The sequence below is a fragment of the Chryseobacterium sp. Marseille-Q3244 genome (assembly GCF_940807095.1).
In the GTDB taxonomy this organism is placed as follows: domain Bacteria; phylum Bacteroidota; class Bacteroidia; order Flavobacteriales; family Weeksellaceae; genus Chryseobacterium.
The window spans coordinates 137,501-252,843 of record NZ_CALNWX010000005.1; the positions used below are offsets into that span (position 1 = coordinate 137,501).

Genomic DNA, 115,343 nt, shown 5'->3' on the forward strand with positions numbered 1-115,343 from the left:
AACCACATAATCCACCGCTTGTGCGGGCCCCCGTCAATTCCTTTGAGTTTCATTCTTGCGAACGTACTCCCCAGGTGGCTAACTTATCACTTTCGCTTAGTCTCTGAAGCTTGCGCCCCAAAAACGAGTTAGCATCGTTTACGGCGTGGACTACCAGGGTATCTAATCCTGTTCGCTCCCCACGCTTTCGTCCATCAGCGTCAGTTGTTGCTTAGTAACCTGCCTTCGCAATTGGTGTTCTAAGTAATATCTATGCATTTCACCGCTACACTACTTATTCCAGCTACTTCAATAACACTCAAGACCTGCAGTATCAATGGCAGTTTCACAGTTAAGCTGTGAGATTTCACCACTGACTTACAGATCCGCCTACGGACCCTTTAAACCCAATAAATCCGGATAACGCTTGCACCCTCCGTATTACCGCGGCTGCTGGCACGGAGTTAGCCGGTGCTTATTCGTATAGTACCTTCAGCTACTCTCACGAGAGTAGGTTTATCCCTATACAAAAGAAGTTTACAACCCATAGGGCCGTCGTCCTTCACGCGGGATGGCTGGATCAGGCGCTAACCCATTGTCCAATATTCCTCACTGCTGCCTCCCGTAGGAGTCTGGTCCGTGTCTCAGTACCAGTGTGGGGGATCACCCTCTCAGGCCCCCTAAAGATCGCAGACTTGGTGAGCCGTTACCTCACCAACTATCTAATCTTGCGCGTGCCCATCTCTATCCACCGGAGTTTTCAATAAAAAACGATGCCGTTTCTTATATTATGGGGTATTAATCTTCCTTTCGAAAGGCTATCCCCCTGATAAAGGCAGGTTGCACACGTGTTCCGCACCCGTACGCCGCTCTCAAGATCCCGAAAGATCTCTACCGCTCAGCTTGCATGTGTTAGGCCTCCCGCTAGCGTTCATCCTGAGCCAGGATCAAACTCTCCATTGTATGTTTGTCTGACTCACTCAAAGTTTTTTAACGCTTTAGTTTTTCCTTACTTGGTTGTTATATTGTATGTCAATGATCTTTATATCTTTCGCTTTTCAACGAAGCAATCTTTCTGTCAGTGTCGCTCCGTATTTGCGAATGCAAAAGTAAAACTTTATTTTGATTCGACCAAATGTTTTGAAAGAAAATTTTAAAGTTTTTTAAGTAACCTTAACCTCTTTCCTAACCCTCAATCCCTCTACTCCTGCGCTCCCTTAATTGGGACTGCAAAGATACAAACTTTATTTTAACTCGCAACTTTTAAATCCTAAAAATTAAAAGTTTTTTTTTGTCTGTCTCTTTCGTAGAGTATAATGTTTATGCTTATTTAAAAGCTCTTCTGCGCTTACTGAATCCCTTTCGTTTTTCAGTGGGGCAAAGATAGAAACTTCATCCATTACCCGCAAGTTTATTTAACATAAAATTCATATTCAGGTAATGTTTTACCCTTAAAGCACTGGTACTATGAGAGAAAAATTTTAACCATTTGTTTGGGGATTGGAGGGAAAGGGTCCGAGGGTATGAAAGTTGGGAAGAAATGGGGGTGTTTCTATATGATATACCATCTATATAATGATGGGTAATGGGTAATGGGTAATGGGTAATGGGTAATGGGTAATGGGTAATGGAAGGTATACATTATATATAATACATGGGTAAGTTTTCAGAATTATTTTGAAATAGGTTTGGGCTAAAGCCAATGGCTGGGCGTTTATTTTATTTGAGTGGGCTAAAGCCCACTCCTATTGATGGATTTCTGTACGTTGGAAATTATAGATAGAGGTTTATTTTAATAATGCGGTGTTGAGATCCTTACAGGATGACAAAAATGGTGCGAGGGAAAAATAGATAAATAAAGAGACTGACGGATATGAGGGTTATTCTCTAAGATTGTTTTATAGAAAAACGCTGTGTTTTTTTTATTTCCCACAGAGGACACGGATTTTCACAGATGATAGTGCTGGTTGTATTGTGGTCGCTTTTTATTTAATTGAAAGAGCCACTCGATCTTCTTAAAGGAATAGGTAGCTTTTGCGGGAGTTCTTATCGAAATAGAAGATTACACGTCACCAATGACAAAGACTTCAGGCGATATTGATGTATACTTATATATAATAAGAAGACAGGTTTTATAAAAACTCATTCTAGTTATTAATGATATGAATGCTTACCTATGTAATAAAACCTATCATCTATTACTTATTACTTATTACTTATTACTTATTACTTATAATATATGTCCACTACCCTAGCCCCGATAGTAACGGTTACCCCGCAACAGGGTGTGGAGAGGTGGAGGGTTCGAGCCTTGGAGGGTAAAGGCGTGAGGAGTAAGAGTGGATAGCGGGAAATAGCTCCTAAAAAGTTTGAGAGCTTAAATGCAGAAGATTGGAGAAATTTAGAAATGGAATAGAAAAGAGATGTATATTATATATGACAGAATGAAAGATTGAAATTTTTAGCCACGTGTGTGTATTTTCAAAGATAGATAAAAAAATTCCGTAAGAATCCATATTCAGGATTCTTACGGAATGATTGTAAAACTGAAGTTTATATTTTTAGTTCAGAACATACGATGTTCCGTCTCTTCCGTCTTTTAATTCTATACCTTCAGCAAGCAGTTTATCTCTGATCTGGTCTGAAAGTTCGAAGTTCTTGGATTTTCTTGCCTGATTTCTCAGTTCAATTAAAACTTTTAGGGTTTGATCCAATTTTTCATTATTGTTTTCTTCTACAGTCTGTAATCCTAACACGTCAAAGATAAATGCATTCAATGTTGACTTTAACTCTTCGAGATCTGCTGTTGAGATCGTTTCTTTCCCATCATTTAAAGCAAAAATATATTTTACTGCTTCAAATAAGTGAGCGATTAGAACGGGAGAGTTGAAATCATCTGTTAATGCATCATAACATTTGTTCTTCCATTCTGTAAGGCTGAACGCTGATTGTTTTGTATCGTCAGGAGTAATGGAATTCAATACTTTCACAGCTTCCATCAATCTGATAAATCCTTTTTCGCTGGCAATCATTGCGTCATTGGAAATATCCAAAACACTTCTGTAATGTGCCTGCAGGAAGCAGAAACGTACAATTGACGGATGGAAAGGCTTTTCAAAGAAATCATTATCTCCTGTTACCAACTGCATCGGAAGGATATAATTTCCAGTAGATTTACTCATACGCTGCGAATTCATCGTCAACATATTGGCATGCATCCAGTAATGTACCGGTGCTGCTCCGTTGCAAGCTTTTCCCTGAGCAATTTCACATTCATGGTGTGGAAATTTCAAATCCATTCCTCCTCCATGAATATCAAAAGTTTCACCTAAATATTTAGTACTCATTGCTGTACATTCAAGGTGCCACCCCGGAAAACCTTCTCCCCAAGGAGAGTTCCATCTCATGATATGAGCGGGAGATGCTTTTTTCCAAAGGGCAAAATCCTGTGGATTCTTCTTTTCGCCTTGTCCGTCAAGATCACGGGTATTGGCAAAAAGTTCCTCTATATTACGTTTTGAAAGTTCACCATAGTTCAGGCCTCTTTTATTGTATTCCAATACATCGAAGTATACGGAGCCATTGCTTTCGTAAGCAAAGCCTGTATCTATTAACTTTTGAGTAAGCTCGATCTGTTCTACAATATGTCCTGTAGCTGTAGGCTCAATATTTGGAGGAAGCAGGTTGAACATATCCAATACTTTATGAAAATCAACGGTGTACTTTTGTACGATTTCCATAGGTTCCAGCTTTTCTAATCTGGTTTGTTTTACGAATCTGTCGTTATCAACGTTTCCATCATCGGTAAGGTGTCCGGCATCGGTAATGTTTCTTACATACCTTACTTTATATCCTAAATGGGTTAGGGAACGGTAGATAAAATCAAAGGAAAGGAAAGTTCTTACATTTCCCAAGTGTACGTTGCTGTATACTGTAGGTCCGCAGACATACATTCCTACGTTTCCTTCTAAGATGGGTTTGAATATTTCTTTTTCTGCTGTAAGCGAGTTATATATTTTTAATTGCATTTATTTTTTATTAAAAGATTCAATAGTTTTAAGATTCAAAAATTAGTTAAAATAAAGATCTGTCACAACAAATAATTGTTGTGATAAAAATTTTATGTGAAACTTTTTTAAATTTTATCATAATTAAATCGCTTCTAAATGATGCTGCAAGTGTTCTATGTAATCCTTAATGATAAACTCCAGGGTAAAAACCTGAGGTTCTGTTTTGGTGGTATCACAAGTTCTTTGTAATGCTTCATCAGGAATATTTTCTACGATGTGAACGACCTGATAGTTCAAACCTTTCCAAAGGTTGATTAATTCGGCCGTTGGAACATTCTGATAGTTCTGAGCTTTTACCCAGACATTCTGATCGTATACGATATTCTCGTTCTCTTTATATTGAGTGACTACAAATCTACGGATATTTGTAAAAGCACTGTCACAAAGATGGCCAATAATTTCTTTTTTGGACCATTTTTCGGGTGATTTCTTATCAATCCATTCTTCTTCAGAAATTGTCTGGAATCTCTGAAGTTCTGTATCTATAATATTTTTAAGGATTTGGTAGTTCATTAATAATCTAATTTTGCGTGACTTCCTACATAATGTAAGAATTCCTGCCTTGTGATAGGATTTGTTCTGAAAATTCCACTTAATTCTGCCGTGATGGTAGAACTTGCTGTGTCTTTAATTCCTCTACAGTTTACACAAAGATGCTTTGCATCTATAATACAAGCGACATCTTTTGTTCCTAAAGCTTCTTTCAGAGCGTCTACAATCTGCATTGTCAGCCTTTCCTGAACTTGTGGTCTTTTTGCATAGTAATCCACAATTCTGTTAATTTTTGAAAGACCGATTACTTCTCCATTGGAGATATAAGCAACGTGTGCTCTTCCTATAATAGGTAAGAAGTGGTGTTCACAAAAAGAATATACTGTGATATCTTTTTCCACCAACATCTGACGGTATTTATATTTATTGGAAAATGTAGAGATTCCAGGCTTGTTTTCCGGAAGAAGTCCACCGAAAATTTCGTTCACATACATTTTAGCAACACGCTTTGGAGAATCTTTCAGGGAGTCATCAGTCATATCAAGACCTAAAGTTTCCATAATCTCTCCAAAAAGCTCAGTAATTTTCTCTATTTTTTCCTGTGGCGATTTATCAAAAGCATCTTCCCTTATAGGCGTATGTTCTTTTCCTGTGAAAATATCATCGTCGTTATCAGTAAAATCAACCATTTTTATTTAATTTGCAGCAAAAATACGGATAATATTGTTTCATCTATTTTAAATGGGATGAAAATCATTATCTTTTATAACCTACTCTGATTAAAACTATATGATTATTGTCGAAGAAGTACAAAACAAAAACCACAAAAGGGAATTTCTGGAATTTCCCGCACAACTTTATCAACACGACAAAAATTATATACGCCCTTTAGATCAACATATTGAGGAGATCTTTGATCCTGGAAAGAACAAGTTTTTCAAAAATGGAGAATGCAAAAGATTTTTATTTAAAAAGGATAATAAGACGGTTGGAAAGGTAGCTGTTTTTATCAACAGCTGTTATGAGCAGAAGCAACCTACCGGAGGAATTGGTTTTTTTGATTGTATTAACGATCAGGAAACGGCTAATTTCATTTTTGAACATTGTAAAAACTGGCTTCAGGGAAAAGGTATGGAAGCTATGGATGGACCGATTAATTTCGGAGAGCGTGATAAATTCTGGGGACTTTTGATTGAAGGTTTTATAGAGCCTTTGTATGGGATGAATTATAATTTTCCTTATTACAAAGAGCTTTTTGAAAATTATGGATTTCAGATTTACTTTGAACAGCTTTGTTTCACCAGGCCTGTATTTGCAGAAGTTTCACGTGTTTTTACGATTGCCCATGAGAAAAACAGGAGAAATCCTGCTATTTCTGCTCAGCCTATGAAAAAGAATAACCTGCCAAAGTTTGCAAAGGACTTTACAGAGGTTTATAATAAGGCATGGGCAGCTCACGGAGAAGGAAAGCAATTGGAAGAAGGTAAGGTTTTGAAAATGTTCAATACGATGAAACCTATTATGAATGAACATATCTCATGGTTTGTGTATGAAAATGACAAGCCTATTGCGATGTGGATCAATCTTCCGGACCTCAACCAGTGGTTTAAATACCTCAACGGAAAGTTTGGCGTTTTTGAGAAGCTTAAGTTTTTGTTTTTAAAGCGATTTAAGAAGAATGAAAAAATGGTTGGTCTGGTGTTCGGCGTGGTTCCTGAATGGCAAAGGAAAGGAATTGATGGGTATATGATCTGGGAAGGTACCCAACATTTGAGAAAGCATACGGATTTTACGATTACTGAGCTTCAGTGGATTGGTGATTTTAACCCAAAGATGATTAAGATTGCAGAAACTCTTGATACCACGGTGACTAGGAAGCTAGCTACTTATCGTTATTTATTTGATCGGAATAAGGAGTTTGAAAGGCATGCTGTTCTTTAAGGTAAGCAAGATATCGAAGTGTGATGATTGACTAAAGGTTTAGTTTAATTTTCTTGTAAGCTGCAAAGTATTTGACGCAAAGTTTTAGTTTGCTACTGTTATATTTTAAAGGGAGCGAAGGTGGAATCAACTTCATTGATTCTTTCTAAGCGAGTGTATAGCCTGCGGCTTTTGCAATTTTTTCTTATACTGATTCTGATTAAAATAAAAAGCCCTGTCTTTTAAGACAAGGCTACTTTCATTTTTGGTACTTTTATTAGAATAGCTCACCGGCTACTTTTTTAATGTTATCACTTTTCCCCATTGAGTAAAAGTGTAAAACAGGAACTCCGAAATCCAGAAGTTCTTTGCACTGGGCAATGGACCATTCTATGCCGATCTGCTTAACCGCTTCATTATTTTTTGCATTCTCCACTTCATTGATAAGCTCTTCCGGAAGATCTATTTTGAATACCTGAGGCAAGATTTTCAGGTGTTTCTTCGTAGCGATCGGCTTGATTCCCGGAATGATTGGAACTGTGATTCCTATTTCTCTTGCTTTCTGAACGAATTCAATATACTTTTTATTGTCAAAGAACATTTGAGTAACGATATAATCTGCTCCGGCATCTACTTTTTGTTTCAGCCATTTCAGGTCATAATTCATGGAAGGCGCTTCCATGTGTTTTTCGGGATAACCCGCTACCCCAATGCAGAATTTATTAAGTTCATCACAAACCTGTTCTTCGTTGTGAAGGTATTTTCCTCTTCCAAGATCATTAATTTGATTCACAAGATCCATTGCACTGGCATGCCCTCCCTGAGTAGGTTCAAAATACTGATGCCCTTTCATAGCATCTCCTCTCAATGCCATTACATTATCGATACCCAAATACATACAGTCTACTAAAAGATATTCGGTTTCTTCTTTGGTAAAGCCTCCACATAATAGGTGTGGAACAGTATCTACATTATATTTATGCTGAATAGCTGCACAAATCCCCAATGTTCCCGGGCGCATCCTTGTGATACGACGCTCCATCAATCCATTTCCTTTATCCAAATAAATATATTCTTCTCGTGAAGTGGTAACATCAATGAATGGTGGTTTGAATTCCATCAAAGGATCTATATTCGTATACAGGTCTTCAATACCAATCCCCTTTTGTGGCGGAACGACTTCTAAGGAGAATAAAGTTTTTCCATTTGCGTTTTTAATGTGCTCTGTTATCTTCATATCAATTTTAATCTGCTAAATTTGGTGACAACCATTTTTGCGCTTCCTGAATGCTACAACTTCTTCTGTCTGCATAATCCTTAAGCTGGTCTTCTGTAATTTTTCCTAATCCGAAATACTTGGCATGCGGGCTTCCGAAATAATATCCTGAAACGGCTGCTGTTGGGAACATCGCTAAGCTTTCTGTAAGGTATACTCCTATATTTTCTTTTACTTTTAAAAGATCCCAAATAGTACTTTTTTCCAAGTGGTCTGGGCAAGCCGGATATCCCGGTGCCGGACGAATTCCTTTATATTTTTCTGCGATCAGTTCTTCATTGCTTAATTCTTCCTGAGCGGCATACCCCCAGTATTCTGTTCTTACTTTTTTATGTAAAAATTCAGCGTAAGCTTCTGCAAAACGATCCGCCAGGGCTTTTACCATGATAGCATTGTAATCATCGTTGGCTTTTTCATATTCTTCTGCCAATTCATCAGTTCCAAAACCTGTGGTTACACAAAATGCTCCCATGTAATCTGTCTTTCCTGAGCTTTGTGGAGCAATGAAGTCACTTAATGCCAGATAATCTTTTCCTTTTGATCTTTGAGCCTGTTGTCTCAGGGTTAAAAATTTAGCCTGTTCATTATTATTTTCATCAAAAATCAGAATATCATCAGATTCGTTGGAATTGGCTTTAAAGATTCCAAAGATGGCTTTTGCTGTTAATAGTTTTTCATCCAGAATTCTATTGAGAATAACCTGTGCATCTTTAAACAGTTCTTTCGCCTGTACTCCTACTACCTCATCTTCTAAGATATTCGGGTATTTCCCGTGAAGATCCCAGCTTCTGAAGAATGGAGACCAGTCAATGAAAGGTAATAATTCTCTCAGGTCCTGGTTTTCAATTACAGTGATGCCTAAATTATTCGGAGTGAAGATTTCTTCGTTTTCCCAGTCTATTTTAAACTTGCTTTCTCTTGCTTCTTCAATGGAAACATAATCTTTATCAACTTGTCTGTTCAGGAATTTTTCTCTGAAATCTGAGTAGTCATTCTTCAGATCAGAAACATATTCCTTATTTCTGTCTCCCAACAATGAGCTTACCACATTTACGGCTCTTGAAGCATCATTAACGTGAACTACTGCATTTTTATATTTTAAATCGATTTTTACCGCGGTGTGTGCCTTTGAAGTCGTTGCACCACCAATTAATAATGGAAAATCTAAATTTTGTCTTTCTAATTCTGAAGCGATGTACACCATTTCATCCAAACTCGGTGTAATTAGTCCGCTTAATCCGATTACGTCTACTTTTTCTGCGATGGCAGTTTGGATAATCTTTTCAGCCGGAACCATTACGCCAAGGTCAACAATTTCATAGTTGTTACACCCTAAAACTACGCTTACAATATTCTTTCCAATATCGTGAACGTCTCCTTTTACAGTTGCCATCAGAATTTTTCCATTCGCTGGTCTTGATCCGTCTTTTTCGGCTTCAATGAAAGGTTGTAAATAAGCAACGGCTTTTTTCATTACTCTGGCAGATTTCACTACCTGTGGCAGGAACATTTTTCCGCTTCCGAATAAATCTCCTACTACTCCCATTCCCGTCATTAGGTTAATTTCTATGACATGGAGCGGTTTTTCTGCCAATTGTCTGGCTTCTTCTACATCTTCTTCAATAAAACGGTCTATTCCTTTTACGAGAGCATAGGTAATTCTTTCCTGTAATGGGTTATTTCTCCATTCCAGATCTTCAGTCTTTTCTTTTTTGACTGATTTATGTTTTTCGGAATAATCAAGAAGTCTTTCTGTAGCGTCTTCTCTTCTATCCAGGATTACGTCTTCTACAAGTTCCAGCAATTCCTTATTAATCTCATCGTAAACTTCCAACATGGCAGGATTTACAATACCGATATTCATTCCAGCTTGAATGGCATGGTAAAGGAATACGGAGTGCATGGCTTCTCTTACGGTATCATTTCCACGGAATGAAAAGGATACATTGCTCACTCCCCCACTCACAGATGCATAAGGAAGATTTTGTCTTACCCAGCGTGTAGCTTCGATAAAATCAATAGCATTTTTTCTATGCTCATCCATTCCCGTTGCTACCGGGAAGATATTTAAGTCGAAAATGATATCTTCAGCCGGGAATCCGATTTGGTTGACCAGGATATCATAAGATCGTTTTGAAATTTCTATTCTTCGTTCAAGATTGTCAGCCTGGCCTACCTCATCAAATGCCATTACAATTACTGCGGCTCCGTATCTTTTAATTGCTTTGGCGTGTTTGATAAATTCTTCTTCGCCTTCTTTTAAGCTGATAGAGTTTACTACACATTTCCCCTGAGCCACCTGAAGTCCTGCTTCAAGAATTTCCCATTTGGAAGAGTCTACCATGATGGGGATTCTTGCGATATCCGGTTCTGAGGCTATTAAGTTCAGAAATTTAATCATCGATGCTTTCCCATCGATCAAACCATCATCAAAGTTGACATCCAGAATCTGGGCGCCTCCTTCTACCTGATGGCGGGCAATGTCTAATGCTTCAGAGAATTTTTCCTCTTTGATGAGTCTTAAAAATTTTTTGGAACCGGCAACATTGGTCCTTTCACCCACATTGATGAAATTACTTTCCGGCGTTATGATAAGAGGCTCTAGGCCTGATAATCTTAAATATTTCATTTTATTCTTCTAAAATATAGTAGGCATTATTTGCATTCTGCCTTAATAAATCCCTATGCTTGCCTAAAGCAGTGAGCAACGGAAATCTTTTGTATGCCAAGCCATGTTCTTTAGCAAATTCTTCTATCTCTTCTGTGATCTCATTATAATACATATAGCTGTAATTGGGAAAAAGGTGGTGAGCCACATGAAAATTAAAATTTCCCAATACATTTCTTACCCACCAGTTATTTTCTTTTAAATCATTGGTCACTTCAAACTGATGATGAAGCCAGCTAAATGGAAGCCCATTGTCCTTATTCAATCTTGGAAAGGCATTATCAGGAAGAGGATGCAAAGGCAATAGAACAAACAGTGCAAAAATACTTGCCGCAATTACCTGTAAAAACCAAGCTCCTAAAGCCAAACCAATTGATACTTTAAAGAACACAACAGGAATCACAATCTGATAAAAAAAGTAAAACAGCTTATAACTCACCATTTTCACTTTTTCCACCACAGGTATTCTTCCCTGCGTTTTCAAAATCACTCTTTCCTTATCAAAAAAGTCTCTGAAGTCTCTTATGAACATCCAATTGAACAAATACAACGGATATACTAAAAAGAAAAACCTATGCTGATACTTCTGAACTCCTTTGGCCTTAATCCAAGGCACTATTAAAAGCAAACCACTCTGCTCAATATCGGTATCCCAACCATCCACATTCGGATAAGCATGGTGACTTGCGATGTGTCTCTTCTTCCAGATATAGGAATTAGCTCCTATGAAATCAAAAATGTGCAACACTACTCCATTCAGCTTTTTACTTTTAAAAATATTGTTATGAGCTGCTTCATGGATCAGATTTAAATAAATTAAAACCAGAGAAATTCCCATTAAAATAAAACTCAGGATATAGACCCAATGTTTTTCTGCATTCAAAAGAGCAATAAAATATAAACCAACATAGATCAGTGGTAGAAGTATCGCTTTGATCTGAATATAGATATCTCTGTTTTCAGGAATAGCTTCTATCCGTTGGTTTACTTTCTTTCTCAATTCATTAAACAACTTGGCATCATCTGAATCTTTTAAGTAACTCGGCTTTTCCATTATATTAATTTTTGTGGTTTACTTAAAGTTAATATTTATATTCCAGCCTACATTCTTGATTTTAATTAAAAAAATCTATCTAATTACACAAATTCCTTCAATTTCCTTGGTTCATATTTTTCTACAAGCTCTGCAATCGCCTTGATATGTTCCGGAGTGGTACCACAGCAACCTCCAATAATATTAATCAATCCTTTTTCTGCATATTCTTTGATCTGTCTCGCCATATCTTCTGGTGTTTCATCATATTTTCCAAAGGCATTCGGTAATCCGGCATTGGGGTAAGCTGAAACATGGAATTCTGAATTATGAGCCAATGTTTCCAGATAAGGAGTCAGCTGATCTGCTCCTAGAGCACAGTTAAAGCCTACACTTAATAGATTCAAATGAGAAACTGAAATTAAAAAGGCTTCAGCGGTCTGTCCGCTCAAAGTTCTTCCTGAAGCATCGGTAATGGTTCCGGAAACCATAATTGGAATTTTTATTGCTCTTTCTTCCTGAATTTCATCGATAGCAAATAGGGCAGCCTTAGCATTTAAGGTATCAAATATGGTTTCTACCAATAGAATATCTGAACCACCGTCTAATAAAGCTTCGCATTGCTGTTTGTAAGCGACTCTCAGTTCTTCAAAAGTAATGGCTCTGTATCCCGGATCATTCACATCAGGGCTTAGGCTTGCCGTTCTGTTGGTTGGACCTATTGACCCTGCTACAAATCTCGGTTTATCCGGAGTTTTGGCTGTGTATTCATCACAGGCTTTTCTGGCAATTTTTGCAGACTCATAATTCAGGTCATACACCAGCTCTTCCATGTGGTAATCAGCCATTGCAATGGTAGTTCCGGAGAATGTATTGGTTTCAATGATATCAGCTCCTGCTTCCAGATATTTCTTGTGTACTTCTTCAATCGCCTGTGGCTGTGTAAGGGAAAGCAGATCATTATTTCCTTTTACCGGATATTCCCAGTCTTTGAATCGTTCACCGCGATAGTCTTCTTCTTCAAACTTGTAGCGCTGAAGCATGGTTCCCATAGCTCCGTCCAGGACGAGTATTCGTTCTTTGAGGGCTTTGTTTAATGATTCTATATTTGTCATGTCTTTTATAGTTGTTGAGTGAGACTGATATGGTTTGGGGTCGATAGGACTTCGTTCTATCTTTGGGTTAAATCGCCCCGTTGGAGCTCTTTATGATTAGTCTAAGGCTTGTTTTAAGTCTGCGATGATATCGTCTACGTTTTCTAAACCTACTGAACAACGAACTAATCCTGCTGTAATTCCTACTTCGTTTCTTTCTTCATCTGACAATTTAGAGTGGGTTGTAGATGCCGGATGGGTTACGATCGTTCTTGTATCCCCTAAGTTCGCAGAAAGTGAACACATCTGGATCTTATCCAGGAAGTTTCTTCCGCCTTCTATTCCACCTTTTATTTCGAAAGCAACGATATTTCCTCCCAACTTCATCTGCTTTTTAGCTACTTCATAGTTTGGATGGGATTTCAGGAATGGATATTTTACCAGTTCTACATTAGGATGACTTTCTAAAAACTCAGCGACCTTTAATGCGTTTTCACAATGCTTTTCAACTCTGATCGCTAATGTTTCAAGGCTTTTTGATAATACCCATGCATTAAAAGGAGACAACGCAGGTCCTGTATTTCTTGCGAAAAGATAAATTTCTCTGATCAGGTCTTCTTTTCCTACTGCAATTCCTCCCAATACTCTTCCCTGTCCGTCGATCAACTTCGTTGCCGAATGTACAACAACATCCGCACCATATTTAATAGGCTGTTGAAGATAAGGAGTTGCAAAACAGTTATCTACAATAAAAATCAGATTATGTTTTTTTGCGATTTGTCCGAAAAACTCCAGATCCAGGATTTCAATTGCAGGATTGGTAGGGGTTTCAAGATATAATATCTTTGTATTTGGTTTTATATATTTTTCTACATTCTCTGCATCTTCTGCTTTGAAATAAGTGGTTTCAATATTCCATTTCGGAAAATACTTTGTGAATAAAGTGTGAGTAGATCCGAAAACGGACTGACAACTTACAATGTGATCTCCTGCACTTAATAAAGCTGCAAATGTAGAATAGATTGCTGCCATTCCGGTTGCAAAGGCATATCCTGCTTCTGCTCCTTCCATTTTTGCAATCTTCTCTGTAAATTCAGATACATTCGGATTGGAGAAACGGCTGTACAGATTCTTAGGCTTTTCTTCAGCAAAGCTTGCTCTCATATCTTCAGCATCCTGAAAAATAAAGCTGGAAGTAAGATATAATGGTGTGGAATGCTCGTCAAACTGAGATCTCTCCGTCTGGGTTCTTATTGCTGATGTTTCGAAATTTTCCATATAGTTTTAATTGATTTACCAATGTATCAATCTAACAGTGTAACAATGAGATTCTTCGCTTTGCTCGGAATGACAATGATAGCCATTGGTAAACTGCTACATTGTTAGATTGCTACATTAATTTATTTTGTTTCACTTAGTCTTAAAATATCACCGAATACTCCTCTGGCAGTTACCTGTGCTCCGGCTCCGGCTCCCATAATCACAATGGGATTTTCACCATAACTTTCTGTATAGATTTCAAAGATGGAATCTGATCCTTTCAACTGCCCTAATGCTGATGTTGCAGGGACAGAAATCAGTTTCACATCCAGCTCACCTTTGTCTTTCTGTAAATCGCCATGTAAATCTCCCACATATCTCAACACATGACCTGGTTCCTGATTTTCTTTAATCTTCTGATATTCTTCATCAAGCTCATCTAATCTTGTAAGAAATTCTGATTTTGAAACTTCAAGTAAGCTTTCCGGAACCAGATTTTGAATGTTGATATCTTCAAATTCATTGATTAAGTCTAGTTCTCTAGCCAAAATCAATAGCTTTCTTGCCACGTCATTTCCTGACAGGTCTTCTCTTGGATCTGGTTCTGTATATCCTTTTTCTAAAGCTTCGTTGATAATTGTTGAAAACTTATCTTCTCTCAAAGAGAAATTGTTGAAAACATAACTCAATGTTCCCGAAAAAACTCCTTTAATTCTTGTGATATTCTCTCCTGAAAGGTGTAATAATTTGATTGTATCAATTAACGGAAGACCTGCACCTACATTGGTTTCGTACAGATAACGTCTATTGTTTTTACTCAACGTATATCTTAGTTTTCTGTATTCTTCAATCGGAAGGGTGTTGAAAATTTTATTGGAAGACACCAGATCAAATCCGTTTTCTGCTAATGCATGATAGTTTTTCACAAAGTCTTTACTTGCTGTGTTGTCTACAACAATCAGGTTCTCCAATTGATTTTCATTGGAAAAATTGATTAATTCCTGAACGTCCGAAGAATGCTCTGCCGTTAAAACCTCATCAGACCAATTATTGTCAAACCCTTTTTTATTGAATGCAATTTTCTTTGAATTGGCTACTGCAACAACTTTCAGATCTACTTTTTTACGTCTTTTGATCTCTTCTGAAGACTCAAGAACCTGCTCAATTAATGTTTTCCCTACATTTCCATGGCCAATAATTGCCAGATGAACGGTCTTCGGCTTTTTGAAAATCTCAGATTCTATAATATTCCTGGTTTTTTCGTCCTGTGAAGAAGTCACCACGATATTTACTCTGTTTTCACCGGCAACCTGATTTAACAGCAATGGGAAAACATTGTTTCTTGCGAGTTCTGCAAAAATTTTGTTAGAATCTTCTGCTACAAAACCTATAACAGAAACATTGTTGATACTGTATATTTGAGATACTTTTCCTGATTTTCTTTCTGTTTCAAATTCATCAATAAGACAAGCCACTGCTTTTTCAGCATCATTTTCGTGAACTAAAATAGAAATTCCGTTTTCTATAGCTTGCTGAGAGATTACTCCCACACTGATGCGCGCTAAAGTAAGCGCTTTAAAAATTCGTCCGTCAATTCCGATTTCCCCTAAGAAATCTTCCCCTTCAAATTTGACAATTGATCTGTTCTTCAAAAATTTTATTTCTTTAGCATTTTTCATTACTTATAAAATGTTTTTTATGATATTATTTAATTGTTGATATTCCATTAGGAAGGCGTCATGCCCATGTATAGATTGGATCTCGTGATAAGAGATATTCTCCTTTTTCTTTTTCAGTTTTTCAAAACACATTCGGATTTCAGAAGCCGGGAAGAATAAATCTGTATCTACGGAGATCATGTGCATTCGTGCTTGTATATTCTCCAGAGCAGTTTCATCAGCATTGATATTCATCAGTAAATGATTCATCAGCTTGTATGCTTGTAAACTAAACCTTTCGTTTAGTGCGTTACCATGATAAACCAGCCAGTCTTCTGATTCTAAGCGTTGCCTTTCCTGATTGTATTTGTTTTGAAATCTGTCGTTAAGTGATTCCGGAGTTCTATAGCACAACATCGCATGGATTCTTGCTTTTTGTAATGGTTCTTCTTTATCATTCAATAAAAATTTCTGAACCAGACATTGTGCATGAAGCCAATCATGAGTTCTGTAATCACAGGCAATGGGAATAAAAATTTCTGCAAGCTTTGGTTGTTTTGCTAACATTTCCCATGCAATTCCTCCTCCCAGGGAGCCTCCAATAATGGTATATAAATTTTTGATATGTAGAGCTTCTAATCCTTTCAGAAAAATATTGGCTATGTCTGAAGGCTTGAAGTCTTCATAGTTTTCAATTAAAAAATGATCGTATCCGTTACCGGGGATATTGAAACACAGAACAGTGTACTTATTAGTATCAACGATCTGATTTTCGCCTACCAATTGTTTCCACCAACCTTTTTCTCCGGATACATTTGAATTTCCGGTAAGGGCATGGTTAATTAAAATAATTGGGGCTGTAAACAGATCTTTCCCGAAAAGCTCATAGCTCAACGAGATATTGTATTCCTTTTGGGAATGGGTTTGATACGAAAGATTAATATAGTTTAGTTCTGTTTTCAATTCTATTATATATTTTAATACAATTGAAAATGCCACAGGAAATGGCTGAAAAGAACTTCAGTAAGTTATCTGTCCAAAATAATTTTGGTAGAACGTAGCACCTTCTTTGCTTGCGCAAAGGGTTGCTAAGGTTTCATAGGGTCTAATCCCTCAACCTTTCTTGATAACATTTTCAATATTTGAATGAACGAATGGTGCAAAGGTAGTTCTTTTCTTTTAAAATCAAAAAAAAAATAATTTAATATTTTAAAAAGCCCTTAAATAGAAGTCTCTCAAGGGCATATTAATTATTCTTCAGATAAAATGAATTGGAATTATTTTTCAAAAAAACTACCTTCGTATAGAAAAATGATGATATATGATCGCCGAAAAAGAAAGATTACAAGATACCAAATGGAAAAACTGGGGACCTTATGTAAGCAACCGGCAATGGGGAAATGTAAGGGAAGATTATAGCCCGGACGGAAATGCCTGGAACCATACCAATCATAATAATGCGGAAAGCTATGCCTACCGTTGGGGTGAAGAAGGTATTGCAGGAATTTCTGATGTAAAACAGCTGTTCTGCTTTGCGCTTTCGTTCTGGAATAAAAAAGATAAAATCGTTAAGGAACGTTTCTTTGGTCTGAGCAATCCTCAGGGAAACCACGGAGAAGACATCAAGGAAATTTTCTATTATCTGGATAATACCCCTACTCATAGTTATATGAAAATGGTTTACAAATATCCAATCAATGAATTCCCTTATGATGAACTCGTTACAGTCAACGGAAGACGCAGCAAACAGGAACCGGAATATGAGATCTTTGATACAGGAATTTTTGATAATGATGCCTATTTTGATATTTTCATTGAATATTGTAAAGCAGATCACAACGATATTCTGGTAAGAGTAACAATATGCAACCGAAGCCAACAGGATGCCCCGATAGTGGTAGCACCAACAGCTTGGTTCAGAAATAATTGGAAATGGGGTTATAATACCTATAAAGGAGACATGAATGCCTCCGATGACGGAAGTATTACTATTGGACACGACAGTATTTCCATCAAAAAGTTTTATTCAAGAAATGGAAATGCTCAAAGTGTATTCTGCGAAAATGAAACCAACACTCCAATGTTGTATGGAGCACCACAGACAGAAAACACTTATTTTAAAGATGGCATCAATGATTTTATCGTCCATCATAGTAACACCGTAAACCCTGAAAAAAGAGGAAGCAAAGCTTCTTTTTTAATTGATGAACTCATTGGAGCCGGGCAATCTCAGGTCTTTGAATTCAGACTATGTCCTGAGGAAAGCGATGAGCCTTTTGAAAATTTTGATAAAATCTTTGAGATCAGACAATCTGAAGCAGAAGAATTTTACCATGAAATTCAGAATGATACCACCAATGAAGACGAAAGGAATGTTCAAAGACAAGCTTTTGCAGGACTTCTTTGGAATAAACAGTTTTATCACTATAATGTTGGAAAATGGCTCAAAGGGGATCCTAACTTTGAGGCGCCCAGAAACTTTAATCAGTATGTAAGAAATACGGAATGGAACCATCTTCACAATAAAGATATTATTTCGATGCCCGATAAATGGGAATATCCATGGTATGCAACCTGGGATTTGGCATTTCACTGTGTTCCTTTATCCATCATTGATGCTGAATTTGCCAAAGGACAGCTATTACTCCTTACCAAAGAATGGTACATGCATCCTAACGGACAACTACCTGCCTATGAATGGAATATGAGCGATGTAAATCCACCCGTACACGCATGGTCATGCTTCAGGGTTTTTAAAATTGATGAAAAAAACAATGGAAAACCCGATTTATTATTCCTTGAAAAAGTCTTCCAAAAACTTCTTCTGAATTTCACTTGGTGGGTGAACCGAAAGGATAAAAACGGAAAAAATATTTTTGGTGGCGGTTTTCTTGGACTGGATAATATCGGAGCCTTTGACCGAAATATGGTTTTAGAGGATGGACAACATCTGGAACAAGCAGACGGAACAAGCTGGATGGCGATGTATGCGCTGAACATGATGCGAATTGCCATGGAACTTGCCCAATATTATCAGGTATATGAAGATATGGCCATCAAATTCTTTGAGCATTACCTTTATATCGCAGAAGCTATGGAAAATCTTGGTGAAGGAACCAAAGGGCTATGGAATGAGGAAGACGGATTTTTCTATGATGTTCTTCAGCTTGGAAATGGAAACAGTGTTTCTTTACGATTGAGAAGTATTGTTGGATTAATTCCATTATTTGCCGTAGAAATTGTAGATCACCGCCTTCTGGAAAAGATGCCGAATTTCAAAACCAGAATGGAATGGATCTTAAAAAACAAACCGGAACTCACCAAACTTGTTTCTCATTGGGATGAAGAAGGCCAGGGCAGAAAACATCTGATGAGCATCCTTCGTAAAAACAGACTGACTAAAGTATTATCAAGAATGCTTGATGAAAAGGAATTTCTAAGCGCTTACGGAATCCGGGCTATGTCTAAAGTATATGAGGAAAATCCATTTGTATTCTCTGTTCACGGCCATGAAAATGTAGTATATTATACGCCTGCAGAAAGTGATAGCAGAATGTTTGGCGGAAACAGTAACTGGCGTGGTCCGATCTGGTTCCCTATTAATTTTCTTATTGTAGAAAGCTTACAACGTTTCCACTATTATTATGGAAATAGCTTAAAAGTAGAATTCCCAACAGGAAGCGGTGAAAAGAAAAACCTGGATGAAGTGGCACAGAATATCAGTAAGAGACTATGTTCTATCTTCCTAAAGGATGAACATGGGCAACGAGCCTTCAATGGAGGAAATCCGAAATTCAATTACGATGAACACTTTAGAGACTACATCACCTTTTTTGAATATTTCCATGGAGACAATGGCCGAGGCGTAGGAGCTTCCCATCAAACAGGATGGACGGCTACTGTGGCGAAATTGATAAAACCAAGACTTACCTTTTAATGAGCAATGAATAATAGGTAATGAGTAATAAAAAAACCGGATGAAACATCCGGTTTTCTTTTTGAATATATATTTTTTTTGCATAAAGTCTATGTGGTAAGAATTTTTAAACCATATAGGTACATAGTTCTTAGAATGCTTATAAACTATTTTATTCGTGCATTTGTGCCAAATAAAAAATGAGGCTTAAAGGCCTCACTATAGTTTTAAATTTTTTCTCCGTTTACGAATACTTCGTATCCGATTTCTACGTTCGGTTCTAAAGTTTTCGATACAGAACAATATTTTTCGAAAGATAATTCTGCAGCTTTTAAAGCTTTCTTAGGATCAATTTCACCTTCTAAAAGGAATTTAACCATAATTGATTTGAAAGGTTTTGCATCGTCTACCTGAACTCTCTCCCCTTCTACTTCTGCCTGAAAACTTTTAATTTCCTGACGTTGCTTTTTTAAAATTGAAACTACATCTATTCCGCTGCATCCAGCCACTGCCATCAGGACACTTTCCATTGGAGAAACTCCTTTAGCTCCTGGCTGGGAAGTATTGTCTAAAAGGATGGAATTTCCCTGACTGTTTGTACATTCAAATAAAAAGTCGTCGTTGATTCTATTTAGTGTTATTTTCATTGTTGCTTGTTGCTTGTTGCTTGTTGCTTGTTGCTTGTTGCTTGTTGCTTGTTGCTTGTTGCAAAATTATAAAATTCCTCTGGCTTTTATCTCCAAATATTTATTGATAACGTCAATATTCAAATTCTCAGGAAGTGTATATACTGTATAAATTCCATATTTACGGAGCTCCTGAATAATCAGTTTCTTTTCAAATTCGAATTTTTCAGCAACAATTTCATCATAGATTTCCTGCATACTTTCCGGATTCTTATGAATCAATGTTTGTAATTCTGAGTTTTTGAAGAATACCACAACCAACAAGTGGTTCTTAGCAATTCCGCGAAGATATTTTAACTGACGGTTTAATCCATCTAGCGTTTCAAAATTGGTAAATAACAAAATAAGACTTCTCTGGTTGATCGAATATTTTACATCCTGATACAGTCGGTTGAAATCACTTTCGAAGAAATCTGTTTTAATATTATAAAGTGATTCTGATATTTTCTTAAGCTGTCCGGACTTATTCTCTGCTGCAATTTTATTTTCAGCTTTTTTGGAGAAAGTCATCATTCCTGCTCGATCTCCTTTTCTTAGAATAATATGAGATAAAGCCATCGTTGCATTGATGGAATAATCTAAAAGGCTCAATCCTTTAAAAGGCATCTTCATGGTTCTCCCTTTATCTATCAGCATGAAAATACGTTGTGATTTCTCATCCTGAAATTGGTTTACCATCAGACGATTGGCTTTAGAAGTTGCTTTCCAGTTGATCGTTCTGATATCATCTCCCGGAACATACTCTTTGATCTGTTCAAATTCCATAGTATGCCCCAACTTTCTTACTTTTTTTATTCCGCCTAACAGAAATTCACTCTGTAAAGCCATCAATTCATATTTTCTAAGATGGATAAAAGACGGATAAGAAGGTAACATCGCATCCTTCTGAAAATTGAATCTTTTCGAAACAAATCCTAAAGGAGATGAAGCATAAACATTAAGGCTTCCAAAATGATATTCTCCTCTTTCTTTGGGTTCTAAACTATACTTAAAGAATGTGTTGGCGTCAGCATTAATTGATTTTTCAATTAGAAAATCTCTTTTCTGAAACTGAAACGGGATCTCATCAATAATCTTAGTATTGATTTTAAAACTGTAGTTATTTTTAATATCAATTTTTACAAAGTTCTCATCACCATTGGAGAGTTTTTCCGGTAATATTCTTTGTGCCTGTACGGCATTTTTCTGATTAAAAATCAGCAAATAATCCACTATTACGGCAAGAAAGCATATCAGCAGTGCAATGTGGGCTACCCACATCAACACCGGAAAAAAAAATGTCAGAACATACAGTATCCCCACTCCAATGAGCGTAAAGAAGAAACGTGTATTGATATATAAGTTTTTCATTGTTTAGGTGGCTGGTAGCAGATTATAGGTTTTACAAGAGATCCTTACCTATTACCTATCTAGGGATTTCTATTCCTTCTAAGATTTGACGGATAATTTCATCAGCAGTAAGGCCTTCCATTTCTCTTTCAGGAGAAACGATCACTCTGTGTCTTAATACAGCATAACTTGCCTCTTTGATATCTTCCGGGGTTACAAAATCTCTTCCTCTTAATGCAGCAAAAGCTTTGGAAGCCGTAAGAAGAGCTAGCGAAGCTCTAGGTGAAGCCCCCAGATACAGGAATTGGTTTTCTCTGGTGTTGATGATAATCTTCGCAATATATTCCATCAATTGAGATTCCACGATGATTTCCTTAACCAAATGTTGATAATTTTTCAGTTGCTCTGCCGTAATAACATGGTTTACGCCTTCTGTTTTATCTTCTTTTTTGCTTTCGTGTTGATTTTTAATGATGGCGATTTCTTGCTCAAGATTCGGATATCCCACAGTAATTTTGAATAGAAAACGGTCTAGTTGGGCTTCAGGAAGTCTATATGTTCCTTCGTGCTCTATCGGGTTCTGCGTAGCTACTACAAGGAATGGTTCTTCCATCATATAACGGGTACCATCCATTGTAATTTGTCTTTCCTCCATTACTTCAAATAAAGCAGCCTGAGTTTTCGCCGGTGATCTGTTGATCTCATCAATTAATATAAAATTGGAGAAAATAGGTCCTTTTTTAAATTCAAATTCAGAATTTTTCACATTGAAAACTGAGGTTCCTAAGATATCAGAAGGCATAAGATCCGGTGTAAACTGAATTCTGCTGAAACCTACATCAATGGTCTTTGCTAATAATTTTGCGGTAATCGTTTTTGCTACTCCCGGAACACCTTCAATAAGAACATGTCCGTTTGAAAGTAATGCTGCCAGAAGATGTTCTATCATTTTCTCCTGTCCTACAATTACTTTTCCTATTTCCGCTTTTACCTTATCCAGGCTTGCACGAAGCTCAATCATATCAATTCTTGACTGAAACTGATCTTCGTTCTTATTAAGATTTATAGAAGATTGATTTTCTATGTTTGGGTTATCAAGATTTTCCATATTTTTTTTTCTTTGGGTTTGATAGGACTTCATTCTATCTTTTATTAAATCGTCCCTTGGGATGCTTATTTATTTTAATATCTCGTCAAGCAGTTTATTGATTCTTGTCAGATCTTCCTTCATAACGCTTGCATACGGATCCTGTGCTCTTTTGATAAGGTTAATAGCCTCATTAATCATTTCTATGGATTTTCCGGTTTTCATCTGTAGTTTCTTAGCAAATTCTTCATCCAGATTTTGTGTATCAATCAGAAGATCCAGCCTGACTTTATTTAGAAAATATTGGGCTTTTTTAGCCATCATGTCATGAAAATCACCTTCCTGAAGATAAAGATTTCCGATGCTTTTCACAAAATCCAGTGATGTATTTCTCAATGGTTCTGTAACGGGTACAATTCTCTGTTTTCTTTTAGCATTGAAGAAAATAAAGAGGATGAGTCCCCCAAGAAATACCCACCATGCATATTTCAATGCTGGATTTCCCAATACAAATCTCATGAAGAAACGGGATGTCTTAGTGTTATTATCAACAAACCAAAGGGTTTCCCTATCCTGAAGATAAGAGAAAACATCCTGTGCATATTTCACATTTCCAGGCTTCAACAAATAATAATTGGTAAGGAAAAGTGGCTCACTGTGAACATAGAAGTTTCCTTTTCCAAATTTCACCTTGATAAAGTTAGCCTGATCTGTATTTTTACTCTCCACCGTCTTTCCCAATACTTCCACTTCAGGCTTAATAAATGAGAACCCTCTTCCTGAAGGAAACTTATCTAATTGAATAAAATCATTCTTATATTTTTGATCTGTAAGCTTTAGTACATTCTCTTCTTCAAAAGAAATTTCTGAATCATAAAATCCTATACTGTCTGAAATCTGCTTAGGCATACTGCTTATCACCAGCATAGCATCTGAACCTTTTGATACCTGATCCATAATCTTTTTCCAGGATTCTGTATCAATATCAGTTTCAATAATGACAATGTTATGAACTTCTTTTTTATGTTGGTTATAATATTCGTAAGGAGCCCGATCTATTTTCTTCAGATGAGTTTTAAAAAGATCTTTTGCTTCGTTATCAAACACAAAAAGGCCAAATGGAGACTTCTCATTGATATCAAAATTTTTACGCCAGTCTGTAGTTTCTTTTTTATTCACTTCAAGCAATGCCAAAATAACCATCACAACGATGAAGATCACAGCATATATTCTGAAAGTCTTATTCATAGTTAATTAGGTTATGGTTTAAATGCCTGGTATTGATTTTTAAATCTCTGGTAACTCTGTTCGTCAATATTGAACTCACCATACCATACATAATCGAAAATATAAGACAGATCGAAAAATTCATTTTTAAGCTGGGTAGCTTTTAGTTCCGACACATAATCTTTATTGGTTTTTTCAGGATTCCAAGCAATCAGTTTTTTATCACTTAATTTTTTAAGAATAAATAAGAACTGATAACGAACGGCTGAACGATAATCTCCAGCATGTTCAAATTTTGCAATACTTTCCGGAAAATTGATTTCGTGGATATTTTCATGAAGTTCTTCTACATTCAGGTTCAGTTTTTTATTTTTTTTACCGAAAATAAAACTCCCGTCTTTTCCAAGAATATATTTAATAATAAAATATAGAAGAAAGCCTACCAGAATAATAGCAAAAAGCCGAACAAGTGCTACCGTCAGTTGGGAAGATTTTTCAAAAACGGTCTCTCCAAAAATGCTTCTAAAAATACGGTCTATTTTCTTCAATAGTTTTTGCCAGAAAGATTCTCTGGGTTTTGATACAGAATAATCAAATTCATTTCCTTTATATCTTGATGGAATATTTTTCTTAAATTCTTTAGGATATACAGTATTTTCAGAAATAGGATTTTTTGCCAGTACGGAATCTGCACGCAGCATATTATGATAATGTCCCGTTGTAAACAGTGAATCGCCCATATCATTTTCATCCTGAGCTTTAACAAGGCTTAGGGAGAAAACGAATAATATGAAAAAAAGAACCTTATTCATTAATTCCAATAGTGTCTATTTCTTCAAGCTCTACTTTCTGATGAAGATCCGTTCTGCTGTCATAATACATGAATCCGGCATTCACATACAACAGATTCGAAAGGAAGAATGAAAGCAGCATTGAAATTCCATAAAATACAAAAAATATGATTCCGAAAGCACCTGTAAAAGGGTCTTGCTCAAAACTTCCATCGGGTGTAGAGGTAAGTATTGAACCGTAGAAAAAAATCATGGGAATATAGGTAAATACAGAGCTGGCAATAGATATGATAATAAACATCACAAATCCTGCACCCCAATATTTCCAATAAGGAGATTTTTCGCTTCCGTTAGGATAAGAAAATTGTGACCGGATAGAATAACTCAGACTTTCCATAAAACCTCTGCCCGAATTAAAATAATCATACATCAGAAATGTAATCACATTAAATAATGTAGGATAAACAATCATTACAAGAAAAATCCCGATAAGCACAAATATCAGAAGATAGGAAAACCCTGCTATAAATAAAGATAAAGGAATTACAATAAATGTCATCCCAATACACAACTTACCAATTCTACCTATATTTTCTTTAAAGTCACCTAAGATCTCATCGGTCTTTATATTTTTTGCTCCGGCAGCGATTCTTTTCAGATAAAAAACAGGATAAAGATAATTGACAATAGCCAGAATCATAAAAAGCAGGAATGTAACTATCCCAACTCCGATCAGCATTCCGGCGTTGTCTGAAAAATACCTTTCAAAATAATAAGTATCTCCCCCCAGATTAGAGCCGAAAATTTGAGAAAAAAGCTCTCTATACCCAAAAATAAAAACAGTTACCATTAAAATCAACAGTAAGCCATTGATCAGAATGTAGTTCTTAAAATAATTCTTTCCGTATAATTTGAAAAAATTGAAACTGTCACTGATGAAAGTTCCAAAATCTCTTTTTTTATAAAATTGTATCATTGATGTGTTTATTAGTTTTTTTATTGACTATAACCGGATATACAAAATAGTAAAATCCTATAATCGCCAGGGATCCCAGAATAATAATCAGGTTTAGGATGATAGGCATTTTTAAAGCATGTCTTGTCACATACCCTTCGATAATTCCGGCACAAATAGTGAAAGGAACAGTGCTTAAAAATATTTTAAAAGAATCTTTAAATCCTTTTTTAAAAGAATTAAATCTTGAAAAGGTTCTCGGAAATAAAATAGATGCCCCTAAAATCAATCCACACATCGCTTCTACGACCATAGCAAAGATTTCAAAAACGCCATGAAGCCAAATTCCTCTGGCGCTCTCCTTCAAAGCACCATAATCATAAAAAAAGTATTGGAAAGATCCTAACATAACACTGTTGGAGAGCAATGCAAATAAAGTTCCCACTCCACCAGCAATTCCGTAGATATATAATTTAGCACCTACCTGGATGTTGTTGAAAATAATACCAATGGTTGTTCCCCAGGTTGTTCCACTCTGATATACTCCAACTGCATTATTCTTTTTAATATTTTCAATAGTCTCATTTACATAACTTTCACCAAGAATAATATTCACAAAATCTTTATCATACATAGCAGAAAGTACGCCTATAGAAGTAAAAAGAACAAAAAACAGAAAAGCATACAGTAAATATCTCCGGTACTGATACACCAGCAGCGGCACTTCTGTTTTAAAGAAATACACCAATCTGTTCTCCTCTACTCTTTTGGTTTTATAAATCTTTTGGAAAATTTGTGAAGATAGGTGATTCAGATAAATGGTTGTATTACTTTTAGGATAGTAAGTCTGGGCAAAAGAAAGATCATTGATCAGGTTAATATATAACGAAGACAGGTCATCAGGATTTTTTTTAATTTTCCCATCAATAACCTGTTCTATTCCCAACCATTTTTCTTTATTTTGTTTAATGAAATAAACTTCTCTCATAATTGTAAGGCTAAAATAATAAAAAATATGTCTCAGATTGCGATAAATACCTCACAAAATGTAAATATTAACTTCAATACGGCAAGTGTTGGAGAAAGAATGCTTGCATTTATCATTGATCTTCTGATAAGAGTTGCTTACGTTGTCATTGTTCTGTATTTGTTTTTCAACATCCTGGACTTGGGATATTTACTTAATGGTCTGGATAACTGGTCTGTAATGGCAGTCTATATTATACTCACCTTCCCTACTTACATTTATCCTCTTGTTTTGGAAAGTTTGATGGAAGGGCAGACGCCAGGGAAAAAACTCATGAAAATCAGAGTGGTAAAGATTGACGGATATCAGGCCAGTTTTGGAGATTATTTGATCCGTTGGGTATTCAGGCTGATAGATGTATCTTTTGCAGGAGTGGTAGGCCTAATCTCAATGATTGTTTCCAAAAACAATCAGCGTCTGGGAGATATCGCTTCCGGAACGGCTGTAATTTCTTTAAAAAACAATATTAATATTTCTCATACGATTCTCGAGAATATCAATGACGATTATATTCCTTCATTTCCTCAGGTTATTGCTTTAAGTGATAATGATATGAGAATCATCAAGGATAATTATACTAAAGCTGTGAAAGCGGACGACCGCCAGATCATCAGTAAACTTTCCAATAAGATCAAAAGCATTCTGAAACTGGAAATAGATCCTACAAAAATGACGGAAAAACAGTTTATTAATGTTATTATTAAAGATTATAACTATTATACAGGAAAGGATAAATAGATTGTCACCAGTCAATTTTGCTTCGCAAGTAGTGAATAGCAGGACTATCAAACCCAATACATTTTATCAGTCCTCATAATTTTCGTATCTTTAATAATAACAATAAACCTTCTATCATGAAATTTGAAAACAACAGATCTGGAAACGGCGGAGTTCTTACCCTGAATAATGAAATAAAAGAAGTAGGAAGATTAACCTATACAATTTTTCCTGAAGATCATAAATTAATTATTTCTTTTGTTCTGGTTCATCCTGAATTTGAAGGACGAGGAATGGGAAAATATCTGGTAGAAGAAGCCATCAAATTTGCAAGGGAAAATAATTGGAACGTTTATCCTCACTGCTCGTATGCAAGAGCCGTAATGATGAGAATGAATGATGTGGATGATATTTTCTTAAAGAACTAAGACATCCTTCACCAGGATTTCTTCAATATTATCAGGATAATCAACTTTAAGGTGATGATCTGAAGCCACCCATTCCATAATCTCCTGCAGATTTAAAACCTTAGAGTTGGGAATTCCCATTTTATCCAGAGCACAGGCATTGCATTCCTGCTCATATTGATTGTGAATTGGGATTACAAATAATTTTTTATCCATGAAAAGTGCTTCTGCAGGAGTTTCGAAACCTGCATTGCAAAGAATTCCTTCACACCCTTCAAAATATTTCAGATATTGGATTTCATCAATAGGAAATACTTCAACATTTTTTACTTTAACCTGTACTTTACTGTATTTTGAAAACACTTTCCACTCTACCGGAATTTTTCTCAGAACTTTAATGATATTTTCATCTGCAAAGCTCGGAAGATAAACAAGGTAATATCCTTTCTTATAAGGATTAAGATTTCTTATCTTTCTTCGGATTACCGGTTTTTTGATTTGGGGATGATAATTTTCAAAATGAAAACCGATTTTCCTTTCACTCGGAACATAATATTTTAAAATCATTTCTCCCAGAAAATCTTTCTTTTGAGGCTTAGGGGTTTCCGGAAAGCTCATAGAAGCCTGATGACTAAGTTCAATCATTGGCAGTTTCTTTAATTTAGAAGCCCAACCTGTCAAAGGTTCATAATCATTGATGATTAAGTCATATTGGGAAAGTTCCAATCCCCTTATTGTCTTTGCCGCATCAATAAAGCTATTATCAGTAAATGTTTTTCGATAGGATAAACCGCCTGTTTTATTATAAAGCAGGGAAATACCTCTATATTGAAAATTAATGTCAAAATCGGCCTTTAATTGCGATTGATGACCACTGATGAGCGTATCTACCGAAGCATACTTTTTGAGTATCGGAATAATCTCTTGTGCCCGCGCCACATGCCCATTGCCGGTACCCTGAAATGCATACAAAATTTTCATTAGGTAAAATTGGTTACAATTTTTAAAAGCTCAGAATTATCCATCTCCTGGATTTCCTCAATTTCATCATCTTTCAATAAATGCTTATGATCGTCATAATAAAAGATCTTCCATTCCTTATCATTATATTCTAATGCTGATAAGTTTTCAATCCAGTCTCCGGAATTCAGATAAGTACAGGATCCCTTTTTATTAACAACCTCTCTAATCTGCGGCTGATGAATATGACCACAAATTACATAGTCATATTGATTATCAATGGCCAGCTCAGAAGCCGTGAGTTCAAAATCTCCAATGTACTTTACCGCTTTCTTTACATTATTTTTTATTTTCTTTGAAAATGAATATTTTTCTTTACCCATTTTCTCTAAAAACCAATTTACGACATTATTAATGATAATTAAAAGATCATATCCCTTGCCACCGAGTTTGGCGATCCATTTTGAATGTTGAACTGATGCATCGAAAACATCACCATGAAAGATCCAGGTTTTCTTCTGGTCAATAGTCAGGCAGATTTTATTACAGACTTTAAGTTTCCCCAATTCAAAATCGGTAAACTTGCGGAACATTTCATCGTGATTTCCTGTAATATAATAAACATCTGTATTTTTAGTAGCAAATGAAAGAATTTTTCGGATCACTTTCAAATGAGGTTTAGGGAAGTAAGACTTTTTGAATTGCCAGATATCAATGATATCACCATTCAAAACCAAAGTTTTAGGCTGGATAGAATTGAGGTATCTCAGCAATTCTTTAGCCTTACATCCATAAGTTCCCAAATGAACATCCGATATAACAACTAACTCAACGTTTCTTTTCATCCGTATATTTTTCAGCTTTTAAATTGGCCGGACGGAACGCCTACTATTTCCACATCGAAAACACATGAAGGCGTTTCATAGTTTTTTACAAAGAAACTAATTGAAAGTTAACTATATATGAATGCTATATTATTTTTTATAAAGAGTTCATTAGCTCCTCTGTAATTTCCATATTGTGGTAAACGTTTTGCACATCATCATCGTCCTCAAAACGCTCAAGCATTTTCATATTCGCTTTGAACTGTTCTTCATTTACCTCTTTTGTATTATTTGGAATTCTTTGTAATTCTGCACTCTTCGCTTCAATTCCCAGTTCATCTAATTTATGAGATAAAGACCCGAAATCTTCAAAAGCAGTAGTAATCATTACTTCTTCTTCATCTTTTTCTACATCTTCAGCTCCCCCATCAATCATTTCCATTTCGAAATCATCCCAGTCCATTTTAACTTGAGCTAAATCAATTGTAAAAATTCCTTTTCTGTCAAAGATAAATGCCAGTTCACCATTTTTACCAAGATTCCCGTCAAACTTATTGAAAACAGCTCTTACATTGGCTACCGTTCTGGTTGTATTGTTTGTAGTACATTCTACAAAAAAGGCAACTCCTCCTTGCCCGTATCCTTCATAAGTAACTTCTTCATAGTTTTCAGCATCTGCACCGCTCGCTTTTTTGATTGCTCTTTCTACGTTATCCTTAGGCATGTTTGCCCCTTTAGCGTTTTGGATACATCTTCTCAAAGCAGGGTTAGCTTCAGGATCTGTTCCTCCAGCTTTTACTGCTAATGCAATATCCTTACCTATTTTAGAGAAAGTTTTGGCCATTTTATCCCATCTGGCCATTTTAGAAGCTTTTCTATATTCAAATGCTCTTCCCATTTTAAATTTTTAAATTTTCAACAAAATTACTCAAAAGTCTACAAAAAAAAAATACCTCCAAAAAATTGGAGGTATTCATTATTTAGAAAAATTAATTATTTTTTCTTTTTAGCAACAGCTTTTTTCTTAGCTGGAGCTTTTTTAGTAGCTTTTTTAGCTGTAGCTTTCTTAGCAGGAGCGTCAGCATAATCTTTCTTAGCGATTGCATTCCACTCAGCTTCGTTCTCAATAGCTTTAACAACTACTTTTCTGTCTACTTGTCTTTCAGCGTCAGTAGCTTTAGCAGGAACGGTAGCTTTAGTAGCACCTACACCTACAGACTTAAGAGCGTTAGCATCTACACCTCTTGAATCTAAAGCAGCAACTACAGAAGCAGCTCTTTCTCTAGATAATTTCAAGTTGTAAGCAGCAGCACCTTTAGCATCAGTTCTACCTTCTAATAGATAGTTACCTCCATCTTTCTTAATGATTTCAGCAGCTCTATCTAATGCTGGCTTAGATTCAGCTTTAATTGTAGCCTTGTTGAAGTCAAAGAATACACTCTTGAATGTTGTTTCAACTTCTTCAGCAGTTTTAGTCTTAGGTTTAGGACATCCGTTGTATTCTGGAAGACCTGGAACTGTAGGACAAGCATCATCTTTATCAAGGATACCGTCACCGTCTGTATCTGGCCAAGGACAACCTTTGTTTTCAGCAGGACCTGCAACAGTAGGACAAGCATCATCTTTGTCGATAACACCATCACCGTCTGTATCTGGCCAAGGACAACCGTTGTTTTCAACTGGACCAGCTACATCTGGACATTGATCGTCTTTATCTGGAACTCCATCACCGTCAGTATCAGGACAACCTTGGAATTCTGGTAAACCTGGAGTATCTGGACAAAGATCATCTTTATCTAGGATACCATCCTTATCTCTATCTCTGTTTCCGAATCTGAATAAGATAGAAGCAGAAGCCTGCCAGAAGTTAGCAACTGTAGATTTATCACCTGGAGTTGATACATAATCTCCTTGGATACCAAGACCGAAGTTTTTAGTTACCCAGAAGTTAGCACCAGCACCTGTAGATACAGTAAAGTAATTAGCTTTACCATTCTCGTTACCATCTTTTCCATTAGGTACGTTGTAATCTAATACATTTCCATTAGCATCAAGCCCATTTTTAGGGAAAGTTTGACCAGTATAGTCATGTCTTAGGTAGTTAGCACCAACTCTTAAATATGGATCAAACCAAGATTCTTCGTTCCATAAAAGACCTGCAGCTTTAGCCTGGAAACCAATACCTGTCATTAAGAAAAATTCTTTCCCCATGTTGAATCTTTTGTTTTCAACATTTCCAACAGAAGTTTGCCAGTCAATAACTAAACCTTTACCAACGTTTCTAGCAACTGTTAACTTAGATAATGGAGGTGTAATAGAATAGCTGTTCATATTGAACAGATTCTTTGTCAAATTTTTCGCAGAGAACGTATTACTGAAACCTGCACGTGCAGCTACATGGTTTTCTGCGTGAGCACCAACTCCGATTAACCACGGATTGTTGGTAGTCTGTGCGAAAACAGTAGAAGCAACAGTAAGCGCCAATGCTGAAATTCCTAATTTTAGATTTTTCATAGAATTAAATGATTAAATAATTGATAATGCAAAATAAATATAATTTTTCTTTATATACAAAGTTTTTCAAATGATTTTTAACTTTTCTTTAATATTCTGTCCAGGTTCCGCTTATTTTCTCTATCTTTAATGGCCTCTCTTTTATCGAAAAGCTTTTTCCCTCTACCCAGCGCTATCAGCACTTTTGCTTTACCTCGATCAGTGATATATAATTTTAAAGCTATAATCGTGTTTCCTGCATCTTTTAACTTTTTTTCAAGTTTTTGCAATTCTTTTTTGTGCAAGAGCAATTTCCGTTCCCTTTTTGTTTTGTGGTTGTAAAAAGTACCCAATTTGTACTCATCAATCATCATATTAATGATGTATAATTCCCCATCAATAAACTGACAGAACGATTCTGTGATAGATGCTTTAGAAGAACGTAAAGATTTTATTTCCGTACCCGTCAAAACCATCCCGGCTTCATATTCTTCAAGAATTTCATATTCAAAGCGGGCTCTTTTATTTAATATATTAACTGTTTTCTCAATCTTCATTATTTTAAAATTTCGTTAATGAAATATATAAAAAATACCATACATTTAAAAACTTGACTATTATATTATTACAATATACCCAAATTCTTTTTGTATTTTTGCGCCAAATTTACAAAACTATATGTTAACAGTATCTAACTTATCTTTACAATTCGGGAAAAGAGTTCTTTTTGACGAGGTAAATATTATGTTTACCAAAGGAAACTGCTACGGGATCATCGGAGCAAACGGGGCGGGAAAGTCTACATTCCTTAAAATATTAACAGGAAAGCAAGATCCTACAACAGGTCACGTATCTCTGGAACCAGGGAAAAGGATGTCAGTTTTAGAGCAGGATCACTTTGCTTATGATCAATATACTGTTCTTGAAGCTGTACTAAGAGGTAATAAAAAATTATTTGAGATAAAGGAGGAAATGGATGCGTTATACGCAAAAGAAGATTTCTCCGACGAAGATGGAATTAAAGCGGGTGAATTAGGTGTAATCTATGATGAAATGGGTGGATGGACTGCAGAATCTGATGCACAAACCATGCTTTCCAACGTAGGTGTTAAAGATGAAATGCACTGGCAAATGATGAGTGAACTTGAGAACAAAGATAAAGTAAAGGTTCTTTTGGCTCAGGCACTTTTCGGTAATCCTGATGTATTGATTCTGGATGAACCTACCAATGACCTTGACATTGATACTATCTCTTGGTTAGAAGATTTCCTTGCTGATTATGAAAACACGGTAATCGTAGTATCTCACGACCGTCACTTCTTAGATACAGTGTGTACTCACATTGGAGATTTAGATTATGCGAAGCTTAACCTTTACACAGGTAACTATTCTTTCTGGTACCAGGCATCTCAATTAGCAACAAGACAAAGAGCTCAGGCTAACAAGAAAGCTGAAGAGAAGAAAAAAGAACTTCAGGACTTCATTGCCAGATTCAGTTCTAACGTTGCTAAGGCTAAACAGGCTACTGCAAGAAAGAAAATGATCGACAAATTAAATATTGACGATATTAAGCCTTCTTCCAGAAGATACCCAGCGATCATTTTCGAAATGGAAAGAGAAGCGGGAGATCAGATTCTTGATGTAAAAGGTCTTGAAAAAACAAAAGACGGAGAGTTATTATTCTCTAATATTGATTTAAACCTTAAAAAGGGAGATAAAGTAGCCGTACTTTCTAAAAACTCTTTAGCGATCACAGAATTTTTCGAAATTCTGGCTGGAAACGTTGAAGCAGATAAAGGAACTGTTGCTTGGGGAGTAACTACGAACCAATCTCACATGCCTTTAGATAATACTAATTTCTTCCAAGAAGATTTAAGCTTGGTTGATTGGTTGAGACAATTCACGAAAAACGATGAAGAGCGTCACGAAGAATTCGTAAGAGGATTCCTAGGAAGAATGCTATTCTCTGGTGATGAAGCATTGAAATCTTGTAAAGTACTTTCGGGAGGAGAAAAAATGAGATGTATGTTCAGTAGAATGATGCTTCAGAAAGCTAACGTTCTTTTATTAGATGAGCCTACCAACCACTTAGACCTTGAAAGTATCACGACATTGAACAACTCATTGTCTAACTTCAAAGGAAATCTTTTATTGGCATCTCATGACCACGAAATGTTGTCAACGGTCTGTAACAGAATTATTGAATTAACTCCTAACGGAATTATCGATAGAGAAATGACTTATGACGAATATCTTGCTGATAAAAAAGTAAAAGAATTAAAAGAAAAAATGTATTCTTAATCTGATACATCAAATGAATATAAAAATACCTCAAGGCTATGCTTTGAGGTATTTTTGTTTAAACAATAAATTAAATAATTATTTTGTAAGTTTCGTCGTTGGAAGCGTAACAGTTCCCGGATCTTTCCATAATCCGTCTTTTTCTGCTCTCTTTTTGATTGCTTGAGCTCTTTTTTCACTATCCGGGTGAGAGTTAAACATTTTTTCAAAACCGGATTGTGTACTTCCTTCAGATAACAAAGCTAGTTTCTTGAAAGCGGAATAAGCTCCCACTACATCATATTTATTAGCCTTCATAAAGTCATAAGAATAGGTATCTGCTTCAGACTCCTGCTTTTTGCTGTGGGAAGCATCTAAAAATGCATTGGCCATTTTTCCGATCTGGCTATCATTAAGAGTTGCTACTGCACCAGATGCTGATGAAGCTGCATCTAATGCTGCTGCTTTTAAATAAGCTGATTTCATGGCATCTTTCGTATCCTGATTTTTAACGTGACCAATTTCGTGACCAATTACAGCCAATAATTCGTTATCCGTCATAATATCCATCAGAGAAGAAAACACACGTACACTTCCGTCTGCGCAAGCAAAAGCATTGATATCTTTCACTTTATACACTTTATAGTTCAAATTCAGACCGTCTTGTGTTTTGTGTTTTCCAAACAACTTGTTTAGTCTTACTGTGTAAGGATCTTTGGGTCCTGCTACAGCATTGTTTTTATCCATCCAATCTACAGATTCTTTGGATAATTTAATAGCATCTTCGTTGGTAAACGTTAAAGCTTTGGCACCATTTGAAACAATTCCGGCAGCTTTTCCAAGATTGATTTTCTGTGCACTGATCGAATTCATTGCCCCTAAAAATACAAGGCATACGATAATTTTTTTCATAGTCATTTAAATTTGGAGCACGAAGGTAATTAATTTTTAACAATTATTAAGTCAAAACTTCGTTCCCTATCCCACCAAAATGCTATTTTTTTTCCTTATTTTTGTGAACATGAGTCAAAAATGGATTTACAAGCCCGAACCCGATGAGGAAATTGTGGACGGACTAAGTTCGTCACTTGGTTTTGGTACTTTTGAATCTAAACTTCTCGTTCTTAGAGGAATTGACAATTATCAGAAGGCGAGAGAATTTTTCAAACCAAACCTTAACGATATACACAGTCCGTTTTTAATGGCAGACATGCAAAAAGCTGTAGAGCGTATTGCTACTGCAATTGAAAATGGCGAAAAAATATTGGTATATGGCGATTATGATGTAGATGGAACTACAGCTGTTGCTTTAATGTACCTTTACCTCAGCAAAATTGTTGAGAAAAAATACCTGGATTACTATATTCCGGACAGGAATTCTGAAGGATATGGAATTTCTACAGAGGGAATTGATTTTGCCAAAGAGAATGGTTTTTCACTAATCATTGCACTGGACTGCGGAATTAAGGCTCTTGATATGATTAATTATGCCTCCAGCCTGGAAATAGATTTTATCATCTGCGATCACCACCTTCCTGGTGAAGAAATTCCTAATGCTGCAGCTGTATTAGATCCTAAAAGAAGCGACTGCCGATATCCGTTCAAGGAACTTTCCGGGTGCGGTGTAGGTTTTAAGCTTTGCCAGGGATTGAATACCATCTATAAACTTCCGGACGCAGAATTATTTGAGCTTACAGATCTTCTGGCTATATCCATCGCTGCAGATATTGTTTCGATGACGGGAGAAAACAGAGTTCTTGCTAAAATGGGATTAAAAACTCTTAGAAAAACAAGAAATCTCGGGTTAAGATTATTAATTCCAGAAGATAAGTTGTCTCATTTTGAAATTTCAAATATTGTTTTTGAAATTGCCCCTAAAATAAATGCTGCAGGGAGAATTTCCCATGGAAAAGCTGCAGTAGAACTTATGGTTTCTGAGAACCTGAAACATGCCAACCAGATTGTGAGTGACATCATGAACCTCAACGATGAAAGACGTGAACTGGACATGAACTCTACTCTTTCGGCTTTGAACCAGATTATAGAATCTCAACAGGAAACGAAACACACTACCATTGTTTATCATCCTGAGTGGAACAAAGGGGTAATTGGAATTGTAGCATCAAGACTGATTGAAACTTATTATAAACCTACATTGGTTTTTACGGACGGAAATAATGGTGAAATGGTAGCTTCTGCAAGATCGGTTTCGGATTTTGACGTTCATGAAGCTCTTGATCTATGCTCGGAATATTTCCTTAAATTCGGAGGACATCATGCTGCTGCAGGACTTTCAATGGAGAAGGATAAGTTTGATGCATTTAAAGTAAAATTTGAACAGATTGTTTCTGAAAAAATTCAAGATCATCAGAAAGAACCTTCTATCTCAATTGATACTGAAATTACCGTTGACGAAATTAACAGAGAGTTCATCAATTTCCATAGAAAACTGGCTCCGTTCGGGCCTCACAATATGAAGCCTATCTTTACACTTACGAATCAAAAGCTTTCAGGCTATGTTAAAACGATGGGTAAAGACAACAATCATCTGAAGTTTTATATCAAGCAAGAATCTACGGGACGAAATATTGAATGTGTAGGGTTCAAACTCGGACAGTTTGTAGAGGATTTTAAAAATAAAAATTTTGATCTGGCTTTTACGCTGGAAGAAAATCATTGGAAAGGCAATGTAACTCATTATCTTAATATCAAAGATGTAAAGTTTAAGGACTAGATCATTCATTTACTATATTATCCCTTTCTGCTATCTAACAAATATGAAAAAAATCGGTTTATTCTTCGGATCTTTTAATCCGATCCATATTGGACATCTTATTTTAGCCAATTATATTTTGGAAAATTCCGATATGGATGAAATGTGGTTTGTGGTGAGTCCACAAAATCCTTTTAAAGACAAAAAATCTTTATTGAAGGACCACAACCGATTGGATATGGTACAGTTGGCAGTAAAGAATTATCCTAATATGCGTGCTTCCAACGTGGAGTTTTCTCTTCCAAAGCCAAGTTATACCATTGATACGCTTACTTATCTGCATGAAAAGCACCCAGACTATTCTTTCAGCCTGATTATGGGCGAGGACAATCTGGATAGCCTGCACAAATGGAAAAATTCTGAAGCTTTGATTAAAAATCATCATATCATTGTTTATCCAAGGGTGTTTGAAGGAGAAAAGAAGGATTCAGAATATCTTCAGCATGAAAATATCTCTCTGATAAAGGCTCCTGTGATAGAACTTTCTGCTACAGAAATCCGTAATATGATCAAAGAAGGTAAGAATGTGAGGCCTATGTTACCACCTGAAGTTTTTGAATATTTGGATGGAAGTAACTTTTATAAGTAATTTTGCAAAACCATTAATAAGAGATTAAAGTGGGAAACTGTAGAGTCCCCTACCTTTAATACTCAACTTATTCTACAAAAATGAACTTCATCGAAAATTTCTTCTCAAAATATTCTCAGGAAAAACTCATCAAATGGTTTAAACAGATTTGTCTTGCGGAAGCTATTTCATGTGTTTTATTATATTGTGTGGCTATGATCTGGATCCGGTATGATGAAAATCTGTATTCTATTATTTTCATCAGCGTCATTGGTAGTCTACATGGGTTATTTTTTACACTTTACCTTTTACTCTGCATTCCCGCAAGAAAAATTTACAACTGGGATGACGAAGATTTTGTGTTCGCTTTATTAGCAGCCTTTTTCCCCTTTGCTACGGTATGGGTCGATAAAAAATTGGCTCAATTCGACAGAGAATAAAATTATTTTTCATAAAATTTCATGTTTTGCTGTAACAGAATTATTGTTACAGTTGTCTTATTATACAGAAAGGTCAAGCAGTGCATTTTTAAATACTAATTTTTAGTAACTGAAAATCAATAAGTTAAATTTAATTCAAATTATTTTTCAGTACTTTGTATTGCATGATACTAAATTTATTATATATCTTTGTAATGTTAAATAACAAACCATACAAGCTATTAATTAAAATATAATAATCATGAAAACTCAAATTCTCATTGCAGCACTATTCTTCAGCGGACTGGTTTCCGCTCAACAGAAAAAAGATAGTTTGAAAGTAAATGCTATTGAGTCAGTCAATATCAAGAAACAGGTTTTCAAAAAGCAGGGAGACCGTCTTGTTTATGATGTGGCAGCTTCTCCTATCGCTAAAGGCACTAATACGTTCAACCTTTTAAAGCAGACTCCAATGATTTCCAGCATTGATGGTAAAACCTTAAAGATTTTAGGTAAATCTGATGCTGTTATTTATATCAATAACAAAAAAACCAATATGGATTCTGAGGCATTGATTGAAATGCTGAAGTCTACTCCATCGGAAGATATTCAGAAAATTGAGGTCATTACAGTTCCAGGAAGTGAATTCCAGGTGGAATCTAAGGAAGGGCTCATCAACATTGTGATGAAAGGGAACAAAAATAATGGCTACAACGGGACATTGAAAATGCAGAACGAACAAGCTTATTACAACAACCCTAATGCAGGAGGATCTTTTAACTTCAGACAGGGAAAATGGTCAGGAAATTCTAATTTTAGAATGGGTAGCTGGACAGAAAGACAAAAATATACACTATCTAACGGGGATCCAACCTTCAGAAATGAGTCCTATGGTTCTAATGATGATCCTAATAAAAACTTCGGTGGCGGGTTTAATATTGATTATGAAATCAGCAAGAAACAAAGTCTTGGATTATCTTATAATATGAGATATAATAAGAGTTTCAATTCTGTTCTGGATATGACGAACTGGCAAAATGGAGTATTAATGGACAGAACTGTTAATTATGAAGATGCTCAAACCAGAAATCACTCTTTCAATTTGAATTATGAGATCAAAACAGATTCTATAGGCAGTAAACTTACCTCTAATGTTTCTTATCTATGGTTTAACAGAGATAAGATAAGTTTCAATGAGAGTATTCCATTCAATATTGATCCTTCAAGTGCAGAGTATAAAAAGAGATATTCTGCTTTACAACAATCTGTACCCCAAATTATCAACAATTATGCAGCCAATATCGACTATCTGAAAAAAACGGCTAAAGGGGCAACCTGGTTAATGGGAGTTAGCTATAATTACACCAATACAGATAATGATACAAGACAAGACAAATTAATCGGCGATGAATTTGTAATGGATAATAAACAGACCAATCATTTCATTTATAAAGAAAATATTTTAGGTATTTATTTAAACTATGAAAGAAAACTGACGGAAAAGTTATCCGGAAAAATAGGTGCCCGTTATGAAATGACCAGAAGTACCGGAGATATTCTTGCAAAAACAGGATTTGAAAGAAATTATAATAACCTGCTTCCTTACCTGAATTTAAATTATGCCATCAATTCCGACCATAATTTAAGTTATACTTTCTCCAGTAGAATCAGAAGACCAAGATTTTGGGAGCTCAACCCATCCAGAACGTATTTTACTCCAACCAATTATACCCAAAATAATCCTTTTGTACTGGCTGCTAAGTTCTATAATCAGGAGCTGAACTATATGTATAAAAATGCATTCTATGCTAACCTGAGTTATACAATGGTAGACGATGCCGCAGCTTCAGACCTGCTTCCTTTACAGGGAATTTTAACCACTCCGCAAAAGGATGAAAATGGTAATTACATATACGATGAAGCGGGTAATATGCTTATGGATAAAATAAGATTCCTGAGATACATCAGAACCAATTATGGTAAGAATAGAGAAATCAGTTTGACGCTTGGAATGAACAAGTCCTGGTTTAAAGATATCTGGACCACCAACTATTCCGTAAATCTAGGATATATTACTTACACTGGTGGTGTATGGCAAGATCCTACTTCTCAGCTTGGGCCATACGAATCGGAAGAACTGGAACCTTACATCGTAGATGTTAAAAATTACAATATGTCTGCAACTATCAATAATGTCGTTCGCCTTTCTTCTAAAAAGGACTGGTTTCTAGGAGTTAATTACTTTTTCGGAAGTAAAGTAGCTATGGAAGGTGGTACAATAGGGGTAAGACAAAGCTTTGATATCAGTTTGAAAAAAATTATCGGTGACTGGACCGTAATTGCAGAGGCAAATGACCTATTTAATCAGAGTTTTTACAGAGTTAACAGTATACAGCCTAACGGGAAGTATAATAATATAACGAACTTCAACTATCCACGATTAATAAGCATTGGAGTAACCTACAATTTCGGAAATCAGAAACTGAAAAAAGCAAGGGAAATGAAATCAGCGAATGATGCTGTAAAATCAAGAACCTAAACTATAAAAACTTACCTCTCTTAACCACTCTTAAAAAAAAACAAACATGAAACGTATACTTTTGTCAATTGCAGTCATATTCGGAACTTGTGCTTTTGCACAGGAAAAGAAATCTGACTCGACAAAAACTAAAAATATAGAAGGGATTACCATCACCAAACAAGTTTTCAAAAAACAAAGTGATCGTCTGGTCTATGATGTTGCTTCTTCTCCTATAGCCAAAGGAAATACAACCTTTGATATTCTGAAACAGACTCCATTATTGTCTTCCACCGATGATAAAACATTAAAGATTGCAGGAAAGAACAATGTGTTAATCTATATCAATGGAAGAAAATCCAATATGGATGCAGAATCATTAGCTCAGTTCCTTAAAAATACTCCGGCAGAAAACATCCAGAAAATTGAGGTAATTACAGTTCCGGGAAGTGAATATCAGGTAGAATCTTCTGACGGGATCATCAACATCGTTTTAAAGAAAAAAATGAGTGATGGTCTTAATGGAAATATGAGATTCTCTAACACTCAAGGTAAATACAATGCCAGCCAGGCAAGTTTCTCTGCCAACTACAGAAAAGATAAACTGGGAATAAGTGCCAGTCTCAGCGGTGGTGAAAATATTGAAGCTCAAACCTATACTCTGAAGAACAGCAGTAAAAATGCATCCAATGAATCTACAGGTGATATTGATGATCCAAACAAAAACATTGGCGGTTATCTGAACATCGACTATCAGTTAAACGATAAAAGCAACTTAGCTCTATCCTGGAATACCTGGGCCAATAAGAGTTATAATTCAACGGTAAATTTGTTCAATACTATTGTTAACGAAAAAGGCCCACGTTATACATGGTCCAAAAATAAAGAAGATGCAAGAAGTTATAATAACTCGCTCAATTTAAATTATGAATTGAAAACCGATTCTTTAGGAAGTAAACTGAATGTAAATGCAGCTTACCTGAATTATAAAAGATTCCAGGCTATAGATAATATTACTTATAATTCTGACATCAACAGAAACATAGGAAATAAGTCTATACAGATGTTCCAGGATCTTCCGCAGATTATCAACAATTTCTCCGGAATGGTGGATTACATTCAAAAATTTAAAAATGACCTGACCATTTCCATTGGAGGAAATTATAATAAAACCCAAACAGATAACGATACAAAAAGTGATACTTACTTTTTTGACCCAGAGGATACGCCAAAGTTAGCCCCTAATCACTTTATCTATGATGAAAGTATCTATGGTTTCTATGTGACTGCTGAAAAAAAGTTTTCGGATAAGTTCTCTGGAAAAATTGGAACAAGATATGAGATCACTAATAGTTTAGGAACCTCAGATAATCCACCTGAAGGGGCAGAAGCTCTTAAAAGAATTGAAAGAAACTACAATAATTTTCTTCCTTACCTGAGCCTTAACTATACTATTAATGATAAGAACAATATTTCCTATTCATTTTCAAGCAGAATGAGAAGACCAAGTTTCTGGGAAATCAATCCTGTGGTGAACAAGCTGACTGATGACAATTATACACAAAACAACCCATTTGTAAAGGCTTCCTCGACTTATAATCAAGAGCTAATGTACATGTATAAGAATTCATATTTTGTAGTTTTAAACCATTCTTATATTAAAGATGCTATCACCCAGGTTCCTCTACAGGGTTATCCTGTGAAACCTAACGGAGATACTGGTCAAAATCTTGCTTTAAGATATATTAGAACCAATTTTGGAGATAAGCAGGAAATGTCAGCGATGATAGGAGTCCAAAAATCATTCTTTAAACAGTATTGGACAACCAACTTCAGCATAGGAGTTCAGCATAACAGGAACAACGGAAGTTTGGATATGGATCCTACCACAGGGGACCGATTCAAAGATGAGCTTGGAAATTTTGTAACCTATGTCAATAATGTAAATTCTACCAGTCTTTTGATTCAGACCAACAATACCATTCGTCTTGATAAAGCGAAAACGTGGTTCCTTGGAGTGAACTTTTTCTACATAGACAAACAGCAGATAGAATTGGGGATGTTACGAGGTTTATCAAGTTTAGATCTTAGCATCAAGAAAAACTGGAACGACTGGACTTTTGCCCTGAATGTAAATGATGTTTTAAGAACCAATATTGTAGTAATTGATGATTACCAAAGCAACGGAAACTATAACTATATCCACCAGAATCAGTATAAAAGAAACTTAACAGTGAGCCTTACTTACAATTTCGGAAATAAAAAACTGAAAAAGGTAAGAGATATTGAAGGGGCTTCCGATTCTATCAAAAGCAGAACCAGATAAAAACTATCTTTCTTCATATTCAATCAAATTATTTTGTACACAAACCTGTTGATTCTTCAGCAGGTTTTTTATCTTTAATTGTATGAAAAAAATAATTCCTTATTGATAAAATTGAAACATTTCTAAAACATATTGATAAAAAATGAATACTTTTAATGGAAGCCGGGAGCAATAGACTGGAAGTTATAATACACACTCATTGTAACGGTAATCATAGATTTGATTAGTCTGAAAAAAACTAATCAAAATATGTGATATTTCTGTTTTGTACTTCAAGAACTGCCCTCTCACAGCTTACTGCCAAGATATTACATCCTCAGATAAAATATTATCTTATTCAGATTTTACGATTTCTGTTCTTTCAGACATTCCATTGGCATTGAAAGCTTCAATCTGGAAATAATAAGCATCCGTTCTGTCTGCACCTGTAAAAAAATATTCGTTCTTACCATATACCATGATGCTTCCGTATAATTTATCCGGAGATTTCCCCCAATAAATTACATATCCGTCTGCTTCAGAATTTTGCTGCCATTTCATCCAGATACTTCTTCTTTCTCCATATTTCTTAGCATCAGCTCTGAGAGGGACAAACCCTTCTACTTTTCGGGGCTTCTCCCCTGCTCCTTTCCCGAATACCCTGAAACCACTTAATGCAAATTTCCCTGTGGGCATTTTCAGATTTTCCATTTTAAGGAATCTTGCCGATGCAGGCTTTTCAAGCTCAACATAATCATGAGGAACATCTTTGGTATTTTTGCTTTTATCCACAATAATATTCCATTTTTTCCCATCATTCGATCCATAGATTTTGTACTGGTGCATTTTGCCTAAGGTCTTCCCCATAAATTCTGCATCCTGATCCGCATAATTAATCTGAATGGCATTGATTGTGGATATCTCCCCAAGATCGGTCTGAAACCATTCTCCGGAATTTCCGGTTTTTGCACTCCAATAAGTCTTAATATCTTCATCTACGGCAAAATTGGGTTGATAGCTTCCCAGAGTAGATGAAACCTGAACGGGTTTATTATAATTCAGCAACATCCATCCGGCAAAAAGACCTTTTGAAAAGTCTTTCCCTTTCGCATACTGCGGCAGGTAAGTCGGGTAATCCCCATAAGCTGTATTGGTATACATGACATCATCTTTATCAAATCCTGCCGGCCATATTCCCAGTCTTCTTTCAAAATTATTTTTTGTGGAAATAAAAATGGTTGAAACATGCCACCAGTTTTTATAATTGTCTTCAAAGGTTGCCCCATGTCCGGCACCTCTTGCAAATCCTCCCGGTTTATAAGAAAACGGATTGTGCTGCTGATATTCAAAGCCTTCCAAAGGATTTTTGCTAACATATACACCATCGGAATATCCGCTAAACTCTGTTGCCGGAGCACCATACTGCATATAATATTTTCCATTGTGTTTGGTCACCCAGGCTCCTTCCACAAAGGGTTGAAGAAAAACATTATCGTTATATTCCCCAAACCTTTCCCATCCGTGATCTTCCGGCTTCAATTTAAGGATCGGTTTTACAAAGCCTTCAGATTGAAGGGTTTTCACTTTTACTTCTGTTCCTAATAAAGGCCATTCGTTGCTGGAACCCCAATACAGATAAAGCTTGTTTTTATCTTCATCATAATGGAATGCAGGATCCCAAGCGCCAACCTTTAAGGTGTCTACAGCAATTTTCCAATCGTCTTTGGTGGGATTGGTACTTTTCCAGATAGGAAAATCCTGCTCCCAGGTAGAACCATACACATACAGGGTATCTTTCATAGCCCAGGCAGCCGGAGCATTAAGATCATGAATGTATTTATTGTCTCTGAGAAATTTCCTTTTTACAAACTTCCAGTCCAGCATATCATCACTGTACCAATATCCTTCCTGGTTCGTAGAGAAAAGGAAAAGTTTATCTTTAAAATTGACAATTACCGGATCTGCTGTAGCACGATGTTTTCCTTGTTTTGAAAAGACTTCAAAAGGGGTATATCCATAATCTATATTAATTGGATTACAGAACGTTTTCTGTTGCCCTACCACAAATATTCCTAGGAGAATTGCTAAAGATAAAAAGTATTGTCTCATTTTTAGATTTTAAACATTCCAGGCAAAGTTAGCTAACTTTTTCCTGTTTCTTCATGTAAAAAACATACAGAAACTTTTATCCTCTGAATGATAAAAAAAACTTCTGGCCCTGTTTCCAAAGTCAGAAGAATATAATGGTAATGATTTTAATTATTTTTTAGGAAGAAAAACCTCAGCAAGCATACATCTTGCACTTCCACCACCGTTTACTTCAATGGTATTTAAATCAGAGTAAATAATTTCGCAATATTTTTCAATGGCAGCTACTTGCTCCGAAGTTAAAGATTGATAAGCTGTCTGACTCATAACAAGGAATTTTTCACCTTCTTTATTCTGAACCTGAAGCATATTTCCTGCAAACTGCTGCATTTGCTCTTCTGAAATTTCAACGATTTCTTTTCCTGAATTTTTAATGGTTTCAATCACCTTTTCTCTTTCCAGCTCATCATCAATACAGTCAAGACAAATAACGACAAACCGGTCTGCCACACACATCATTACATTGGTGTGATAAATAGGAAGTCTTTCTGTACCCACCGTTTGATAAGAATGGAAAACTACTGGTGTAAAGCCATATTTTTCACAGAATTCTCTGAATAGGTTTTCATCTAATCTCAAGGAAACAGATCCGTAAGCAATCTTATTATCGTGATCGAAGATCATACTTCCTGTTCCTTCCAGGAAATGTCCCTGAGTTTCAGGAAATGACCAGTCGTCAATTTCAGCAACTTCAAATCCCTGATCTTTGATACTTTCTATAATATCATCGCGTCTTTCCACTCTTCTGTTGGAAGCGAACATCGGATATAAAACCACTTTTCCATCTTTGTGGAAACTTACCCAATTATTAGGGAAAATGGAATCCGGTGTATGAGGATCTAATGTATCTTTTATGGTAATTACATTGATTCCTTTCTCTCTCAGCTTTCCAACAAAGGTATTGAACTCTGCTAAAGCCTTTGATTGAATATCAGAACCTGTCTGTTCTACCTGAAAGTAATTATTTTTTGCAGTTTCTGCGTTGTAACCGAATGCAATCGGTTCTATCATTAATACTGTATCTGTCGTTTGCATGTTTTTAAAGTTTGAGGGTGTTAGGGTATGAGGGTTTGTGAGTTGTCAGTCTGGTCTATCGATCCTTCTGTTCCGTATCAAACGAAGAAAATGAGCACCATTTTTCTGACTGATTAATCATATTAATTAACATCCCTATTATTTGATTATACTGATTATGCAAATTATTAAATTGCTCTTCATTCATATAATTGCAGGCGTAAGCAAACTGAAGCCATGTTTGTGATTCCCGTGCTTCGCCTTCAGAGTCTGTAAGTTTAGCAATAAAGGATTTCTCATATCGTCTTTTCCCCCATGCTTCACTTATATTAGCTGTAACAGATCTTGATGATCTTCTTATCTGGTCTGTAAGAGAATAGAGTTCTTCTTTTGGAAAGATCTTAGAGAATTCATAAATCTGTTGAGCTGCCTCAAAAGACTTTTGATAAACTTTTAGGTCTTGATGAAATTTAATTGTTGACATAATGATTATTTAAGATTAAAAAATTATACTCAAAATCTCCCAACCTAAAAACACTCCTACTCTAATACTCTAATACTTTCCTACTCTATAACTCAATTACTCTCTTACAAGAGGCATTGTAGAGCATCTCAACAGTCCTCCCATTTTTGAGATTTCTCTGTAAGGAATTTCTTCCACAGTCATTCCCCACTCATTTCTTAAATGGTTGTTCATTCTCGTGAATGCTTTGTCTGAAACTACAACATCTGGAGAAATAGAGAAAATATTCGGGAACATTTCAAACATTTCTTCATCATTGATGTGGAAACAGTTTTCCTCTCCAAAGATATCGATGATTAGGCGGTAATCGCTTTCGTCTACGAATCCGTTTTTATAGATAATACATTTATCTTCTCCTACAGGATTGAAAGTACAGTCCAGGTGTAAAATTCCTTCAAAAGGTACTTTATCATTTTTCTTCAGTTCAAGATCAATGATTCTTTTCTTTGGAAAGTATTCTTTTAAAATTTCAATGGCATACTCGTTGGTTCTTGCCGTTTTATAATTTCTGTAATCTTCGCTGAAGCAGGTTCCTATGAAAATGAAATCATTCCATACGATAACATCTCCGCCTTCGATATGTGCTGTTTCCGGAAGATTAATAATTTTTCTCCAGGCTACTTTTTCAAATACGCTTTTGTATGCTTCCTGCTCATCTGCTCTGTCTGCAATTACGTTGGAAATAATCATTTTATCGTCAATTACAAAGGCTACATCTCTTGAAAAGACCTGATTATAATCTTGGATAATGCTTGGACGAAGTACTTCAACGTCATACTTTTTTAATACCGCTTCAAAAGCGTTCATCTCATTGATGATATCCACTTCCTTAGGATAAATGTTGTGTTCGATTGAGTAATATGACTTCGCGTCATAACTCTCCTCTAGTGTGGGAACAGCTCCCAATGAATTAGGCTGGCCTAGAACTACTGACTTCAGCCTACCCGTTTCGTTTTTAATGTTTAGTCTCATAAAGATTTATGCAATACTACAAATATAAGTAAAGGTCTCTATCTAGAAAATTTTTGGATTATTTTATGTCTGAAATTTGGCCTTTGCAAGCACCTTCTTTTAGCGAAATTCTCCCCCTATCCAACAAACCGTAGTATAAAGCACACAAAAACGTCTACAACCTACTATATTTCATCTACATAAGAACAGAAAAATAGATTTTTTTTACAATTTAACATCCTACATTAGTGATATAATTTTCGCGGAATTATATATGCTAAAACTTTATTATTAACATCAAAAATCAAAGTCATGAACAAGAAAAATCCTGTGCTGAAAAATGCACGAAAATTAGAAAGAGACCAACAAAAATTTATTATTGGAGGTGAATTTACAGGGCCTAGAAAATGCTGTGAATATGATGATGTAACTGGAGCATGCTTCCTCTGGGTATGTAACAGATGTGGTTGTCCATAAAATATTGAGAAAGCCGTTTCATGAATTTTGATACGGCTTTTTTAATGCGCCTACATCAAATTATATGTAAAAGGGTTTTTGTAACAGTAACTTTCAATTTCACCTTTCTGAGTCGTACTCTATCTTCTTTATTTTATGATAAAAAATTGTTGAAATTCTATTTAATACAATACAACTTATTAAATTTCACACACATAATAATAAAAAATTCTTTTTTAAACAAAATAAAGTCATATATTAGTGATATAATTTATCATTAAATTATATTATTTAAAACTTAACTATCAACATCAAAAAATCAAAATCATGAACAAGAAAAATCCTGTGCTAAAAAACGCACAAAAATTAGGAAGAGAGCAACAAAAATCAGTAGTAGGTGGAATAGGAATCTCAGCAGGCAAAAGATGCTGTGAATGGGATCCGTCAGGAAAATGCACGCTCTATACTTGTGATAGATGTCAATGTCCATAAAAAAATCAGAACTTAACTATCTATTAACATCAAAAACAACAAAATCATGAACAAGAAAAATCCTGTGCTAAAAAACGCACAAAAATTAGGAAGAGAGCAACAAAAATCGGTAATCGGTGGAATAAACAGAGAAAGATACTGCTGTGAGTGGAATGAAGATGGTAGCTGCAGAATCTGGACATGTGGTAACTGCGTTTGCCCTTAATAAAATAATAAACCTGCTTTTCTAAGCAGGTTTTCTTTTATCTTGCTCTATTCTCTTCATCCGTTCTCTGGGTTTCTTTTGCCTGATATTTTGAACCACCAAAACTATAACTCAGTGAAAAAAAGAACCGGCTGTTATCCCACCAATGCCTAAACTGATTGTCTATAATCTGTTTATACCTAAACTCTAACTTCTGATCATAAGTATCAAAAATATTATTATAGCCGATCTTCGTGTTCAGTTTATTATCCAACCAGGATTTTTGAATGGATAGATCTATGCTATAACGTGGTTTGATAATATAAAGACTGTTTCCGGTTTTAGATTCATAATTAGCAAATAGATTAACGGTGTATCCTTTGGGTAAAGTAAACACTTGATTTACCCTGATTTCATAGTTATAAATGCCCAGTGTAAAAACCTGATCAAGATAAGGTCTGAACTCATAATTATAATATCCAGTAATCTGGCTTGTTATATTCCACCATTTTGTAATTTTCACTGGAAAACTTGTTTCCAACACTGCAAAATTACGGTACGGAAGGTTCGTTCCCAGATATTCCAATACATTGGTTTTCGGATTATATCTTGGATAACGGGTCATAACATCTTTTTCTTTTCCTACCGTAAAACTTGTGATCCAATTTTTATATCGATAGGTTGCTCTGACCTGGCTGGTAAAAGAAGGCTGCAAATAAGGATTTCCCATCCAGTAATTCAAAGGACTGAAGTAATACCGAAACGGATTAAGCTGTGAAAAAACGGGTCTTGTTATTTTTCTGCTATAAGCCAACGAAAACTCATTAGATTTATTGAAAGTATAATTTGCACTGAAGGATGGTAGCCATTCCAGATAATTTCTTGAAACAATAGAATCTACAGTAACAGCATCAGAAATACTATTTGTATTTTCAAACCTTAATCCTGCACTGATCTGAAGTTTTCCAAATTTTTGTCTATATGCCAGATAACCTGCAACTATTTTCTCTTTGTAGGAAAACAGATTACTTCTCCCGGGATCGAAGACAAACTGGTTATTTACTGATAGCCTGTCATATCTGATATTGTTATGGGTATTAGACTGGCTATATTTAAGCCCCGCTTCTATCTCTGCATCCCCTATTTTTTGAGAAGCATCAATTTGTCCTGTATAAATATCGATCTTATTGACAAGGTCAGATTTCCAATAGGACAATACCGCTGAAGAAGACTTATCTTTATTAATAAAATCGTCCTGCTGTTTGTTTTTCACCGAAAGATAATTGCCTAAAAAACTTATCTTAAATCCTTTATTCTGAAAAGAATAATCAGTAGTAATTCCGTAATTGTTCTGGAAATAGTACATTGGGTTTTCATTTTCAGTATTAAAAACAAGCTGTGTTTCACTTTTGTCCGTAGTATATAATGAACCTAAGCGCATCCGGTCAATATCCCTGAAGTTACCTCTGAGATTCAAGCTTAGTCTATTTTTATCATTCAATCTGAAATCTGCTCCTGCCTGAATGCTGTACACCTTTATCTGATCCTCCTGATAGGTCCTGGTCCTCATAACATTGGTATTAGCTAGCCTTTGTAGGGCATTGTATCGGTAAACTGAGATTCCATCATTATATCCAGCCTGCAAACTGTACGCTACTTTTTCTGTGTTATAAGTAATATTCAAAGTATTCTCCCGGGAATTGAACTTATATGCATACACATTTCCATTATAGCTTCCTTTCCAACCCAGATTGGTATTCTTTTTTAGTTTAATATCGATAATTCCTTTAAACTCAGCATCATATTTTGAAGATGGATTCGTGTTTACTTCGATAGATTCTACCATTTCTGGTGATAAAGACCGCAAATAAGCCTGCAACTCCTGATTACTCATTACAATAGGTTTGCCATCAATGAATATAGCGGGGGTCACTCTTCCCCCAATAAAAATTCCCTCTTCCTGATCAACAGTAACTCCCGGTGTTTTTCTCAGTACATCGAGAAGATGGGTAGAAGTTTTAAAATCTTTATTACCGGAAACAGCCATCGTCAAATTTCCATCATTTAATTTGATTCGTCGTGGGGCGGATTGGATCACAACTTCTGAAATGTTTGTTGTCGGAGGCTTTTGTTGAGCAAGAGAATCTGATACCTTTTGTCCTGTGGTTTGCTGTGCATTACCAAAAACAGAAAGAAAAAGCAGTAACAGAAATAACCATAATTTGATCATCATAATTTTTAAATTTTATGAGATCAAAAGTATTGGCTTGTTGCAAAAATCAGGTTTTGAAATTAAAATTCCGCAGTACGAAATTATAAATTAAGACTATGAAACCCAGTATCAGAAGGTGTTTGTGTTTGCTTGTATAAAAGTGGTGTTGTATTCTTTATTTTCTTGAACGTTGAAAAGAAAGTTGATTTTGAGTTGAATCCTACTTCATAACCAATCTCTTCAATTTTTAAATAAGAGCCATTTTCTATTTTTCCACAGGCTTCACCGATTCTGTATTCATTAATGTAGGTGGAAAAACTTTTACCTAAGTTATCGTTCAACAGCTGGGAAAGCTGATGAGTCGATATATTCATTCTGAAGGCAAGGTCACTTAATTTAAGATTCGGATTTTTATAGAGTTCTTCTACGTTCATCAGTTTTTCTAATCTGGAAGCAAAATTATCCGCCTGCTCTTCGGAAATCTTTTTATTGGAATATCTGCTGCCGGGATCTTTTACCGGGATCTGCTGATCTTTTTTATTGAATAAGATTAAAAAATTAGCATACAGAACGAATGAAAAAACTAAGCTTCCTCCTGCACAATAGATCTGTATCCAACCTGTAGAAATAAGCTGGTAAGTCAAAAAGATAATCACATTACTGATCAGAACCGGAAGAACAAATCTGTTAGTACTTATAATATTCTGCTTAGAAAAAATATAATACTGATAAACTGTGAGACAAATAAATACTGACCAGACAGTGTATATAAAAGTTCCAATATAACGATCCCAAGTCACAGGAAAGAACAGATAAAGCAAACCTACAGTTCCTAAGACCAAAGTAAGGATTCCAAATAACATGCGGCAATTTTTCAAATCAAAATATTCCTGTTGAAAAGATGCCTTCACATAATAATATAAAGCTGGACCTGTAAAGAACAATGCGGCCAAGCCCAAATAAGGAATTAATCTTGGTAAATCAGGGTAAAAGTAGATGCAAACTGAGATTCCCACTCTTAAACTTAGCATGAGCAACAGAATTCCAAGGAAAAAATCAGGTATACATTTCAGTTTTTTGACAAACAGCAGATAAATACCAAGCAGCAACCCATTAAAGGCTCCTACTGCACTAAAGAAAAAAAGCATCTGCTGTCCGAAGGTCATGGCTTATTTATTTTTCTAATATCAATTGTTCTATCAATAGAAACGGACTTTAGTCCATTTCATCGATAAATATCATTCATTTGGCTTTAGCCGAAACTTATCTTTTTACAAGAGTAAATTTAATAAATTATTGAATTGAATTCCAGATAGATGGAATTTTTTTAGGTTTTGGCTAAAGCCAATGGAATTTTTTATTTCTAAACGGGCTAAAGCCCGTTTCTATTGAATAATAAGCGTTGTGGATAACATTGTGGATAACGTTGTCCGGATATTATAATGCCCTATATCCTTAGCCCTGATAGAAACGGCTACCCCACAGCAGGTTTTGGACAGCATGGGCGCGAGGAGTAAAAGTGGATAGCGGGAAACAGCTCCTAACCATTAAAAAACAAAAAATCCCAAAGCAAGCCTTGGGATTTTGATATGGTAAAAGCAAATATTATCTGCTTGCGATATCGATATAGTTTCTTTCCTGAGCACCTTGGTAAACCTGTCTTGGTCTTCCGATTGGGTCTCCTTTTAATCTCATTTCTTTCCATTGAGAGATCCATCCTGGTAGTCTTCCTAATGCAAACATTACAGTGAACATTTCTGTAGGAATTCCTAGTGCTCTGTAGATGATACCAGAGTAGAAGTCTACGTTTGGATATAGTTTTCTTTCTACGAAGTACTCATCTTCAAGGGCTACTCTTTCTAACTGCATTGCAATATCAAGAGCTTTATCCTGAATTCCTAATGCTTTAAGGATGTCATCAGCAGCTTTCTTGATAATTTTCGCTCTTGGATCGAAGTTTTTGTACACTCTGTGTCCGAATCCCATTAGACGGAAGCTATCTCCTTTATCTTTAGCTTTAGCTACATATTTAGATACGTCACCACCATCTTTCTCAATAAGCTCAAGCATTTCGATTACAGCTTGGTTAGCACCACCGTGAAGTGGTCCCCAAAGTGCAGATACTCCAGCAGAGATAGAAGCAAAAAGACCTGTGTGAGCAGAACCTACCATTCTTACTGTAGAAGTAGAACAGTTTTGCTCGTGGTCAGCGTGAAGGATTAATAGTTTATCTAATGCATTTACTACTACCGGATCGATTTCGAAATCAGCGTTTGGTAATCTGAATGCCATTTTGTAGAAGTTCTCTACATAGCTTAGGTTGTTATCTCCGTGGTTTAATGGTAAACCTTGAGTTTTTCTGTACGTCCAAGCACAAAGGTGAGAGAATTTAGCGATCATCAGCTCAGCTGCGTGATCCATTTCTTCTTTAGAGTTTACGTTAACGGCTTTCGGGTTGAAAGCTGTCAATGCAGACGTCATAGAAGATAAAACTCCCATAGGGTGAGCAGAACGAGGAAAAACATCAATGATCTTTTTCATCTCATCTGCGATGAAGTTATATTTTTTAATATTGTTGTCGAAAGAAGTAAATTGATCCTGAGTAGGTAATTCTCCATGTAATAAAAGATACATTACTTCTGTAAAGTTAGATTTCTCAGCAATTTGCTCGATTGGATAACCTCTGTAGAATAATTCTCCTTTATCTCCGTCTAAGTAAGTGATGTCGCTAATAGTAGCTCCTGTATTTTTGTAACCTAAATCCAGAGTGATTAAACCTGTCTGGTCTCTTAATTTTGAAATATCAATCCCTCTGTCTCCGATAGTACTATCCACGATTGGATATTCATATGAATTACCGTCGTAATTCAATATTACTTTGTTGTCTGACATTATTTATTTATTTTTTTTAAATATACCACTTTCCATAAAATACGGCAAACAAAAATTATCGCTTGCCGTTATTTATAAATTCAATTATCTTTTTATTTTAAATGCTTCTAAACCTGGGAAAATTGCAGTTTCACCTAGCGCTTCTTCAATTCTCAACAACTGGTTGTATTTTGCCATTCTGTCTGATCTTGAAGCTGAACCTGTTTTAATTTGACCACAGTTCATTGCAACCGCTAAATCAGCAATGGTAGAGTCTTCAGTTTCCCCCGATCTGTGAGACATTACTGAAGTGAATTTGTTGTTCTGAGCCATCTGTACTGCTGCCATTGTTTCAGAAAGAGAACCAATCTGGTTTACTTTTACAAGGATTGAATTTGCAATTCCTTCTTTTACTCCTCTTGATAATCTGTCAACGTTAGTTACAAATAAATCATCACCTACCAACTGTACTCTGTCACCGATTTTATCAGTTAACATTTTCCATCCTTCCCAATCATCTTCCTGCATACCGTCTTCGATAGAGATGATTGGATATTTAGCAGCTAGTTCAGCAAGGTAAGAAACCTGTTCTTCTCTTGATCTGTGTGCTCCTTTATCTCCTTCGAATTTTCTGTAATCGTAAGTTCCGTCTTTGTAGAATTCTGAAGCGGCACAGTCTAATGCCAACATGATATCGTCACCTGGCTTATATCCTGCCTTTTCGATCGCCTGAAGCAGAGTATCTAAAGCGTCTTCAGTACCGTTGAATGTAGGAGCAAAACCTCCTTCATCACCAACTGCTGTAGAAAGACCTCTTCCTTTAAGGATTGATTTCAGATTGTGGAAAATTTCTGTTCCTTTTCTCAATGCATGAGAGAAAGAATCAGCTTTTACCGGCATAATCATAAATTCCTGGAATGCGATAGGCGCATCTGAGTGAGATCCACCATTGATTACATTCATCATTGGAACAGGAAGCGTGTTTGCGTTTACCCCTCCTACATATTTATATAAAGGCATTCCCAGTTCTGCTGCAGCTGCTCTTGCTACTGCCAAAGAAACCCCAAGGATTGCATTAGCACCTAGATTTCCTTTGTTAGGAGTACCATCAAGCTCAATCATAATCTGATCGATATAGTTTTGTTCAAAAACTGGCTGTCCAACTAAATTCTCTGCAATTACTTCTTTTACATTTTCAACAGCTTTCAAAACTCCTTTCCCCTGATATTCTGAACCTCCGTCACGTAATTCTACGGCTTCGTGTTCTCCTGTAGATGCTCCTGAAGGAACAGCTGCACGTCCCATCGCTCCGTTTTCTGTAAATACATCCACTTCAATGGTAGGATTACCTCTGGAATCTAAAATCTGTCTTGCTTCTATGTAAGAAATTGCACTCATTTTTTATTTTTTTTAGTTTAGACAAATTTAATCAAAATTTAACTTTTAGGGGTATTTCAGGAGATATTTTTGAAATAAATCCAAGTTAAATTTTAGTTAATTTATATTATGATAAACAGGAGAATTGATAGGGTGGAATTATACTAAAAAACTCTCCGGATCTTATAATCCGGAGAGTTGAAATTGATGTTTGATGTTCTTTTACCTATCATCTCTCTATTATAGTTTCATTCTTCCTAGTCCAACTAATAAATTCAGTGCCACAATAAGGTTACCTTTCTTTTCATAGTCGCCATTAAAGTCTTTTCCGAATGAGAATGTTAGCCTTTGGTTTTTAGTTAGCTCATACTCAAAATTAAGAAGATATTTCCAGGAAGCTTCAAAATCTGATTTATTCAAAATACTTCTATAAATACATTCTCCACTCAAAAAAAATTTATCATCAAATAGTCTGAATATCAATCGTGAACCCATATCTAAAGTATGCAGATTTTCTTTTTTCAATGATGGGTTTGCCAAAGATGAATCCGGATTATATAAATATCTGGCCATAAAAATAAATGTTGAAGGATTCTTCTGCCAATTATAACCACCGGTAAGCCAAGCTCCCACTTTAGATATTTGTGAGTTATTGAATGTATTAGTTCTAAAATCAAGAACGGTTCCCATTGACATATCTAAGAAAAGACCAAAGCGTTCCAGTTTAATGTCTTTTGCTATTTTTGTTATTTCCTGTATTTTTTCTTCGTCATCAATTACTTTTTTATGATAGTTCTCAATATCAATTCTAATTTCTTCGATCTGTTTTTCTAATTCTTTATATTCTACAGTATTTGTTTTTTCAGCATCTTCCAAAAGCCTTTTCTTGTGTAAAAGGGAGCTGTTGATACGGTCAAGCTCGGCTAATTCCGGACTGGTATTATTCGCCCAGATTCTTCGTTCCTGTAACAATTGATGGACTTCGTGAATTTTATCTAATGCACTCATCGTTTCACTATTGAATTTTCCCCTTTTAATAGAAAACTTTATCCCGAAACCTATCCTTGATTTTTCTTCTAAATTCAGATCTTCATCTGCTGCTATTCCTTTATAAGCTAAAGAAGTTACAAATGTCTGCTTAAATGTTGTAGCAAAATCAGTATTAGCTCTTAAATCCTGATAATTTCCATTCAATTTAAATGGTGCCAGATCAATAGCAAATGAAGTAGGTAAACTTGAAAAATTACTGGTTCCCTCTCTTAATGCAACCATGATACTTTTAAGATCTGTAGGTTTTTCAATATCAGAATTAGCAATTCCTAACAGATTCGCTCCTGGTGATGCCTGAGCTCTTAGTATATCTAAGTCTATTCCTTTCTCTTTTTCTTCCTGTCCGAAACAAAAATATGAAAGTAAAAGAAGGACTAGTACATAAGTCAATTTTAATGTTTTCATGGCTATTTTTTAATAAAATGTAATATGATGTGTATATAATGAAACTCCGCCTTCAGTTTTAACTTCAGAAACATGGGTATCATCATAAATAACTTTTCCTGCATTTCTAATCTTTACAGTCAAAATAGTTTTATTGCTCTCTCTACTTACATCCTGTATAAAAGATTCTATATTCAAAACATGTCCAATAAGCTCATTACATGTTCCTATTAAAATATTGTCAATAGATTCTTTAATGAATTTACTTTCCTGATTGGTTCTCAAAACCTTAAGTGTAGCGGATCCTAACTGTCCCTCCCCACCAAAGTAAATTGAAACAGTAATCTGAGATCCATCATCCGGAAGTCTTATATTTTTAGCAGCAACATATCTACTGTCATTTTCCTGTGTGCCTGATAAAACACTACCCATCTGTAGTTCCATAATTTTAAGATTGAGTAATTGAGATTGGGTATTTATAATTCTTGTTAATTGATCTTTTTTAGTTTTCATGATTTTAGTTTTTAAAGTTTAATAATTTATTTCCTAGGTGAAGGAGATAAAAGGCCAGCTAAAGCTCCAATGGCTCCTGATGAAATGGTAGCAAAGATGGTTACCAGTTGACTGTCTGGCTCTCCTTCACTCCAAAAGGAAAGAAGAATGAGTCCTGCGATAATGGCTATAATGGCCAAGCCAAGCATAATCACAATAATCCTGTAAATCCAGTAATCCGTGTCTTTGGGATTTCTTATTTCCACACTTCTAATGGCCTCTACAGGATTGGTTTTAAACTTCTCCTGAAGATCACTGTTGTTTTTCAAAGCAGTTTCTAAATCTTCAATACTGTCATTAATTAAAGTTTTCATGGCTATTGGTTTTATATATCAAAGTTCCCTCTAAAAAATATACCTGTCAATTACACAAAAGGGTGATTATAAAACAAAACAGCACCATTTCTAATGGTGCTGTAAATAAAAATTATTAGTAATTACAATGTAACTTTGAAGATCAGATTAGTTCCGGAACTTGTAGAGCATACTTTACACTCCCCTTCCGCTTCACTCATCCTTCTTTTCATATTTCTAAGTCCGTTTCCTTCTGATTGTTCTTCAAGAATACCGGTTCCGTTATCCTGAATCTTCATTAAAAAATGATTTTGATTTTGAGAGAATGAAAGTTTTAGTGTATTTGCCTGACTATGTTTATAGACATTGTTAACCGCTTCTTTTAAGCATAAAAAAAGATTACGTCTCAACTCTGTAGAAATGGGAGTATCAGAAATAATGTCTTCGCATTCTGAATGAAGGATAATTTTTGTTTTCTTTAAAAAGTTCCCGGTATAAAGTATGGCATAATCAACAAAGCTTCCTAGTGTATCATTTCCTGAGTTCAGACTCCAAAGCATTTCCCGCATGGAAATATTCATTTCCTCGGAAGTTTTCAGAAGTTCTGCGATATCATTCTGTAGATCTTCATCATCAGCCTTCTGTTTTAAAAATTCTGCCTGAAGCTTCAGTGCGGAGATACCTGCACCGAGATCATCATGCATATCATGAGAAATACGTTCACGTTCCTGCTCTATGGATTTTTGCTTTTCCAATTCTTTCTGGAGAAGCTGATTTTGATGTTCTGCTTCCTGAAGTTTCTGTTCCTGTATAAAAAGCAGTCTTTTTTTATTAAAAAGATAGGTTATAAAAGCCAAACTTATCACTATAAAAACAATGATTATACTTATTAAAAGTATGGTAAGTTTAATCTTGTCCGGCATAGCTATTTTTTTTCCATTTAAAATACGAAAAAGTGTATAAGATAATACAGATATAATTTCCGGCAATAAAAAGGATCTTGCTAAAGCTTAAAATACCTTTATTAGAATCATTAAAATAATACATGGGAACTGTTCTTAAAATAAAAAAGCTGGCCCAAACAATTTGCGAAAGACTGATCCAGTATAACGGATTATCTATAATCTTTGCTCCATCAAAATAATAGTTTTTTTTCAAAAGCCATGACAATGAAAGAATGATATAAAAAAAAGAGATAATGAAGCCTAATTTCAAATCGAAAATATTGTTCAGGAGATCTATTTTCAACACATAAATAAAGAATAAACACAGAGCCGAAAGAATAATTAAAAAAATATTCCAACGCTTTTTATCCCAATACAAATAGAGAAAATAGAACATTGAAAAAATGATATAAAAATTAAATCGTATAGCGTTAGGTTCATCTACCTTTATTATTTTTTCTGCAAAGCCCATGACAACATCTACTAATAAAGTGACTAACAGATATATAAAAAAGAAACTTTGGGAATAAAATTTCTTTCTTATTCCCAAAGTGAAAAATAATATTGTAAGCGTTAATAAACTACAACAATATATATAATAAAATACGGTTAAGGCCATAAACTGGTTATATCAGAAGGATTGCTAAAAGACATCTGTTTACCTTCCGGATCTTGAGTTTCAAAACAATATTGCATAGCAATTGAAAGTCTTCCTAGTCTTTTTTTATATTCAGGATCGAGAATTGATCCTTTTATTCTTTTAAACAGAATAAAACTTATTTTAACATATTTAAAAAATCTCCACATAGCAGAATAAGATTTAGAAATATTAAAATTAAATAGAGCAATATCGTCCACCTCATAAGATACAATGCGGGTATTAACCATATTGGTTATTCTATCCACATAATCTCCAAGTCCCGCCTCATAATTTTTCTTTTCCTTAAGAAAGTCAACGAGATCCGTTGATGGAATTAAATTATATACCGTGAGTCCTCCATTCTGAACTTCTTCCAGACTATAGACTTCATCGTCAGAGTCTAAAGAGACAATACTGTCAGATAAATGGATCATTAAAGAAATATTTTTATTTTTTTCAACAAAGCAGAAGTTAACATACTTTTTTGAAGATCTTAAAATAATCTGAATAAGCGCTGCGTCAACTATTAAAGAGTCCGTAAAGGAAATTTCATTTTGGTTTTTTAAGCGTTTAAATTCTCCTGTAAGTTCAATAAAATCACTTTCTGGTAAAGGGCTTACGGCAAAAGCTTCAAGAAAAGATTTTGGCATTTCTTCAATGTTTTCATGAAAAAAAAATTCTGATAGTTTGGTTTTCATAATGTCTTAGTTTTTAAAATGGTTAAATTTATTAATAGCCTCCACTTTATTATTGACGTGGAGTTTTCGGTAAATATTTCCCACATGCTTTTTCACAGTATCCATACTGATGCATTTTTTATCGGCAATTTCTTTGTAGAGAAGTCCCTGTGAAAGAAGTTCAAGAATTTCTTTTTCCCTGCCAGTCAATTCATCGAAGCCTTTAATTTCGGAAAGTGTCCTTTCAAAATGCTGAAGAACTCTCCGGGCAATAGAGAAGCTCATGGGAGCACCTCCATTATAGACATCCCGAATTGAGGAAAGTATTTTGTCCATGCTTTCTCCTTTCACAAGGTATCCTATGGCTCCAGCTTTTAAAGAATTAAAGATCTTTTCATCATCTTCAAAACTGGTACACATAATGAACTGGGTTTCGGGCATGTCTTTTTTAAGCTTTTCAATGATTTCAATTCCCAGCATATCCTGTAGCTGGATATCCATCATGACAACATTGGGAGAAATATCAGGAAGGTTTTTCAGGGCATCATTCCCATCAAAGAACTGAGCCACTACTTTCATATCCTGTTGGTAATTGATTACCTTCTTCAACGCATTGTTGTAGTTCTTCTCGTCTTCTACTATGGCAATGGAAATGCTCATGTCTTTATTATTTGAAACAAATATCAGCAGAAAATAAAACGGAGTCAATTACACTTTTGTGTAATCCTAAAGTTTGAGTTTAGCGTTATGGTTAGTTTTTAATCTTATTAAAATTAATTATTTTTCCAATCCAAAACCATTTTTTTTTAATAAATGTTAATTCACCCTAACCGCATTATATTGAGAATGATTTCATGAGTCAAAACCAAGAATAAAAAATACAAGTTACTTGTAAAAACAGCAAAAAATCATGATATTGTAAGGCATGATTTTTGTAAAATTAAAAGGTAAAAATCATATTGAATTCAAATAATATAATCATGAAAAAAAGTCTTTTAGCACTAGGCGCTGTGCTTACATTAAGTGTAATCAGCTGCAAAAAAAGTGAAAGCGGAAATAAGAGTATTATTAAAACAGACAGCTCAGAAACCGTAGTTACAGATAATAACGGAAAGATTGATTCTGTAAATGAAAGTTCAACCATAGTAGATGTCAATGGTAAAAAATACGAAAAAACAGATTTCGTTTATAAAGCAACAGATGGTACTCTGGTAAAGGTTGTTTTCAAAAATGATCCGAAGGAAAGTACTGTAGCCATTACCAGTAACAAAAAAACATTTACTTTACCTAAAACAGATACCAAAGGTGATGAAACCATTTATAAGAAAGATGATATGACTGCAAGAGTAAAAGGTGATAGTCTTCACCTTGAGCAAGGCAGCAATATTATTGAATTAAAAAGAACCAAAATATAAAAATATAAGCCGTCCCATGGGACGGCTTTTTACATTGACTTTCTTATTAAGCATAAAATTAGAGTCAACTCTCTATAGTCTATACGGCATAAAAAAAACCATCCGGAATCCGGATGGTTTTCATTTTATATCTGAATGAATATTATTCTTCAGTTTTTTCTTCAGTAGTGTCAGCTTTAGCTTCTTCTACTTTTTCTTCTACAACTGGAGCATCAGCAACAACTGCTGCTTTAGCTGGTGTAGATCTTCTGCTTCTTCTTGTAGCTTTTTTCTCTTCAGCATTAGGGTTGTAAAGCTCGTTGAAATCTACCAATTCGATAAGAGCCATATCAGCAGCATCACCTGGTCTGAAACCTGTCTTAATGATTCTTGTATAACCACCGTTTCTTTCAGCGATTTTAGGAGCTACAGTTCTGAATAATTCAGCAACCGCAAATTTATTTTGAAGGTAAGAGAATACTACTCTTCTGTTGTGTGTAGTATCTTCTTTTGCTTTTGTTAATAGAGGCTCAACATATACTCTTAAAGCTTTAGCTTTAGCTACAGTAGTGTTGATTCTTTTATGCTCAATTAGAGAACAAGCCATATTAGAAAGTAAAGCACTTCTGTGAGAAGCTGTTCTTCCTAAGTGATTGAATTTTTTACCGTGTCTCATTATTAATTATTTATCAGCGTCTAACTTATATTTTGCAACGTCGAAACCGAAGTTAAGACCTTTTGAATGCACTAATTCTTCTAGTTCTGTCAAAGATTTTTTACCAAAATTTCTGAATTTCATCAAATCAGACTTACTGTAAGAAACCAATTCTCCAAGAGTTTCTACTTCCGCTGCTTTTAGACAGTTAAGGGCTCTTACAGAAAGATCCATATCTGCTAATTTAGACTTAAGAAGTTGTCTTGTGTGAAGAGTTTCTTCATCATATTGAATAGATGCTTTTACAGCTTCAGTTTCAAGCGTGATTCTCTCATCAGAGAATAACATGAAGTGATAAATTAATATCTTAGAAGCTTCTGTTAAAGCATTCTGAGGGCTAATAGACCCATCAGTTTCTATATCTAATACAAGTTTTTCGTAGTCTGTTTTTTGCTCTACACGATAATTTTCAATGCTATACTGTACTTTCTTGATCGGCGTGAAAATAGAGTCAATAGCAATAGTACCTACAGGTGCATTGTTTGACTTATTTTGTTCTGAAGGAACATATCCTCTACCTTTTTCAATATTGAAAGTAATTTCGAAAGTTACATCAGTATTTAGGTTACAAATCACTAAATCCGGGTTTAAAACCTCGAATCCGTTGATCGATTTTCCTAAATCACCAGCAGTAATAATCGTTTGACCTGAAACTTTAGCAACAACCTGCTCGTTAGCCTGGCCTTCTGCTGAAGCTTTTAATCTAACCTGCTTTAGGTTAAGAATAATTTCGGTAACGTCTTCGATTACTCCTGGAATAGTTGAAAATTCGTGCTCTACACCTTCTATTTTGATAGATGAAATAGCGTATCCTTCCAGAGAAGAAAGCAACACTCTTCTCAAAGCATTACCGATTGTAAGCCCGAAACCTGGTTCTAAAGGTCTGAATTCAAATTGACCTTTAAATTCATCAGAGTTAAGTAAAATTACTTTATCGGGTTTTATGAATTGTAAAATTGCCATATTATTGGGTTGAGCAAAAATTTGATTAAAAAATTATTTAGAGTAAAGTTCGACGATAAGGTTCTCCTTAATGTCCTCCGGAATTTGGATTCTTTCAGGAGCAGAAATGAAGGTACCTTCTTTCTTCTCATCGTTGAATTGTAACCACTCATAGTTTGACTTAGAAGCCAATGCATTGGTAACAACTTCAAGAGACTTAGACTTTTCTCTTACAGCGATTACATCACCAGCTTTTACCAAATAAGAAGGGATATTAAGAATCTCTCCGTTCACAGTAATGTGTCTGTGAGAAACTAATTGTCTTGCACCAGATCTAGTTTTAGCAAAACCTAATCTGTATACTACGTTATCCAATCTTGATTCACAAAGTTGTAATAGAACTTCCCCTGTTACACCTTTACTTCTGTGTGCTTTTTCAAATAAGTTAGCAAACTGTCTTTCTAAAATACCGTAAGTATATTTAGCTTTTTGTTTTTCAGCTAACTGAACTGCATATTCTGATTTTTTAGCACCTCTTCTCTTGTTAGGACCGTGTTGTCCTGGCGGTTGGTTCTTTCTTTTTTCGAAGTTCTTATCATCTCCGTAGATTGCAGCACCAAACTTTCTAGCAATCTTAGTTTTAGGTCCAATATATCTTGCCATAATGGGTAAATTCTAAAAATTAAACTCTTCTTCTTTTTGGTGGTCTACATCCGTTGTGTGGCATTGGAGTCACATCAACGATTTCGCTAACTTCAATTCCTGAATTGTGGATAGATCTGATTGCAGATTCTCTACCTGCACCTGGACCTTTCACAAACACCTTTACTCTTCTTAAACCAGCTTCGTGAGCTACAGCAGAGCAATTTTCAGCTGCCATCTGAGCAGCAAATGGAGTATTCTTTTTAGAACCTCTGAATCCCATTTTACCGGCAGAAGCCCAAGAGATAACCTCTCCGTTTTTATTTGTTAAAGAAATGATGATGTTATTGAAAGAAGCTTGAATATGAGCTTCACCAATAGCTTCAACTTTTACTTTTCTTTTTTTAACTACTTTAGTTTGTTTTGCCATAATTCCTAACGATTATTTACTAGCTTTTTTCTTGTTAGCAACAGTTTTTCTCTTCCCTTTACGTGTTCTAGAGTTGTTTTTCGTTCTCTGGCCTCTTAAAGGTAATCCAAGTCTGTGACGTATTCCTCGTTGGCATCCTATGTCCATCAATCTCTTGATGTTCAATTGCACTTCAGATCTTAATTCTCCTTCTACTTTTACGTTTTCAGAGATATATGTTCTGATTGCAGCCAATTCATCGTCATTCCATTCGTTGACTTTCTTGTCTTCGCTGATACCGGCAGCTTTAAGGATTTCAGAAGAAGTATTTCTTCCTACTCCATAGATGTAAGTTAAACCGATAACACCTCTTTTGTTTTTTGGTAAATCAATACCTGCAATTCTCGCCATAATTTAATGTTAACCTTGTCTTTGTTTAAATTTTGGGTTCTTCTTGTTGATTACGAATAGTACACCTTTTCTGCGTACGATTTTGCAATCAGCGCTTCTTTTTTTAATTGATGCTCTTACTTTCATTTTGATAGTATTTATTTTTTACAAATGCCAAATGGAATGAGTATTCCATTTGGCTAAATGTTTTAATATCTAAATGTGATCCTCCCTTTCGTTAAATCATAGGGAGACATTTCTAGTTTTACCTTATCACCAGGTAAAAGTTTAATATAGTGCATTCGCATTTTACCAGAAATATGAGCAATAAGAATATGCCCATTTTCAAGTTCTACACGGAACTGAGCGTTCGAAAGTGCTTCCGTTATAACGCCGTCTTGTTCAATATGTTTTTGTTTTGCCATAAATTAATATCCAGTCGTTCTAGACAGTTTAGACTGCATTAAGCCATCATAATGATGATTCAGCAGATATGTATTAATCTGTTGAACTGTATCTAAAATTACACCTACCATAATCAATAGTGACGTTCCCCCGAAAAATAGGGCAAACGCATCTGTCTGAACAAAGCTTCCATGCACAATTGCTGGAAGGACTGCAAAGATAGATAAAAAAATTGCACCTGGCAAGGTAATTTTTGATAAAATATCATCTAAGTAATCTGCTGTCTCTTTTCCGGGTCTTACTTTCGGTACTAAACCTCCATTTCTCTTTAAATCATCAGCCATTTGGTTTACCGGAATTGTAATTGCAGTATAGAAAAACGAGAAGATAATAATTAATAGCGCAAACAATACATTGTACTGCCAGCTAAAAACATTCTTGAAACCTGCAAGAAAAGTGTTGGACTCATCGAATTTTGTTAATAATCCTGGTACGAACATCAATGCCTGAGCAAAGATAATTGGCATTACACCAGCAGCATTTACTTTCAATGGAATCCATTGTCTTGCGCCCTGCATAAGATTCTTGTTTACACCTCCTCTTGCTTGAGCTCTGCTTACATACTGAATAGGAATTTTTCTAACAGCAACTGATAAAATCACTGCTAAAAGAACTACCAACATCCAGAATAATACTTCGATAAGGATCATGATAGATCCCATTCCTCCTTTTCCGTTCTGCACGGCCATCTCCTGTACGAATGCCTCAGGTAATCTTGAAAGGATCCCCACCATAATAAGGATAGAGATACCATTTCCGATTCCCTTATCGGTAATCTTTTCACCTAACCACATTGCGAATACTGAACCACCTACCAAGATAACAATACTTGGTAACCAGAACATAATCGAATTTGGTTCTACAAAATATGCAGATTGGAACTGAGCATACGGTAAGAATAATTGAGTAATAGAAGTTAAGTAAGAAGGTGCCTGTACCAGACAAACCCCGATCGTTAACCATCTTGTAATTTGGTTCAATGTATTTCTACCTGACTCTCCATCTTTCTGAAGCTTCTGAAGATAAGGAATAGCCATCCCCATCAACTGAACAATAATAGAAGCAGAAATATAAGGCATGATACCTAACGCCATTACGGAAGCGTGGCTGAAAGCTCCCCCCGTAAACGACGAAAGCAAGCCAAGGAGACCTGCTCCTTGCTTGTTACCGCCTTGATTTTTATAATGCTCTAAGAGATCTCCCACCTCTGCAAGGTTAATCGCTGGAAGTGAGATATAAGATGCGAATCTATACACAAGGATAATCCCTAAAGTGAAGAGAATTTTATCTCTCAATTCTTTAAGACTCCAAATATTTTTAAGTGTTTGTATAAATTCTTTCATTAGTAAGTATTATAAGGTAATTGCTTTTCCACCTGCCTTAGCAATAAGCTCTTCAGCAGATTTCGTGAATTTATCAGCAGAGATTGAAACCGCAGATTTCAATTCTCCTCTACCCATAATTTTCACTAATTCGTTTTTAGAAACTACTCCATTTGCTACTAAAACTTCTTTCGTGATCTCTCCAGTGATGGATTTGTTCTCGATTAAAGTTTGAATAGTATCAAGATTAACTCCTCTAAACTCTTTTCTGTTTACGTTTTTGAATCCGAATTTAGGTAATCTTCTTTGTAAAGGCATCTGTCCACCTTCGAAACCGATCTTCTGAGAATAACCAGCTCTAGCTTTCTGACCTTTGTGTCCTTTTGTTGAAGTACCTCCTTTTCCTGTACCTTGACCTCTACCAATTCTTTTTGAGTTGAAAGTAGATCCTGCAGCAGGTTGTATGTTATTTAAATTCATTTTAATTTCTCTTTTATAAAATTATTTTTGAACTTCTAGTAAGTGACCTACAGCAGCTATCATTCCTAAGATGGAAGGAGTAGCTTCGTGTTCTACAACTTGGTGAAGTTTTTTTAATCCTAATGCTTCAAGCGTTCTCTTTTGGGTTTTTGTTCTACCAATAGCGCTTCTTACTTGCTTTACTTTAATTGTTGCCATTGTTTTATTATTAACCGTTAAACACTTTACTTAGAGAAACTCCTCTCATTCTAGCGATCTCTTCAGGTCTTCTGATATCCAATAACGCTTTGAAAGTAGCTTTCACCACGTTGTGAGGGTTAGAAGATCCTTTAGATTTTGAAAGGATATCGTGAATACCAGCTGATTCCAATACCGCTCTTACCGCACCACCTGCGATCAATCCTGTACCGTGAGAAGCAGGTCTTAAGAAGATATCTGCACCACCGTATCTAGCAGTAGTTTGGTGAGGAATAGTGTGGTTCATTACAGGAACTTTCACAAGATTTTTCTTAGCATCTTCAACTGCTTTAGCAATTGCAGAAGCAACTTCTTTAGATTTTCCTAAACCGAAACCGATAATACCTTCTTCATTTCCTACTACAACAATAGCAGAAAATCCGAAAGCTCTACCCCCTTTTGTTACTTTTGTTACTCTGTTAACAGCTACGAGACGATCTTTTAATTCTAATCCTCCCGGTTTTACTCTTTCTATATTATCTAGTCCTAACATATTTTCCGAAATTTAATGATTAGAATTTAAGTCCACCTTCTCTCGCACCATCAGCTAGAGCTTTTACTCTACCGTGATATACGAAACCGTTTCTGTCAAATACAATATTTTCGATTCCTGCAGCGATAGCTTTAGCAGCGATAGCTTTACCAACAGAAGCAGAAATTTCAGTTTTAGTACCTTTAGCGTCTACACCTTTCTCTCTAGAAGAAGCTGATGCTAAAGTTTTACCATTTTTATCGTCGATTAACTGAGCGTAAATTTCCTTATTACTTTTGTATACAGATAATCTTGGCAATTCAGAAGATCCAGAGATTTTCCCTCTTACTCTTCTTTTGATTCTTATTCTTTTTTCTAATTTACTTAATGCCATAATACTTATAATTTATTAAGCAGATTTACCAGCTTTACGTCTAACAATTTCTCCTACGAATCTTACACCTTTTCCTTTGTATGGCTCAGGCTTTCTGAAAGATCTGATCTTTGCAGCAACCATTCCTAGAAGTTGGTTATCGTGAGACGTTAAAGTAATAATTGGGTTTTTACCTTTTTCAGTCAATGTATCAACTTTTACTTCGCTTGGAAGTTCTAGTACAATACCGTGAGAGAATCCTAAAGCTAACTCAAGTTTTTGACCTGCGTGAGAAGCTCTGTATCCTACCCCTACTAGTTCTAGTTTCTTTTCGAAACCTGTATTTACACCAACAATCATGTTGTTGATCAACGCTCTGTATAAACCGTGAAGCGCTTTGTGTTGTTTAGTATCAGATGGTCTGTTTACGTTCAGTTCCCCATCTTTTTGTTCTACAGTAATTCCTGCTGTAAGCTCCTGAGAAAGTTCTCCTTTAGGACCTTTTACAGTTACTACACCGTTATTTTCAGTGATTGTAACTCCTGCTGGAATTGTTATAATTGCTTTACCAATTCTTGACATTTTCCTCTGATTAAAAATTAATAAACATAGCAGATTACTTCACCGCCTACTTTCTCTTCTCTAGCTTTCTTGTCAGTCATTACTCCTTTAGAAGTAGAGATGATAGAAATACCCAAACCGTTTAGTACTCTTGGAAGTTCAGTAGAACCTTTGTACTGTCTTAAACCTGGTCTTGAAGCTCTTTGGATAGACTTAATAGCAGGTTTGTTAGTTTGCTTATCGTACTTTAAAGCGATTTTGATCACTCCTTGAACAGCGTTATCTTCAAACTTGAAGTTTAAGATATACCCTTGATCAAATAGGATCTTAGTAATCTCCTTTTTGATTTTCGATGCAGGAATTTCCACCACTTTGTGGCCTGCGCTTTGTGCGTTCCTTACTCTTGTTAGGAAATCTGAAATTGGATCTGTTACCATTTTTCTTTTATAAATTATTGGTTAAAGAACAATCAGTTTTGAAAAGACTTGAAGAGAAAAATATCAGACGTCAGAAAACTTCGGTCTGATATTTATTCTTTAGTATCTTGACAACTTAATTGTCCCGATTTTTATCTAGTAATTATTACCAGCTAGCTTTTCTTACACCTGGGATAAGACCGTTGTTAGCCATTTCTCTGAAAGTTACTCTGGAAATACCAAACGTTCTCATGTATCCTCTTGGTCTACCTGTTAGTTTACATCTGTTGTGTAATCTTACAGGAGAAGCATTTTTAGGCAATTTTTGAAGTCCTTCGTAATCACCTGCTTCTTTAAGAGCTTGTCTTTTAGCAGCGTATTTAGCAACTAGTGCTTCTCTTTTGCGCTCACGCGCTTTCATTGATTCTTTAGCCATTTCTTAGTTCTTTTTAAATGGTAAACCGAAGTGAGTTAATAATGCTTTAGCTTCTTTATCTGTTTTCGCAGTTGTAACGAAAGTGATGTCCATCCCTTGGATTTTTTTCACTTTGTCAATTACGATTTCAGGGAAGATAATTTGCTCAGTAATACCTAAGTTGTAGTTACCTCTACCATCGAAACCATCTGCTTTGATACCAGAGAAATCTCTGATACGTGGTAAAGCAGAAGAAGTAAGTCTGTCTAAGAACTCATACATTCTCTGAGCTCTCAAAGTTACTTTTGCACCTACAGGCATTCCTTTTCTAAGTTTGAATGCAGCTTCGTCTTTCTTAGAGATCGTACCTACTGCTTTCTGACCTGTGATGTTTGTCAATTCTTCTACTGCATAATCGATAATTTTCTTATCAGCAGTAGCGTCACCTAAACCTTGTGATACAACGATTTTCTCTAATCTAGGTACTTGCATAATTGACTTGTACCCGAATTCTTCCATCATTGCAGGAACAATTGTCTCTTTGTATATTTTTTTGGGTCTTGCTATAAATTCCATGTTAATTCAAATTATAAAGTTTCACCCGTTTTTTTGTTGATTCTTACTTTCTTATCTCCTTCGATTTTGTAACCGATTTTGATAGCTTTCCCGTCTTTACCAACTAAAGCTACGTTTGAGATGTGGATAGAAGCTTCTCTTTCAACGATTCCTCCTTGAGGGTTTGAAGCTGAAGGCTTAACGTGCTTTTTGATGATGTTAAGTCCTGCAACAATTACTCTTGGGTCTCTTCCTTCTTTTTTGATCACTTCAATAACTTCACCAGTCTTACCTTTGATATCTTTCTTACCAGTAGTAATGATTACGTTATCTCCTCTTTTTATTTTTAACTTTGACATTTCTTTAAAAAATTTTAAAAATTAAAGTACTTCAGGAGCTAATGAAATGATTTTCATATATTCTTTGTCTCTCAACTCACGAGCAACCGGTCCGAAAACACGTGTTCCTCTCATTTCTCCCGCTGCGTTTAGTAATACACAAGCATTGTCGTCGAATTTGATGTATGAACCATCTTTTCTTCTTACTGCTTTTTTAGTTCTTACTACTACAGCTTTAGATACCTGACCTTTTTTTGCGTTTCCTGATGGTGTAGAATCTTTGATCGTAACAACGATTTTATCACCAACTGAAGCATATCTTCTTCTGGTTCCTCCCAGAACTCTAATAACTAGTACTTCTTTAGCACCTGTGTTATCAGCAACTTTTAATCTTGATTCTGTTTGTAACATTATTACTTAGCTTTTTCAATGATTCTTACTAATCTCCATCTCTTGCTCTTGCTCAAAGGTCTAGTTTCTTGGATCAAAACTGTATCACCTTCTGTGCATTCGTTGTTCTCGTCGTGTGCAGTATATTTTTTCGTTTTCAAAACGAATTTACCGTACATCGGGTGCTTTACTCTTGTAGTTTCGCTAACAACAATAGTTTTTTCCATTTTATTGCTGGAAACCACTCCGATTCTTTCTTTTCTTAAATTTCTATCCATTGTAAAATGAAATTATTGTTTGTTAGTTAACTCAGTATTTAGTCTAGCGATTGTTCTTCTCAAATCTTTGATTTGAATCGGGTTTTCAATTGGGCTGATTGCATGAGCCAATTTCAATTTTGAATATTGAGCTTTTGCTTCAGTTAATTGAGCTTGAATATCACCCGCGCTTAAATTTTTAATATCAGCATTTTTCATTGTACTCAAAGATTATAAAGGTTTAACAAAATCGTTAGCAACGATGAATTTAGTAACTACTGGTAATTTTTGTGCAGCAAGTCTAAGAGCTTCTTTCGCAACTTCGTAAGGAACTCCACCTACTTCAAACATAATTTTACCTGGTTTTACTACAGCTACCCAGTATTCAACAGCACCTTTACCTTTACCCATACGTACTTCCGCTGGTTTCTTAGTAATTGGCTTATCTGGGAAGATTTTGATCCATAGTTGACCTTCTCTCTTCATATATCTTGTCGCAGCAATACGAGCAGCTTCAATTTGTCTTGCAGTGATCCAAGCACCCTCAGTTGCTTTGATCCCAAAAGTTCCGTAAGCAAGTTGACTACCTCTTTGGGCATTCCCCTTCATCTTCATCTTGTGAACTCTACGGAATTTGGTTCTTTTTGGTTGTAACATAATCTCTAAATTTTAGATTTTAGATTTTAGATTTTAGATTTTTTTTAATTTTAAAAAAGTAACGGTAATTTAAAATTCAAAATTTCTAATCTAAAATTTTAATTATTATTGTTATTGTTGTTGTTTTTTCTAGGTCTTCTGTTGTCTCTGTCTCCTCCTCTGTTTCCTCTGTCTGACTGACCTCCTTTTTTCTGTTGTCCCACTAGTGGAGAAAGTTCTCTTTTACCGTAAACTTCACCTTTCATGATCCAAACTTTTACTCCTAATCTACCGTAAGTAGTGTGAGCTTCTGCCCAGTGGTAATCGATATCAGCTCTGAAAGTTGACAATGGAATTCTTCCTTCTTTGAAAGATTCTGATCTTGCCATTTCAGCTCCGTTCAATCTACCAGAGATCTGAACTTTGATACCTTCAGCACCCATTCTCATAGTACTTGCCATTGCCATTTTAACAGCTCTTCTGTAAGAAATTCTGTTTTCAATTTGCTTAGAAATACTATCAGCAACTAGTACAGCATCTAATTCAGGTCTTTTGATTTCGAAGATGTTGATTTGAATATCCTTACCTGTAAGTTTCTTCAATTCTTCTTTCAATTTATCAACTTCCTGACCTCCTTTACCGATGATTAATCCCGGTCTAGCAGTAGTGATTGTAACTGTTACTAATTTAAGTGTTCTTTCAATATAGATTTTTGAAATACCACCTTTAGATAATCTAGCCTCAAGGTATCTTCTGATTTTGTAGTCTTCAGCGATTCTGTCTCCATAATCGTTTCCACCAAACCAGTTAGAATCCCATCCTCTGATGATACCTAATCTATTACCAATTGGATTTGTCTTCTGTCCCATACCTTGATTAATTTTCTTTATTACCTAAGATTAATGTAACGTGGTTAGATCTCTTTCTGATTCTATACCCTCTACCTTGTGGAGCTGGTCTTAGTCTCTTCAATTGTCTTGCACTATCCACGAAGATTTCTTTAACGATAAGGTTAGCTTCTTCAATATCCGCACCTTCGTTTTTAGTCTGCCAGTTTGCCATAGCAGAAAGAAGTAATTTTTCTAACTTGTTAGAAGCATCCTTCTTAGAATATTTTAGGATATAAAGAGCTTTATCTACCTGCTCTCCTCTAATGATATCAGCAACTAATCTCATTTTTCTTGGAGAAGACGGGCAATTATTTAATGAAGCTTTTACAACGTCTTTGTTAGCTTCTTTTCTTGCGATTGAACTATCTTGTTTTCTTGATCCCATGATTATCTGCTTCCTTTGTTTTTGTTACCACCATGACCTCTGAAAGATCTTGTTGGAGAAAATTCGCCTAACTTGTGACCAACCATGTTTTCTGTAACGTAAACTGGGATAAAAGATTTCCCATTGTGCACAGCAATAGTTTGTCCTACGAAGTCCGGAGAGATCATCGATGCTCTAGACCAAGTTTTGATAACTGTCTTCTTACCAGACTCTATATTTGCCTGAACCTTCTTATCTAAAGTATGATGAATGAACGGTCCTTTCTTAAGTGATCTTGCCATAATTATTTTCTTTTAGATACGATGTAACGGTTAGACACTTTGTTTTTCTTTCTAGTTTTGTAACCTTTAGACGGCATACCGTTTCTAGATCTTGGGTGACCTCCTGAAGAACGTCCTTCACCACCTCCCATTGGGTGATCTACTGGGTTCATTACAACCGCTCTTGTTCTTGGTCTTCTACCTAACCATCTGCTTCTACCAGCCTTACCTGATACCGTTAATTGGTGGTCAGAGTTAGAAACTGATCCAATCATTGCATAACATTCAGTAAGGATCATTCTTGATTCTCCTGAAGGCAATTTGATGATTGCATATTTTCCATCTCTAGAAGTTAATTGAGCTGAAGAACCAGCACTTCTTGCTAAAATTGCACCTTGACCAGGCTTCATTTCAACACAAGAAATTACAGTACCTAAAGGAATGTTTTTCAACTTCATTGCGTTCCCTACATTTGGTTCTACGCTTTCACCAGAAATTACTTTCTGATCAACTTTGATACCGTTTGGAGCGATGATATATCTCTTCTCTCCGTCAGCATACTCAAGTAATGCGATAAATGCAGTTCTGTTTGGATCGTATTCTACAGATTTTACAGTTGCTTCAACGTTTGCTTTGTTTCTTTTGAAGTCAATAATTCTGTATTTCTTTTTGTGTCCACCTCCGGTGTAACGCATGGTCATTTTACCTGTTTGGTTACGTCCACCTGACTTTTTAATACCAACTGTTAGAGATTTCTCTGGTTTGTTGGTAGTAATTTCCTCAAAATTGTTTACAATTCTGAATCTCTGTCCCGGGGTGATAGGTTTTAATTTTCTAACAGACATTACTATTATTTATAATTAATAATTAATTTACAGCAAAAATATCGATAACATCACCTTCAACAAGTTTAATTACCGCTTTTTTCAATTTGTTTGTCTTTCCTACTTGAAGACCTTTTTTAGTGTACTTTGAAGAAACCTTCGGAGCATAAATCATTGTATTAACGTCTGCTACTTTTACACCATAAGCTGCTTCTACAGCTTTTTTAATCTGGATTTTATTCGCCTTAGGGTTAACTAAGAAAGAATAAGTACCTCTTAAATCTGTAAGGTAGTTAGCCTTTTCTGAAATAACTGGTTTAATAATAACTGACATGACTTATTTCTTTAAATTTTCCTGGAATTTTTCAACTGCACCTTCTAAGAAAATGATCTCACCAGCGTTTACTAAATCGTAAGAACTGATTTCGTTGAAGTTCATTACTTTAGTTTTAGGTAAGTTTCTTGAAGATAAATACACATTCTTGTTAGCTTCAGGAAGAACGAATAAAGATTTTTTACCGTTAAGTTCCAATGCATTTAATACATTGATAAAATCTTTAGTCTTAGGAGCACCAAAGCTCAAATCTTCTAAAACTTTAATGCTGTTGTCTCTCATTTTCTGAGATAAAACAGATTTCTTAGCTAATCTCTTAAGAGCTTTGTTCAATTTGAATCTGTAGTCTCTTGGTTTTGGTCCGAATACTCTACCTCCACCTCTGAAAGTTGGAGATTTGATATCACCATATCTAGCAGATCCTGATCCTTTTTGCTTCTTAAGCTTTTTAGTAGAAGCAGTAATTTCGCTTCTTTCTTTTGCTTTATGAGTTCCTTGTCTTTGTGCAGCAAGGTACTGTTTAACTTCTAAGTAAACCGCGTGCTGATTTGGCTCAATTCCGAATACTGTTTCGTCTAGAGTTACTTTTCTTCCGGTCTCTTTTCCTGATGTATTTAATACTACTAGTTCCATTTTCTGATAATTACATAAGAATTTTTAGCTCCCGGAACAGCACCTTTTACTACTAAAAGATTTTGTTCTTGATCAACTTTTAACACTTGAAGGTTTTGAACAGTTACCTGCTCACCTCCCATTCTTCCAGCCATTCTCATCCCTTTGAATACTCTTGAAGGGTCTGAACCAGCACCGATAGAACCTGGAGCTCTAAGTCTGTTGTGCTGACCATGAGTTGCCTGCATTACACCTCCAAATCCGTGTCTTTTAACAACACCCTGGAAGCCTTTACCTTTTGAAGTTCCTGTTACGTCAACATACTCACCTTCAGTGAATAAATCAACTTTTACTTCTTCTCCTACTTTCACTTCATCAACGAATTCTCTGTAGAATTCTACTAATTTAGCTTTAGGAGCAGAACCAGCCTTTTTAAAATGACCAGCTAACGCTTTACCAACGTTCTTCTCACTCTTGTCATCGAAACCTAATTGAACAGCTTTATAACCGTCTTTTTCTAAGGTTCTGACCTGTAAAACCGAGCATGGACCAGCTTGAATAACTGTACAAGGAATGTTTTTTCCTTCTTCGTTAAACAAAGACGTCATACCGATTTTTTTACCAATAATACCTGACATTGTTTATATTATAATAAAATTTATCCTTTATTTTTTTCCATTTTTCGGAAGTCTGAAGTGATTTCTACTTTTGATATAGGCACACTACGCTCCTAAAATGAGTGTGCAAATTTATGAATAATTTTGTAACCGACAAATATTTTGAGTAAAATATTTTGATTTTTAATCATTTAGATCATTTTCAGAAAAAAGAACAGCTTTACAAAAATGAATTCAACACAAATAACACTCCTTTTCTTTTCATTGTTTATTCTAACAATTCAAAGCCAACAGCTAGAAACAAAAAAAATGCCATAACTATAGGATAATGAAACATTTCGCAATTTTCAGCAGAAAAGCATCATCCTTCTATTTTACATGAAACAAGAAATATTCAATCCTTTCTTCTCACAGAAATCAAACTATACAATTAGAACAATCTTCTAAAAAAACAAAAGCCTCATGATCACTCACAGGCTTTATATTTTGACATACTATTATATATATATTTAGGAATTTACATGGGTTTATTTCATCACATTAACTCCAATTTCCTCTAGCCTGACCTGATCTTCGGGAGCAATTCCATCATCCGTAATCAGATAATCCACCTGATCCAATGCTGCAATTTTACCAAAACCTTTCTTATTCAATTTTGAAGAGTCTGCAAGAACTACTGTTTTGTCTGCGCATTCAATCATCACTTGATTAAGATGCGCTTCGGCAGCATTCGAGGTACTGATCCCAAATTCAATATCAATTCCGTCTACCCCCAGGAAAAGTTTATTACATGAGAATTGTTTAAGAATTCCTTCGGAAATAGATCCCACAATCGAAGTAGAGCTTTTTCTCACTTCTCCACCTAATTGAATTACATTAATATTAGGATTATTACAAAGTTCAATTGCAACCCTCAATGAAGAAGTTAAAACAGTAAGCGGACCGAAGTTCATTAACATCCTTGCAAGATAATGCATAGTAGTTCCTGATGCCAATATGATACAGTCATTCTCTTGAATTAAAGACAGCGCAGCCTTTGCAATAGTCTGCTTTGCTTCTACATTAATATTTTCTTTTTCACCTACGTTCTGCTCATAAGCATATCGCACCTGTTTACTTGCTCCTCCATGATTCCTAAAAAGAAGTCCTAAACTTTCGAGATAGTTCAGATCCTTTCGTATCGTAACCGAAGAAACATTCAGCTTTTCGCATAAATCCTGAACAAGAACATGTCCTTTTTCATCCAGTTCCTTTAATATTTCATCATGCCTTGGTATTAGCTTCTCCATTTTATTCGTTTCCTCAAAATTACCGTTTTTTTTTTACATGTGGATTTTTATTGTTTTCAAAGGTCATATGCAATCGTTTCATCTTCAGCGATAAAGGTTTTTGTACATCACGGCAATTCTACATTTTAAAATTTCATTTATTTTCTTTTTGCTTTCATTTTTAATTTATATATTTGAAAACGAAACATAAACGAAACATTTATGAAACGAAACGAAGAACTCAGTAAATTAACCCATGTAAAAGAATGGGACTTTATAGTCATAGGAGGAGGAGCCAGTGGTTTAGGTTCAGCATTAGACGCAGTAAGCAGAGGATTCAAAACTTTATTACTTGAATCTCATGACTTTGCGAAAGCAACTTCCAGCAGAAGTACCAAACTGGTACATGGTGGAGTAAGATATTTAGCACAAGGAGATGTAGGCTTGGTGAAAGAAGCATTAAAGGAAAGAGGCCTGTTGGCCAAAAATGCGGCACACATTGTAAAAAATCAGTCTTTCATTATTCCTAATTATACTTGGTGGGGCGGAATCTATTATAAAATAGGTTTATCCGTTTATGATTTCCTTGCCGGAAAATTAAGTTTGGGTAAAACGAAATACATCAGCAAATCAAAAACCATTGAAAAACTTCCTACTATTGAACAAAATCACTTAGCAAGCGGTGTTGTTTACCAGGATGGACAGTTTGATGACGCAAGACTTGCAATCAACTTAACCCAAACCATTATTGAAAAAGGAGGAAGTGCTATTAACTATATAAAGGTTGTTAATCTTCTGAAAGATGATAAGGATAAAGTAATAGGTGTAGTTGCAGAAGACCAGTTTTCTAAACAACAATACCAGATTCATGCAAAAGTGGTTATCAATGCTACCGGTGTTTTCACAAATGACATCCTTAATATGAATAATCCAAAACATGGTAAACTGGTAGTACCAAGTCAGGGAATTCACCTGGTTCTGGATAAATCATTCCTGAAAAGTGATGATGCCATCATGATTCCGAAGACTTCTGACGGAAGAGTTCTATTTGTAGTACCTTGGCATGACAGGGCTTTGGTAGGAACAACAGATACTCTTTTGGAAAACGAAAGCTTTGAACCTCGTGCTTTGGAAGAGGAAATTAGTTTTGTTTTAAATACAGCAAGACAGTACCTTTCTAAAAAACCGACCCGTGATGATGTAAAATCTGTTTTTGCCGGACTTCGTCCTCTTGCCGCTCCAAAAGACGGAAGCAAGAGTACAAAAGAAGTTTCCCGAAGCCACAAGGTTATTGCTTCTGACACAGGATTGGTTTCTATTATTGGCGGAAAGTGGACAACTTACCGTAAAATGGCTGAAGATACTATTGATAAAGCCATGCAGGTACACAATCTGGGCAATACGAGTTCTAAAACAGAACACATGTCTATTCATGGAAACGTAAAACCAGAACAAGTAGACAGAACGAATCATTTATACGTATACGGATCTGACATCCCTGCCATAAAAGCTTTACAGGAAGGTAATCCACGTTTTTCACAAAAAATACACCCGGACCATCCATTCACGGTGGCAGAAGTAGTTTGGGCTGTAAGAAATGAAATGGCTGAAACAATTGAAGATGTACTGGCAAGAAGAGCTCGTTTGTTATTCCTTGATGCAAGAGCAGCTATAGACAGCGCACATAATGTGGCAAGAATTATTGCTGAAGAAAAAGGATATTCTGAAGCATGGGCCCAGCAACAGGAAAATGAATTCATCGAATTGGCAAAAGGATATTTATTAACTCCTTATTCACCTAAAGTTATCAACCTTAATTAATCACCATATGAATGAAAAGTTAATTCTCGCTCTAGATCAGGGAACAACTTCCTCAAGAGCGATTCTATTCAACCATAGCGGAGAAATCAAATATGTATCACAAAAAGATTTCAGACAAATCTTCCCTACTCCAGGCTGGGTAGAGCATGATCCAAACGAAATCTGGTCATCACAGATCTCCGTTGCTGCAGAAATTATTGCCAAAGCAGGCATCTCCGGACTGGAAGTTGCTGCTATTGGAATCACCAACCAGCGTGAAACAACAATAGTTTGGGATAAAGAAACCGGAGAACCTATCTACAATGCGATTGTATGGCAAGACCGAAGAACTTCCAAATATTGTGATGAACTGAAAGAACAAGGTCATGCAGAAACCATTAAAGAAAAAACGGGTCTTGTACTGGATGCCTATTTCTCCGCCACTAAATTAAAATGGATCCTTGATAATGTTGACGGAGCAAGAGAAAAGGCAGAAGCCGGAAAATTATGCTTCGGAACAGTTGATACCTGGTTGGTATGGAAACTAACCCGTGGGAAAATGTTCATCACTGATGTTTCTAACGCCAGCAGAACCATGCTTTTGAATATTCATACATTGGAATGGGATAATGATCTGCTGGAGCTATTCAACATTCCTAAAGCCATTCTTCCTGAGGTAAAACAAAGCAGTGAAATATATGGTGAGACAGCTACTACTCTATTCTCTACCAAAATTCCTATTGCGGGAATTGCAGGAGATCAGCAGGCGGCTTTATTTGGCCAAATGTGTATCAATCCGGGGATGGTAAAAAACACTTACGGAACAGGTTGTTTCTTATTAATGAACACAGGAAAAGAAGCTGTTTCTTCAAAAAATAATCTTTTAACAACGGTTGCCTGGAAAATCAATGGAGAAGTGAATTATGCATTGGAAGGAAGTGTATTTGTAGGCGGTGCAGCAATTCAATGGCTGAGAGACGGTCTTAAGCTCATCCATTCTTCTGATGAAGTAAATGATTTGGCCTCTTCTGTTGAAGATAATGGTGGTGTTTACTTTGTTCCTGCCCTTACAGGGTTGGGAGCACCTCATTGGGATCAGTATGCACGTGGGACTATTGTAGGAATTACCCGTGGTACAACTGACGGACATATTGCCAGAGCAACTTTAGAGGGAATTGCATTCCAGGTCTATGACATTGTAAAATCTATGGAAGCAGATTCCGGAAGAGCAAGTCTTGAACTGAGAGTAGATGGCGGAGCTTCGGCAAGTAATCTATTGATGCAAATACAATCTGACCTTTTCGGATTTAAAATTACAAGACCAAAAACATTAGAGACAACAGCATTAGGTGCAGCTTATTTAGCAGGTCTTGCTGTAGGATACTGGAAAAGTATTGATGAGATACAGGCTCAATGGATTGTAGATAAAGATTTCCATCCCCAATTGGAAAAGGAAAAAGTAGATGCTATGGTTCATTCCTGGAACAAAGCCGTATCCCGTGCTCAAAGCTGGATTGAAGATTAATTTCTGACCTTAAAAATACACATATGACTCCATTTATCGCAGAAGTGATCGGGACGATGCTTCTAATTTTGTTAGGCAACGGTGTTGTAGCCAATGTTGTCTTGAAGGATACCAAAGGGAATAATTCCGGATGGATTGTTATTACTACTGCCTGGGCATTAGCCGTTTTTGTAGGGGTAACTGTTGCAGGGCCTGTAAGTGGTGCCCATCTGAATCCGGCCGTTACAATTGGTTTGGCTGCTGCGGGAAAGTTTGCCTGGGATCTAGTTCCGTCTTATATCGCAGCTCAGATGATTGGAGGAATGTTGGGAGCCTTTTTGGTTTGGCTGTTCCATAAAGACCATTTTGCTATTACAGAGGATGAAGGAGCAAAACTGGCTTGTTTCAGCACCGGACCGGCGATCAGAAAAGTTTCATCTAATCTTATCAGTGAGATCATCGGAACCTTTGTATTGGTATTTGTCATTTTCCACTTTTCGGACCCAAGCATTAATTTACAGGCTGATCCTAATGCAAAAGTAGGATTAGGTTCTATAGGAGCTATTCCTGTAACCTTCCTGGTATGGGTAATAGGACTTTCTTTAGGAGGAACTACCGGATACGCCATTAACCCTGCAAGAGATCTTGCTCCGAGAATCATGCATGCTATTCTTCCGGTAAAAGGAAGCAGTGATTGGGGCTACGCATGGATTCCTGTAATAGGGCCAATTACTGGAGCTGTCATTGCGGCATTATTATTCATGGTATTAAAATAAAAACAAAAAATACAAATCATGAAAATATTAAAAGGAATCTTCTTACTTATTTTAGCTACAGGAAGGCTATTTTCACAGGAAAGCAATGAGGGTAAAGAAACCAAAGAAGGCAGACTGGATTTTACCGCCAACATTCAAAACAATCATTTATGGAGAGGATTGATTATTACAGATAAGCCTGTAGTGATGGGAAATCTTTCTTACGCTTTGGATGCGGAAAAGAAATGGAAAGTAGGTATTTGGGGCGCTTCTGCTCTGGCGGATGATAAAGATAACACTCATTATAAGGAGATCAATTACTACGTTCAATATTCTAACGGACGTTTTTATATTGGATTATGGGATCTTTATAATTCCAGGAATATTAATACTGCCGTTGCTGCGGATGACATCTTCAGTTATTCACAAAGAAGAACAGCACATATTATTGATTTAAGAACAAACTATACCTTCGGTCCTTCATTTCCGATCAATATTGAAGCAGACATTATGTTATATGGAGGTGCCAATGCAGGAGAAGTAATCCTTGAACCTGATGGAAGTTATAAAAAGAACAGATATTCTACCTATGTTCAGGCTAGTTATCCTGTCATCAGTGGTCAAAAAGTGAATCTGGATGCTTTTGTAGGTGCAGGATTTTCATTGAATGGCAACACCTTTTTGTATGGAAATGGAAAAAACAACTTTGATATTGTAAACTTAGGTGTAAAAGCTGGAAAGGTTCTCAAGATCACAGAACATTACAGTTTACCTGTTTCTATGATGGCCATGTGGAATCCTTCTAATAAATATGCAAGAATTCAACTGGCAGCTACCGTTTTTTAATTCAAATTTTAAACTAAATTATATAATAGCCACTCCTTTTGGGGTGGTTTTTTGCTTGGTGGAAGGAGAAACCACCCCGGCAAATCTTCGATTTGACACCTCCAGCGAAGGGGAATGGTTATACGGATTACAGAGTTAGCTGAAAGAGAGGTTGGAGAATATTAATTCTGGCAACCTATTTAATCACCGGGATTTTACGGTGTCATAGATTGGGCAGATATTTTTAAATTTGAAAAAAAAATATTATGAAAAAAGTTTTCAGTTTAATGATCTTATGCATCAGCATTTTCACTCTCGCACAAACAAAACTGCCTTTTACCGGACACAGAAGTTTTGATATCCTGAAAGGATACAGTGGTACCGGCACTCCTCAATATTATCTGGATGTAAAAAAGACAGGTGATGTGTATTTTGGATATGTTCAGGTTAATCAGGCCAACGGAAAAGAAACCAAAGAAGAAATTAATGCGGGTAAATATGCTCCGAATAAAGTAATGAAAGTGGTGTTCAAAAAGTATAAAGAGACCTTCTTTGTGAAATTCGGTAAAGACAAGATCTACATTACTGATGAAAAGGGGAATATTCAGAATCTTGAAGGCTGCTGTTCTGCCAAGGATAGTATTGATAAAGATACTTGTAATTGCGAAAGTGAATTGTATCAATGAGCATAATAGAAAACCACTCCTTGTGGGGTGGCTTTTTGTTTGTTGTGAGGAAAAACCGCCACTTCAAAATTAAAAAAAATTTGCCCCCTCCGATGGAGGGGAATAGTTATATTAATTGTCTGCTTTGCAAGGAAGGGACGTTTGAGATTATGGAATTTGTCAGGAGTAAAAAATCCCGGGATTTCGCGATAAATGGTTTGTATAAATATCTTTACTTTTGGAGAATCAATTATGCACACCACAGTATGAAAATACTAAAGATTTTATGGGTACTCCTTTTTATTGTTTCATGCAATAAGAAAGAAAACCATCCTTACACATTTTATTATTGGAAAACGAATTTGAAACTGGATCAGGAAGAGAAGAAAGTTTTAGATCAGGCTACTATTCCTTATGTATACACAAGATTTTTTGATGTTGATAAAGCAGGTGGAAAATTCCAACCTATTGCGGTTATTACAAAAGATCAGAGTTTCCAGACTGATAAGCAGATCGTACCAACAATTTTTATCACCAACCCCACCCTAATAGGAATTTCCCAGGAAGAAATCAGGTTTCTTGCAGAGAGTATCCATTATCTGGTTCAGAAAAAAGCGGAGGAATATCATTTAAAAATCAACAATGAAATTCAGATCGACTGTGACTGGACTGCCGGGACACGGGAAGACTATTTTAAATTCTTAAAAGAACTTAAAAGAGTTTCCGGAAAGGAAATCACCTGTACGTTACGTCTTCATCAGGTTAAAGATAAAAAGCAAACAGGAATTCCCCCAGTGGATAAGGTCTATCTGATGTGCTACTCCACTTCATCTCCTTTGGACAAATCGGACAAAAATTCAATCCTGGATGTCAGCATCCTGAAAAGCTATCTTTCGAAACTGGAAGACTATCCTATTAAGAAAGTTGAAGTGGCTCTACCGATTTATTCATGGGGAATCATTACGAATCATCTAGGCAAGCATAAACTCATTAATGCTTTGTCTAAAAAAGATCTCAACAACACTAATTTTAAAAAGATCTCTGACCATGAAGCTGAAGTATTGAAAGATGGCTTCTACTTTGGGAGTTACCTGAATAAAGGTTTCAAAATAAAAGTGGAAGAAATATCGGAGGAACAATTAACTGATGTGATTCTTTTCCTTCAGAAAAAAATACAGCAGTTTAATATAATTTATTATCAATTAGATAGTAAATTTGTGCTAGATCGAAAATTTTAAATCTACTATAGATTAGGACAGAGAATAGACATTCAGTAACTTATGTTATTTTCTGCCAGCACTTTGATTACAAAATAACGCTATAAAAACTAAAAAAAACACCACACAAACCCTATGAAAAAGTATATTCTTTCACTTGCGGTTGTATCTCTTTTCTATACGAATTCCAACGCCTGTGCATGGTCGGATCCGGATTATGAATACTTCAATCTTTTTACGCAGAGCATTATTAAGGATAAGTCTTATCTTCCTTTTCTTCATACCTATTCTTCAAGATTCTTTGGTGAATACAATCCTTCTATGATTCCTGATGATAACATTGAAACATGGAAAAAGTATTTCAACAATCAGCTTACCTATGCCGAGACCCAGAATCTTGTTTATAAATTAAGCATGAATGATCTGAATGCTCTTAAAAACGGAACTCCTACAAACCCTCTTTTGCAAAAACTAGGAACAGGATTTTATCCGAAATATAAGGAAGGTATTGATTATTTAATTGAGGCTAAATATCTGGAGCCTTATATGAGTATCAATTATGTTGAAAGTGAAAACTCTTTTTATTATAACAGGCAGGAAAACAGAAAAAATGCCACATCTCTTGATTATAATAAAACGATCGCAGCGCTAAACTCTTTATATAATTCTGCCAAAAATCCGGAGATCAAACAACGTTACGGATATCAACTTATACGTCTGAATCACTATACCAGAGACTATGACTCTGCACTACAGGCATTCAAAACATATATTGAACCTATTAAACTAAAAGGTACGGTATATTATATGGCACTAGATCAATTGGCAGGAGCTCAAAGAGGATTGGAAATGAATAGTGATGCCAACTGGAATTTCTTCCAGGTATTTATGAACAGTAAGAACCGTAAGGAATCTGCTTTTGTTTCTATGAAGCTTTCGGATACAGCTTCTTTCAGCAATATTATGAAAAGAGCCCATACGAATGAGGAAAAGAATATGGCTTATTTCCTTTTAGGATATGAAGATTTCAACAACCCTATTCCTATCATGGAAAAGATGTTTGACATTAATCCGGATTCTGAAATCCTGAAAGTAATGGCAGTAAGAAGTATCAATGAATTGGAAAGGAGTTACCTTCCGACCTACTATTACACTTCTGAAGCGTATGGCAGAATATCTGTTTACAGAGGAAATACTGAAAACCATACTTCAAAAGATACCAACAATGACAAGACAACAACAGAAGTAAAAGAGGTAAAAGAAGAAAAAATATCTTTCTGGCAGAAAATAGTAAGGTTCTTCAAGAATCTTTTCGGAGGTTCCAAATCTGATGCATCCAGCAATGGAAATAAAGCTGACCAGAGTGATGATGAATTGCTGAACAATCCAAACAGAATTCCTTTTTATACTACCGGATATAGCGGATATGATGATAACACCAAAGATTATCTTGATGACCTTGAAAAATTTACTTCAAAGGCTAAAGAAAAATCCCAAGATGAATATTGGCAGATTGCAGATGCTTACCTTAAATTTTTAAAGAAAGATTATAAAGAAAGCACTGAAATCCTGAACGACATCAAAACAACGAACCCTGAATATCTGGAAGAAATTAAAAGAATGAAGGTTCTGAATGATATTGTTTCCCAACCAAAAGTTGATGCCGCCTTTGAAGATCATATGATGAAAGATTATGCTGCATATTTTGTGGAAAAAGAAGTGAAAAAAGATACAGCGAATGTAAATAGTGATTACGATTATTACGGAACTGCTCCTTCCACAGCAGATTTCTTAAAGGATGTAATGGCTAACCGTTATTTCCTTCAGGGAGAGGATGGAAAATCATTCCTGATGAATAACAAGCTTTCTGACCTTCAGTACAATCCGAACTCCAGCCTGGTAAAAAGTGTTGAAGATTTTTACAGAAAACCCAATAAAACCCAGTTTGAGCAGCAGATCATCGCTAAAAATATGGACAGCGTAGGTAATATTGATGCATTCTTCAATACCATCTATGGTGACAGAGCAATGAGGCTTGCTGATTTTGAAAAGGCTAAATCATATTATGAAAAGGCTCAGAAGTTTGGCGGAGTTCCAAGGGAAAATTATGACTGGACTGAAAAAAACGGGCAAACCATTACCCAAAAACAATATGCTTCTTCTGAATACAACGGCTTTAATAATATTTCAGGTCTTGTTTTCGGGCATAATGTTTGGGAAAGTTACCAAAGTCCAGATGCTGAATCTATGAAATCTGAAGGCTATACGGATTTCCCTTTCATCAAAGACAATATGAACAAACTGGAATTGACAAATGCTCTTATCCAGCTGAAGAAAATCGGAAATGGTAACAACGAAGCAGCTTCAAGAGCTAATCAGCTTATCGGAAACCTGTTATACAATACTTCTATTTTAGGATATTACCGTCATTTGTTCGTCATGGATATTGACAACAGTAACGGAGGAAAATATTACTTCTGGAATAATGACAAAGGTAATCCTTACAAGTATTATTATAAAAACTTCCTTGATACATCATATATTGAACCTGATAATTTTGATTTAGCGATCAACTATTATCAAAAAGCACTTAAGCTCTCCAACAATAAAGAAGATAAAGCCAGAATTCTGTTTCAGATGGCAAGTGCCGAGCAAGGTAAATATTATCAGTATGAAGCTAAAGCACCGAAAGATTTCGATTATTCTGACCCGAAATGGTCTGAAAAAGAGGATGCCCGTCAAAAGGAAATGGACAACCTGAAAAATCAAAAGTACAGAACCTATTTTGCTCAGCTGAAGGCACAATATTCCGATGCTGAAACTACAAAAAGTCTGATGGGAAGCTGTAGCTACTTTAGCTATTTCATGAGATAAAATAAATCATAAAAAAACCTCTGATCGCTCAGAGGTTTTTTATTTTATAAATTATTTTTTGACAAACTTAGTTGTACTATTTATATCCTTACCATTAATTGTAATGAAATAAACTCCTTTTATCAAACTACTCACATTAATTCTGCCATCGCCAATTGTTCCTTTTGAGATCAATTGTCCAGGAGTATTAAAGATTTCATAAGTAGCGTTTGCAGAAACATTCATTACATTCAGCATATCTTCAACAGGATTTGGATAGATGTGAACCGTTTTCACATTGTTTCCAGCTTCAGATACAGCTAGTGTAGCTGCTACAGTAGCTTTCTTCACTGCATAAAACACATTTCCAATGGCTGAAACTCTCACATGAACACTTTTCCCAGCTAAAGATGCAGGAATAAATACACTTGCAGAACCATTGTTTGGAACTGATGCTGCCAAGTCATTCCATGTTGCTCCATTATCTTCAGTATAATCTATTTTAACATTGGCTACATTATATGGAGAAGCTGTGGTTCCGGATACCGTCCACGCAATAGTAGAGTTGGTATTAGGAGTAAGAGAGGTTGTGTTCACTGTAAATGCAGCAGCAGAACCTACAACAACCGTTTGATTTGCATATGCAGACTGTGCCTGTCCGCCAGGTTTATTATCTCTTACCGTTACACGGAAATTGGTCGTTCTTGCGACTGTACTCGCCGCTTCAAAATCAGCAGTTTTCTTTACTGCTCCACCCAGCACTGTTTCAAGCTTTGGAAAATATCTTGTAGGGCTTGATGCTGGCGGCCAAGATCTGAAACTTGCCCCTGAACTTGTATTTCCGATATTTGATTTTGTTACTCCATTATCCAGTTTACTTGGATTCATCTGTTCCCAGCAATACGTTAAAGCATCTCCATCAGGATCAGTTGCCGATGCAGTTAATACAAATGCCGTAGATTTTGGAATGGTATAAGTGGTATTCATTGCAGCAACTACCGGAGGATTATTCGTAATGGGTGTTTCCACATCTGCCGTAACCACAACCATATTATTCTGAACCTGTTCAATGCTTGCACTATGGAAATAGACATCAGAATGATTTTGCAAATCGGTAGTAGTACCCGTTATACCAGCATATCCCATAATGGTTGAGCCAGATCCCGGTTCCATCTCCTGATTAAGATAGTCTTCAAAGAAGCTGTAAGTATGAGAATCACCAAGCTGATGCCCCATTTCATGAGCTACATAGTCTATATCAAAATTATCTCCCATAGGAACATTATCAGCAGGTGAAGTAATCCCACTTCCTTTGTAATTGTCCGGACCTATATAAGCATATCCACATCCTCCGTTAGCAGCAGTATACGATGTGGTAGAGATATCATTACTCCCTATACAGCCTATACAACCTGCATTACCACCTCCACCTGTAGCACCGAACAGATGCCCGATATCGAAGCTTTCATCAGTAACACCATATGCTCCTCCGTGTAAAGTATTCATTAATTCATAATTCCACTTACACATAAAGTCGGAAGTACTGTAAGGATCGGTAGCAGCATCTGCAAAGATAAGGTTAGGTGCATTAATTGCATTAACATGGATATTAAATTCTCTTTCAAATACACCATTCACTCTTGATAAAGTAGCATTGATCTGTGTAAGAGCTCCGCCTACTCCACCAAAATAATTGGTATACTCTCCTGTCACAGACATGGCCAGTCTAAGGGTATGAAAGGTTTTATTGCTCGCTTTAGCTGTAGCACCGGAATTCATGATCTTCTGAAGATTGGCAACGGACTCTTTACTTTCCTTAGTACTACATGTAAATGCATGTCCGTTCTTACTGGTCTTTCCATGTATGGAATAATAGGATTTATCAGCGGTTGCCGGCTCTATAAATTCATACTTGCCATCACTTCCTATAACCATTGACTGGAAATCATTGGGAGCTACACTAAAACGAATGTACTTTGAAGGATCATCAATACCGACTCCCACATAAGATCCAAGTTGGTATTGTTTTGCTAAAGTTTCATCCATTACAGGAAAACTATTCACTGTAAATCTTTCTGTTTTACCTTCCAGATTAGGAATACTTATCGTAACCGGGGAACCTTCTCCAATTTTAGGAGCTCGTAACAGCTGTGTTCTGATCTGATCTATATCAAGTTTATAATAGATTGAGCGATCACTTTTTTTAATAATTTTCTGTTGTGGCACAGCCTTATTCCATTGTGCACTTACCACTGTTGTTAAAAGTAACACTGGTAAACAAAATAACTTTCTTTTCAAACCAATTAATTTTACATATTATTCAGCAAATATATATATTTATTTAAAATCAAATAACAAAACAATATATTATTTAAATTAAATAAATATTCCTATCCAAAACGGTAAAATATTGTGTTCAAAAAATTATACTATTTTTTTTGTTCCTGCCGTTGCAGCCATTCTTCGTGTTTTCTTTTAAAGAATTCGTATTTGTAATCCTGATTTCTCTGTGCAGCATCTATGGAATGGGAAGTATGAATGTCTGTGTCCTTTTTAGCAAATTGTGCCAGGTTCTCATAATAATGATGAAGCTGATCCAATTCCGCTTCTGTAAGATCTTCAATATCTACTATCCTGTTACTCGCTTTTTCATGAGCGGCAATAATTTCATTTAACTTGATCTGGATAGCTTTTGAATCTTTATTCTGGGCTTTTTGGATGAGGAAAACCATGAGAAAAGTAATGATTGTGGTTCCTGTATTGATAACCAATTGCCAGGTTTCGGAATAATCAAAAAAAGGTCCTGAAATAGCCCAAACTATAACAATAAGCATAGCACCAATAAAAGCATATTGACTGCCTGTAAATCTCACAGCCCAGTTTGAAAATTTTTCAAAAAAATTATTATTCTTATGTCCCATAGTTCAGATTATTTTATAATAAATGTATAAAATTAACCTGAACAAGTAAAGAAAATATTAAAAATCAGGTACGTAAACTCAAGTGAAAAATAAAGATGTTCTATTTATCTACTTCATTTTTCTAAATCTATGCCACCAGATCAGGAATCCTGTAACAGGTAATGAACAACCAATAAACGAAACAATGAAATAAAGAATAATGCTTGGCAAACCCATAATTTCTCCTGTATGCAAGGGTTTGGCTAAAGAAGTAAATTGCTTATTCAAAGGCTTGGCTGAAAATAGTTCTTTAGTTTTAAAGTTTCCGGTTTTATCAAACGTGACTTCATCCGGAAGCATCATACCCAGAAAATTCTGCGTATTGGTTTTAATGACAACGTACCTCGGATTATCTTTATTGGGCAGTTCTATACTGGTCACTGCAGAATAAGGAAGATGCTGATCTGCCAGTTGTAAGATTTTATCAATGGAGGCTGATTCAGAGTCTTTAAGGTTTTTCTTTTCATCCTGCTTCTGGAGCATGTCTTCCAACAATCCACCGAATGCATCCTCTCCACTCTCTTTATCTTTTGAAATATTATCAATAGATGAACCCCCTAAACTTATAATAAGACCATTCTTCACCCAGGGATAGGTTATATACAATCCGGTTACAGCAATAAAGAATAATATCAGGAAGGTATAAAAACCAAGAGTATTATGAAGGTCATAATTCACACGCTGAAATTTCGCCCTGAACATAACAGTTAAACCCTGCTTCAGAAACTTTAGCTTTTTAGGCAGCCAAAGGATCAACCCTGAAATCAATAATACACAAAACATCAACACTCCAGCTCCCAGGATTTGTCGGCCAGTATTACCCATCATCAGATTTCTGTGAATATCCAGAACGATTTCAAAAAAACGACTGGACCCTACTTCAGGCTGACCAAGAATTTCTCCGGTATATTGGTTATAATAAGCACTTTTGTCTACCTGATTTTCACGATATCCAATGACATAACTGCGTCCTTTATCATCAGGAATAAGCAATGAGGTCAATTCTCTATTCTGCTTCAATAATTCGGTCTGGATCAGATCCGGATTCTTAACCTGAACAGAAGTTTTACTGATATATACCTTATCTCTGTTTGTAAACTCTATGATCTGATTTTTGAAAGCATAAAGGCATCCGGTAAGGCATACCACAAAAACAATAGCACATGATAAAAGCCCAAGCCAAAGATGAATGATCCACATCATATATTTAATGAGTGATTCATTCTTTCGTCTTTTCCTGTAAAGGCTTTTAAACAATGTTTTCATGTTGGGTATTATAGCAAAAACATTAAGATGGTTGAGCCATCTTAATGTTTGCAAAATTAATTTGATATGAATAAATTAAAAAGTCAATACAAATTTGTGAAAGGAATCCGTAGTAAATCCTCCTTTCTAAACCGGTATTAATATCGTTTATTTTCGTCCTTTGAACTGGACTTCTTTTACAATTTCCTCAAACTTTGTATAATGTTCCGGAGTTAATGCTTTTTGAATAGCAGCTTTTCTCTGCCCATCAAATTTCTCCCAATATTCTTTGGCAAGATCATTGTTTCCATGATATACATCGTGGGCATCACTGAACGCTTTTTCAAAAGCATCATTTGCCGCATTCACCACTTTGAATTCATCCTCTGAAAGCTGAGCTTCTGCTTTTATTCTTTCCAATAAAGCATTGTCATATCTTGGTCTTTTTCTGGCATTTTCGTCAACAAATTTGTTGAATCTTTCCATTTGTGGGCCATCCAAGACTTTAGCCATTTCAATAGCCTGCTGATTTCTCAGTTCTTCTCCTTTGATCCCCAATGCCACACGGTCCATATTGGCACCCTGAGCTTTTGCAGCCTGAAAATTCTGCTCCTGCAACTGCTGGTATTTTGCAGTGATCTCATCAAAGCTTTTTTCCTGGTCTGGAGTAAGCTGTACTTGTGTTTTAAACTGGTTGTAGTCTACGCCTTTCTTTTTGTCACCTGAACATGAAGCTACCACTAAGGTTGCCAATGCTACTACAAGAGTTTTGATATAAGTACTTTTCATGTCTATTTTATTTTAAGGTTTTACAATGTTTTAGAAGAAATAATTAGCGCCGAACTGATATCTGATTCCATCGATTCTGAAACCAAAATTACTAGCCGGATCAGTAGTATCATTACGAATATCCTTATCTAACAGATTATATACTCCAAATGTGAAACGAACGTGTTTGTTCAATCTGTACACCGTTCCTAAATCTAATAAGAAGTAAGATGGAATTGGGTATTCCTGGGCTCTACCTCTGCTAACTCCCGGCTGGCTTTCACTTCTGTAGTTTCCTCTTGACCAGAACTCAAAGCTATCGTTAGCCTTCCATGAAAGGTTTACATTGGCCATATGTTTTGGTATTCTTGCATATGGTTTATTGTATAATGCTGGAATTTCTTCAGATTTAATCTTAGTATCAGTATAGGTATAGTTTGCTTTTAATACAATATCCTTTGTCATATTTACTCCAAGGTTAGCTTCAAGTCCCATACTGTTTGCCTTACCAAGGTTTTCTCTTGTTGAGATAAAGTCATAGATATGATTATATAAGGCTTCAAATTGCTTACATTCTTCGGTGTTGTTACATTTTCTAACTTCAACCAGTTTGTTTTTAAAGTCTGTATTAAATCCTGTTACGCTAAGGTTAATCACTTTTCTATTATCCTCAAACATTACCGTCAATTCCTGATTGAAACTTTTCTCCGGTTTAAGGTCTTTGTTTCCGATAATTACTCCATCCTGAGTTCCACCACCGGTCACCTGTCCCCATCCTGGGTTTACAGCTCTTAGCCCCGGAGCTTTATATCCCCATGAAGCACCTCCTTTAAATGTAAAGTTGTTTGTTGCACTCCATACTAAATATCCTCTTGGCGTAAAGTTAGAACCATAGTTCTCATCATTATCCAGACGTGCTCCTGTAACCAGGTGTAGTTTATCCACTAACTTCCAGTTTCCTTCCGCAAAAGCAGACCAGTTCCAACGGGTCAGTTTGGTTACCACTTCCCCATTTTCGGATTTCATTTTATTTCCTAAATCATTCAGTCTTTCATATCTGTATTCTGCCCCAAAGCTGATGACATGATCTTTAATATTGAAATTATTAAGACTGTATGCGGCAAGAGTCTCATACCTCATATCCCTGTTTGGGTTATTCGTATTGTCATACTGGATATAAGAATTTGTATGAAAATTAGAATAGTCGCCTTTATGGCTTAATGCCAATACATTTCTCTCGTAGTTATTACGTGAGCTTTTTGCTTTTGGTCCCAAAGAATATCCAGGATTCTGATTTCTTTCCTGACGGTTATAATCATAGCTTAGTTTAAAGGTATTTTTAGTATTTGGAGTAAGACTGAATTCTGTTCCAAAAGCTTTAATAACTCTTTCTGTAAATCCACCAACAAACTTATCTTCATTTCTGTCGGAATAGCTCCCGGTCACTTTCATTTGAAGAAGGTTTTTTACTAAAGAACCGGCAGCATATCCATCAATCTGGTATGTGTTTCCAGATTCTTTATGTACCTGTTGTATTAAGCTGGTTCCTATAGATCCTCTCCAGCCGTTACTCAGTTTTTTTGTTATAATATTGATTACTCCACCCATCGCATCAGAACCATATAGTGAAGACATTGGTCCTTTTACCACTTCAATTCTTTCAATGGTTTCCAATGGTGGCATCCATCCTTGTTCTATACCTGGGCCATCAGAATTGGGTCTTGTCTCTCTTGTATTGATTCTTTTCCCATCAATTAAAACTAATGTCTGTCCAGATTCAGCACCTCTTATTGAAAAATCACTTGTACTACCACCTCCCGTGACAAAAACTCCGGGAACATCTTGTAAAGCATCTGTAATATCTCTATATGCTCTTTTTTTAAGGTCTGCCTGAGAAATTACAGAAATCGTAGCTGGTGTGTCTTTGATTTTCTGAGCATACCCGGAACCCGTTATTACTACTTCATTAATATGATTACTTTTTAACGTGTCCTTCGTTTTCTGACCGCTCATGAAAGCTGATCCTAAAACAAGCAAGGAAAAAGATACTGTTCTAAACATCAAGAATTTTTTTGCAAAATTATTATTTTTAATGATTCTAAATAAATAAACTAAGGTGACATATCTCACCCAACCGACTCCCTTTAATATAAGATTACCAATCTCACTCATATTATACTAAAAACCTTCCAACATATCCATATTGCTATTAAGAATCTCACGTCCATACTATTTAATGATTATCAATTTTTAAAAAGAAAAAAATGTACATATATGGATCTCAATTTCATTTATACCCATCATGAAAAAAAAATCCATCCCTAAAATAGGGATGGAAAGTATGATGTATTGCTCTTTTATATTAGTTCAAAGGGTACTTTATAGCTTTATCAATTTCGATTGGGTTATTATCCCGAAGCATTACTCTTCTACGTTCATCAGACATCCCTTTCAATTGATCTATGCTTTTAACCTGTACTCCTGAAACCCAGAAAGTATTCTCGGGATTGGTATTGGATTTAAACGATTCTGCGACATCGTGTAACGGATCGTTGTAAAGCTCCAATTGTTTCTTTGCAATAATTTTTTCACTTACAGGAAGTGGTTTTTTTCCGACAAAGCTTTCAAGAAAGGGTGTTTCATAGGTCTTGGGAAACTTCATACTTTTAGCCAGCTTAAAAATAAAATTCTTATTGGTATCTTCTATTTCAAAGATGAGCCCCGGAAGCCCACGGAACTTATAAGGTCCTTCGCTTAGGTTGATGTCTTTGCAAAACCATGCTATCCATTCTCTGCCGCCAAAGCGAGTGGTTGCTTTCTGCAAATTATATTGTCCGTCAATTTTTGTATCACTTAACAACTTCCAGTTCATTTTATCAGTGGATTTTAAAGAAAATAAATCATTCACCAGAATCAATGAAGTATTTTCAAAAGAACCCTTTTTCCTGATAACAGCAGGAAGATCATCATCCCATCTTGCTCTGTTCTGGCCACGAACCTTATTCAAAGAATCAGTCTGGGCATATGAGTATGGATAAAATTTGATATCATCAGGGTTGACATCGAGGATCATATTGGCTTTGGTAAAATCCTGTGCTAATGAATCTTTTTTATATTGTAGTAGATATACAAAACGATGCGTCTGCGCACTCAGCAGTAAAGGGAATAATAAGAATATCAGTCTTTTCATGGTATAGATTTGAGCCAAAAATATCAATAATATTTGGATTCAACTAAATAGGTGATCATCATTTTGGAAATGAAAACAAAAATCCGTCCCTAAAAAGGAACGGATTGTATAATCATTGCAAAGTATGCAGTTATCACACTTTAATTTCAACGTCTACACCTGAAGGAAGTTCTAATTTCATTAGAGCATCAACAGTTTTAGAAGAAGAAGAGTAGATATCCATTAGTCTCTTGTGAGCTGATAATTGGAACTGCTCTCTTGCTTTCTTGTTTACGTGCGGAGATCTCAACACTGTGAAGATTCTCTTGTTCGTTGGTAATGGAATAGGACCGTTTACAACAGCACCAGTAGCCTTTACCGTTTTTACGATTTTCTCAGCAGACTTGTCTACCAAGTTGTAATCGTAAGATTTTAGTTTTATTCTGATTCTTTGTGACATTTCTTTAATTTAAAAATTAACCTTTTGCTTTAGCTATGATTTCTTCAGCAACGTTTTGTGGAGTAGCTTGGTACTTCTCTAATTCCATAGAAGAAGTAGCTCTTCCTGATGAAAGTGTTCTTAGAGTAGTAACATATCCAAACATTTCAGAAAGTGGAACTGAACCTTTGATTACAACAGCACCGTTCTTTTCTTCCTGACCACTGATTGTACCTCTTCTTTTGTTAAGGTCACCAATGATGTTACCCATATATTCTTCCGGAGTTACAACTTCCAGTTTCATAATAGGCTCCATAATTACTGGCTTAGCAGCACGTCCCGCTTCTTTAAATCCTAATTTAGCAGCCATTTCAAATGAAAGAGCATCAGAATCCACTGCGTGGAAAGATCCATCTTTAAGAGTAACTTTAATACCTTCAACTTCGAAACCAGCCAATGGACCGTTCTTCATTGCAGCTTTAAATCCTTTTTCAATGGCAGGAACAAATTCTCTAGGAACGTTACCACCTTTGATCTCATTGATGAATTCTAAACCAACTTTACCTTCGTCTGCAGGTCCTAGTTCAAATACAATGTCAGCAAATTTACCTTTACCACCAGATTGTTTTTTGTAAACTTCTCTGTGTTGAGCAACTTTTGTTAAGTTTTCTTTGTACTCTACCTGAGGTTGTCCTTGGTTTACTTCAACCTTGAATTCTCTCTTCATACGGTCTACAATGATATCTAAGTGAAGCTCACCCATACCAGAGATGATCGTTTGTCCAGAAGCCTCGTCAGTTCTAACTGTAAACGTTGGATCTTCTTCAGCCAATTTAGCTAGAGCGTTACCCATTTTATCCTGGTCAGCTTTAGTTTTAGGCTCAACAGCGATACCGATTACCGGATCAGGGAAAACCATCGATTCAAGAACGATTGGGTTTTTCTCGTCACACATCGTATCACCAGTTTTGATAGACTTGAATCCTACAGCAGCACCAATATCACCAGCTTCAATATATTCTACTGGATTTTGCTTGTTAGCGTGCATCTGATAGATTCTAGAGATTCTTTCTTTATCTCCTGAACGAGTGTTCAAGATATAAGAACCAGCATCCAGTCTTCCAGAGTATGCTCTGAAGAATGCTAATCTTCCCACGAATGGGTCAGTAGCAATCTTAAATGCTAGAGCAGAGAAAGGTTCATCTACAGATGGCTTTCTTGTAATTTCAGCGTCTGTTCTTGGGTCAGTACCTTTGATATCATCTTTATCCAATGGAGAAGGCAAGTATTTACATACTGCATCCAACATAAACTGTACTCCTTTATTCTTGAATGAAGAACCACAAGTCATTGGGATAATAGATAAATCGATAGTAGCAGCTCTCAATGCAGCATTGATTTCTTCTTCTGTAATTGAATCCGGATCTTCAAAGAATTTCTCCATCAAAGTTTCGTCATATTCAGAAACAGCTTCTACTAATTTTTCTCTATATTCAAGAACTTCATCTTTCATGTCTTCAGGAATTGGAACTACCTCGAAAGTAGCACCTTGTCCAGCTTCATCCCAGATGATCGCTCTGTTTTTAATTAAGTCTACAACTCCTTTGAAATCTTCTTCAGCACCGATTGGTAAAACGATTGGAACTGCATTAGATCCTAACATATCTTTAACCTGGTTTACCACGTTAAGGAAGTCAGCACCTTGTCTGTCCATTTTGTTTACGAATCCCATTCTAGCAACTTTGTAGTTGTCAGCAAGTCTCCAGTTTGTTTCAGACTGAGGCTCTACTCCATCTACTGCTGAGAATAAGAATACCAATCCATCTAATACTCTTAAAGATCTGTTTACCTCTACAGTGAAGTCAACGTGTCCCGGTGTATCAATGATGTTGAAGTGGTAAGGCTTAGTATCTGCAACAGGCTTTCCTTGGTCTGTTGGAAAGTTCCAAGAACAAGTAGTTGCAGCAGAAGTAATAGTAATACCTCTTTCTGCTTCCTGCTCCATCCAGTCCATTGTAGAAGCACCATCGTGAACCTCTCCAATTTTGTGGTTTACTCCTGTATAGAATAAAATCCTTTCAGTAGTGGTAGTTTTACCTGCGTCAATGTGAGCAGCAATACCAATATTTCTTGTAAATTTAAGATCTCTACCCATTTCAGATTAGAATTTAAAGTGTGAGAAAGCTTTGTTAGCTTCCGCCATTTTGTGAGTATCAGATTTCTTTTTGAAAGCTGCACCTTCTTCTCTTGAAGCAGCTACAACTTCATTAGCTAATTTCAAAGCCATAGACTTATCATTTCTCTTTTTAGAGTAGCTAATTAACCATTTCATTGCCATAGAAATTTTTCTATCAGCTCTGATTGGCATAGGAATCTGGAAGTTAGCTCCACCTACTCTTCTAGAACGTACTTCTACGTGAGGCATAACGTTTGTTAATGCATCTTTCCAGATTTCAAGGGCTGTTTTCTCAGTTTCTCCTTTTTTAGTTTCTACGATATCTAATGCATCATAGAAAATTTTGAATGCGATAGACTTCTTACCGTCTAGCATTAAGTTGTTTACGAATCTCGTTACCAATTGATCATTAAATTTCGGATCTGGTAACAACGGTCTTTTTTTCGCTTTTGTCTTTCTCATTGCTTCTGTACCTTATTTAATGATTATTTTTTCTTTCCTTTTGCAGGAGCAGCAGCTGCTTGTCCTGGTTTAGGTCTCTTAGCTCCGTACTTAGATCTTCTCTGAGTTCTTCCATTTACACCAGCGGTGTCTAATGCACCTCTTACGATGTGGTAACGTACTCCCGGTAGGTCTTTCACCCTTCCGCCTCTAACCAATACTATCGAGTGCTCTTGAAGATTATGTCCTTCGCCCGGGATATAGGCGTTAACTTCTTTACCGTTAGAAAGTCTTACCCTTGCTACTTTTCTAAGTGCAGAGTTAGGTTTCTTAGGTGTAGTTGTATATACTCTCGTACATACACCACGTCTTTGTGGACAAGAATCAAGGGCAGCCGATTTGCTCTTCTTGGCAAGCGTGGCTCTTCCTTTTCTTACTAATTGTTGAATAGTAGGCATTTAATTGCTTTTTATTTTAGGCTGCAAAAATAGTAATATTTTTTTAATTGACAAGCAGTTATGATATTTTATTTCGTCATCAATTTTCTTTATTTTTTTTCAAAACTACCGAAAACCTCCATTACTTTTATGTTATTGTGACATTTTAAGTAATGGAGGTTCGTATCAAAAAATCAAAATTTTATTTAAAGGCATCCTTTATTATTTTTCCTTTCATATATTGTTTAGGAACTCCTAAAAGTTCAGCCATTGTACTGGCAATGTCAATCTGCTCATAGTTTCCGGTGCTGATCGTAGTATTCTTTTTAAAATCAGGCCCCATGGCAAAGAACTCAATATGTCTACATCCTGCACAGTCGTCTCCATGTTCTGCAAAACCTCCGTTGGCATCTATATGTCTTCCGTGGTCATTAGAAACGATCAGTGTTGTTTTATCTTTATAAGCAGGAAGTGACTGGATATAATCCCAGATTTCTTTAATCGAAGCATCAGTAGTTTTAATGGCTTTGATGTATTCATTCCAATTATTAGCATGGCCATAAGAATCTACATCTTTAAGATTGATAACCATAACATTCGGACTATATTTTGCCATCACTTCTTTGGTTTTCGTCATGGTCACAAGATCATCACGATATCCAGATCCGTTTCCGCTTACTCCACAGTCAACACTTGGCTGGAACTTTCCTTTCCAGTCTGCTAGTTTACAATCGTTTAAAACTTCAAGTTTATCTTTAGAAGCAATGACCCATGCTTTTGTCTTATCTGCTCCTGTGAACTTCAGCCACTGCTGCATTACGGATGGAAACCCTGGCAATTCGGTTCCATTATTTTTAATATTCTCATATACTCCTGAACACATGGCACTATGCCCCGGGTTTGTGTTTGTAGTTCCATTGTTTTTAAAATTGCTGATAAAAACACCCTGGTTTAATAAACTTACCCTGTTAGGTATGTTTTCTTTATTAGGAGCTTCCCAGGTTTCAGAAATACGAGGACCATCCACTACTAAAAGTACAACGTTTTTAGTTTGATATTTACTTTCAACTTTAGGATCTGTGATGATCTGCGCCTCTGCATCATTATTACTGCATGAGAACATGAATAATGATACCATAGAATACAGGAAAAACTTCTTCATTGCTTTTTACTTTAAATTTATATTTCGAGTGCAAAGCTAGAAAACACAATCTCCGGATTCATTAACAAATTGTTATCTATTCCTTAAGAATTTAACACGAAAATCAACAATAAGAGAAATAAAAACACATCGGAAATGGAGGCTGTAATTGATATCTATTCTATTATTGTAACCGTAACATTTTTATTCCAATTGAATTTTTTGATATTTTGTTTCAACTGTTCAAGATTCTTCACATCTATAGAATATATGGAAACTTCCAGTCTGGCAACTGTTACTTTATCTTCAATCTTTAGTGTGGCTGCTTTTCTCCAATAAGAAGGAACATACCCCTGCAGCCAGCCTTCATATACAACCGCAATGTCATATTTATTATCCAGACAATAGTTGCTAAGAAAGTTTCCAAACTTTTGGTCAAACGATTTTTTATTTTCATTAAAATGAATGGTTTCTACAGATCCAAGACCTGCAATATCCAGCAAATGAATATCCGTATAATAACAAACTGCTCCAATATCATTAGCTACTACTTTAGAAGTATTATAAAACTGGTGTAAAAATTTTGCAGACTGTACCTGTTGTTCATAAATATTCTTACCTCCATTGCTCATAATAGGATGAGCAACCCAACATTTATAGATCATCAAAAAAACATTAGCTGCCACTAACAGACTTATCCATTTTTCTTTTACAATATAATCCTTCCAATTAAAGAACAGTCCTTTACATTTTGGGATTAATACCATACTAAAGCCTGTAAGAATATAAGCTTCATAACGTAAATGCCCTTTTAAATCAGCAAACATAGAATGGCAGATCATCAACAGTGAAAATACAATTAATAAAAAATTATCCCGCACTACTTCTTTTAGCGATTTATTTATAAAGTCCCTGTAAATAAACACCATGCATAACAAAAGAGGAAAAATTCCTATTTTATAAAAGCTGATATTCAGCAAAAGATTATCCAGTAAAATGACCTTAACCTGCTCAAATATATTGGCATCAAGACTTAATTTTGTTCCTTTTACCAATACTGAGTTAGGAAAAAAGTACCCGTCCTGCTGATAATTGAAAGCACAAAATGCTATAATAGGAATGAAGCCCAACAATACAACAAACAATGCTTCTTTCCATTTTCTGACAACGGCAAACATAAAAGCCAGAATTACAAAATAAAACATACTTTCGAAGCGAACTAATCCCATCAACAGCAAACTGAAATAAAAGCCAAATAGGATAAGTTTATTATGACCAATACGGGAAAGACAAAAGATATTAACCGCAAACAAGAACACCTGAAAAACATGTTCCATTCCTGAAAGAATATTCAAAGGAAGTACAATAAAGAATGCAGTAAAAAGTATGGCTAAAACAGTTTTTTTAACTTCTTTAAAAATTTCAGCATAATATTCGGAAAGAACATAAAGAATTCCAATACTAAAAAAAACATTGAAATACAGCGGAATCTGATCATTGTTTCCAAAAACTTTAATCAGTACACTAAGAATATACGTAAATAACGGAGAAGAGGAAGTAGAAGAAAACTGATATCTTGTCATCCCCCATACTTCATAGAATGCAAAATTCTTTGCCATTGCAAGATGAATGTATGCATCATCCAAAAGATAGACATAGTGTCCGTCAGTTTTCAGAATAGAATTGATATAATATAATAAACAAACTGAGAAAAAAAAGATAAAAGACAGCAAGAAGCTTCGTACACCTATATTTCGGACTATTCCCATTTTAAAATTAAATATAAACATTAATTATTCAGCTGATAAATTCAGCCTATGATTTCAGCTATCACCTTCCTATCCCCACGCATAGCCTTCATCATTTGCAATATTAATACTTCCAAACTATTTTAAAAAATTTTCTTATAGTTATCATCTATTGATATCCCGGGCTATTCGGCACGATATTTCGTAACTTTGAGATATATAAAAAGATAAACTTATGAAAAACGCTAGTATTATAGGGCTTAAAGAAGCCGACTGCAAGAAAATAGCAGAAAAATTAAATGCACTTTTAGCCAACTATTCTATTTTTTATCAGAACACCAGAGGTTCTCACTGGAATATTAAAGGGGACCAGTTCTTTACCCTTCACCCGAAGTTTGAAGAACTTTACAATAGCTTAGTTTTAAAAATTGATGAAATTGCAGAAAGAATTCTGACATTAGGGGCTATTCCTGCCCACAACTACTCTGATTATTTAAAAGTAGCCACCATCAAAGAAAGCAAAGAAGTAACGGACGGAAACAAAAGTGTTGAGCAAATTCTAAGCTCATTCAAAGTTGTTATTGACCTACAGAGAGAGCTTTTAGATATTACAGATAAGGCTGGGGATGAAGGTACCAACTCTCAGATGAGTGACTACATTACCGAACAGGAGAAAGAAGTTTGGATGTACAATTCTTATTTGGGGAAATAAACCGATAGGTTCATCAAAATATTTCAAAAAAATCGCCTTACATTTAGGCGATTTTATTTTTAATTTTTATATTTGCGTTAAAATTACACATATTATGAACGACGTAAGACTAAATTCTATACTGGATAACGATTTCTATAAAATAACCATGCAAAATGCTGTGGTAAAACTTTTTCCTAGTTCTATTGTTAAATATGAATTCATCAACAGAGGGAAACATCATTTTCCGGAAGGTTTTGATATAGCATTAAAGGAAGCTGTTAATAAAATGGCTGAACTTAAACTTACCAAGGATGAAAAGAAATTCATGGCCAGAACGTGTCCTTATATTGATCTTCCCTATCTTGATTTCCTTGAAGGCTATCATTTTGATCCGTCTGAAGTGAAAATTCACCAGGAAGGTGGAGATCTTTCCGTAATTGTTGAAGGTCTTTGGTACAGAACAATTCTTTGGGAAGTTCCTCTATTGGCAATCATCAGTGAGCTGCACTATGAAATGAACCATATGGAGAGAGATTCTAATGAAGTGGTAATGAGCAAAACCCTTGAGAAAGCAGATTCTTTAGGCAGACTGGGAGTAACATTTGCTGAGTTCGGGACCCGTAGAAGACATTCCTATAAAGTACAGAATTTAGTCATGGAAGCCTTAACACAGAAAAAAGATTCTACTTTCATCGGAAGTTCCAATGTTCATTTTGCGATGAAATATGGAGTGAAGCCAATCGGAACCCATGCTCACGAGTGGTTTATGTTCCATGCTGCTGAATATGGTTTCAAAATGGCTAATGAACTGGCTTTGGAACATTGGGTAGATGTTTACAGAGGTGATTTGGGAGTAGCCCTTTCTGACACTTACACTACGGATGTTTTCTTCCAGCAATTCGATAAAAAATTCGCAAAACTTTTTGATGGAGTACGTCATGACAGTGGTGATGCGTTGGAGTTTGCAGATAAAACCATTGCGCATTATCAGAAAAACGGCATCAATCCAATGTTTAAATATATCATTTTCTCTGATGCCTTAAATCTTGAAAAGGTGGAAGAAATCACAAGCTACTGCAGAGGAAAAATAGGTATTTCTTTCGGAATAGGAACTAACCTTACGAACGATGTGGGATTAAAGCCAATGAATATCGTAATGAAACTTATTGGTGTACAAGCTCCCAACAAGGAATGGATTCCAACGGTGAAACTTTCTGATGAGCGCGGAAAATATACCGGTGATCCTAAAATGATTGAATTGGCCAAAGAATTTTTAAGAATAAAAGATTGATATAACCTCATCAAATCTATTAGATATAACCTCGTAACCATCGAGGTTTTTTTGTATCACATCATCATTTGAAATCGAAGTCTCATCAATTTACAGGGTTTTATTATATTTATCAAAACAAAGCAATATGATATCAAGAACATTACTTATCCCTTCCCTCCTCTTTTCTGTGTTATCTTTCGCTCAGGACAAAAAAAATGAAAAACCGAAGTTCAATCAGGAATTGGCTGCTTCATTGGGAGCAGATCAATATGGCATGAAACCTTATACTATTGTGATGCTGACAACCGGTACTGCAAAAATTGAAGATAAAACCAAAATGGGAACTTTAATGAAAGGACACATGGAAAACATTGGTAAACTGGCTCATGAAGGAAAAATTGTGGTCGCAGGTCCTTTCCTTGAAAAAAATAAAGAAAACTACCGTGGAATGTTTATTTTCAATACAAAATCTAAAGAAGAAGCCGAGCAGTGGGTAAAAACTGACCCTGCAGTTCAGGCTGGAATTTTCAGTTATGAAATTTTCCCTTGGTATGGCTCCGCAGCCTTACCGCTATACCTGAAACATCATGATGAAATTTCAAAAGAGAATCCTTAAAGAATAAAGCAAAATCCCTCAATTGAGGGATTTTTTATTGTTAGTCCATACAAATAAATGGTTTTCTCGGCGGATAGCAACAATAAGGATTGCTACAGAATGTATAGCCTGCCGGGCAGCTTCCTCCATCCACTGGTACCAGGCATACAGCTGCAGCACCTCCTAAAACAGTTTTCAACTCTTGTCTGTTTAAGTTTTTTAAATTTTTCATAGGTATTTAGTTTAGTTTTAATTTCCTACTCTTTAAGATTTTCGGATTCCTCTTTTTATTTCTCATTAATTGGAAATAAATATACAATTTATTTCCTTAAATATTTACGTTTCAAACCACTATGATTAAAAAAAGAAATATTTTCATTATTTTAGTCTAATCAAAAGAAAAAACTTACAAACTGATTGTAAGAAAGTTAGCATTAACAAAAAAAATTAATTCCATGAAAAAAATGAACGTATCAAAACTTTCAAGAACAGAACTGAAAGATGTATTCGGCGGGTATTTACATCTACCAGAATGTCCCGGAGGATGTCCTGGTGAAGGTATGATCAGATGCCCTGACGGCTCAACCACTATGACTAATTTTGTATGCATGGGTGGAAGATGTGAACCGGCTGCGATGTGTAAGCCTCTGGTTCTTGAACCTTTTCCGGATCCGATTGTAATCACTCCATAACCTGAGAAATAAAGTGAGCTTACTGCTCACTTTTTTCATGAATATAAAGCTATTCTACGAATCTCCAAAGCCATATACCACTGATTGCAGGTTTTTATTATCTTTAAATAAACAAAACCTACCATGAAAACCATCGAAGAAGTCTTGAAAAGACTAGATGAGATTATCATCTGGTGCAAAGAAAACAAAAGTCCGGCTGGATATTTCGCCTGTACTTATCGCATTATGACGGCCCATGTTTTAAAAGGAATTCAACAAAAGAAATTTGAAGATAATCCCCGAATGACAACGCTGGATATTGCTTTTGCACAACGCTACCTGGAAGCATGGGAAAACTACAGTAATGGTAAAAAGTGTACTAATACCTGGTATATTGCCTTTGAAGCCACCAAAAATAAAGATCTTCTGATTTTACAGCATATTTTTCTGGGGATGAATGCACATATTAATCTGGATCTGGGGATTTCTGCAGCGACTATTATGCCCTACCGGAAGATTAACCCACTAAAAAAGGATTTTGAAAATATCAATACTGTTATTGCTTCTATTAATCAGAAAGTTCAGGATTCCCTGAACAAAATATGTTATCCCGTCAACCTCATCGATAAGCTGTCTAACGGAAAAGATAACGCTGTACTAGATTTTGCGATATCCAAAGCCAGAGATACTTCATGGGCAACAGCAGTGATTGCATCCAATACCCCTAATTTTTTAAGAGAACAGGTTATTAATATCGTAGATTATGCAGCTGCAAAGGTGGCTACACAAATTTTGAATCCAAAAATTCTTACTCCTCCCTTACTTAAAGAACTGAAGAAATGTGAAAGTTCTGATATTGTGAAGAATATTGAAATACTGGAATCAACAAAAACAGTTTAAGCTAAAACAAAAAGGCCAGGATCTTCCTCACGGATCCCGGCCAAATAATGAACAAATAAAAAGAAACTATAAGGTCTCTTTATGCTTTTTACGATAGGCATAATAGAACACAATCGGTAATATGGTAAATGAGAGCATCATACAGATAATTAATCCACCTACAATCATAATAGCCAAAGGTTTTTGAATTTCAGAGCCCATTCCATTGGACATTGCTGCCGGAAGAAGTCCCATAGATCCCATCAGCGCAATCATCACCACCGGACGGATCCTGCTTTTAACTCCTTCAGCAATGGAATCTCTGAGTGACATTCTGTTCTGAAGATTTTCTTTCATCACTCCAATCAGAACAATCCCATCAATAGTAGCTACTCCAAAAAGGATGATGAATCCGATTCCTGCAGAAATTCCAAAGATGGTTCCTGTAAACCACAGGGATAGAAACCCTCCAATGAATGCAAATGCTAATGTAATAGAAGAGATCAATGTATCTTTTACATTCCCAAAGTTGAAATACAGCAACATCAAAATAAGTACAAGTGAAATAGGAACTACCATCGCTAATTGCTTCGCCGCTCTTTCTTTACTTTCGAACTCACCGGCCCATGTCATTTTATGACTTTTCGGAAGCTTGACTTCTTTCTCTACTTTTTCTTTAGCTTCTTTAATGGTACTTCCCAGATCTCGTCCTTCAATATTAAATCCTACACCAATATATCTACTGTTCCCTTCTCTGTAAATAAATGAAGGTCCGGTATGATAATCAATGGTTGCTATTTCTTTCAATGGAACTTTTTTATTATCCTGTGTCGGGATCAGAATATTCCCCATTTTTTCCGGCGTATCACGATATTCTTTTTCGAATCTGAGCATCACATCAAACATTCTTTCTTCTTCATAGAACTTAGTAGCCGCCTGTCCGCCAATGGTCATTTCAATTACCGCCTGGGCATCTGCTGTAGACACTCCGTATTTTGCCATTTTTGAATCGTGAAGCTGTATCCTCAATTCAGGAAGTCCAATATTTTTAAATACATTCACATCTGAAATTCCCGGAACCGTTCTGATAGAATTGGCTACTTTATTGGCATAATTTTCAAGTTCAAATAAATCATTCCCGAATATTTTAATCACCAGCGGCGCTTTTACCCCTGCTACATATTCCTCCACATTATCCTGAATCGGCTGGCTAAATCCAAAGTTTATTCCCGGATATTTTTCAAGGGAAACTCTCATCTCTTCAAGAAGTTCATCCTTGGATATTTTTTTCTTCCATTCGTTTTCCGGTTTCAGCTGGATATTAAATTCGATATTAAAGAATCCTGTAGGGTCTGTTCCGTCATTAGGACGGCCGGTTTGAGTCATTACAAATTTTACTTCATCATATTTCATCAAAATCTCCTTCATCTCTTTAGTCAAACGAACAGATTCATCCAGGTTTACACTATTGGGAAGCGTAGCACGTACATAAATAGCTCCTTCATTCAGTTTAGGTAAGAATTCCGAACCGTAGTTTGAAAATCTCCACCCGCAAATGGCAAGTAAAGCGATAAAACCGACAACAAATCCTTTTTTATGACGAATACTGAATTCATAGATTCTGTAAATGTTTACTCTAAAGAATCTTGAGATGAAGTTTTCTTTTTCCTCAATATTTTTAGTTAATAAAAGCTTACACATTGCCGGAACGTATGTCAAACTTAAAATCAAAGATCCTAATAAGGCATATCCCAATGTAAATGCTAAAGGAGAAAACATTTTCCCTTCCACTTTCTGGAAAGAGAAGATGGGCATCAGCGCTACAATTAAGATTAGTAAAGCAAAGAAAATATAGCTTGCTACACTTCCTGCACTTTTCTTAATAATTCCCAGTTTGGAAATTTTATTAAATCTCTTTAATCCGATCTTCTTGGCTTTCAGCTCGAGGGCGACAAATACATGTTCAACGATGACGAGCGTTCCTTCCAGTAATAGTCCAAAGTCCAGGGCTCCCATAGAAATAAGGTTGGCCGGAAGCCCCTGAATTTTCAGCATAATAATGGCAAAAAGAAAAGCCAGCGGAATCACTGATGCTACAATAAATGTTGTTCGCCAGTTATACAGGAAAATGAATACAATAATGGAAACCAGAATAACTCCTTCAATCAGGTTTTTGGAAACCGTGTGAACCGTTGTATTTACTAGTTCTGTACGGTCAATGATCGGTACAATCTGAACATCTCCAGGTAATTCTCCACCATTTAACTGTTCTATTCTGTCTTTAAGTCTTGCGATCACCTCACTTGGATTTTCTCCACGAAGCATGATGACAATGCCTTCCACTACATCATTTTCCTTATTGTATCCTACTTGTCCTAATCTCGGTTTTGCCGACACTTTAACTTCAGCAACATGCTTTACCAAAATAGGAGTAGAACCTTTTACTTCAATTTGAATATTTTCAATGTCATCCTTCTTCTCTAAAAGACCGATCCCCCTTACTACATAAGCCTGATCTCCTTTGGCCACAACATCACCTCCTACATTAATATTACTCTTCGAAACTGCTTCATACACATCCAGGGGGGAAAGGTCGTAATTGTGTAATTCCGTAGGATTAATTTTTATTTCATATGTTTTTTCTTCGCCACCAAAGCTTACCACATCAGCAACTCCAGGAACAGCCAGTAATTCTCTTTCTACCACCCAATCCTGAATAGCCGTGACTTCTTTAATCGGCAATTTACTTTTAATGATATAGCGGTAAATTTCACCAGTTGCTCCGGATGGAGGCTCAATGCTATATTCTGCGCCGGCAGGAAGATTTACATTCCCCAGTTTATTAGATGCATACTGCTGCGCATAAAAGTCATTGACATGGTCATCAAAAATCACTGTTACCACTGATAATCCGAACAAGGAAATAGATCTCACCGAAGTTTTATTCGGAATAGCATTCATTTCCTTGGAAATGGGCAATGTGACAAACTTTTCTATTTCTTCGGCACTTCTTCCCGGCCATTGGGTGATTACTCTTACCCTGGTATTGGTAACATCCGGGAAGGCTTCAATCGGAGTGTGTATATAAGAATAGATTCCTCCAAGCAACAACATGAAAGTTCCTAAAAGAACAATCAAAGAATTTTTCAAAGAGAAGGAAACTATATTCTGTACAAATTTTCGCATTACTTCTTAGAATTATTTAATTGGTTTTTCAGGTTCTCATAAATTAACAATCCATTGGAAGCGATTACATTTTCTCCCTGTTTCAGATTTCCTTCTACATAGATATATTGACTGTTTGAGGCAATCTCCGTAACAGGCCTTATTTCCAACTCACAGTCTTTTTTATATACTACTACATAGCTTTGATTATTATCGAAGATCAAAGCTTTCGCAGGAATAGCCAAAGCACTTTTATTTTGGGAATTAATCGGCAATACAACATCTGCAGACATTCCCGGTCTTAGTTTCATTCCGTTATTATCCATAATGATCTTCGCTTTCAGTACTCTTTCATTTTCATTAAAAACCTGAGAGATATTGTTGATCTTTCCTGAAAAACTATCATCCGGATACGCTAAAGTCTTCACTACTACCGGCTGATCTACATAAACATGTCTCATATTGGTAGCATACACATTTGCCATGACCCAGACCTTATCCAGATTGGAAATGGTAAAAAGCTGGTCACCACCTGCAGTTACAGGCATCCCTTTAGAAATATTTTTGTTGATTACATAACCATCCGCAGGAGCTTTGATCTGAAGATTGCTTCCTCCCGCAGAATACAATTGCATATTCTTTTGGGTTTTAGAAATATTGGACTGCAAAATTGTTACCTCTGCTCTTGCTTCCTGAAGATCTTTCTGAGAGGCAATATCATCTTTATACATTGCTTCTACAGAAGACAGTTTTCTCTTAGCTACGGCAAGCTGAGCCTGCAATGTTTGAGTGTCATCCTGCATTTCATTAACAGCCGTACTTTTTACAGTCGCCAGAATCTGTCCTTTTTTCACATAATCTCCAAGAGAAAAATACGTATCGGTAACTACTCCGTCCACAAGGCTTACAAAGGGAACTGTTTTATCAGAATTGCTCTCCACTTCTCCAGTAAGGGTAATGCTTTCTTCAATAGGAAGCATTTCTGCCTTAGCCAGTTTAATATCTTTTTTAAGTTCTTTGCTGATACAATATCCTTTTTCAACTTCGTTGCCCTGCTTCTGATCTTTACACCCCGTAAGTGTTACCATAGCGGACAGATAAATTACTGCGATATATTTAGTAGTGTTCATTTTCATAAGTAGATGTTCATATATTTTAAGGCCATGCTGAATGGTCATTTATAAATCCTGTCCTACAACGTATTGCAGGTTTTCAAAGTATTGATTAAGTTCTTTTTTAGTATCCAGAATGATCATTTTATTACCGATATAAGTATCCAGAAAATCCATATACTCCAACATACTGATATTCCTTAGTCTGAAGTTCTTTTCATGGCTCACCAATAAGCCATCCAGGGTGGACTCGTAAGTATCATCAATTTCCTCTGAGACCTGTTGGGTACGGATATAGTTTCTGAAAACGGAAACAATTTCATTCTCAGATTTTAGCTGATTTTTACGGGTTTCATTTTTACTTTTCTCGATTTCAAGCCTGGCTTCCTGAATATTTCCTTTATTTCTGTCGAAGATGGGAAGGTCAACCGAAACTCCTAATCCAATAAAATCTTTCATAATGTTACCTCCGCGGTCATAGCCTATTGAAACAGCTACATCAGGAGTTTTCATCGCATTTTGAATTTCAAGATTCTTGGCAGCATGTTTCTCTTTATTTTTAGCGATCAGGATATCCGGACGGTTTTCTTTTGCTTTTTCCATCCATTGTGCCAGTTCGATTTCTGAAAGCTGTTTTTCCGGCATTGCAAATGAATCTGAAATAACAAGATACGAGTGAGATGGAATCATCAGCAAAGCCTTTAGTTCAGCCTGTTGATCTTCTATTTCCTGCTTCAATGAAACCAGCTTTTTCTTGAATTCAATTTCCTGAGCCTTCAAACGGATATATTCAGCCTTACTGATATTTCCCAAGGTCAATTGATTGTTATAGGATCTTGTTAATTTTTCGATAGAAGCAATTTGCCCTTGATAAATCTTCTGCTGTTCCTGATTGTATTGAATTTCAGTAATCGAGTTCCTTAAAGTCTTTTTGAGCTCACGCAATACTTCCTGTAATTCATATTTTTCACCTTCTACTTCTATTTTTTGCAGTTCGATATTTTTCCGTCTTTTCCCTGCGGTCTGGATCACCTGCTCTATTTCAGCAGAAATTTGAGTGTTCTTCCCCCAGTTTCCGATCAGGGCAGGCTGTTCTTCAATATCATAGGTTCTCCAAAGGTTTACTTCACTGATACTTAATTTAGGATTGGGCCAGTATTTGGCCTGAAGAGCTCTGGCCTCAGCCTGAGAAATCTCTAATTTCTGAGCAATAAGATCTAGGTTATTGGTCAGAAAAATGGTTTCAGCTTCCTTTCTGCTGATCTTCAGGGTATCTGAAATCTGTGCTGAAAAGAAACTGAAACAATGAATATAAAATAGTGTAAAAAAAATCTTCTTCAAGGTCTCTTATTTTAAGACCACAAAGCTATTCTCCTAATATTAGAGCTAATTTCGAATGAAATTAAAATTCAATTAGACCAACATTAGAGTTTGATTAGAACAGGTAGAGATCCGTTTTAAAACACTCACAGATCATATAAATTAAGCAGATTTTTAAACACAAATGACATGAATGCATTCACAAATGACAGGATTTATATTCCCCTAAAAATGCATCCATAACCCTCTGTGAAAATTCGTGGAATCTATGGGAAATTTACATCAAGAGAAACGGACTTTAGTAGGTTTATATTCAAATAAGGATTCGATTGGCTTTAGCCAAAACCTAAAAAATTTTGCAATTTTAGAAATTAGCTGGAAATACAAGCAGGACATCCGTACCCACATCTATTGTAGAATCAATTTTCATAATAATATGATGGTGATCAAAAATGCTTTTTGATAACGATAACCCAATGCCACTCCCCTTAATTGAATCCACATTCTTCCCTCTGTAAAACGTTTCTGTAATCTTTACAAGGTCATTTGCAGGAATCCCTTTTCCTTGATCCTTCACTTCAATATTCAATTGATTATTCTTTTCCGATAAGATAATTTCTACAGGATGCCCATAAGAATATTTGATTGCATTTTCTACAATATTATATAAAGCCAAATAGAGGAGAGTCTCATTCCCGGGAAATTCTAATAAAGCAGGTTTTGGAACCTGAAGTTGTATTTTAATATGGGAGTGATTTTCTTTTGCCCTAGGCTCCAGTTTTTCATAGATCTTCCAGATAAGCTCATCTATTCTTACCTGTTTGTGGGAAGATTCAAGTTTTGTCATCCCGGACATCAATAAAAGGTTATTGAGAATATTTTCAATCTCATACACGTTATCCAAAGATTCCTTCGCCACTTTTTTATATTCTTCGGGAGTACGGTCTTTTTGAGCAAATACTTCCAGGTTTCCGGAAATAGCTGCTAAAGGAGTTTTAAATTCGTGAGAAACATAGTTGATAAAGTTTTGTTGCAGCAGAACATTTTCAGAAATTCGTCCCAGCAATTTATTATAAGACTTGATCAGATCTTCAATCTCATCATTGGTATTGGTGGAAGTAATAGCAGTAGAGATATTATTATAATCCACCTTATTAATACGTTCTACTACATTAGAAATAGGCTTATATACCACCTTTGAAAGATAACGGCTTAAAAAATAAATTGCCAAAAGCCCAATAATCAACACAGAAAGCATAATGATCGAAAGCCTCCAGATCTGTGATTGAAATGAATCATTGGGAGACTTTACAAAAACTACAAAATCACCCTGATTATCAGGATAGAAAATTCCATAGTAGAACTGATTATCAGACATAAACTGAGTTCCCTTATTATTTCTGGCCGCTTGTAAGTGAGACGCTTTAATATTTTTATCATTCAGGTTTTGCCCAAATGTTACTTCATTATTCTGGTTATAAACGGCTACCTGATTATTCTGAATAAGATGTTTATATTCCTGTTTAATCTGGGCGTGCCTGTCTTTAGGTAATTCGTCTTTTTCAAGATAATAAATGGCAGAAATCAGGGCAGTATTCCGAAGTTTTTCAAAATAAAAAATCTTCGTACTATCATAATAGGCAAAAAATATCACCGCAGATATGATGATAGAAACAATGCCGAACGAAAGGCTGGAAATAAGGGTAAACCTGTTCCTGAGCGTCATACTAATCTTTAATTAAATATCCTGTTCCTTTTACAGTATGAATAATTTTCTGTTCCGATTCGTCAATTTTGTTACGAACGTAGGAAATGTAAACATCTACCACATTGGTTGCACTGTCAAAATCGATGCCCCAGACGTTATGCAAAATCTGAGTTCTGCTCAACACCTTGTTTTTATTCTCCATAAGAAAAGTAAAAAGCTTGTATTCTGTAGGAGAAAATTCGATTTCCGTATTATTTTGGGTGACTTTATGAAGATCCGTATCAATTCTAATATTGCCACAAGACAGATACTGGTCTTCTTTCTGATAGCTTAATTTATTCCTTCTTGTCAACGCTTTAATTCTGGAGATCAATTCTTCGAAATGAAATGGTTTGGATAAGTAATCATCCGCTCCCAGATCCAACATCTTAATTTTATCATCCGGACTATTTAATGCACTTAACACTAAAATCGGAGTATAATTTCCTTTAAACCTTATGATCTGTGTAAGCTGCATTCCATCCAATCCGGGGAGCATAATATCCATTAATATTATATCAAAATCATAGGTATGAAGAATTTCCCTGGCTTTTTCACCAGAATCTGCAAGCGTCATCGTATAGCCGGCTTCAGAAAGTCCTTTCAACAGGAAGCTGCTAATTCTCTGATCGTCCTCTACCAATAAGATATTCATAATGTCTCTGAAATTTCCCATAAATATAGGGATAATGATTGAAGAAAGGAAGCCAGAGGAAGGAAGCAAAGATTTTTTCAGAGATTAAAAGAATAGCTTATGGTAATGTAAAACGCCTTCCGGAAATTTATTATTCAGTATTAACTTCCAGCCTTTTTTCCTAATTTTGAAGAATGGAGATGACCTATTTAATTATTGGATGTATTGTGGGCGGAGTCCTGGGAGCCATTATTTTATATTTTGCCTTGAAATCTTCAACGGTTTCAAGAAGCTCTTATGATGAACTTAATTTCTTGCATATTAAAAACAAATCAGATCTTGAAAACTCGAACACAAAGATCCAGGAACTTAACCAGCATCTCAATAAAGAAAAGGATCTCAATATCCAGCAGCAGGATCTTCTGAACGATCTGAAAAATGAATTTGCCAAGCTCTCTGCTCAGCATTCCTCATTAAACAGTCAGTTTCAGGATCAAAAACAACTAATGCTGAAACAGGATTTCCAGATTGAAAATCTTATTGCTGAGAAACAGGATTTCTTTGCTAAAAATTCTGAACTTTCTGCACAAAATGACAGTCTTCAGAAATTGCTGAATACTCAAAAAGAAGAGATCACTAAAATACAGGAAGCTTCCAAACTGCAATTTGAAAATCTGGCCAATAAGATATTGGAAGAAAAAACAGAGAAATTCACCACTTTAAATCAGAATAATCTAAAAAATATCCTTGAACCCTTTCAGGAAAAGATTACAGATTTAAAAAACAGAGTGAATGAAGCCTATGAAAAGGAAAATAAAGAACGTTTCTCTTTGGCTGAAAAAGTAAAAGAACTTGCCGAACTGAACCAACAAATCTCCGAAGATGCCAAAAAATTAACCAGAGCGCTGAAGGGTGAAAGTAAAACCCAGGGAAATTGGGGTGAGATGATTCTTGAAAGCATCCTTGAAAAGTCCGGATTGGTAAAAGGAAGAGAATATTTTCTGGAACATGAACTTCGTGATGAAGACAATAAAGCTTTGTTCTCTGAATTTTCCGGTAAGAAGATGCGACCGGATGCCGTTGTAAAATACCCCGATGAAAGAAATGTCATCATTGATTCTAAAGTTTCCCTTACTGCATTTACAGAATTGATAGATGAAACCGATCAGGATGTATATATGATGAAGCTTAATCAACATTTGGGTTCCATCAAAAATCACATTACACAGCTTAGTCAGAAAGCGTATGATGATTACGGAAAATCTTTGGATTTTGTTATGATGTTCATTCCGAGTGAACCGGCATATATTGCAGCCATGCAGGCAGACCAAGACCTTTGGAACTACGCTTATGAAAGAAGAATTTTGCTCTTGAACCCAAGCAACCTGATTACTTCTTTAAAACTAATTGCTGACCTTTGGAAACGTGAATATCAAAACAAAAATGCCCTTGAAATTGCTGAAAGAGGAGCCCGGTTATATGATAAATTCGTAGGATTTGTGGATAACCTTGAAAAAGTAGGACGAAATCTTGATCTTGCCAAAAACGTTTACAATGATGCTTACAAACAGCTTTACACAGGAAACGACAACCTTGTGATCCAGACTCAAAAACTAAAATCATTAGGTATAAAAAATAAAAAAGACCTTCCTCAGAGTCTTATTGACAACAGTAATTTAATAGAATAAAAACCGGAACACCATGAAAAAATCAAATCTTATCTTATTAATATGTCTTATTCTTTATCTCGCCTCACTTCCTTTCACCGCAGTGTATGCAAAAGGACATGAAATGAGTGGATTAGCCTGTGCATTGTTAGGTTGGGCAGAAATGGATGGTGGCGGAATAGCATGGCTGGCTAATCCTTTACTTTTTATCGGAGCTTTTTTTCTATTATTAAAACAAATAAAAATATCTGCTGTACTCAGCCTGATCGCCTTTGGTCTTACATTTTGCTATTTATCTGTAGGAGAAATTACAGTGAATGAAGCTGGGCACAAATTCCCCATAACCGGATATGGTCCGGGATATTTTCTTTGGATAGCAAGCTGTTTTTCATTACTGATTGGAAGTATTATTCTGATGAAAGCACCTGAGAAAGTTCAAAACCCTACTTAATTCTCAAGTAATAGTCAACCGATAAATTGGATACGGTATATTGAAAACAAAATGAGACAGTCTTTATTTCAGACTGTCTCATCTATTTTATTTCCTGATAAACTGAACGGATTTTCCGTTTTCAAGTTTTAGGAAATAGACACCTGAAACAAAATGATGAATATTAATTTTTCCATTATCGGAAATATTTCCTTCAGCAATGTGGCTTCCTACTGCATTATACACAGTGTATTTTTGAAGTTTACCTACTCCTGAAACCTGAATAGCATCAACAGCAGGGTTCGGATATACAGAAAGTTCGGTTTGTTTGATTTTCACTTCCTGTGTTGCTAATGTACCTCCTGAAACATTAATCGTGCTACTGAAATCCTGTGTACTCTGTCCACTTCCAGCTGCAGTTCTCCATTCTATTGTATACGCTCCAGCCTTTGTTGGATTTTTAATCATCCCTGATATTACAATCTTAATCTTTGCACCAGCCGGAATAGCAACACCGGTTGTTGACCCTCCTACAGATAGCTGTACACCAGAATTCCAGCTTCCTCCTACTCCAAATGAAGTAGAACATGGATAAGCTACTCCATTTACTTTAAAACTAACATAAGGATCTAAATTGTTTGCACCTGTTACAGCAGGAGAAATTGCTGGAAATTCTGTAGGCAATAAAAGATAAAAAACATTAGGCGTTAGAGTTCCTTTACCAATAGCCACAGATGTTGTATACTCAAAAGTATAAACAGATGATTGCCCCGCTCCGCTATTACTCACAGTTACTGTTTGTGCTTTGGATAGTGAAATCCCACATAGCAGGTTAATCATTAAAACATAGAAAAATTTCTTCATAAATTCTTTTTTAAAGGTTGTTTGTATAATAAAAGGCTATTAGTTTTTAA

At 35.8% G+C, this 115,343-nt stretch carries 112 protein-coding genes, 1 rRNA gene and 1 riboswitch (1 of these 114 cut by a window edge); of the genes, 27 read left to right on the forward strand and 86 right to left on the reverse strand.

Features of this window, described 5'->3' with window-relative positions; genetic code table 11:
- The 4 genes from NBX25_RS10795 to folE form a co-directional block, all read right to left on the reverse strand.
- Positions 1 to 942, reverse strand: a 16S ribosomal RNA gene (locus tag NBX25_RS10795) (it extends 575 nt beyond the left edge of the window).
- A 1,598-nt stretch (positions 943 to 2,540) separates the two neighbouring features.
- Entirely contained in the window at positions 2,541 to 4,007 is a 1,467-nt protein-coding gene (gene cysS, locus NBX25_RS10800) for a cysteine--tRNA ligase (RefSeq protein WP_123909113.1), read from the reverse strand.
- A 123-nt stretch (positions 4,008 to 4,130) separates the two neighbouring features.
- Positions 4,131 to 4,562 (reverse strand): DinB family protein, encoded by a 432-nt coding sequence (locus NBX25_RS10805; protein WP_123909114.1) that lies wholly within the window; start codon positions 4,560 to 4,562, stop codon positions 4,131 to 4,133.
- Positions 4,562 to 5,230, reverse strand: coding sequence for a GTP cyclohydrolase I FolE (folE, locus tag NBX25_RS10810; protein ID WP_123909115.1), 669 nt, complete (start codon positions 5,228 to 5,230; stop codon positions 4,562 to 4,564). The genes NBX25_RS10805 and folE overlap by 1 nt, the downstream gene beginning before the upstream one ends.
- Positions 5,231 to 5,330: 100 nt before the next feature.
- Between folE and NBX25_RS10815 the strand changes: the two genes are divergently transcribed.
- Positions 5,331 to 6,482, forward strand: a complete 1,152-nt coding sequence (locus NBX25_RS10815) for a hypothetical protein (RefSeq protein ID WP_250253636.1) — start codon at positions 5,331 to 5,333, stop codon at positions 6,480 to 6,482.
- Positions 6,483 to 6,738: 256 nt separating this feature from the next.
- Here the strand turns inward: NBX25_RS10815 and metF are convergent, their stop codons facing one another.
- The 7 genes from metF to NBX25_RS10850 form a co-directional block, all read right to left on the reverse strand.
- Positions 6,739 to 7,698 (reverse strand): methylenetetrahydrofolate reductase [NAD(P)H], encoded by a 960-nt coding sequence (metF, locus tag NBX25_RS10820; RefSeq protein ID WP_250253637.1) that lies wholly within the window; start codon positions 7,696 to 7,698, stop codon positions 6,739 to 6,741.
- A 7-nt stretch (positions 7,699 to 7,705) separates the two neighbouring features.
- Positions 7,706 to 10,366 (reverse strand): methionine synthase, encoded by a 2,661-nt coding sequence (gene metH / locus NBX25_RS10825; protein WP_250253638.1) that lies wholly within the window; start codon positions 10,364 to 10,366, stop codon positions 7,706 to 7,708.
- Between the two features lies 1 nt (position 10,367).
- Positions 10,368 to 11,459 carry a fatty acid desaturase family protein gene (locus NBX25_RS10830; RefSeq protein WP_250253639.1) on the reverse strand — a complete coding sequence of 364 codons (1,092 nt, stop codon included), beginning with the start codon at positions 11,457 to 11,459 and terminating at the stop codon, positions 10,368 to 10,370.
- Positions 11,460 to 11,542: 83 nt separating this feature from the next.
- Positions 11,543 to 12,553 carry a homocysteine S-methyltransferase family protein gene (locus tag NBX25_RS10835; protein ID WP_250253640.1) on the reverse strand — a complete coding sequence of 337 codons (1,011 nt, stop codon included), beginning with the start codon at positions 12,551 to 12,553 and terminating at the stop codon, positions 11,543 to 11,545.
- 96 nt (positions 12,554 to 12,649) lie between these two features.
- Positions 12,650 to 13,810, reverse strand: coding sequence for an O-succinylhomoserine sulfhydrylase (locus NBX25_RS10840; protein ID WP_250253641.1), 1,161 nt, complete (start codon positions 13,808 to 13,810; stop codon positions 12,650 to 12,652).
- Between the two features lie 122 nt (positions 13,811 to 13,932).
- Positions 13,933 to 15,471: an ACT domain-containing protein gene (locus NBX25_RS10845; RefSeq protein ID WP_250253642.1), complete on the reverse strand. Its 1,539-nt coding sequence runs from the start codon at positions 15,469 to 15,471 to the stop codon at positions 13,933 to 13,935.
- Positions 15,472 to 15,474: 3 nt separating this feature from the next.
- The gene (locus NBX25_RS10850) at positions 15,475 to 16,413 is read right to left on the reverse strand and encodes an alpha/beta fold hydrolase (protein ID WP_250253643.1); all 939 of its coding nucleotides are present in this window, start codon (positions 16,411 to 16,413) and stop codon (positions 15,475 to 15,477) included.
- A gap of 62 nt (positions 16,414 to 16,475) precedes the next feature.
- A riboswitch (SAM riboswitch) is annotated at positions 16,476 to 16,583 on the reverse strand.
- Positions 16,584 to 16,771: 188 nt separating this feature from the next.
- Here NBX25_RS10850 and NBX25_RS10855 point away from each other — a divergent pair.
- Positions 16,772 to 19,387 (forward strand): MGH1-like glycoside hydrolase domain-containing protein, encoded by a 2,616-nt coding sequence (locus NBX25_RS10855; protein WP_250253644.1) that lies wholly within the window; start codon positions 16,772 to 16,774, stop codon positions 19,385 to 19,387.
- Positions 19,388 to 19,593: 206 nt separating this feature from the next.
- Here NBX25_RS10855 and NBX25_RS10860 read toward each other — a convergent pair whose 3' ends face one another.
- From NBX25_RS10860 to NBX25_RS10890, 7 genes are all read right to left on the reverse strand, one after another.
- Positions 19,594 to 20,013 (reverse strand): OsmC family protein, encoded by a 420-nt coding sequence (locus tag NBX25_RS10860; RefSeq protein WP_123858864.1) that lies wholly within the window; start codon positions 20,011 to 20,013, stop codon positions 19,594 to 19,596.
- Between the two features lie 66 nt (positions 20,014 to 20,079).
- Positions 20,080 to 21,402 carry a DUF58 domain-containing protein gene (locus tag NBX25_RS10865; protein WP_250253645.1) on the reverse strand — a complete coding sequence of 441 codons (1,323 nt, stop codon included), beginning with the start codon at positions 21,400 to 21,402 and terminating at the stop codon, positions 20,080 to 20,082.
- A gap of 55 nt (positions 21,403 to 21,457) precedes the next feature.
- On the reverse strand, positions 21,458 to 22,489 hold the full coding sequence (locus NBX25_RS10870) for an AAA family ATPase (RefSeq protein ID WP_123909122.1): 1,032 nt from the start codon (positions 22,487 to 22,489) through the stop codon (positions 21,458 to 21,460).
- A 69-nt stretch (positions 22,490 to 22,558) separates the two neighbouring features.
- Entirely contained in the window at positions 22,559 to 23,716 is a 1,158-nt protein-coding gene (locus NBX25_RS10875) for a DUF4350 family protein (protein ID WP_123909123.1), read from the reverse strand.
- A gap of 11 nt (positions 23,717 to 23,727) precedes the next feature.
- Positions 23,728 to 24,435 (reverse strand): DUF4129 domain-containing protein, encoded by a 708-nt coding sequence (locus NBX25_RS10880; RefSeq protein ID WP_250253646.1) that lies wholly within the window; start codon positions 24,433 to 24,435, stop codon positions 23,728 to 23,730.
- 64 nt (positions 24,436 to 24,499) lie between these two features.
- Positions 24,500 to 25,462 (reverse strand): DUF4013 domain-containing protein, encoded by a 963-nt coding sequence (locus NBX25_RS10885; protein ID WP_123909125.1) that lies wholly within the window; start codon positions 25,460 to 25,462, stop codon positions 24,500 to 24,502.
- Complete coding sequence (locus tag NBX25_RS10890) at positions 25,446 to 26,429, reverse strand: stage II sporulation protein M (RefSeq protein WP_123909126.1); 984 nt, start codon at positions 26,427 to 26,429, stop codon at positions 25,446 to 25,448. The genes NBX25_RS10885 and NBX25_RS10890 overlap by 17 nt, the downstream gene beginning before the upstream one ends.
- Positions 26,430 to 26,456: 27 nt before the next feature.
- On the opposite strand from NBX25_RS10890, the gene NBX25_RS10895 reads away from it, so the two are divergent.
- Positions 26,457 to 27,206 carry an RDD family protein gene (locus NBX25_RS10895; RefSeq protein ID WP_123909127.1) on the forward strand — a complete coding sequence of 250 codons (750 nt, stop codon included), beginning with the start codon at positions 26,457 to 26,459 and terminating at the stop codon, positions 27,204 to 27,206.
- 116 nt (positions 27,207 to 27,322) lie between these two features.
- The gene (locus NBX25_RS10900; protein WP_123909128.1) at positions 27,323 to 27,613 is read left to right on the forward strand and encodes a GNAT family N-acetyltransferase; all 291 of its coding nucleotides are present in this window, start codon (positions 27,323 to 27,325) and stop codon (positions 27,611 to 27,613) included.
- On the opposite strand, the gene NBX25_RS10905 is transcribed toward NBX25_RS10900, so the two are convergent.
- From NBX25_RS10905 to smpB, 5 genes are all read right to left on the reverse strand, one after another.
- Positions 27,602 to 28,573 (reverse strand): glycosyltransferase family protein, encoded by a 972-nt coding sequence (locus NBX25_RS10905; RefSeq protein WP_123909129.1) that lies wholly within the window; start codon positions 28,571 to 28,573, stop codon positions 27,602 to 27,604. The genes NBX25_RS10900 and NBX25_RS10905 overlap by 12 nt on opposite strands.
- Entirely contained in the window at positions 28,573 to 29,397 is an 825-nt protein-coding gene (locus NBX25_RS10910; RefSeq protein WP_250253647.1) for a UDP-2,3-diacylglucosamine diphosphatase, read from the reverse strand. Before NBX25_RS10910 ends, NBX25_RS10905 begins: the two co-directional genes overlap by 1 nt.
- 136 nt (positions 29,398 to 29,533) lie before the next feature.
- Complete coding sequence (locus NBX25_RS10915) at positions 29,534 to 30,274, reverse strand: YebC/PmpR family DNA-binding transcriptional regulator (protein ID WP_123909131.1); 741 nt, start codon at positions 30,272 to 30,274, stop codon at positions 29,534 to 29,536.
- Between the two features lie 95 nt (positions 30,275 to 30,369).
- On the reverse strand, positions 30,370 to 31,890 hold the full coding sequence (locus NBX25_RS10920) for an OmpA family protein (RefSeq protein WP_250253648.1): 1,521 nt from the start codon (positions 31,888 to 31,890) through the stop codon (positions 30,370 to 30,372).
- Between the two features lie 77 nt (positions 31,891 to 31,967).
- Positions 31,968 to 32,426 (reverse strand): SsrA-binding protein SmpB, encoded by a 459-nt coding sequence (gene smpB, locus NBX25_RS10925; RefSeq protein ID WP_068940217.1) that lies wholly within the window; start codon positions 32,424 to 32,426, stop codon positions 31,968 to 31,970.
- A gap of 121 nt (positions 32,427 to 32,547) precedes the next feature.
- On the opposite strand from smpB, the gene NBX25_RS10930 reads away from it, so the two are divergent.
- The gene (locus tag NBX25_RS10930) at positions 32,548 to 34,170 is read left to right on the forward strand and encodes an ABC-F family ATP-binding cassette domain-containing protein (RefSeq protein ID WP_123909133.1); all 1,623 of its coding nucleotides are present in this window, start codon (positions 32,548 to 32,550) and stop codon (positions 34,168 to 34,170) included.
- A gap of 78 nt (positions 34,171 to 34,248) precedes the next feature.
- Here NBX25_RS10930 and NBX25_RS10935 read toward each other — a convergent pair whose 3' ends face one another.
- A complete protein-coding gene (locus NBX25_RS10935) occupies positions 34,249 to 35,061 on the reverse strand; it encodes a M48 family metallopeptidase (RefSeq protein ID WP_250253649.1) in 813 nt (270 codons plus the stop codon).
- Positions 35,062 to 35,170: 109 nt separating this feature from the next.
- Between NBX25_RS10935 and recJ the strand changes: the two genes are divergently transcribed.
- The 5 genes from recJ to NBX25_RS10960 all read left to right on the forward strand — a co-directional run bounded on the left by recJ (position 35,171) and on the right by NBX25_RS10960 (position 42,753).
- Positions 35,171 to 36,883, forward strand: a complete 1,713-nt coding sequence (gene recJ / locus NBX25_RS10940) for a single-stranded-DNA-specific exonuclease RecJ (RefSeq protein ID WP_123909135.1) — start codon at positions 35,171 to 35,173, stop codon at positions 36,881 to 36,883.
- 43 nt (positions 36,884 to 36,926) lie between these two features.
- The gene (gene nadD, locus NBX25_RS10945) at positions 36,927 to 37,511 is read left to right on the forward strand and encodes a nicotinate (nicotinamide) nucleotide adenylyltransferase (protein WP_123909136.1); all 585 of its coding nucleotides are present in this window, start codon (positions 36,927 to 36,929) and stop codon (positions 37,509 to 37,511) included.
- A gap of 80 nt (positions 37,512 to 37,591) precedes the next feature.
- The gene (locus NBX25_RS10950; protein WP_123858847.1) at positions 37,592 to 37,930 is read left to right on the forward strand and encodes a DUF3817 domain-containing protein; all 339 of its coding nucleotides are present in this window, start codon (positions 37,592 to 37,594) and stop codon (positions 37,928 to 37,930) included.
- Between the two features lie 241 nt (positions 37,931 to 38,171).
- A complete protein-coding gene (locus NBX25_RS10955) occupies positions 38,172 to 40,448 on the forward strand; it encodes an outer membrane beta-barrel family protein (RefSeq protein ID WP_250253650.1) in 2,277 nt (758 codons plus the stop codon).
- A gap of 46 nt (positions 40,449 to 40,494) precedes the next feature.
- Positions 40,495 to 42,753 carry a TonB-dependent receptor domain-containing protein gene (locus NBX25_RS10960; protein WP_123909138.1) on the forward strand — a complete coding sequence of 753 codons (2,259 nt, stop codon included), beginning with the start codon at positions 40,495 to 40,497 and terminating at the stop codon, positions 42,751 to 42,753.
- A 333-nt stretch (positions 42,754 to 43,086) separates the two neighbouring features.
- Here NBX25_RS10960 and NBX25_RS10965 read toward each other — a convergent pair whose 3' ends face one another.
- The 4 genes from NBX25_RS10965 to NBX25_RS10980 all read right to left on the reverse strand — a co-directional run bounded on the left by NBX25_RS10965 (position 43,087) and on the right by NBX25_RS10980 (position 47,389).
- Positions 43,087 to 44,841, reverse strand: a complete 1,755-nt coding sequence (locus tag NBX25_RS10965; protein ID WP_250253651.1) for a discoidin domain-containing protein — start codon at positions 44,839 to 44,841, stop codon at positions 43,087 to 43,089.
- 150 nt (positions 44,842 to 44,991) lie between these two features.
- Positions 44,992 to 45,915, reverse strand: a complete 924-nt coding sequence (ctlX, locus tag NBX25_RS10970; protein WP_123909141.1) for a citrulline utilization hydrolase CtlX — start codon at positions 45,913 to 45,915, stop codon at positions 44,992 to 44,994.
- Positions 45,916 to 45,970: 55 nt separating this feature from the next.
- Positions 45,971 to 46,378, reverse strand: coding sequence for a four helix bundle protein (locus tag NBX25_RS10975; RefSeq protein ID WP_123909142.1), 408 nt, complete (start codon positions 46,376 to 46,378; stop codon positions 45,971 to 45,973).
- A 96-nt stretch (positions 46,379 to 46,474) separates the two neighbouring features.
- Positions 46,475 to 47,389: a dimethylarginine dimethylaminohydrolase family protein gene (locus tag NBX25_RS10980; RefSeq protein ID WP_250253652.1), complete on the reverse strand. Its 915-nt coding sequence runs from the start codon at positions 47,387 to 47,389 to the stop codon at positions 46,475 to 46,477.
- Between the two features lie 291 nt (positions 47,390 to 47,680).
- On the opposite strand from NBX25_RS10980, the gene NBX25_RS10985 reads away from it, so the two are divergent.
- Positions 47,681 to 47,845, forward strand: a complete 165-nt coding sequence (locus NBX25_RS10985) for a hypothetical protein (protein ID WP_164464412.1) — start codon at positions 47,681 to 47,683, stop codon at positions 47,843 to 47,845.
- 517 nt (positions 47,846 to 48,362) lie between these two features.
- The gene (locus tag NBX25_RS10990; RefSeq protein WP_164464413.1) at positions 48,363 to 48,521 is read left to right on the forward strand and encodes a hypothetical protein; all 159 of its coding nucleotides are present in this window, start codon (positions 48,363 to 48,365) and stop codon (positions 48,519 to 48,521) included.
- A gap of 37 nt (positions 48,522 to 48,558) precedes the next feature.
- Here the strand turns inward: NBX25_RS10990 and NBX25_RS10995 are convergent, their stop codons facing one another.
- From NBX25_RS10995 to NBX25_RS11040, 10 genes are all read right to left on the reverse strand, one after another.
- Positions 48,559 to 50,733, reverse strand: a complete 2,175-nt coding sequence (locus NBX25_RS10995) for an outer membrane beta-barrel protein (protein ID WP_250253653.1) — start codon at positions 50,731 to 50,733, stop codon at positions 48,559 to 48,561.
- 80 nt (positions 50,734 to 50,813) lie between these two features.
- Positions 50,814 to 51,878: a helix-turn-helix domain-containing protein gene (locus NBX25_RS11000; protein ID WP_250253654.1), complete on the reverse strand. Its 1,065-nt coding sequence runs from the start codon at positions 51,876 to 51,878 to the stop codon at positions 50,814 to 50,816.
- Between the two features lie 439 nt (positions 51,879 to 52,317).
- Positions 52,318 to 53,604 carry a citrate synthase gene (locus tag NBX25_RS11005; protein WP_065395929.1) on the reverse strand — a complete coding sequence of 429 codons (1,287 nt, stop codon included), beginning with the start codon at positions 53,602 to 53,604 and terminating at the stop codon, positions 52,318 to 52,320.
- 84 nt (positions 53,605 to 53,688) lie between these two features.
- Complete coding sequence (eno, locus tag NBX25_RS11010) at positions 53,689 to 54,981, reverse strand: phosphopyruvate hydratase (RefSeq protein WP_045491082.1); 1,293 nt, start codon at positions 54,979 to 54,981, stop codon at positions 53,689 to 53,691.
- Positions 54,982 to 55,200: 219 nt separating this feature from the next.
- Complete coding sequence (locus NBX25_RS11015; RefSeq protein WP_123909146.1) at positions 55,201 to 56,415, reverse strand: hypothetical protein; 1,215 nt, start codon at positions 56,413 to 56,415, stop codon at positions 55,201 to 55,203.
- A gap of 9 nt (positions 56,416 to 56,424) precedes the next feature.
- Positions 56,425 to 56,907 carry a hypothetical protein gene (locus NBX25_RS11020; RefSeq protein ID WP_123909147.1) on the reverse strand — a complete coding sequence of 161 codons (483 nt, stop codon included), beginning with the start codon at positions 56,905 to 56,907 and terminating at the stop codon, positions 56,425 to 56,427.
- A gap of 26 nt (positions 56,908 to 56,933) precedes the next feature.
- Positions 56,934 to 57,260 (reverse strand): hypothetical protein, encoded by a 327-nt coding sequence (locus NBX25_RS11025; protein ID WP_123909148.1) that lies wholly within the window; start codon positions 57,258 to 57,260, stop codon positions 56,934 to 56,936.
- Between the two features lie 122 nt (positions 57,261 to 57,382).
- Complete coding sequence (locus tag NBX25_RS11030; RefSeq protein WP_123909149.1) at positions 57,383 to 58,162, reverse strand: sensor histidine kinase; 780 nt, start codon at positions 58,160 to 58,162, stop codon at positions 57,383 to 57,385.
- 630 nt (positions 58,163 to 58,792) lie between these two features.
- Positions 58,793 to 59,521, reverse strand: a complete 729-nt coding sequence (locus tag NBX25_RS11035; protein WP_250253655.1) for a hypothetical protein — start codon at positions 59,519 to 59,521, stop codon at positions 58,793 to 58,795.
- A 6-nt stretch (positions 59,522 to 59,527) separates the two neighbouring features.
- On the reverse strand, positions 59,528 to 60,160 hold the full coding sequence (locus NBX25_RS11040) for a response regulator transcription factor (RefSeq protein WP_123909151.1): 633 nt from the start codon (positions 60,158 to 60,160) through the stop codon (positions 59,528 to 59,530).
- Between the two features lie 320 nt (positions 60,161 to 60,480).
- Here NBX25_RS11040 and NBX25_RS11045 point away from each other — a divergent pair, with 320 nt between their 5' ends.
- The gene (locus tag NBX25_RS11045; RefSeq protein WP_123909152.1) at positions 60,481 to 60,915 is read left to right on the forward strand and encodes a hypothetical protein; all 435 of its coding nucleotides are present in this window, start codon (positions 60,481 to 60,483) and stop codon (positions 60,913 to 60,915) included.
- Positions 60,916 to 61,057: 142 nt separating this feature from the next.
- On the opposite strand, the gene rplQ is transcribed toward NBX25_RS11045, so the two are convergent.
- The 29 genes from rplQ to NBX25_RS11190 form a co-directional block, all read right to left on the reverse strand.
- On the reverse strand, positions 61,058 to 61,570 hold the full coding sequence (gene rplQ, locus NBX25_RS11050) for a 50S ribosomal protein L17 (protein WP_105702140.1): 513 nt from the start codon (positions 61,568 to 61,570) through the stop codon (positions 61,058 to 61,060).
- A gap of 6 nt (positions 61,571 to 61,576) precedes the next feature.
- The gene (locus tag NBX25_RS11055; protein ID WP_066695982.1) at positions 61,577 to 62,572 is read right to left on the reverse strand and encodes a DNA-directed RNA polymerase subunit alpha; all 996 of its coding nucleotides are present in this window, start codon (positions 62,570 to 62,572) and stop codon (positions 61,577 to 61,579) included.
- Positions 62,573 to 62,605: 33 nt separating this feature from the next.
- Positions 62,606 to 63,214, reverse strand: a complete 609-nt coding sequence (gene rpsD / locus NBX25_RS11060) for a 30S ribosomal protein S4 (protein WP_045491111.1) — start codon at positions 63,212 to 63,214, stop codon at positions 62,606 to 62,608.
- Between the two features lie 19 nt (positions 63,215 to 63,233).
- Positions 63,234 to 63,623 carry a 30S ribosomal protein S11 gene (gene rpsK, locus NBX25_RS11065; RefSeq protein WP_034694697.1) on the reverse strand — a complete coding sequence of 130 codons (390 nt, stop codon included), beginning with the start codon at positions 63,621 to 63,623 and terminating at the stop codon, positions 63,234 to 63,236.
- A gap of 12 nt (positions 63,624 to 63,635) precedes the next feature.
- Complete coding sequence (gene rpsM, locus NBX25_RS11070) at positions 63,636 to 64,013, reverse strand: 30S ribosomal protein S13 (protein ID WP_034738759.1); 378 nt, start codon at positions 64,011 to 64,013, stop codon at positions 63,636 to 63,638.
- A gap of 9 nt (positions 64,014 to 64,022) precedes the next feature.
- Complete coding sequence (rpmJ, locus tag NBX25_RS11075; protein WP_007839480.1) at positions 64,023 to 64,139, reverse strand: 50S ribosomal protein L36; 117 nt, start codon at positions 64,137 to 64,139, stop codon at positions 64,023 to 64,025.
- A gap of 62 nt (positions 64,140 to 64,201) precedes the next feature.
- Positions 64,202 to 64,417 carry a translation initiation factor IF-1 gene (gene infA, locus NBX25_RS11080; RefSeq protein ID WP_034684855.1) on the reverse strand — a complete coding sequence of 72 codons (216 nt, stop codon included), beginning with the start codon at positions 64,415 to 64,417 and terminating at the stop codon, positions 64,202 to 64,204.
- A gap of 3 nt (positions 64,418 to 64,420) precedes the next feature.
- On the reverse strand, positions 64,421 to 65,800 hold the full coding sequence (secY, locus tag NBX25_RS11085; RefSeq protein ID WP_045491124.1) for a preprotein translocase subunit SecY: 1,380 nt from the start codon (positions 65,798 to 65,800) through the stop codon (positions 64,421 to 64,423).
- Between the two features lie 9 nt (positions 65,801 to 65,809).
- Complete coding sequence (gene rplO / locus NBX25_RS11090) at positions 65,810 to 66,259, reverse strand: 50S ribosomal protein L15 (RefSeq protein ID WP_123858828.1); 450 nt, start codon at positions 66,257 to 66,259, stop codon at positions 65,810 to 65,812.
- Positions 66,260 to 66,280: 21 nt separating this feature from the next.
- Complete coding sequence (gene rpmD / locus NBX25_RS11095) at positions 66,281 to 66,457, reverse strand: 50S ribosomal protein L30 (RefSeq protein ID WP_027371710.1); 177 nt, start codon at positions 66,455 to 66,457, stop codon at positions 66,281 to 66,283.
- A gap of 10 nt (positions 66,458 to 66,467) precedes the next feature.
- Entirely contained in the window at positions 66,468 to 66,989 is a 522-nt protein-coding gene (gene rpsE, locus NBX25_RS11100) for a 30S ribosomal protein S5 (protein WP_045491132.1), read from the reverse strand.
- A gap of 19 nt (positions 66,990 to 67,008) precedes the next feature.
- Positions 67,009 to 67,362, reverse strand: coding sequence for a 50S ribosomal protein L18 (gene rplR / locus NBX25_RS11105; protein WP_123909153.1), 354 nt, complete (start codon positions 67,360 to 67,362; stop codon positions 67,009 to 67,011).
- A gap of 15 nt (positions 67,363 to 67,377) precedes the next feature.
- The gene (rplF, locus tag NBX25_RS11110) at positions 67,378 to 67,923 is read right to left on the reverse strand and encodes a 50S ribosomal protein L6 (protein ID WP_123909154.1); all 546 of its coding nucleotides are present in this window, start codon (positions 67,921 to 67,923) and stop codon (positions 67,378 to 67,380) included.
- A gap of 17 nt (positions 67,924 to 67,940) precedes the next feature.
- The gene (gene rpsH / locus NBX25_RS11115) at positions 67,941 to 68,339 is read right to left on the reverse strand and encodes a 30S ribosomal protein S8 (RefSeq protein WP_047376575.1); all 399 of its coding nucleotides are present in this window, start codon (positions 68,337 to 68,339) and stop codon (positions 67,941 to 67,943) included.
- Between the two features lie 145 nt (positions 68,340 to 68,484).
- On the reverse strand, positions 68,485 to 68,754 hold the full coding sequence (gene rpsN, locus NBX25_RS11120; RefSeq protein ID WP_002983233.1) for a 30S ribosomal protein S14: 270 nt from the start codon (positions 68,752 to 68,754) through the stop codon (positions 68,485 to 68,487).
- A 3-nt stretch (positions 68,755 to 68,757) separates the two neighbouring features.
- Positions 68,758 to 69,309 carry a 50S ribosomal protein L5 gene (gene rplE / locus NBX25_RS11125; protein WP_105702144.1) on the reverse strand — a complete coding sequence of 184 codons (552 nt, stop codon included), beginning with the start codon at positions 69,307 to 69,309 and terminating at the stop codon, positions 68,758 to 68,760.
- 11 nt (positions 69,310 to 69,320) lie between these two features.
- A complete protein-coding gene (gene rplX / locus NBX25_RS11130) occupies positions 69,321 to 69,647 on the reverse strand; it encodes a 50S ribosomal protein L24 (protein ID WP_047096816.1) in 327 nt (108 codons plus the stop codon).
- Positions 69,648 to 69,668: 21 nt separating this feature from the next.
- Positions 69,669 to 70,037 carry a 50S ribosomal protein L14 gene (rplN, locus tag NBX25_RS11135; protein ID WP_002983226.1) on the reverse strand — a complete coding sequence of 123 codons (369 nt, stop codon included), beginning with the start codon at positions 70,035 to 70,037 and terminating at the stop codon, positions 69,669 to 69,671.
- Between the two features lie 2 nt (positions 70,038 to 70,039).
- Positions 70,040 to 70,294 carry a 30S ribosomal protein S17 gene (gene rpsQ / locus NBX25_RS11140; RefSeq protein WP_027371715.1) on the reverse strand — a complete coding sequence of 85 codons (255 nt, stop codon included), beginning with the start codon at positions 70,292 to 70,294 and terminating at the stop codon, positions 70,040 to 70,042.
- 12 nt (positions 70,295 to 70,306) lie between these two features.
- A complete protein-coding gene (gene rpmC / locus NBX25_RS11145; protein ID WP_027371716.1) occupies positions 70,307 to 70,492 on the reverse strand; it encodes a 50S ribosomal protein L29 in 186 nt (61 codons plus the stop codon).
- A 12-nt stretch (positions 70,493 to 70,504) separates the two neighbouring features.
- Positions 70,505 to 70,930 carry a 50S ribosomal protein L16 gene (rplP, locus tag NBX25_RS11150; RefSeq protein ID WP_002983219.1) on the reverse strand — a complete coding sequence of 142 codons (426 nt, stop codon included), beginning with the start codon at positions 70,928 to 70,930 and terminating at the stop codon, positions 70,505 to 70,507.
- A 98-nt stretch (positions 70,931 to 71,028) separates the two neighbouring features.
- The gene (gene rpsC, locus NBX25_RS11155; RefSeq protein ID WP_034694675.1) at positions 71,029 to 71,778 is read right to left on the reverse strand and encodes a 30S ribosomal protein S3; all 750 of its coding nucleotides are present in this window, start codon (positions 71,776 to 71,778) and stop codon (positions 71,029 to 71,031) included.
- Positions 71,779 to 71,785: 7 nt separating this feature from the next.
- Positions 71,786 to 72,184: a 50S ribosomal protein L22 gene (gene rplV, locus NBX25_RS11160; RefSeq protein ID WP_047096818.1), complete on the reverse strand. Its 399-nt coding sequence runs from the start codon at positions 72,182 to 72,184 to the stop codon at positions 71,786 to 71,788.
- Positions 72,185 to 72,186: 2 nt separating this feature from the next.
- Positions 72,187 to 72,465 carry a 30S ribosomal protein S19 gene (gene rpsS, locus NBX25_RS11165; protein WP_002983209.1) on the reverse strand — a complete coding sequence of 93 codons (279 nt, stop codon included), beginning with the start codon at positions 72,463 to 72,465 and terminating at the stop codon, positions 72,187 to 72,189.
- Between the two features lie 2 nt (positions 72,466 to 72,467).
- The gene (gene rplB, locus NBX25_RS11170) at positions 72,468 to 73,289 is read right to left on the reverse strand and encodes a 50S ribosomal protein L2 (protein WP_123909155.1); all 822 of its coding nucleotides are present in this window, start codon (positions 73,287 to 73,289) and stop codon (positions 72,468 to 72,470) included.
- A 22-nt stretch (positions 73,290 to 73,311) separates the two neighbouring features.
- Positions 73,312 to 73,602 carry a 50S ribosomal protein L23 gene (gene rplW / locus NBX25_RS11175; protein WP_123909156.1) on the reverse strand — a complete coding sequence of 97 codons (291 nt, stop codon included), beginning with the start codon at positions 73,600 to 73,602 and terminating at the stop codon, positions 73,312 to 73,314.
- Positions 73,603 to 73,605: 3 nt separating this feature from the next.
- Positions 73,606 to 74,235, reverse strand: a complete 630-nt coding sequence (gene rplD / locus NBX25_RS11180) for a 50S ribosomal protein L4 (RefSeq protein WP_047096820.1) — start codon at positions 74,233 to 74,235, stop codon at positions 73,606 to 73,608.
- Positions 74,226 to 74,852, reverse strand: coding sequence for a 50S ribosomal protein L3 (gene rplC, locus NBX25_RS11185; RefSeq protein WP_027371722.1), 627 nt, complete (start codon positions 74,850 to 74,852; stop codon positions 74,226 to 74,228). Before rplC ends, rplD begins: the two co-directional genes overlap by 10 nt.
- Positions 74,853 to 75,358: 506 nt before the next feature.
- Complete coding sequence (locus tag NBX25_RS11190; protein ID WP_250253656.1) at positions 75,359 to 76,120, reverse strand: DeoR/GlpR family DNA-binding transcription regulator; 762 nt, start codon at positions 76,118 to 76,120, stop codon at positions 75,359 to 75,361.
- Positions 76,121 to 76,321: 201 nt separating this feature from the next.
- Between NBX25_RS11190 and NBX25_RS11195 the strand changes: the two genes are divergently transcribed.
- From NBX25_RS11195 to NBX25_RS11225, 7 genes are all read left to right on the forward strand, one after another.
- A complete protein-coding gene (locus NBX25_RS11195) occupies positions 76,322 to 77,920 on the forward strand; it encodes a glycerol-3-phosphate dehydrogenase/oxidase (RefSeq protein WP_250253657.1) in 1,599 nt (532 codons plus the stop codon).
- Between the two features lie 7 nt (positions 77,921 to 77,927).
- On the forward strand, positions 77,928 to 79,424 hold the full coding sequence (gene glpK / locus NBX25_RS11200) for a glycerol kinase GlpK (protein WP_250253658.1): 1,497 nt from the start codon (positions 77,928 to 77,930) through the stop codon (positions 79,422 to 79,424).
- A 23-nt stretch (positions 79,425 to 79,447) separates the two neighbouring features.
- Positions 79,448 to 80,179: an MIP/aquaporin family protein gene (locus NBX25_RS11205; RefSeq protein WP_123909160.1), complete on the forward strand. Its 732-nt coding sequence runs from the start codon at positions 79,448 to 79,450 to the stop codon at positions 80,177 to 80,179.
- An 18-nt stretch (positions 80,180 to 80,197) separates the two neighbouring features.
- Positions 80,198 to 81,004, forward strand: a complete 807-nt coding sequence (locus NBX25_RS11210) for a hypothetical protein (protein WP_250253659.1) — start codon at positions 80,198 to 80,200, stop codon at positions 81,002 to 81,004.
- 245 nt (positions 81,005 to 81,249) lie between these two features.
- On the forward strand, positions 81,250 to 81,669 hold the full coding sequence (locus NBX25_RS11215; RefSeq protein WP_250253660.1) for a hypothetical protein: 420 nt from the start codon (positions 81,250 to 81,252) through the stop codon (positions 81,667 to 81,669).
- A 245-nt stretch (positions 81,670 to 81,914) separates the two neighbouring features.
- Positions 81,915 to 82,886, forward strand: a complete 972-nt coding sequence (locus NBX25_RS11220) for a hypothetical protein (RefSeq protein ID WP_250253661.1) — start codon at positions 81,915 to 81,917, stop codon at positions 82,884 to 82,886.
- A gap of 114 nt (positions 82,887 to 83,000) precedes the next feature.
- Positions 83,001 to 85,739 (forward strand): hypothetical protein, encoded by a 2,739-nt coding sequence (locus NBX25_RS11225; RefSeq protein ID WP_250253662.1) that lies wholly within the window; start codon positions 83,001 to 83,003, stop codon positions 85,737 to 85,739.
- A 51-nt stretch (positions 85,740 to 85,790) separates the two neighbouring features.
- Here the strand turns inward: NBX25_RS11225 and NBX25_RS11230 are convergent, their stop codons facing one another.
- The 12 genes from NBX25_RS11230 to NBX25_RS11285 all read right to left on the reverse strand — a co-directional run bounded on the left by NBX25_RS11230 (position 85,791) and on the right by NBX25_RS11285 (position 100,113).
- Positions 85,791 to 88,016 carry a zinc-dependent metalloprotease gene (locus NBX25_RS11230; RefSeq protein WP_250253663.1) on the reverse strand — a complete coding sequence of 742 codons (2,226 nt, stop codon included), beginning with the start codon at positions 88,014 to 88,016 and terminating at the stop codon, positions 85,791 to 85,793.
- A 131-nt stretch (positions 88,017 to 88,147) separates the two neighbouring features.
- Positions 88,148 to 88,639, reverse strand: coding sequence for a low affinity iron permease family protein (locus NBX25_RS11235; protein WP_123909165.1), 492 nt, complete (start codon positions 88,637 to 88,639; stop codon positions 88,148 to 88,150).
- Between the two features lie 108 nt (positions 88,640 to 88,747).
- Entirely contained in the window at positions 88,748 to 89,944 is a 1,197-nt protein-coding gene (locus tag NBX25_RS11240) for a PepSY-associated TM helix domain-containing protein (protein ID WP_250253664.1), read from the reverse strand.
- A 147-nt stretch (positions 89,945 to 90,091) separates the two neighbouring features.
- Positions 90,092 to 90,712, reverse strand: coding sequence for a hypothetical protein (locus tag NBX25_RS11245; protein WP_123909167.1), 621 nt, complete (start codon positions 90,710 to 90,712; stop codon positions 90,092 to 90,094).
- Positions 90,713 to 90,742: 30 nt separating this feature from the next.
- Positions 90,743 to 92,752 (reverse strand): TonB-dependent receptor domain-containing protein, encoded by a 2,010-nt coding sequence (locus NBX25_RS11250; RefSeq protein WP_250253665.1) that lies wholly within the window; start codon positions 92,750 to 92,752, stop codon positions 90,743 to 90,745.
- Positions 92,753 to 93,053: 301 nt separating this feature from the next.
- Positions 93,054 to 93,881, reverse strand: a complete 828-nt coding sequence (locus NBX25_RS11255; RefSeq protein WP_250253666.1) for a GLPGLI family protein — start codon at positions 93,879 to 93,881, stop codon at positions 93,054 to 93,056.
- Between the two features lie 133 nt (positions 93,882 to 94,014).
- The gene (gene rpsJ, locus NBX25_RS11260) at positions 94,015 to 94,320 is read right to left on the reverse strand and encodes a 30S ribosomal protein S10 (protein ID WP_002661363.1); all 306 of its coding nucleotides are present in this window, start codon (positions 94,318 to 94,320) and stop codon (positions 94,015 to 94,017) included.
- A 16-nt stretch (positions 94,321 to 94,336) separates the two neighbouring features.
- Entirely contained in the window at positions 94,337 to 96,454 is a 2,118-nt protein-coding gene (gene fusA / locus NBX25_RS11265; protein WP_123909170.1) for an elongation factor G, read from the reverse strand.
- Positions 96,455 to 96,460: 6 nt separating this feature from the next.
- The gene (gene rpsG, locus NBX25_RS11270; protein ID WP_034677991.1) at positions 96,461 to 96,937 is read right to left on the reverse strand and encodes a 30S ribosomal protein S7; all 477 of its coding nucleotides are present in this window, start codon (positions 96,935 to 96,937) and stop codon (positions 96,461 to 96,463) included.
- Positions 96,938 to 96,960: 23 nt separating this feature from the next.
- Entirely contained in the window at positions 96,961 to 97,374 is a 414-nt protein-coding gene (rpsL, locus tag NBX25_RS11275) for a 30S ribosomal protein S12 (RefSeq protein ID WP_002983146.1), read from the reverse strand.
- Positions 97,375 to 97,555: 181 nt separating this feature from the next.
- Positions 97,556 to 98,515 carry an alkaline phosphatase family protein gene (locus tag NBX25_RS11280; RefSeq protein WP_250253667.1) on the reverse strand — a complete coding sequence of 320 codons (960 nt, stop codon included), beginning with the start codon at positions 98,513 to 98,515 and terminating at the stop codon, positions 97,556 to 97,558.
- 155 nt (positions 98,516 to 98,670) lie between these two features.
- On the reverse strand, positions 98,671 to 100,113 hold the full coding sequence (locus NBX25_RS11285; RefSeq protein WP_250253668.1) for a DUF8728 domain-containing protein: 1,443 nt from the start codon (positions 100,111 to 100,113) through the stop codon (positions 98,671 to 98,673).
- Positions 100,114 to 100,477: 364 nt separating this feature from the next.
- Between NBX25_RS11285 and NBX25_RS11290 the strand changes: the two genes are divergently transcribed.
- The 3 genes from NBX25_RS11290 (at position 100,478) to NBX25_RS11300 (ending at position 102,825) form a co-directional block, all read left to right on the forward strand.
- Positions 100,478 to 100,954 (forward strand): Dps family protein, encoded by a 477-nt coding sequence (locus NBX25_RS11290; RefSeq protein WP_123858813.1) that lies wholly within the window; start codon positions 100,478 to 100,480, stop codon positions 100,952 to 100,954.
- A gap of 94 nt (positions 100,955 to 101,048) precedes the next feature.
- Entirely contained in the window at positions 101,049 to 102,227 is a 1,179-nt protein-coding gene (pncB, locus tag NBX25_RS11295) for a nicotinate phosphoribosyltransferase (protein ID WP_250253669.1), read from the forward strand.
- Between the two features lie 127 nt (positions 102,228 to 102,354).
- The gene (locus NBX25_RS11300) at positions 102,355 to 102,825 is read left to right on the forward strand and encodes a YciI family protein (protein ID WP_250253670.1); all 471 of its coding nucleotides are present in this window, start codon (positions 102,355 to 102,357) and stop codon (positions 102,823 to 102,825) included.
- Between the two features lie 40 nt (positions 102,826 to 102,865).
- Here the strand turns inward: NBX25_RS11300 and NBX25_RS11305 are convergent, their stop codons facing one another.
- On the reverse strand, positions 102,866 to 103,036 hold the full coding sequence (locus NBX25_RS11305) for a bacteriocin-like protein (RefSeq protein ID WP_164464414.1): 171 nt from the start codon (positions 103,034 to 103,036) through the stop codon (positions 102,866 to 102,868).
- A 223-nt stretch (positions 103,037 to 103,259) separates the two neighbouring features.
- Between NBX25_RS11305 and NBX25_RS11310 the strand changes: the two genes are divergently transcribed.
- Complete coding sequence (locus NBX25_RS11310; RefSeq protein WP_123909175.1) at positions 103,260 to 103,496, forward strand: hypothetical protein; 237 nt, start codon at positions 103,260 to 103,262, stop codon at positions 103,494 to 103,496.
- Between the two features lie 123 nt (positions 103,497 to 103,619).
- On the forward strand, positions 103,620 to 104,375 hold the full coding sequence (locus tag NBX25_RS11315; RefSeq protein WP_250253671.1) for a DUF5995 family protein: 756 nt from the start codon (positions 103,620 to 103,622) through the stop codon (positions 104,373 to 104,375).
- Between the two features lie 66 nt (positions 104,376 to 104,441).
- On the opposite strand, the gene NBX25_RS11320 is transcribed toward NBX25_RS11315, so the two are convergent.
- The 5 genes from NBX25_RS11320 to NBX25_RS11340 form a co-directional block, all read right to left on the reverse strand.
- Positions 104,442 to 107,540: an efflux RND transporter permease subunit gene (locus NBX25_RS11320; protein ID WP_250253672.1), complete on the reverse strand. Its 3,099-nt coding sequence runs from the start codon at positions 107,538 to 107,540 to the stop codon at positions 104,442 to 104,444.
- The gene (locus NBX25_RS11325) at positions 107,540 to 108,655 is read right to left on the reverse strand and encodes an efflux RND transporter periplasmic adaptor subunit (protein WP_123909178.1); all 1,116 of its coding nucleotides are present in this window, start codon (positions 108,653 to 108,655) and stop codon (positions 107,540 to 107,542) included. The genes NBX25_RS11320 and NBX25_RS11325 overlap by 1 nt, the downstream gene beginning before the upstream one ends.
- Positions 108,656 to 108,697: 42 nt before the next feature.
- Positions 108,698 to 109,972, reverse strand: a complete 1,275-nt coding sequence (locus NBX25_RS11330) for a TolC family protein (protein WP_250253673.1) — start codon at positions 109,970 to 109,972, stop codon at positions 108,698 to 108,700.
- Positions 109,973 to 110,315: 343 nt separating this feature from the next.
- Positions 110,316 to 111,677: a HAMP domain-containing sensor histidine kinase gene (locus NBX25_RS11335; RefSeq protein ID WP_250253674.1), complete on the reverse strand. Its 1,362-nt coding sequence runs from the start codon at positions 111,675 to 111,677 to the stop codon at positions 110,316 to 110,318.
- 1 nt (position 111,678) lies between these two features.
- Positions 111,679 to 112,353 carry a response regulator transcription factor gene (locus tag NBX25_RS11340; RefSeq protein WP_123911789.1) on the reverse strand — a complete coding sequence of 225 codons (675 nt, stop codon included), beginning with the start codon at positions 112,351 to 112,353 and terminating at the stop codon, positions 111,679 to 111,681.
- Between the two features lie 179 nt (positions 112,354 to 112,532).
- On the opposite strand from NBX25_RS11340, the gene NBX25_RS11345 reads away from it, so the two are divergent.
- Entirely contained in the window at positions 112,533 to 114,020 is a 1,488-nt protein-coding gene (locus tag NBX25_RS11345) for a DNA recombination protein RmuC (RefSeq protein WP_250253675.1), read from the forward strand.
- Between the two features lie 13 nt (positions 114,021 to 114,033).
- Positions 114,034 to 114,450: a hypothetical protein gene (locus NBX25_RS11350; protein ID WP_250253676.1), complete on the forward strand. Its 417-nt coding sequence runs from the start codon at positions 114,034 to 114,036 to the stop codon at positions 114,448 to 114,450.
- A gap of 87 nt (positions 114,451 to 114,537) precedes the next feature.
- On the opposite strand, the gene NBX25_RS11355 is transcribed toward NBX25_RS11350, so the two are convergent.
- Complete coding sequence (locus NBX25_RS11355) at positions 114,538 to 115,293, reverse strand: T9SS type A sorting domain-containing protein (RefSeq protein WP_250253677.1); 756 nt, start codon at positions 115,291 to 115,293, stop codon at positions 114,538 to 114,540.
- Between the last annotated feature and the right edge of the window lie 50 nt (positions 115,294 to 115,343).

Excerpts from the sequence above, each read along its gene's own strand:
- cysS (WP_123909113.1), bottom strand. The coding sequence starts at position 4,007 with ATGCAATTAAAAATATATAACTCGCTTACAGCAGAAAAAGAAATATTC.
- NBX25_RS10805 (WP_123909114.1), bottom strand. The coding sequence starts at position 4,562 with ATGAACTACCAAATCCTTAAAAATATTATAGATACAGAACTTCAGAGA.
- folE (WP_123909115.1), bottom strand. The coding sequence starts at position 5,230 with ATGGTTGATTTTACTGATAACGACGATGATATTTTCACAGGAAAAGAA.
- NBX25_RS10815 (WP_250253636.1), top strand. The coding sequence starts at position 5,331 with ATGATTATTGTCGAAGAAGTACAAAACAAAAACCACAAAAGGGAATTT.
- metF (WP_250253637.1), bottom strand. The coding sequence starts at position 7,698 with ATGAAGATAACAGAGCACATTAAAAACGCAAATGGAAAAACTTTATTC.
- metH (WP_250253638.1), bottom strand. The coding sequence starts at position 10,366 with ATGAAATATTTAAGATTATCAGGCCTAGAGCCTCTTATCATAACGCCG.
- NBX25_RS10830 (WP_250253639.1), bottom strand. The coding sequence starts at position 11,459 with ATGGAAAAGCCGAGTTACTTAAAAGATTCAGATGATGCCAAGTTGTTT.
- NBX25_RS10835 (WP_250253640.1), bottom strand. The coding sequence starts at position 12,553 with ATGACAAATATAGAATCATTAAACAAAGCCCTCAAAGAACGAATACTC.
- NBX25_RS10840 (WP_250253641.1), bottom strand. The coding sequence starts at position 13,810 with ATGGAAAATTTCGAAACATCAGCAATAAGAACCCAGACGGAGAGATCT.
- NBX25_RS10845 (WP_250253642.1), bottom strand. The coding sequence starts at position 15,471 with ATGAAAAATGCTAAAGAAATAAAATTTTTGAAGAACAGATCAATTGTC.
- NBX25_RS10855 (WP_250253644.1), top strand. The coding sequence starts at position 16,772 with ATGATCGCCGAAAAAGAAAGATTACAAGATACCAAATGGAAAAACTGG.
- NBX25_RS10860 (WP_123858864.1), bottom strand. The coding sequence starts at position 20,013 with ATGAAAATAACACTAAATAGAATCAACGACGACTTTTTATTTGAATGT.
- NBX25_RS10865 (WP_250253645.1), bottom strand. The coding sequence starts at position 21,402 with ATGAAAAACTTATATATCAATACACGTTTCTTCTTTACGCTCATTGGA.
- NBX25_RS10870 (WP_123909122.1), bottom strand. The coding sequence starts at position 22,489 with ATGGAAAATCTTGATAACCCAAACATAGAAAATCAATCTTCTATAAAT.
- NBX25_RS10875 (WP_123909123.1), bottom strand. The coding sequence starts at position 23,716 with ATGAATAAGACTTTCAGAATATATGCTGTGATCTTCATCGTTGTGATG.
- NBX25_RS10880 (WP_250253646.1), bottom strand. The coding sequence starts at position 24,435 with ATGGGCGATTCACTGTTTACAACGGGACATTATCATAATATGCTGCGT.
- NBX25_RS10885 (WP_123909125.1), bottom strand. The coding sequence starts at position 25,462 with ATGATACAATTTTATAAAAAAAGAGATTTTGGAACTTTCATCAGTGAC.
- NBX25_RS10890 (WP_123909126.1), bottom strand. The coding sequence starts at position 26,429 with ATGAGAGAAGTTTATTTCATTAAACAAAATAAAGAAAAATGGTTGGGA.
- NBX25_RS10895 (WP_123909127.1), top strand. The coding sequence starts at position 26,457 with ATGTCTCAGATTGCGATAAATACCTCACAAAATGTAAATATTAACTTC.
- NBX25_RS10900 (WP_123909128.1), top strand. The coding sequence starts at position 27,323 with ATGAAATTTGAAAACAACAGATCTGGAAACGGCGGAGTTCTTACCCTG.
- NBX25_RS10905 (WP_123909129.1), bottom strand. The coding sequence starts at position 28,573 with ATGAAAATTTTGTATGCATTTCAGGGTACCGGCAATGGGCATGTGGCG.
- NBX25_RS10910 (WP_250253647.1), bottom strand. The coding sequence starts at position 29,397 with ATGAAAAGAAACGTTGAGTTAGTTGTTATATCGGATGTTCATTTGGGA.
- NBX25_RS10915 (WP_123909131.1), bottom strand. The coding sequence starts at position 30,274 with ATGGGAAGAGCATTTGAATATAGAAAAGCTTCTAAAATGGCCAGATGG.
- NBX25_RS10920 (WP_250253648.1), bottom strand. The coding sequence starts at position 31,890 with ATGAAAAATCTAAAATTAGGAATTTCAGCATTGGCGCTTACTGTTGCT.
- smpB (WP_068940217.1), bottom strand. The coding sequence starts at position 32,426 with ATGAAGATTGAGAAAACAGTTAATATATTAAATAAAAGAGCCCGCTTT.
- NBX25_RS10930 (WP_123909133.1), top strand. The coding sequence starts at position 32,548 with ATGTTAACAGTATCTAACTTATCTTTACAATTCGGGAAAAGAGTTCTT.
- NBX25_RS10935 (WP_250253649.1), bottom strand. The coding sequence starts at position 35,061 with ATGAAAAAAATTATCGTATGCCTTGTATTTTTAGGGGCAATGAATTCG.
- recJ (WP_123909135.1), top strand. The coding sequence starts at position 35,171 with ATGAGTCAAAAATGGATTTACAAGCCCGAACCCGATGAGGAAATTGTG.
- nadD (WP_123909136.1), top strand. The coding sequence starts at position 36,927 with ATGAAAAAAATCGGTTTATTCTTCGGATCTTTTAATCCGATCCATATT.
- NBX25_RS10950 (WP_123858847.1), top strand. The coding sequence starts at position 37,592 with ATGAACTTCATCGAAAATTTCTTCTCAAAATATTCTCAGGAAAAACTC.
- NBX25_RS10955 (WP_250253650.1), top strand. The coding sequence starts at position 38,172 with ATGAAAACTCAAATTCTCATTGCAGCACTATTCTTCAGCGGACTGGTT.
- NBX25_RS10960 (WP_123909138.1), top strand. The coding sequence starts at position 40,495 with ATGAAACGTATACTTTTGTCAATTGCAGTCATATTCGGAACTTGTGCT.
- NBX25_RS10965 (WP_250253651.1), bottom strand. The coding sequence starts at position 44,841 with ATGAGACAATACTTTTTATCTTTAGCAATTCTCCTAGGAATATTTGTG.
- ctlX (WP_123909141.1), bottom strand. The coding sequence starts at position 45,915 with ATGCAAACGACAGATACAGTATTAATGATAGAACCGATTGCATTCGGT.
- NBX25_RS10975 (WP_123909142.1), bottom strand. The coding sequence starts at position 46,378 with ATGTCAACAATTAAATTTCATCAAGACCTAAAAGTTTATCAAAAGTCT.
- NBX25_RS10980 (WP_250253652.1), bottom strand. The coding sequence starts at position 47,389 with ATGAGACTAAACATTAAAAACGAAACGGGTAGGCTGAAGTCAGTAGTT.
- NBX25_RS10985 (WP_164464412.1), top strand. The coding sequence starts at position 47,681 with ATGAACAAGAAAAATCCTGTGCTGAAAAATGCACGAAAATTAGAAAGA.
- NBX25_RS10990 (WP_164464413.1), top strand. The coding sequence starts at position 48,363 with ATGAACAAGAAAAATCCTGTGCTAAAAAACGCACAAAAATTAGGAAGA.
- NBX25_RS10995 (WP_250253653.1), bottom strand. The coding sequence starts at position 50,733 with ATGATGATCAAATTATGGTTATTTCTGTTACTGCTTTTTCTTTCTGTT.
- NBX25_RS11000 (WP_250253654.1), bottom strand. The coding sequence starts at position 51,878 with ATGACCTTCGGACAGCAGATGCTTTTTTTCTTTAGTGCAGTAGGAGCC.
- NBX25_RS11005 (WP_065395929.1), bottom strand. The coding sequence starts at position 53,604 with ATGTCAGACAACAAAGTAATATTGAATTACGACGGTAATTCATATGAA.
- eno (WP_045491082.1), bottom strand. The coding sequence starts at position 54,981 with ATGAGTGCAATTTCTTACATAGAAGCAAGACAGATTTTAGATTCCAGA.
- NBX25_RS11015 (WP_123909146.1), bottom strand. The coding sequence starts at position 56,415 with ATGAAAACATTAAAATTGACTTATGTACTAGTCCTTCTTTTACTTTCA.
- NBX25_RS11020 (WP_123909147.1), bottom strand. The coding sequence starts at position 56,907 with ATGAAAACTAAAAAAGATCAATTAACAAGAATTATAAATACCCAATCT.
- NBX25_RS11025 (WP_123909148.1), bottom strand. The coding sequence starts at position 57,260 with ATGAAAACTTTAATTAATGACAGTATTGAAGATTTAGAAACTGCTTTG.
- NBX25_RS11030 (WP_123909149.1), bottom strand. The coding sequence starts at position 58,162 with ATGCCGGACAAGATTAAACTTACCATACTTTTAATAAGTATAATCATT.
- NBX25_RS11035 (WP_250253655.1), bottom strand. The coding sequence starts at position 59,521 with ATGAAAACCAAACTATCAGAATTTTTTTTTCATGAAAACATTGAAGAA.
- NBX25_RS11040 (WP_123909151.1), bottom strand. The coding sequence starts at position 60,160 with ATGAGCATTTCCATTGCCATAGTAGAAGACGAGAAGAACTACAACAAT.
- NBX25_RS11045 (WP_123909152.1), top strand. The coding sequence starts at position 60,481 with ATGAAAAAAAGTCTTTTAGCACTAGGCGCTGTGCTTACATTAAGTGTA.
- rplQ (WP_105702140.1), bottom strand. The coding sequence starts at position 61,570 with ATGAGACACGGTAAAAAATTCAATCACTTAGGAAGAACAGCTTCTCAC.
- NBX25_RS11055 (WP_066695982.1), bottom strand. The coding sequence starts at position 62,572 with ATGGCAATTTTACAATTCATAAAACCCGATAAAGTAATTTTACTTAAC.
- rpsD (WP_045491111.1), bottom strand. The coding sequence starts at position 63,214 with ATGGCAAGATATATTGGACCTAAAACTAAGATTGCTAGAAAGTTTGGT.
- rpsK (WP_034694697.1), bottom strand. The coding sequence starts at position 63,623 with ATGGCAAAACAAACTAAAGTAGTTAAAAAAAGAAAAGTAAAAGTTGAA.
- rpsM (WP_034738759.1), bottom strand. The coding sequence starts at position 64,013 with ATGGCGAGAATTGCAGGTATTGATTTACCAAAAAACAAAAGAGGTGTT.
- rpmJ (WP_007839480.1), bottom strand. The coding sequence starts at position 64,139 with ATGAAAGTAAGAGCATCAATTAAAAAAAGAAGCGCTGATTGCAAAATC.
- infA (WP_034684855.1), bottom strand. The coding sequence starts at position 64,417 with ATGGCAAAACAAAAACATATTGAACAAGACGGCGTTATAACGGAAGCA.
- secY (WP_045491124.1), bottom strand. The coding sequence starts at position 65,800 with ATGAAAGAATTTATACAAACACTTAAAAATATTTGGAGTCTTAAAGAA.
- rplO (WP_123858828.1), bottom strand. The coding sequence starts at position 66,259 with ATGAATTTAAATAACATACAACCTGCTGCAGGATCTACTTTCAACTCA.
- rpmD (WP_027371710.1), bottom strand. The coding sequence starts at position 66,457 with ATGGCAACAATTAAAGTAAAGCAAGTAAGAAGCGCTATTGGTAGAACA.
- rpsE (WP_045491132.1), bottom strand. The coding sequence starts at position 66,989 with ATGTTAGGACTAGATAATATAGAAAGAGTAAAACCGGGAGGATTAGAA.
- rplR (WP_123909153.1), bottom strand. The coding sequence starts at position 67,362 with ATGGCATTAAGTAAATTAGAAAAAAGAATAAGAATCAAAAGAAGAGTA.
- rplF (WP_123909154.1), bottom strand. The coding sequence starts at position 67,923 with ATGTCAAGAATTGGTAAAGCAATTATAACAATTCCAGCAGGAGTTACA.
- rpsH (WP_047376575.1), bottom strand. The coding sequence starts at position 68,339 with ATGGTAACAGATCCAATTTCAGATTTCCTAACAAGAGTAAGGAACGCA.
- rpsN (WP_002983233.1), bottom strand. The coding sequence starts at position 68,754 with ATGGCTAAAGAATCAATGAAAGCGCGTGAGCGCAAAAGAGAAGCACTA.
- rplE (WP_105702144.1), bottom strand. The coding sequence starts at position 69,309 with ATGGAATTTATAGCAAGACCCAAAAAAATATACAAAGAGACAATTGTT.
- rplX (WP_047096816.1), bottom strand. The coding sequence starts at position 69,647 with ATGTCAAAGTTAAAAATAAAAAGAGGAGATAACGTAATCATTACTACT.
- rplN (WP_002983226.1), bottom strand. The coding sequence starts at position 70,037 with ATGTTACAAACAGAATCAAGATTAAAAGTTGCTGATAACACAGGTGCT.
- rpsQ (WP_027371715.1), bottom strand. The coding sequence starts at position 70,294 with ATGGATAGAAATTTAAGAAAAGAAAGAATCGGAGTGGTTTCCAGCAAT.
- rpmC (WP_027371716.1), bottom strand. The coding sequence starts at position 70,492 with ATGAAAAATGCTGATATTAAAAATTTAAGCGCGGGTGATATTCAAGCT.
- rplP (WP_002983219.1), bottom strand. The coding sequence starts at position 70,930 with ATGTTACAACCAAAAAGAACCAAATTCCGTAGAGTTCACAAGATGAAG.
- rpsC (WP_034694675.1), bottom strand. The coding sequence starts at position 71,778 with ATGGGACAGAAGACAAATCCAATTGGTAATAGATTAGGTATCATCAGA.
- rplV (WP_047096818.1), bottom strand. The coding sequence starts at position 72,184 with ATGGGATCAAGAAAACAAGATAGTTCAATCGCAAGAAAAGAAGCTAAC.
- rpsS (WP_002983209.1), bottom strand. The coding sequence starts at position 72,465 with ATGGCAAGATCACTTAAGAAAGGACCGTTCATTCATCATACTTTAGAT.
- rplB (WP_123909155.1), bottom strand. The coding sequence starts at position 73,289 with ATGTCTGTTAGAAAATTAAAACCTATCACCCCGGGACAGAGATTCAGA.
- rplW (WP_123909156.1), bottom strand. The coding sequence starts at position 73,602 with ATGTCAGTTATTATTAAACCAGTTATTTCAGAAAAGGCTAACTACCTT.
- rplD (WP_047096820.1), bottom strand. The coding sequence starts at position 74,235 with ATGGAACTAGTAGTATTAAATACATCAGGAAAAGAGACCGGAAGAAAA.
- rplC (WP_027371722.1), bottom strand. The coding sequence starts at position 74,852 with ATGTCAGGTATTATTGGTAAAAAAATCGGTATGACGTCTTTGTTTAAC.
- NBX25_RS11190 (WP_250253656.1), bottom strand. The coding sequence starts at position 76,120 with ATGGAGAAGCTAATACCAAGGCATGATGAAATATTAAAGGAACTGGAT.
- NBX25_RS11195 (WP_250253657.1), top strand. The coding sequence starts at position 76,322 with ATGAAACGAAACGAAGAACTCAGTAAATTAACCCATGTAAAAGAATGG.
- glpK (WP_250253658.1), top strand. The coding sequence starts at position 77,928 with ATGAATGAAAAGTTAATTCTCGCTCTAGATCAGGGAACAACTTCCTCA.
- NBX25_RS11205 (WP_123909160.1), top strand. The coding sequence starts at position 79,448 with ATGACTCCATTTATCGCAGAAGTGATCGGGACGATGCTTCTAATTTTG.
- NBX25_RS11210 (WP_250253659.1), top strand. The coding sequence starts at position 80,198 with ATGAAAATATTAAAAGGAATCTTCTTACTTATTTTAGCTACAGGAAGG.
- NBX25_RS11215 (WP_250253660.1), top strand. The coding sequence starts at position 81,250 with ATGAAAAAAGTTTTCAGTTTAATGATCTTATGCATCAGCATTTTCACT.
- NBX25_RS11220 (WP_250253661.1), top strand. The coding sequence starts at position 81,915 with ATGAAAATACTAAAGATTTTATGGGTACTCCTTTTTATTGTTTCATGC.
- NBX25_RS11225 (WP_250253662.1), top strand. The coding sequence starts at position 83,001 with ATGAAAAAGTATATTCTTTCACTTGCGGTTGTATCTCTTTTCTATACG.
- NBX25_RS11235 (WP_123909165.1), bottom strand. The coding sequence starts at position 88,639 with ATGGGACATAAGAATAATAATTTTTTTGAAAAATTTTCAAACTGGGCT.
- NBX25_RS11240 (WP_250253664.1), bottom strand. The coding sequence starts at position 89,944 with ATGAAAACATTGTTTAAAAGCCTTTACAGGAAAAGACGAAAGAATGAA.
- NBX25_RS11245 (WP_123909167.1), bottom strand. The coding sequence starts at position 90,712 with ATGAAAAGTACTTATATCAAAACTCTTGTAGTAGCATTGGCAACCTTA.
- NBX25_RS11250 (WP_250253665.1), bottom strand. The coding sequence starts at position 92,752 with ATGTTTAGAACAGTATCTTTTTCCTTGCTTGTTTTAGGATCAGCTTTC.
- NBX25_RS11255 (WP_250253666.1), bottom strand. The coding sequence starts at position 93,881 with ATGAAAAGACTGATATTCTTATTATTCCCTTTACTGCTGAGTGCGCAG.
- rpsJ (WP_002661363.1), bottom strand. The coding sequence starts at position 94,320 with ATGTCACAAAGAATCAGAATAAAACTAAAATCTTACGATTACAACTTG.
- fusA (WP_123909170.1), bottom strand. The coding sequence starts at position 96,454 with ATGGGTAGAGATCTTAAATTTACAAGAAATATTGGTATTGCTGCTCAC.
- rpsG (WP_034677991.1), bottom strand. The coding sequence starts at position 96,937 with ATGAGAAAGACAAAAGCGAAAAAAAGACCGTTGTTACCAGATCCGAAA.
- rpsL (WP_002983146.1), bottom strand. The coding sequence starts at position 97,374 with ATGCCTACTATTCAACAATTAGTAAGAAAAGGAAGAGCCACGCTTGCC.
- NBX25_RS11280 (WP_250253667.1), bottom strand. The coding sequence starts at position 98,515 with ATGAAGAAGTTTTTCCTGTATTCTATGGTATCATTATTCATGTTCTCA.
- NBX25_RS11285 (WP_250253668.1), bottom strand. The coding sequence starts at position 100,113 with ATGGCAAAGAATTTTGCATTCTATGAAGTATGGGGGATGACAAGATAT.
- NBX25_RS11290 (WP_123858813.1), top strand. The coding sequence starts at position 100,478 with ATGAAAAACGCTAGTATTATAGGGCTTAAAGAAGCCGACTGCAAGAAA.
- pncB (WP_250253669.1), top strand. The coding sequence starts at position 101,049 with ATGAACGACGTAAGACTAAATTCTATACTGGATAACGATTTCTATAAA.
- NBX25_RS11300 (WP_250253670.1), top strand. The coding sequence starts at position 102,355 with ATGATATCAAGAACATTACTTATCCCTTCCCTCCTCTTTTCTGTGTTA.
- NBX25_RS11305 (WP_164464414.1), bottom strand. The coding sequence starts at position 103,036 with ATGAAAAATTTAAAAAACTTAAACAGACAAGAGTTGAAAACTGTTTTA.
- NBX25_RS11310 (WP_123909175.1), top strand. The coding sequence starts at position 103,260 with ATGAAAAAAATGAACGTATCAAAACTTTCAAGAACAGAACTGAAAGAT.
- NBX25_RS11315 (WP_250253671.1), top strand. The coding sequence starts at position 103,620 with ATGAAAACCATCGAAGAAGTCTTGAAAAGACTAGATGAGATTATCATC.
- NBX25_RS11320 (WP_250253672.1), bottom strand. The coding sequence starts at position 107,540 with ATGCGAAAATTTGTACAGAATATAGTTTCCTTCTCTTTGAAAAATTCT.
- NBX25_RS11325 (WP_123909178.1), bottom strand. The coding sequence starts at position 108,655 with ATGAAAATGAACACTACTAAATATATCGCAGTAATTTATCTGTCCGCT.
- NBX25_RS11335 (WP_250253674.1), bottom strand. The coding sequence starts at position 111,677 with ATGACGCTCAGGAACAGGTTTACCCTTATTTCCAGCCTTTCGTTCGGC.
- NBX25_RS11340 (WP_123911789.1), bottom strand. The coding sequence starts at position 112,353 with ATGAATATCTTATTGGTAGAGGACGATCAGAGAATTAGCAGCTTCCTG.
- NBX25_RS11345 (WP_250253675.1), top strand. The coding sequence starts at position 112,533 with ATGACCTATTTAATTATTGGATGTATTGTGGGCGGAGTCCTGGGAGCC.
- NBX25_RS11350 (WP_250253676.1), top strand. The coding sequence starts at position 114,034 with ATGAAAAAATCAAATCTTATCTTATTAATATGTCTTATTCTTTATCTC.
- NBX25_RS11355 (WP_250253677.1), bottom strand. The coding sequence starts at position 115,293 with ATGAAGAAATTTTTCTATGTTTTAATGATTAACCTGCTATGTGGGATT.